The organism is Streptomyces sp. NPDC002181, assembly GCF_042890485.1.
GTDB lineage: Bacteria > Actinomycetota > Actinomycetes > Streptomycetales > Streptomycetaceae > Streptomyces.
Window position 1 is genome coordinate 1 of record NZ_JBIASC010000008.1, and the last position, 112,891, is coordinate 112,891.

101 protein-coding genes, 1 rRNA gene and 1 pseudogene (1 of these 103 cut by a window edge) are annotated in these 112,891 nt (G+C 73.8%); 65 read left to right on the plus strand and 38 right to left on the minus strand.

The features are described 5' to 3' along the window. Positions 1–169: 169 nt before the first annotated feature. The 3 genes and pseudogenes from rrf to ACFYXV_RS20250 all read left to right on the plus strand — a co-directional run bounded on the left by rrf (position 170) and on the right by ACFYXV_RS20250 (position 2,839). Positions 170–286: ribosomal RNA gene (gene rrf, locus ACFYXV_RS20240) — 5S ribosomal RNA — on the plus strand. 513 nt (positions 287–799) lie between these two features. Further along, positions 800–1,651, plus strand: a pseudogene (locus ACFYXV_RS20245) (tetratricopeptide repeat protein); the annotation flags it as partial. A 327-nt stretch (positions 1,652–1,978) separates the two neighbouring features. Next, a complete protein-coding gene (locus ACFYXV_RS20250; protein ID WP_389383772.1) occupies positions 1,979–2,839 on the plus strand; it encodes a hypothetical protein in 861 nt (286 codons plus the stop codon). 85 nt (positions 2,840–2,924) lie between these two features. On the opposite strand, the gene ACFYXV_RS20255 is transcribed toward ACFYXV_RS20250, so the two are convergent. Next, positions 2,925–4,196 (minus strand): DUF1015 family protein, encoded by a 1,272-nt coding sequence (locus ACFYXV_RS20255; protein ID WP_389383674.1) that lies wholly within the window; start codon positions 4,194–4,196, stop codon positions 2,925–2,927. 144 nt (positions 4,197–4,340) lie between these two features. Between ACFYXV_RS20255 and ACFYXV_RS20260 the strand changes: the two genes are divergently transcribed. From ACFYXV_RS20260 to ACFYXV_RS20275, 4 genes are all read left to right on the plus strand, one after another. Then, positions 4,341–5,372: an HAD hydrolase-like protein gene (locus ACFYXV_RS20260; protein ID WP_385474024.1), complete on the plus strand. Its 1,032-nt coding sequence runs from the start codon at positions 4,341–4,343 to the stop codon at positions 5,370–5,372. A 62-nt stretch (positions 5,373–5,434) separates the two neighbouring features. Next, positions 5,435–6,481 (plus strand): FecCD family ABC transporter permease, encoded by a 1,047-nt coding sequence (locus ACFYXV_RS20265; RefSeq protein WP_383349193.1) that lies wholly within the window; start codon positions 5,435–5,437, stop codon positions 6,479–6,481. Next, the gene (locus ACFYXV_RS20270; RefSeq protein ID WP_385474026.1) at positions 6,478–7,539 is read left to right on the plus strand and encodes a FecCD family ABC transporter permease; all 1,062 of its coding nucleotides are present in this window, start codon (positions 6,478–6,480) and stop codon (positions 7,537–7,539) included. Before ACFYXV_RS20265 ends, ACFYXV_RS20270 begins: the two co-directional genes overlap by 4 nt. Then, positions 7,536–8,402: an ABC transporter ATP-binding protein gene (locus ACFYXV_RS20275; protein ID WP_385474028.1), complete on the plus strand. Its 867-nt coding sequence runs from the start codon at positions 7,536–7,538 to the stop codon at positions 8,400–8,402. Before ACFYXV_RS20270 ends, ACFYXV_RS20275 begins: the two co-directional genes overlap by 4 nt. Here the strand turns inward: ACFYXV_RS20275 and ACFYXV_RS20280 are convergent. Then, positions 8,386–8,733 (minus strand): SCP2 sterol-binding domain-containing protein, encoded by a 348-nt coding sequence (locus tag ACFYXV_RS20280; protein ID WP_385474029.1) that lies wholly within the window; start codon positions 8,731–8,733, stop codon positions 8,386–8,388. The genes ACFYXV_RS20275 and ACFYXV_RS20280 overlap by 17 nt on opposite strands. A gap of 65 nt (positions 8,734–8,798) precedes the next feature. Here ACFYXV_RS20280 and ACFYXV_RS20285 point away from each other — a divergent pair, with 65 nt between their 5' ends. The 5 genes from ACFYXV_RS20285 to ACFYXV_RS20305 all read left to right on the plus strand — a co-directional run bounded on the left by ACFYXV_RS20285 (position 8,799) and on the right by ACFYXV_RS20305 (position 14,073). Continuing rightward, entirely contained in the window at positions 8,799–9,065 is a 267-nt protein-coding gene (locus ACFYXV_RS20285; RefSeq protein WP_389383675.1) for a hypothetical protein, read from the plus strand. 7 nt (positions 9,066–9,072) lie between these two features. Beyond that, positions 9,073–9,888 (plus strand): TlyA family RNA methyltransferase, encoded by an 816-nt coding sequence (locus ACFYXV_RS20290; protein WP_385474032.1) that lies wholly within the window; start codon positions 9,073–9,075, stop codon positions 9,886–9,888. Next, complete coding sequence (locus ACFYXV_RS20295; protein WP_389383676.1) at positions 9,885–10,850, plus strand: NAD kinase; 966 nt, start codon at positions 9,885–9,887, stop codon at positions 10,848–10,850. Before ACFYXV_RS20290 ends, ACFYXV_RS20295 begins: the two co-directional genes overlap by 4 nt. A 168-nt stretch (positions 10,851–11,018) precedes the next feature. Further along, positions 11,019–12,737, plus strand: a complete 1,719-nt coding sequence (gene recN / locus ACFYXV_RS20300) for a DNA repair protein RecN (protein WP_385474077.1) — start codon at positions 11,019–11,021, stop codon at positions 12,735–12,737. 214 nt (positions 12,738–12,951) lie between these two features. Continuing rightward, positions 12,952–14,073, plus strand: coding sequence for a glycosyltransferase family 4 protein (locus tag ACFYXV_RS20305; RefSeq protein WP_385474034.1), 1,122 nt, complete (start codon positions 12,952–12,954; stop codon positions 14,071–14,073). Positions 14,074–14,108: 35 nt separating this feature from the next. Here the strand turns inward: ACFYXV_RS20305 and ACFYXV_RS20310 are convergent, their stop codons facing one another. The 3 genes from ACFYXV_RS20310 to ACFYXV_RS20320 form a co-directional block, all read right to left on the minus strand. After that, complete coding sequence (locus ACFYXV_RS20310; RefSeq protein ID WP_389383677.1) at positions 14,109–15,749, minus strand: PucR family transcriptional regulator; 1,641 nt, start codon at positions 15,747–15,749, stop codon at positions 14,109–14,111. 22 nt (positions 15,750–15,771) lie between these two features. Then, positions 15,772–17,151: an FAD-binding oxidoreductase gene (locus ACFYXV_RS20315; RefSeq protein ID WP_385474038.1), complete on the minus strand. Its 1,380-nt coding sequence runs from the start codon at positions 17,149–17,151 to the stop codon at positions 15,772–15,774. Between the two features lie 114 nt (positions 17,152–17,265). Then, on the minus strand, positions 17,266–19,032 hold the full coding sequence (locus ACFYXV_RS20320) for a glycoside hydrolase family 15 protein (RefSeq protein WP_383349291.1): 1,767 nt from the start codon (positions 19,030–19,032) through the stop codon (positions 17,266–17,268). 535 nt (positions 19,033–19,567) lie between these two features. Between ACFYXV_RS20320 and ACFYXV_RS20325 the strand changes: the two genes are divergently transcribed. The 14 genes from ACFYXV_RS20325 to ACFYXV_RS20390 all read left to right on the plus strand — a co-directional run bounded on the left by ACFYXV_RS20325 (position 19,568) and on the right by ACFYXV_RS20390 (position 35,623). Further along, positions 19,568–21,211, plus strand: coding sequence for a CTP synthase (locus ACFYXV_RS20325; protein WP_385474040.1), 1,644 nt, complete (start codon positions 19,568–19,570; stop codon positions 21,209–21,211). Between the two features lie 124 nt (positions 21,212–21,335). Next, positions 21,336–21,965, plus strand: coding sequence for an NUDIX domain-containing protein (locus ACFYXV_RS20330; protein ID WP_383349228.1), 630 nt, complete (start codon positions 21,336–21,338; stop codon positions 21,963–21,965). Between the two features lie 56 nt (positions 21,966–22,021). Beyond that, positions 22,022–24,091, plus strand: coding sequence for a tetratricopeptide repeat protein (locus tag ACFYXV_RS20335; protein WP_389383678.1), 2,070 nt, complete (start codon positions 22,022–22,024; stop codon positions 24,089–24,091). A 152-nt stretch (positions 24,092–24,243) separates the two neighbouring features. Continuing rightward, positions 24,244–25,359, plus strand: a complete 1,116-nt coding sequence (gene ald / locus ACFYXV_RS20340) for an alanine dehydrogenase (protein WP_385474044.1) — start codon at positions 24,244–24,246, stop codon at positions 25,357–25,359. A gap of 459 nt (positions 25,360–25,818) precedes the next feature. Continuing rightward, complete coding sequence (locus tag ACFYXV_RS20345; protein WP_229340921.1) at positions 25,819–26,856, plus strand: ParA family protein; 1,038 nt, start codon at positions 25,819–25,821, stop codon at positions 26,854–26,856. After that, positions 26,841–27,332: a hypothetical protein gene (locus tag ACFYXV_RS20350; RefSeq protein ID WP_389383679.1), complete on the plus strand. Its 492-nt coding sequence runs from the start codon at positions 26,841–26,843 to the stop codon at positions 27,330–27,332. The genes ACFYXV_RS20345 and ACFYXV_RS20350 overlap by 16 nt, the downstream gene beginning before the upstream one ends. Positions 27,333–28,131: 799 nt before the next feature. Beyond that, positions 28,132–29,226 carry a segregation and condensation protein A gene (locus tag ACFYXV_RS20355; protein WP_389383680.1) on the plus strand — a complete coding sequence of 365 codons (1,095 nt, stop codon included), beginning with the start codon at positions 28,132–28,134 and terminating at the stop codon, positions 29,224–29,226. Then, complete coding sequence (gene scpB / locus ACFYXV_RS20360) at positions 29,223–29,843, plus strand: SMC-Scp complex subunit ScpB (protein WP_366102354.1); 621 nt, start codon at positions 29,223–29,225, stop codon at positions 29,841–29,843. The genes ACFYXV_RS20355 and scpB overlap by 4 nt, the downstream gene beginning before the upstream one ends. Further along, complete coding sequence (locus ACFYXV_RS20365) at positions 29,843–31,288, plus strand: pseudouridine synthase (protein WP_389383681.1); 1,446 nt, start codon at positions 29,843–29,845, stop codon at positions 31,286–31,288. The genes scpB and ACFYXV_RS20365 overlap by 1 nt, the downstream gene beginning before the upstream one ends. A gap of 126 nt (positions 31,289–31,414) precedes the next feature. Next, positions 31,415–32,014, plus strand: a complete 600-nt coding sequence (gene pnuC / locus ACFYXV_RS20370; protein WP_385474053.1) for a nicotinamide riboside transporter PnuC — start codon at positions 31,415–31,417, stop codon at positions 32,012–32,014. After that, entirely contained in the window at positions 32,011–33,099 is a 1,089-nt protein-coding gene (locus tag ACFYXV_RS20375; RefSeq protein ID WP_389383682.1) for an AAA family ATPase, read from the plus strand. Before pnuC ends, ACFYXV_RS20375 begins: the two co-directional genes overlap by 4 nt. After that, positions 33,096–33,830 carry an NUDIX domain-containing protein gene (locus tag ACFYXV_RS20380; protein ID WP_389383683.1) on the plus strand — a complete coding sequence of 245 codons (735 nt, stop codon included), beginning with the start codon at positions 33,096–33,098 and terminating at the stop codon, positions 33,828–33,830. The genes ACFYXV_RS20375 and ACFYXV_RS20380 overlap by 4 nt, the downstream gene beginning before the upstream one ends. An 8-nt stretch (positions 33,831–33,838) precedes the next feature. After that, positions 33,839–34,861 (plus strand): ADP-ribosylglycohydrolase family protein, encoded by a 1,023-nt coding sequence (locus tag ACFYXV_RS20385; protein ID WP_385474079.1) that lies wholly within the window; start codon positions 33,839–33,841, stop codon positions 34,859–34,861. Between the two features lie 3 nt (positions 34,862–34,864). Beyond that, positions 34,865–35,623 carry a DNA polymerase beta superfamily protein gene (locus ACFYXV_RS20390; protein ID WP_389383684.1) on the plus strand — a complete coding sequence of 253 codons (759 nt, stop codon included), beginning with the start codon at positions 34,865–34,867 and terminating at the stop codon, positions 35,621–35,623. Here ACFYXV_RS20390 and ACFYXV_RS20395 read toward each other — a convergent pair. The 3 genes from ACFYXV_RS20395 to ACFYXV_RS20405 form a co-directional block, all read right to left on the minus strand. Further along, on the minus strand, positions 35,612–36,313 hold the full coding sequence (locus ACFYXV_RS20395; protein ID WP_389383685.1) for a DNA polymerase beta superfamily protein: 702 nt from the start codon (positions 36,311–36,313) through the stop codon (positions 35,612–35,614). The genes ACFYXV_RS20390 and ACFYXV_RS20395 overlap by 12 nt on opposite strands. 28 nt (positions 36,314–36,341) lie before the next feature. Beyond that, complete coding sequence (locus ACFYXV_RS20400; protein WP_385474063.1) at positions 36,342–36,815, minus strand: Rieske (2Fe-2S) protein; 474 nt, start codon at positions 36,813–36,815, stop codon at positions 36,342–36,344. Between the two features lie 88 nt (positions 36,816–36,903). Continuing rightward, a complete protein-coding gene (locus ACFYXV_RS20405) occupies positions 36,904–37,245 on the minus strand; it encodes a DUF952 domain-containing protein (protein WP_389383686.1) in 342 nt (113 codons plus the stop codon). A 107-nt stretch (positions 37,246–37,352) separates the two neighbouring features. Here ACFYXV_RS20405 and ACFYXV_RS20410 point away from each other — a divergent pair, with 107 nt between their 5' ends. The 5 genes from ACFYXV_RS20410 to der all read left to right on the plus strand — a co-directional run bounded on the left by ACFYXV_RS20410 (position 37,353) and on the right by der (position 42,063). Next, positions 37,353–37,805, plus strand: coding sequence for a YidB family protein (locus tag ACFYXV_RS20410; protein ID WP_385474065.1), 453 nt, complete (start codon positions 37,353–37,355; stop codon positions 37,803–37,805). A gap of 151 nt (positions 37,806–37,956) precedes the next feature. Then, entirely contained in the window at positions 37,957–39,045 is a 1,089-nt protein-coding gene (locus tag ACFYXV_RS20415) for a prephenate dehydrogenase (protein ID WP_389383687.1), read from the plus strand. Positions 39,046–39,183: 138 nt separating this feature from the next. Then, positions 39,184–39,882, plus strand: coding sequence for a (d)CMP kinase (gene cmk, locus ACFYXV_RS20420; protein ID WP_385474069.1), 699 nt, complete (start codon positions 39,184–39,186; stop codon positions 39,880–39,882). Between the two features lie 56 nt (positions 39,883–39,938). Continuing rightward, positions 39,939–40,526, plus strand: a complete 588-nt coding sequence (locus tag ACFYXV_RS20425; RefSeq protein ID WP_383349294.1) for a lysophospholipid acyltransferase family protein — start codon at positions 39,939–39,941, stop codon at positions 40,524–40,526. A 76-nt stretch (positions 40,527–40,602) separates the two neighbouring features. Further along, on the plus strand, positions 40,603–42,063 hold the full coding sequence (gene der, locus ACFYXV_RS20430) for a ribosome biogenesis GTPase Der (protein WP_385474071.1): 1,461 nt from the start codon (positions 40,603–40,605) through the stop codon (positions 42,061–42,063). A 40-nt stretch (positions 42,064–42,103) separates the two neighbouring features. On the opposite strand, the gene ACFYXV_RS20435 is transcribed toward der, so the two are convergent. After that, on the minus strand, positions 42,104–42,487 hold the full coding sequence (locus ACFYXV_RS20435) for a hypothetical protein (protein WP_385474073.1): 384 nt from the start codon (positions 42,485–42,487) through the stop codon (positions 42,104–42,106). Positions 42,488–42,706: 219 nt separating this feature from the next. After that, positions 42,707–43,504: a hypothetical protein gene (locus ACFYXV_RS20440; protein ID WP_385477441.1), complete on the minus strand. Its 798-nt coding sequence runs from the start codon at positions 43,502–43,504 to the stop codon at positions 42,707–42,709. Positions 43,505–43,806: 302 nt separating this feature from the next. On the opposite strand from ACFYXV_RS20440, the gene ACFYXV_RS20445 reads away from it, so the two are divergent. Together ACFYXV_RS20445 and ACFYXV_RS20450 are read left to right on the plus strand one after the other, a co-directional pair. Then, entirely contained in the window at positions 43,807–44,625 is an 819-nt protein-coding gene (locus ACFYXV_RS20445; protein ID WP_389383688.1) for a transglycosylase family protein, read from the plus strand. Between the two features lie 61 nt (positions 44,626–44,686). After that, on the plus strand, positions 44,687–45,652 hold the full coding sequence (locus tag ACFYXV_RS20450; protein WP_385477446.1) for a helix-turn-helix transcriptional regulator: 966 nt from the start codon (positions 44,687–44,689) through the stop codon (positions 45,650–45,652). A gap of 386 nt (positions 45,653–46,038) precedes the next feature. Here the strand turns inward: ACFYXV_RS20450 and ACFYXV_RS20455 are convergent, their stop codons facing one another. Both ACFYXV_RS20455 and ACFYXV_RS20460 read right to left on the minus strand, forming a co-directional pair. Further along, the gene (locus ACFYXV_RS20455) at positions 46,039–47,148 is read right to left on the minus strand and encodes a phosphatase PAP2 family protein (RefSeq protein WP_389383689.1); all 1,110 of its coding nucleotides are present in this window, start codon (positions 47,146–47,148) and stop codon (positions 46,039–46,041) included. Between the two features lie 269 nt (positions 47,149–47,417). After that, positions 47,418–48,539: a hypothetical protein gene (locus ACFYXV_RS20460; protein WP_389383690.1), complete on the minus strand. Its 1,122-nt coding sequence runs from the start codon at positions 48,537–48,539 to the stop codon at positions 47,418–47,420. Positions 48,540–48,832: 293 nt separating this feature from the next. Here ACFYXV_RS20460 and ACFYXV_RS20465 point away from each other — a divergent pair, with 293 nt between their 5' ends. Both ACFYXV_RS20465 and ACFYXV_RS20470 read left to right on the plus strand, forming a co-directional pair. Next, positions 48,833–50,539: an MFS transporter gene (locus ACFYXV_RS20465; RefSeq protein WP_389383691.1), complete on the plus strand. Its 1,707-nt coding sequence runs from the start codon at positions 48,833–48,835 to the stop codon at positions 50,537–50,539. A gap of 33 nt (positions 50,540–50,572) precedes the next feature. After that, complete coding sequence (locus ACFYXV_RS20470; RefSeq protein ID WP_389383692.1) at positions 50,573–51,742, plus strand: acyl-CoA dehydrogenase family protein; 1,170 nt, start codon at positions 50,573–50,575, stop codon at positions 51,740–51,742. A gap of 9 nt (positions 51,743–51,751) precedes the next feature. Here the strand turns inward: ACFYXV_RS20470 and ACFYXV_RS20475 are convergent, their stop codons facing one another. Then, on the minus strand, positions 51,752–52,201 hold the full coding sequence (locus ACFYXV_RS20475; RefSeq protein WP_030161760.1) for a cell division protein SepF: 450 nt from the start codon (positions 52,199–52,201) through the stop codon (positions 51,752–51,754). 282 nt (positions 52,202–52,483) lie between these two features. Here ACFYXV_RS20475 and ACFYXV_RS20480 point away from each other — a divergent pair, with 282 nt between their 5' ends. From ACFYXV_RS20480 to ACFYXV_RS20495, 4 genes are all read left to right on the plus strand, one after another. Beyond that, positions 52,484–53,827, plus strand: a complete 1,344-nt coding sequence (locus ACFYXV_RS20480) for a DUF5685 family protein (protein ID WP_389383693.1) — start codon at positions 52,484–52,486, stop codon at positions 53,825–53,827. Between the two features lie 95 nt (positions 53,828–53,922). Further along, entirely contained in the window at positions 53,923–54,798 is an 876-nt protein-coding gene (locus tag ACFYXV_RS20485; protein WP_389383694.1) for a DUF1684 domain-containing protein, read from the plus strand. A 148-nt stretch (positions 54,799–54,946) separates the two neighbouring features. Beyond that, on the plus strand, positions 54,947–55,822 hold the full coding sequence (locus tag ACFYXV_RS20490; RefSeq protein WP_123515180.1) for a S1 family peptidase: 876 nt from the start codon (positions 54,947–54,949) through the stop codon (positions 55,820–55,822). Positions 55,823–55,903: 81 nt separating this feature from the next. Continuing rightward, entirely contained in the window at positions 55,904–56,719 is an 816-nt protein-coding gene (locus ACFYXV_RS20495) for a hypothetical protein (protein WP_389383695.1), read from the plus strand. Here the strand turns inward: ACFYXV_RS20495 and ACFYXV_RS20500 are convergent. Then, positions 56,652–57,512 (minus strand): alpha/beta fold hydrolase, encoded by an 861-nt coding sequence (locus tag ACFYXV_RS20500; protein ID WP_385469641.1) that lies wholly within the window; start codon positions 57,510–57,512, stop codon positions 56,652–56,654. The genes ACFYXV_RS20495 and ACFYXV_RS20500 overlap by 68 nt on opposite strands. Positions 57,513–57,614: 102 nt before the next feature. On the opposite strand from ACFYXV_RS20500, the gene ACFYXV_RS20505 reads away from it, so the two are divergent. Both ACFYXV_RS20505 and fxsBH read left to right on the plus strand, forming a co-directional pair. Next, positions 57,615–57,815, plus strand: a complete 201-nt coding sequence (locus ACFYXV_RS20505) for a hypothetical protein (RefSeq protein WP_385469639.1) — start codon at positions 57,615–57,617, stop codon at positions 57,813–57,815. Between the two features lie 19 nt (positions 57,816–57,834). Then, a complete protein-coding gene (gene fxsBH, locus ACFYXV_RS20510; RefSeq protein ID WP_389383696.1) occupies positions 57,835–60,102 on the plus strand; it encodes a radical SAM/SPASM protein FxsBH, inactivated beta-hydroxylase extension form in 2,268 nt (755 codons plus the stop codon). A 113-nt stretch (positions 60,103–60,215) separates the two neighbouring features. Here the strand turns inward: fxsBH and ACFYXV_RS20515 are convergent, their stop codons facing one another. Further along, positions 60,216–60,773, minus strand: coding sequence for a TetR/AcrR family transcriptional regulator (locus tag ACFYXV_RS20515; protein WP_383350285.1), 558 nt, complete (start codon positions 60,771–60,773; stop codon positions 60,216–60,218). A gap of 221 nt (positions 60,774–60,994) precedes the next feature. Between ACFYXV_RS20515 and ACFYXV_RS20520 the strand changes: the two genes are divergently transcribed. Together ACFYXV_RS20520 and ACFYXV_RS20525 are read left to right on the plus strand one after the other, a co-directional pair. Further along, complete coding sequence (locus ACFYXV_RS20520) at positions 60,995–62,404, plus strand: purine-cytosine permease family protein (protein WP_385469635.1); 1,410 nt, start codon at positions 60,995–60,997, stop codon at positions 62,402–62,404. Positions 62,405–62,460: 56 nt separating this feature from the next. Further along, the gene (locus tag ACFYXV_RS20525; RefSeq protein WP_385469634.1) at positions 62,461–64,110 is read left to right on the plus strand and encodes an amidohydrolase; all 1,650 of its coding nucleotides are present in this window, start codon (positions 62,461–62,463) and stop codon (positions 64,108–64,110) included. Between the two features lie 18 nt (positions 64,111–64,128). Here ACFYXV_RS20525 and ACFYXV_RS20530 read toward each other — a convergent pair whose 3' ends face one another. Both ACFYXV_RS20530 and ACFYXV_RS20535 read right to left on the minus strand, forming a co-directional pair. Then, positions 64,129–64,269: a hypothetical protein gene (locus tag ACFYXV_RS20530; protein WP_389383697.1), complete on the minus strand. Its 141-nt coding sequence runs from the start codon at positions 64,267–64,269 to the stop codon at positions 64,129–64,131. Beyond that, entirely contained in the window at positions 64,266–65,369 is a 1,104-nt protein-coding gene (locus tag ACFYXV_RS20535) for a DUF3533 domain-containing protein (protein WP_389383698.1), read from the minus strand. Before ACFYXV_RS20535 ends, ACFYXV_RS20530 begins: the two co-directional genes overlap by 4 nt. A gap of 126 nt (positions 65,370–65,495) precedes the next feature. Between ACFYXV_RS20535 and ACFYXV_RS20540 the strand changes: the two genes are divergently transcribed. From ACFYXV_RS20540 to ACFYXV_RS20550, 3 genes are all read left to right on the plus strand, one after another. Beyond that, positions 65,496–69,047 (plus strand): DNA polymerase III subunit alpha, encoded by a 3,552-nt coding sequence (locus ACFYXV_RS20540; RefSeq protein ID WP_389383699.1) that lies wholly within the window; start codon positions 65,496–65,498, stop codon positions 69,045–69,047. Beyond that, positions 69,044–70,069: a hypothetical protein gene (locus tag ACFYXV_RS20545; protein ID WP_389383700.1), complete on the plus strand. Its 1,026-nt coding sequence runs from the start codon at positions 69,044–69,046 to the stop codon at positions 70,067–70,069. The genes ACFYXV_RS20540 and ACFYXV_RS20545 overlap by 4 nt, the downstream gene beginning before the upstream one ends. Before the next feature lie 219 nt (positions 70,070–70,288). Further along, positions 70,289–71,146, plus strand: a complete 858-nt coding sequence (locus ACFYXV_RS20550; protein ID WP_383350269.1) for an esterase/lipase family protein — start codon at positions 70,289–70,291, stop codon at positions 71,144–71,146. A 56-nt stretch (positions 71,147–71,202) separates the two neighbouring features. Here the strand turns inward: ACFYXV_RS20550 and ACFYXV_RS20555 are convergent, their stop codons facing one another. The 3 genes from ACFYXV_RS20555 to ACFYXV_RS20565 all read right to left on the minus strand — a co-directional run bounded on the left by ACFYXV_RS20555 (position 71,203) and on the right by ACFYXV_RS20565 (position 73,923). After that, positions 71,203–72,255, minus strand: coding sequence for a lytic polysaccharide monooxygenase (locus tag ACFYXV_RS20555; RefSeq protein WP_389383701.1), 1,053 nt, complete (start codon positions 72,253–72,255; stop codon positions 71,203–71,205). 238 nt (positions 72,256–72,493) lie between these two features. Further along, positions 72,494–72,982 carry a DUF402 domain-containing protein gene (locus tag ACFYXV_RS20560; protein WP_389383702.1) on the minus strand — a complete coding sequence of 163 codons (489 nt, stop codon included), beginning with the start codon at positions 72,980–72,982 and terminating at the stop codon, positions 72,494–72,496. Next, the gene (locus ACFYXV_RS20565; protein ID WP_389383703.1) at positions 72,979–73,923 is read right to left on the minus strand and encodes a GNAT family N-acetyltransferase; all 945 of its coding nucleotides are present in this window, start codon (positions 73,921–73,923) and stop codon (positions 72,979–72,981) included. Before ACFYXV_RS20565 ends, ACFYXV_RS20560 begins: the two co-directional genes overlap by 4 nt. Positions 73,924–73,975: 52 nt before the next feature. On the opposite strand from ACFYXV_RS20565, the gene ACFYXV_RS20570 reads away from it, so the two are divergent. Then, complete coding sequence (locus tag ACFYXV_RS20570) at positions 73,976–74,380, plus strand: GntR family transcriptional regulator (RefSeq protein ID WP_385469617.1); 405 nt, start codon at positions 73,976–73,978, stop codon at positions 74,378–74,380. A 3-nt stretch (positions 74,381–74,383) separates the two neighbouring features. On the opposite strand, the gene ACFYXV_RS20575 is transcribed toward ACFYXV_RS20570, so the two are convergent. Continuing rightward, positions 74,384–74,926 (minus strand): FABP family protein, encoded by a 543-nt coding sequence (locus tag ACFYXV_RS20575; protein WP_389383704.1) that lies wholly within the window; start codon positions 74,924–74,926, stop codon positions 74,384–74,386. A 107-nt stretch (positions 74,927–75,033) separates the two neighbouring features. Continuing rightward, entirely contained in the window at positions 75,034–76,134 is a 1,101-nt protein-coding gene (locus ACFYXV_RS20580) for a DUF5925 domain-containing protein (RefSeq protein ID WP_383350283.1), read from the minus strand. Between the two features lie 231 nt (positions 76,135–76,365). Between ACFYXV_RS20580 and ACFYXV_RS20585 the strand changes: the two genes are divergently transcribed. Next, positions 76,366–77,169, plus strand: coding sequence for an SGNH/GDSL hydrolase family protein (locus ACFYXV_RS20585; RefSeq protein ID WP_385469665.1), 804 nt, complete (start codon positions 76,366–76,368; stop codon positions 77,167–77,169). Positions 77,170–77,184: 15 nt separating this feature from the next. Here ACFYXV_RS20585 and ACFYXV_RS20590 read toward each other — a convergent pair whose 3' ends face one another. Continuing rightward, entirely contained in the window at positions 77,185–78,957 is a 1,773-nt protein-coding gene (locus tag ACFYXV_RS20590; RefSeq protein ID WP_389383773.1) for a protein kinase, read from the minus strand. A gap of 453 nt (positions 78,958–79,410) precedes the next feature. Here ACFYXV_RS20590 and ACFYXV_RS20595 point away from each other — a divergent pair, with 453 nt between their 5' ends. Then, positions 79,411–79,680: a hypothetical protein gene (locus ACFYXV_RS20595; RefSeq protein ID WP_266876723.1), complete on the plus strand. Its 270-nt coding sequence runs from the start codon at positions 79,411–79,413 to the stop codon at positions 79,678–79,680. Positions 79,681–79,715: 35 nt separating this feature from the next. On the opposite strand, the gene ACFYXV_RS20600 is transcribed toward ACFYXV_RS20595, so the two are convergent. Together ACFYXV_RS20600 and ACFYXV_RS20605 are read right to left on the minus strand one after the other, a co-directional pair. After that, complete coding sequence (locus ACFYXV_RS20600; protein ID WP_389383705.1) at positions 79,716–80,978, minus strand: CaiB/BaiF CoA transferase family protein; 1,263 nt, start codon at positions 80,976–80,978, stop codon at positions 79,716–79,718. A 60-nt stretch (positions 80,979–81,038) separates the two neighbouring features. Beyond that, a complete protein-coding gene (locus ACFYXV_RS20605; RefSeq protein ID WP_389383774.1) occupies positions 81,039–82,166 on the minus strand; it encodes a type ISP restriction/modification enzyme in 1,128 nt (375 codons plus the stop codon). Positions 82,167–82,298: 132 nt separating this feature from the next. Here ACFYXV_RS20605 and ACFYXV_RS20610 point away from each other — a divergent pair, with 132 nt between their 5' ends. Continuing rightward, a complete protein-coding gene (locus tag ACFYXV_RS20610) occupies positions 82,299–82,457 on the plus strand; it encodes a hypothetical protein (protein WP_385469611.1) in 159 nt (52 codons plus the stop codon). Positions 82,458–82,585: 128 nt separating this feature from the next. Here the strand turns inward: ACFYXV_RS20610 and ACFYXV_RS20615 are convergent, their stop codons facing one another. After that, positions 82,586–83,335: a GntR family transcriptional regulator gene (locus tag ACFYXV_RS20615; protein WP_366102313.1), complete on the minus strand. Its 750-nt coding sequence runs from the start codon at positions 83,333–83,335 to the stop codon at positions 82,586–82,588. 95 nt (positions 83,336–83,430) lie between these two features. After that, positions 83,431–84,753 carry a homogentisate 1,2-dioxygenase gene (gene hmgA, locus ACFYXV_RS20620; RefSeq protein WP_383341310.1) on the minus strand — a complete coding sequence of 441 codons (1,323 nt, stop codon included), beginning with the start codon at positions 84,751–84,753 and terminating at the stop codon, positions 83,431–83,433. A gap of 152 nt (positions 84,754–84,905) precedes the next feature. Between hmgA and ACFYXV_RS20625 the strand changes: the two genes are divergently transcribed. The 8 genes from ACFYXV_RS20625 to ACFYXV_RS20660 all read left to right on the plus strand — a co-directional run bounded on the left by ACFYXV_RS20625 (position 84,906) and on the right by ACFYXV_RS20660 (position 96,882). Further along, positions 84,906–87,005 (plus strand): right-handed parallel beta-helix repeat-containing protein, encoded by a 2,100-nt coding sequence (locus ACFYXV_RS20625; protein WP_389383706.1) that lies wholly within the window; start codon positions 84,906–84,908, stop codon positions 87,003–87,005. Positions 87,006–87,121: 116 nt separating this feature from the next. Continuing rightward, entirely contained in the window at positions 87,122–87,952 is an 831-nt protein-coding gene (locus ACFYXV_RS20630) for a hypothetical protein (RefSeq protein WP_389383775.1), read from the plus strand. A gap of 157 nt (positions 87,953–88,109) precedes the next feature. Next, positions 88,110–89,420, plus strand: coding sequence for a hypothetical protein (locus ACFYXV_RS20635; RefSeq protein WP_389383776.1), 1,311 nt, complete (start codon positions 88,110–88,112; stop codon positions 89,418–89,420). A 35-nt stretch (positions 89,421–89,455) separates the two neighbouring features. After that, on the plus strand, positions 89,456–90,076 hold the full coding sequence (locus tag ACFYXV_RS20640; protein WP_389383707.1) for a TetR/AcrR family transcriptional regulator: 621 nt from the start codon (positions 89,456–89,458) through the stop codon (positions 90,074–90,076). A 184-nt stretch (positions 90,077–90,260) separates the two neighbouring features. Beyond that, positions 90,261–92,546, plus strand: coding sequence for a molybdopterin-dependent oxidoreductase (locus ACFYXV_RS20645; protein WP_389383708.1), 2,286 nt, complete (start codon positions 90,261–90,263; stop codon positions 92,544–92,546). 73 nt (positions 92,547–92,619) lie between these two features. Beyond that, positions 92,620–94,125, plus strand: a complete 1,506-nt coding sequence (locus ACFYXV_RS20650) for a CitMHS family transporter (RefSeq protein ID WP_389383709.1) — start codon at positions 92,620–92,622, stop codon at positions 94,123–94,125. 107 nt (positions 94,126–94,232) lie between these two features. Then, a complete protein-coding gene (locus ACFYXV_RS20655) occupies positions 94,233–95,645 on the plus strand; it encodes an aldehyde dehydrogenase family protein (RefSeq protein WP_389383710.1) in 1,413 nt (470 codons plus the stop codon). A gap of 157 nt (positions 95,646–95,802) precedes the next feature. After that, positions 95,803–96,882: a Zn-dependent alcohol dehydrogenase gene (locus ACFYXV_RS20660; RefSeq protein WP_385469601.1), complete on the plus strand. Its 1,080-nt coding sequence runs from the start codon at positions 95,803–95,805 to the stop codon at positions 96,880–96,882. Here the strand turns inward: ACFYXV_RS20660 and ACFYXV_RS20665 are convergent. Further along, complete coding sequence (locus ACFYXV_RS20665; RefSeq protein WP_385469599.1) at positions 96,879–97,538, minus strand: TetR/AcrR family transcriptional regulator; 660 nt, start codon at positions 97,536–97,538, stop codon at positions 96,879–96,881. The two genes, ACFYXV_RS20660 and ACFYXV_RS20665, sit on opposite strands and share 4 nt — an antisense overlap. Positions 97,539–97,628: 90 nt before the next feature. Between ACFYXV_RS20665 and ACFYXV_RS20670 the strand changes: the two genes are divergently transcribed. From ACFYXV_RS20670 to ACFYXV_RS20680, 3 genes are all read left to right on the plus strand, one after another. After that, positions 97,629–98,780: an acyl-CoA dehydrogenase family protein gene (locus ACFYXV_RS20670; RefSeq protein WP_385469597.1), complete on the plus strand. Its 1,152-nt coding sequence runs from the start codon at positions 97,629–97,631 to the stop codon at positions 98,778–98,780. Between the two features lie 109 nt (positions 98,781–98,889). Continuing rightward, positions 98,890–99,180, plus strand: a complete 291-nt coding sequence (locus ACFYXV_RS20675; protein ID WP_385469595.1) for a YiaA/YiaB family inner membrane protein — start codon at positions 98,890–98,892, stop codon at positions 99,178–99,180. A gap of 90 nt (positions 99,181–99,270) precedes the next feature. Beyond that, positions 99,271–99,918, plus strand: coding sequence for a TetR/AcrR family transcriptional regulator (locus ACFYXV_RS20680; RefSeq protein WP_385469593.1), 648 nt, complete (start codon positions 99,271–99,273; stop codon positions 99,916–99,918). A 12-nt stretch (positions 99,919–99,930) separates the two neighbouring features. On the opposite strand, the gene ACFYXV_RS20685 is transcribed toward ACFYXV_RS20680, so the two are convergent. Beyond that, positions 99,931–100,392 (minus strand): MaoC family dehydratase, encoded by a 462-nt coding sequence (locus ACFYXV_RS20685; protein ID WP_389383711.1) that lies wholly within the window; start codon positions 100,390–100,392, stop codon positions 99,931–99,933. Between the two features lie 134 nt (positions 100,393–100,526). Between ACFYXV_RS20685 and soxR the strand changes: the two genes are divergently transcribed. Beyond that, positions 100,527–100,970: a redox-sensitive transcriptional activator SoxR gene (soxR, locus tag ACFYXV_RS20690; RefSeq protein WP_385469591.1), complete on the plus strand. Its 444-nt coding sequence runs from the start codon at positions 100,527–100,529 to the stop codon at positions 100,968–100,970. Here soxR and ACFYXV_RS20695 read toward each other — a convergent pair. The 4 genes from ACFYXV_RS20695 to ACFYXV_RS20710 all read right to left on the minus strand — a co-directional run bounded on the left by ACFYXV_RS20695 (position 100,951) and on the right by ACFYXV_RS20710 (position 105,367). Further along, a complete protein-coding gene (locus ACFYXV_RS20695) occupies positions 100,951–101,664 on the minus strand; it encodes a 3-keto-5-aminohexanoate cleavage protein (RefSeq protein WP_389383712.1) in 714 nt (237 codons plus the stop codon). The genes soxR and ACFYXV_RS20695 overlap by 20 nt on opposite strands. 191 nt (positions 101,665–101,855) lie before the next feature. Next, positions 101,856–102,482, minus strand: a complete 627-nt coding sequence (locus ACFYXV_RS20700) for a hypothetical protein (RefSeq protein ID WP_383341345.1) — start codon at positions 102,480–102,482, stop codon at positions 101,856–101,858. Between the two features lie 151 nt (positions 102,483–102,633). Then, positions 102,634–103,971, minus strand: coding sequence for a serine-threonine protein kinase (locus ACFYXV_RS20705; protein ID WP_389383713.1), 1,338 nt, complete (start codon positions 103,969–103,971; stop codon positions 102,634–102,636). 115 nt (positions 103,972–104,086) lie between these two features. After that, on the minus strand, positions 104,087–105,367 hold the full coding sequence (locus ACFYXV_RS20710) for an exo-beta-N-acetylmuramidase NamZ domain-containing protein (protein ID WP_389383714.1): 1,281 nt from the start codon (positions 105,365–105,367) through the stop codon (positions 104,087–104,089). 94 nt (positions 105,368–105,461) lie between these two features. Between ACFYXV_RS20710 and ACFYXV_RS20715 the strand changes: the two genes are divergently transcribed. The 3 genes from ACFYXV_RS20715 to ACFYXV_RS20725 all read left to right on the plus strand — a co-directional run bounded on the left by ACFYXV_RS20715 (position 105,462) and on the right by ACFYXV_RS20725 (position 108,666). Continuing rightward, positions 105,462–106,226, plus strand: coding sequence for an SDR family oxidoreductase (locus ACFYXV_RS20715; RefSeq protein WP_385469581.1), 765 nt, complete (start codon positions 105,462–105,464; stop codon positions 106,224–106,226). Then, positions 106,223–107,983, plus strand: a complete 1,761-nt coding sequence (locus tag ACFYXV_RS20720; protein ID WP_389383715.1) for a class I adenylate-forming enzyme family protein — start codon at positions 106,223–106,225, stop codon at positions 107,981–107,983. Before ACFYXV_RS20715 ends, ACFYXV_RS20720 begins: the two co-directional genes overlap by 4 nt. 77 nt (positions 107,984–108,060) lie before the next feature. Next, a complete protein-coding gene (locus ACFYXV_RS20725) occupies positions 108,061–108,666 on the plus strand; it encodes a TetR/AcrR family transcriptional regulator (protein ID WP_389383716.1) in 606 nt (201 codons plus the stop codon). Positions 108,667–108,684: 18 nt separating this feature from the next. Here the strand turns inward: ACFYXV_RS20725 and ACFYXV_RS20730 are convergent, their stop codons facing one another. From ACFYXV_RS20730 to ACFYXV_RS20750, 5 genes are all read right to left on the minus strand, one after another. Continuing rightward, positions 108,685–108,942, minus strand: a complete 258-nt coding sequence (locus ACFYXV_RS20730; RefSeq protein WP_383341361.1) for a hypothetical protein — start codon at positions 108,940–108,942, stop codon at positions 108,685–108,687. 25 nt (positions 108,943–108,967) lie between these two features. After that, positions 108,968–110,167: a S8 family serine peptidase gene (locus ACFYXV_RS20735; RefSeq protein WP_389383717.1), complete on the minus strand. Its 1,200-nt coding sequence runs from the start codon at positions 110,165–110,167 to the stop codon at positions 108,968–108,970. A 189-nt stretch (positions 110,168–110,356) separates the two neighbouring features. After that, positions 110,357–111,586, minus strand: coding sequence for an acyl-CoA dehydrogenase family protein (locus ACFYXV_RS20740; RefSeq protein ID WP_389383718.1), 1,230 nt, complete (start codon positions 111,584–111,586; stop codon positions 110,357–110,359). Between the two features lie 9 nt (positions 111,587–111,595). Continuing rightward, the gene (locus ACFYXV_RS20745; protein WP_385469571.1) at positions 111,596–112,672 is read right to left on the minus strand and encodes a phosphotransferase family protein; all 1,077 of its coding nucleotides are present in this window, start codon (positions 112,670–112,672) and stop codon (positions 111,596–111,598) included. A gap of 134 nt (positions 112,673–112,806) precedes the next feature. After that, a protein-coding gene (locus tag ACFYXV_RS20750; RefSeq protein WP_389383719.1) for an MBL fold metallo-hydrolase crosses the window boundary here: on the minus strand, positions 112,807–112,891 show its end. The gene runs 827 nt beyond the window's last position; the window shows 85 of its 912 coding nt (coding positions 828–912); its start codon lies off the right edge, out of view; the stop codon is at positions 112,807–112,809.

The window sequence follows — 112,891 nt, forward strand, 5'->3', positions numbered from 1 at the left end:
CCAGATGTGGAAGCCCGGTAACGGGTGGAGCTGACTGGTACTAATAGGCCGAGGGCTTGTCCTCAGTTGCTCGCGTCCACTGTGTTAGTTCTGAAGCAACGAACAGTTGCTGGTTTCAGAGCTGGAACACAACTACAAAGTGTGCTTGTTCGCTCGAAACCGATAGGGTTTCGGTGGTCATAGCGTTAGGGAAACGCCCGGTTACATTCCGAACCCGGAAGCTAAGCCTTTCAGCGCCGATGGTACTGCAGGGGGGACCCTGTGGGAGAGTAGGACGCCGCCGAACAATCTTTCAAAGGACCCTTGGTCCAGCGTTCAACGCTGGACCAAGGGTCCTTTTTGTTTTTCACCTCTTTACGCCGAAGCGCGGCCATGGGTTGGTTGCGCGAGAATGACTAGCGGTACCCCGAAGACAGGAGTCACACCCATGTCCAACTCTCCCGACGATCGTCCGGAGCGCGAGCCTCGGCGCAACGACGGCGGTGACAGGGGCGGCTACCGCGGGGGCCGTGACGACCGTGGCGGTGACCGTGGTGGCTTCCGCCGCGACGACCGCGGTGGCCGTCCGACCGGTGACCGTCCCTCCGGTGGCGGCGGCGGTTTCCGCCGTGACGACCGTGGTGGGCGTCCCGCCGGCGGCGGTGGCGGTGGCTTCCGCCGTGACGACCGTGGTGGCGACCGTCCGTCCTACCCCCGTCGTGATGACGACCGTGGTGGGCGTCCCTCGTACCCGCGTCGCGACGACGACCGCGGTGGGTTCCGCGGCGGTCGTGACGACCGTGGCGGCGACCGCCCGTCCTACCCGCGTCGCGATGACCGCGGTGACCGCCCCTCCGGCGGTGGCGGTGGCTTCCGCCGCGACGACCGTGGCGGCGACCGTCCCTCGTACCCGCGTCGCGATGACGACCGTGGTGGGTTCCGCGGCGGTCGTGACGACCGTGGCGGCGACCGCCCCTCCTACCCGCGCCGCGACGACCGGGGTGACCGGCCCTCCGGCGGTGGCGGTGGCTTCCGCCGCGACGACCGTGGCGGCGACCGTCCGACCGGTGGCGGCTTCCGCGGCCGCGAGGACCGTCCGTCCTACCCGCGCCGTGACGACCGCGGTGGCGACCGCCCCTCCTACCCGCGTCGCGATGACGACCGTGGTGGGCGTCCCGCCGGCGGCGGTGGCGGCGGTTTCCGCCGTGACGACCGTGGTGGCGACCGTCCGTCCTACCCCCGTCGTGATGACGACCGTGGTGGGCGTCCCTCGTACCCGCGTCGCGACGACGACCGCGGTGGGTTCCGCGGCGGTCGTGACGACCGTGGCGGCGACCGCCCCTCCTACCCGCGTCGCGACGACCGCGGTGACCGCCCCTCGTACCCGCGCCGTGACGACCGGCCCGCCGGTGGCGGTTTCCGCCGCGACGACCGGGGCGACCGGCCTTCCGGCGGTGGCGGCGGCTTCCGCCGCGACGACCGTGGCGGCGACCGTCCCTCGTACCCGCGTCGCGACGACGACCGCGGTGGGTTCCGCGGCGGTCGTGACGACCGCGGCGGCGACCGCCCCTCCTACCCGCGTCGCGATGACGACCGCGGTGGGCGTCCCGCCGGCGGTGGCGGTGGCTTCCGCCGTGACGACCGCGGCGGCGACCGTCCGTCGTACCCCCGTCGTGATGACGACCGTGGTGGGCGTCCCTCGTACCCGCGCCGTGACGACGACCGCGGTGGCTTCCGCGGCGGCCGTGACGACCGCGGCGGCGACCGCCCCTCCTACCCGCGCCGCGACGACCGCGGTGGCGACCGAGGCGGCGACCGCGGCGGGTTCCGTGGCCGTGACGACCGCGGTGGCGACCGTGGCGGCTACCGCGGCGGTCGCGATGACCGCGGCGGCGACCGCGACTACCGTGCGGACCGCGACAGGGACCCGGTCAAGCGGCTTCCGATCGACGAGGACGTCACCGGCTTCGAGATCGATGCCGATGTCCGTCAGGAGCTCCTGAGCCTGCCCAAGGGGCTGGCCGAGGAAGTCTCCCGCAACCTGGTCATGGTGGCCCGGCTGATCGACGAGGACCCGGAGCAGGCGTACGCGTACTCGCGCATCGCCCTGCGTCTGGCCTCCCGCGTCGCCGCCGTGCGCGAGGCCGCCGGCTTCGCCGCGTACGCCACGCAGAAGTACAGCGAGGCGCTCGCCGAGTTCCGTGCCGCCAAGCGCATGACCGGCTCCGTCGAGCTGTGGCCCGTCATGGCCGACTGCGAGCGCGGCCTCGGCCGCCCCGAGCGCGCGCTGGCCATGGCCGGCGAGCCCGAGGTGCAGAAGCTGGACAAGGCCGGCCAGGTCGAGATGCGCCTGGTCGCCGCCGGTGCCCGCCGGGACATGGGGCAGCTCGACGCCGCCATCGTGACCCTGCAGAGCCCGGAGCTGGCCTCCAACTCCGTGCAGCCGTGGACCGCGCGCCTGCGGTACGCCTACGCCGACGCCCTGCTGGCCGCCGGCCGTGAGGACGAGGCGCGCGAGTGGTTCGCCAAGACGGTCGAGGCGGACAAGGACGGCGCGATGGACGCCTCCGACCGGCTCGCCGAGCTGGACGGGGTCGAGTTCGTCGACGCGCTCGGCGGCGATGAGCCGGACGACATCGACGCCGACGACGCCGAGGACGAGGACGACGAGCAGGACGCCGCCGAGGTGGCCGCCGCCGAGCGCGCCTCCGACCAGGCCGAGTACTACGACGAGGACGACGAGGAGTACGAGCCCGTCGAGCGCTCCGCGGACGCCGACGCCGATGTCGACGCCACCGACGAGATCGCCGTCGTCGAGGACGAGGACGAGGACGACGTGCAGGACCGCGACAAGGCCTGAGCACCTGACCGGCTGAGTTGAGAAAGGGCGGTACCCCTCCGGGGGTACCGCCCTTTTCCGTGTCCGCGATCGGGTCGGGCCGGGGTCAGTCGAGGCTGCGCAGGACCAGGCCCGTGGCCGGCTTCGGGCCGAACGAGGTGGACTTGCGGGGCATCGTGACGCCCTGGCGGGCCAGGTCCCGGACGACCGCCTCCCGTACGGGGTGCAGCAGGACCGCGGTGCCTCCGTGGCGCTCGGCCATGGCGACGGTGGCCGCCGCGTCGTGGATGTAGGTGATCTGGTCCGGGGCGTCCGGGATCCGCCACAGGGCGTCCAGCAGCGTCGCGTGCAGCACGGTCGCGTCCAGCCGGCGCCAGGCCTCGGGACGGTCGCGCCGTACGGTGCGCTCCAGGAGGTCCAGGTCCGGGTCGGTGACCAGGTGGAAGGTGCCGTCGCCGGTCAGGAGGAAGGCGTTCCCGCGTTCCGCGGCGTCGGCGAGGGCCTCCAGGGCGAGCGGCAGCGGGCCGTCGACCGGGCGGACCAGGAACTGGCCCTCCACGGCGGCCAGGGCGTCCGCGACCGGGAGGCGGCGCAGCATCCGGTGGATGGCGCGGACCTGGAGCGGGTAGCGGGCGGTGTCGACGAGGAGGACCAGGCCGAAGTCCCAGTCGGTGGGGGACTGGTGCTCCTCCTGGAGGCGCAGGTACGTCGCCCAGCGGTGGTGGCCGTCGGCGATGAGGGCCTGGCGGTGGCCGAGGTCTGCGGTGACGGCGGCGAGGTCCGCGGGGTCGGTGATGGCCCAGAGCCGGTGCCGGAAGCCGTCCTCGGTGGTGGTGGCCAGCAGGGGCGCGCCCGCGGCGGTCCGCTCGACGACCGCCGTCGCGCCGGCCGCGGGGTCCCCGCCGAGGTAGGTGAGGAGGAGGGGCTCCAGATTGGCCGAAGCGGCCCGCATGAGACCGGCCCGGTCGGTGACCACGTCGGGCATGACGTCCTCGTGCGGGAGCACGATGCCGGCGTCGGGCTTCGAGAGGGCCAGGGCGCCGATCACGCCGCGCTGGAGCACGCCGCCCTTGCGCTGCTCGTAGACGTAGAGAGCGGGCTCGGGATCGGCGCTGAGGACGCCCTTGGCGAGCCAGTCGTGCAGGGTGTGCGCGGCCCGTTCGTTGCGCTCCGCGGGGGTGTCGGCCTGCGGGAGGATCAGGCGGACGATGTTGTGCGGGTCGGCGGACTCCAGGTGGTCGACTCCGTCGGGCCGCACGACCACGTCGTACGGCGGTGAGGTGACGGCGGCCAGGCTGCCGACACGCTCCGGGACGTAGCGCAGTCCGTGGAAGGGGATCAGGCGCAGCCCGTCGTCCGCGGTACCAGATGTGGTCATTGGTGCATGGTAAGTCGCGTCTCGCGATGCGGGATGATCGGGTGAGGAAGACCGCAAGTCACGGGCGTTCGGTATCGGTCACCGGCCGACGGATGTCAGGTGCGGACCGGTCGAGGACGGATCGAGCGGACAGGAGCCGACAGGATGACCCGGCAGAGCAGGACGAGTCCGGCGGGCAGCGAGCGCAGCCTGCACCAGGCGTACGACACGGCCCTGCTGGACCTGGACGGAGTGGTGTACGCGGGCGGCGAGGCGATCGCGTACGCGGCGGAGTCCCTGGCCGCGGCCCGGGACGGCGGGATGCACCTCGCGTACGTCACGAACAACGCGCTGCGCACCCCGGAGGCGGTCGCGGAGCACCTGGGCGAGCTCGGGATCCCGACCGAGGCGGGCGAGGTGATCACCTCGGCGCAGGCGGTGGCCCGGCTGATCTCGGAGCAGGTGGAGCCGGGTTCGAAGGTGCTGGTGATCGGCGGGGAGGGGCTGCGGGTCGCACTGCGCGAGCGGGGGCTCGTACCGGTGGACTCCGCCGACGAGGAGGGCCTCGCGGCGGTCGTCCAGGGGTACGGGGGCCCGGACCTGCCGTGGTCGCGGTTCGCGGAGGCCTCGTACGCGATCCACCGAGGGGTGCCGTGGTTCGCCTCGAACACCGATCTGACGATTCCCGGGGCGCGGGGGATCGGGCCGGGCAACGGGGCCGCGGTGGAGGTCGTACGGATCGCGACGGGCGCGGAGCCGCAGGTGGCGGGCAAGCCGCTGCCCCCGATGCACCGGGAGACGGTGCTGCGGACGGGGGCGGAGCGGCCGCTGGTGGTCGGCGACCGGCTGGACACGGACATCGAGGGCGCGTTCAACGGGGAGGTGGACTCGCTGCTGGTGCTGACCGGGGTGACCGACGGGGCGCAGCTGTTGCGGGCCGAGCCGGCGCACCGGCCCACGTACGTGGACCGGGACCTGCGGGGGCTGCTGACGGGGCAGCCGGAGGTCGTGGCGGCGGGGGAGGGCTTCCGCTGCGGGGGCTGGACCGCGGTGGCGGCGGGGGACGCACTGGAACTGCGGGGCGAGGGCGAGCCGCTCGACGGGCTGCGCGCGTTGTGCGCGGCGGCGTGGACGCGCGCGGGGGACGGATCCTGCACGCTGGACGCGGGGAAGGCGCTGGCCCGGATCGGGCTCTAGGACCTGTGTACGGATCGGGCTCCAGGGGCTGTTCAGGCGCAGGGTAGGCTAACCTAACCTGCGTGTTGGTCGAGAGTCCTCCTGAACAGAGCGCGGCGCCGGTCGCCGCCATCCGCCCGCGGCACGCCGCGCGCGCCGCCGGTCTGCTCGGCGCCCTCGCGGTGCTGGCCCTGATCGCTGTGGCGAGCATCGCCGTGGGCGCCAAGCAGATGCCCCTCGATCAGGTCTGGCACGGCCTGTTCCACTATGCGGGGACGCCCTCCGACGTGGTGGTGCGCGATCTGCGGGTTCCGCGCACCCTCCTCGGGCTGATGGTCGGGCTCGGCCTCGGCCTGTCCGGCGCCGTGATGCAGGCGCTGACCCGCAATCCGCTGGCCGAACCCGGCATCCTCGGCGTCAACGCGGGCGCCGCGGCCGCCGTGGTCTCGGCGATCACCTTCCTCGGGGCCTCCTCGCTCAGCGAGTTCGTGTGGTGGGCCTTCCTCGGCGCCGCCGTGGTCTCCGTCGTGGTCTACGTACTCGGCGGCAGCCGCAGCGCGACCCCGGTGCGCCTCGCGCTCGCCGGTACGGCGGCCAGCGCGGCCCTGGTCGGCTACATCAACGCCGTGCAGCTGATGGACAGCAAGGCGCTGGACAAGCTGCGCTTCTGGACCGTGGGCTCCCTGGCCTCCGCGAACATGGACACCGTCCGGCAGGTCGCTCCGTTTCTGCTGGTGGGCGCGGTGATCGCACTGACCCTGGGCCGGCCGCTCAACGCGATGGCCATGGGCGACGACACCGCGCGGGCGCTGGGCGCCCACCTGACGCGGACCCGCATCGGCGCGATGGTGGCCATCACCCTGCTGTGCGGGGCGGCGACCGCCGCCTGCGGGCCGATCGTCTTCATCGGGCTGATGATCCCGCACCTGGTGCGGATCATCACCGGTCCCGACATGCGGTGGGTGCTCGCCTACTCGGCGGTCCTCTCCCCGGTGCTGCTGCTGGGCGCGGACGTCATCGGCCGCGTCGTGACACGGCCCGCCGAGCTCCAGGTCGGCATCGTCACCGCCCTGATCGGCGGACCCGTCTTCATCTACCTCGTCCGGCGCAAGAGGATGGCCCAGCTGTGACCGTCGACCTTCGGGCGGACAAGCCCGGATCCCGTGCCCTGCGCGGCCCCGGCGGGCTGTCCCTGCGGCTGGAGCCGCGCGCGCTGGCGGTCGGGCTGCTGCTCGTCGCGGCCGCCCTCGCGATGGCCGTCGTCCTCATCGGCACCGGCGATTTCGAGATCGCGCCGTGGGACGTCGTACAGACCCTGCTGGGCAACGGCACCCCCGCGAACGACTTCATCGTCAACGACCTGCGGCTGCCGCGGGTGGTGGTCGCGCTGCTGGTGGGCGCCGCGCTCGGGATGGCCGGCGCCGTCTTCCAGTCCGTGTCCCGCAATCCGCTCGGCTCCCCGGACCTGCTCGGGTTCAGCTACGGCTCGGCGGTCGGCGCGCTCACCGTGATCGTCCTGTTCAAGGGCGGCGCGACGGAGGTCTCCGCGGGTGCGCTGGTGGGCGGGCTGCTCACCGGCGTCCTCGTCTACCTGCTGTCCTACCGGCGCGGCATCCACGGCTACCGGCTGGTCCTGGTCGGCATCGGCGTCTCCGCGATGCTCGTCGCCGTCATCAACTACCTGCTGACCAAGGCCCAGCTCGTCGAGGCGACGCGCGCGATGGTCTGGCTGACCGGCTCGCTGGCGGGCCGGGACTGGAGCCAGGTCTGGCCCCTGCTGGCGACCTGCGCGGTGCTGTTCCCGCTCGTCCTCGGCCAGGGCAGGGCCCTGCGGATGATGGAGATGGGCGACGACGCCGCGTACGCCCTCGGAGTACGGGTGGAACGTACGCGGATGCTGCTGATGCTGGCGGCGGTCCTGCTGACCACCGCGGCCGCCGCTGCCGCCGGACCCATCTCCTTCGTGGCCCTGGCCGCGCCCCAGCTGGCGCGCCGCCTGACCCGCTCGCCCGGGTCGAACCTGCTCACCGGCGCGCTGATGGGATCCGTCCTGCTGCTCGTGTCCGACTGGGCCTCGCAGCGCGCCTTCGGCGCCGACCAGCTGCCGGTGGGCGTGGTGACCGGGCTGGTCGGCGGCGTCTACCTGCTCTGGCTGCTCGTCACCGAGCGCAAGGCGGGACGTATATGAGCACGGACACGAGCAACTCAAGGAGTACGCAGGTGCAGCAGCGGCTGACCGCGCAGAACGTGACCCTCGGCTACGACCAGCGGGTCATCGCCGAGAACCTGTCGGTGGAGATCCCCGACCACTCGTTCACGGTGATCGTCGGACCCAACGCGTGCGGCAAGTCCACGCTGCTGCGCGCCCTGTCGCGGATGCTGAAGCCGTCCGCCGGGCAGGTGCTGCTCGACGGGCACGCCATCGGCTCGATGCCGGCGAAGAAGGTCGCCAAGACGCTGGGGCTGCTTCCGCAGTCCTCCATCGCGCCGGACGGGATCACGGTCGCCGACCTGGTCTCGCGCGGCCGGTACCCGCACCAGGGGCTGCTGAGGCAGTGGTCGCCGCAGGACGAGCGGATCGTGCGGGAGTCGATGGCCTCGACCGGGGTCGCCGAGCTCGCGGACCGGTCGGTGGACGAGCTGTCGGGCGGGCAGCGCCAGCGGGTGTGGATCGCGATGGCGCTGGCGCAGCAGACGCCGCTGCTGCTGCTGGACGAGCCGACCACGTACCTGGACATCCAGCACCAGATCGACGTGCTGGACCTGTGCGCGGAGCTGCACGAGGAGCAGGGGCGGACCCTGGTGGCCGTGCTGCACGACCTCAACCACGCGGCCCGCTACGCCACGCACCTGATCGCGATGCGCGGCGGCGAGGTCGTGGCGGAGGGGCCGCCGGCCGAGGTGGTCACGGCGGAGCTGGTGGAGGAGGTCTTCGGCCTGCGCTGCCAGATCATCGACGACCCGGAGACGGGCACCCCGCTGGTGATCCCGGCGGCGCGCAGGCCGAAGTCCCCGGCCGGGCTGCTGACGAGGACTACAGCAGGCTCTTGAGGCGGAGCAGGTCGCGGAAACCGGCCTCCAGACGGACCCGGCCGGAGGCCCAGGCCTTGGCGAACTTGAGGTCGCCCGCGACCATCGCCACCAGGTCGTCGCCCGTCATCGCGAGCCGGATCTCGGCCTTCGTGGCGGGCGGACCGGGGGAGACCGCGTCCACTCGGATCCGGCCGTCTTCGAGGCGGCCGGTGAAGGTCTGGTCCAGGTCCGTGATGTGGCAGCTCAGGGAGCGGTCCATCGCGGCGGCGCCGCGCACACCGCCATCGGCCTGTGCGAGGTTGCCGGAGAGTCTGTCGAGTGCGGCTCGGCACTCATCGATCGTAGCCATCGTGATCTCGACCGTACCGCAGAGCCGCGCGCGGCCGCCCGGGTGCTTCGGGGTAGCGTCGGGGCATGACCGACGACACGGCCGACGCGGCGGACACGGACGGGGGCGCACCGGGCGCGTCCGCGGAGGCGGCGCCCGAGCCCCTGGGGCTCGTCCGTACGCCCACCGGCCACCCCGGGGTGGACGCGCACCTGGAGCGCCTGGCCGACGCCGACCACCTCACGGCGGACGGACACGTCGCGGTGTACGAGGATGTGCACAGGGGGTTGCGTGACGCGCTGACCGCGCTGGACGCACCGCCCGTCCCCGGACCGTACGAAAACAGGAGCTGAACCGAACGTGGCAGGAGTGGCACGCCGCCGCCTGGACGCCGAACTGGTACGCCGCAGCATGGCCCGCTCGCGCGAGCACGCCGCCCAGCTGATCGCCGCGGGCCGGGTGACCGTCGGCGGCGCCACAGCGACCAAGGCGGCCACCCAGGTCGAGACCAGCGCGGCCCTCGTCGTCCTCAAGGACGACAGCGACCCCGACTACGTCTCCCGGGGCGGCCACAAGCTGGCGGGGGCGCTCGCGGCCTTCCGGCCGCGGGGGCTGGCCGTCGAGGGCCGCCGCGCGCTGGACGCCGGCGCCTCCACCGGCGGGTTCACCGACGTGCTGCTGCGCGCGGGCGTGGCCCACGTCATGGCCGTCGACGTCGGCTACGGGCAGCTCGCCTGGTCGCTGCAGAGCGACGACCGGGTCACCGTCAAGGACCGTACGAACGTGCGCGAGCTGACGGTCGAGCAGCTCGACGGGGCCCCGGTCGACCTCGTCGTCGGCGACCTGTCCTTCATCTCCATCGGCCTGGTGCTGCCGGCCCTGGTGCGCTGCTGCGCGCCGGACGCGGACCTGGTGCTGATGGTCAAGCCGCAGTTCGAGGTCGGCAAGGACCGGCTCGGCAGCGGCGGCGTCGTGCGCAGCCCGGAGCTGCGCGCGGAGGCCGTGCGCGAGGTGGCGGCCCAGGCGGCGAAGCTGGGGCTGGGCGTGCTCGGGGTGACCGCGAGCCCGCTGCCCGGTCCTTCTGGGAACGTCGAGTACTTTCTGTGGCTGCGGGCGGGGGCACCGGCACTCGACCCGGCGGATGTTGACCGTGCAGTGGCGGAGGGGCCTCAGTGACTGATGCAGCGGACAGGTCGTCGTACACGTCGAGCAACGCCGACAGCCCGGACCCGGCGGCCGGGGGGCCGGGGCGGACCGTCTTCCTCCTCGCGCACACCGGGCGGCCCGCGGCCATCCGCAGCGCGGAACTGGTCGTCCAGGGGCTGCTCAAGAACGGCCTGGGCGTACGGGTCGTCGAGTACGAGGCGAGGGACCTGCCGCTGCCGCCCGAGGTGGAGCTGGTGTCCGAGTGCACCCCCGAGGTGCTCGAGGGCTGCGAGCTGCTGATCGTGCTGGGCGGCGACGGGACCCTGCTGCGCGGCGCGGAGTTCGCGCGCGGCTCGGGGGTGCCGATGCTGGGTGTGAACCTGGGCCGGGTCGGCTTCCTCGCGGAGGCCGAGCGGGAGGACCTGGACCAGGTCGTGGAGCGGGTCGTGACGCGGGCGTACGAGGTCGAGGAGCGGATGACCCTCGACGTGCTCGTTCGGACGAACGGTGACGTGCTCCACCGGGACTGGGCGCTGAACGAGGCCGCCGTCCAGAAGGGGGCCCCCGAGCGGATGCTGGAGGTGGTCCTGGAGATCGACGGGCGCCCGGTGTCCGGCTTCGGCTGCGACGGGATCGTCTGCGCGACCCCGACCGGCTCGACGGCGTACGCCTTCTCCGCGGGCGGGCCGGTGGTCTGGCCGGAGGTGGAGGCGCTGCTGATGGTGCCGATCAGCGCGCACGCGCTGTTCGCGAAGCCGCTGGTGACCTCGCCGGACTCGGTGCTGGCGGTGGAGGTGCAGCACGGGGTCCCGCACGGGGTGCTGTGGTGCGACGGCCGCCGGATGCTGGAGCTGCCGGCCGGTGCCCGGGTGGAGGTCCGGCGCGGGGCGGTGCCGGTGCGGCTCGCCCGGCTGCACCACGCGTCGTTCACGGACCGGCTCGTCGCGAAGTTCGCGCTGCCGGTGTCGGGGTGGCGCGGGGCTCCCCACTGAGAGGCTCCACTGGGAGGCCCCACTGCGAGGTCCCACCGCGGGACTTCCTTGCGGGGCCCCGCACCCGCCGGGAGACCCTCCAATAGCACATGCGTTCGGAAAACTCCCGACGGGTGACGTCACATGGCACGGGTGAAACCTCGGTATCGTCGTCCCGTGCTTGAGGAGATGCGGATACGGTCGCTCGGGGTCATCGACGACGCGGTGGTCGAGCTGTCGCCCGGTTTCACCGCGGTGACCGGCGAGACCGGCGCGGGCAAGACGATGGTCGTCACCAGCCTCGGCCTGCTGCTCGGCGGTCGCGCCGACCCGGCCCTGGTGCGGATCGGGGCCAAGGCGGCGGTCGTGGAGGGCCGCATCGTCCTGCGCCCCGGCGCGCCCGCCGCCCTACGGGCCGAGGAGGCCGGGGCCGAGCTCGACGACGGCGCCCTGCTGATCAGCCGGACCGTGTCCGCCGAGGGGCGCTCGCGCGCCCACGTGGGCGGCCGCTCCGTCCCCGTCGGCCTGCTCGGCGAACTCGCGGACGACCTGGTCGCCGTACACGGCCAGACCGACCAGCAGGGGCTGCTGCGGCCCGCCCGGCAGCGGCAGGCCCTCGACCGGTACGCGGGCGACGCCGTCGCCGTACCGCTGGAGAAGTACGGGGCCGCCTACCGGCGGCTGCGCGCGGTCGCCGTGGAACTCGACGAGATCACCACCCGGGCCCGGGAACGGGCCCAGGAGGCCGACCTGCTGCGCTTCGGCCTGGAGGAGATCGCGGCCGTGGAGCCGCTGGCCGGCGAGGACGCGGAGCTGGCGGCGGAGGCCGAGCGGCTCGGGCACGCCGAATCGCTCGCCTCGGCGGCGCAGATCGCCCACGCGGCGCTCGCCGGCGACGTCGAGGACCCGGAGGGCGTCGACGCGAACACCCTCGTCGCGGGCGCGCACCGGGCCCTGGACGCCGTACGGTCCCACGACCCGGCGCTCGGCGCGCTCGCCGAACGGATCGGGGAGCTCGGGATCCTGCTGGCCGACGTGGCCGGGGAACTGGCCGGGTACGCGGACGACCTGGACGCCGATCCGCTGCGGCTGGCCGCGGTGGAGGAGCGCCGGGCGGCGCTGACCCAGCTGACGCGCAAGTACGGAGACTCGATCGACTCCGTGCTGGAGTGGGCCGAGCGCGGTTCGGCGCGGCTGCTGGAGCTGGACGGCGACGACGAGCGGATCACCGAGCTGACCGCCGAGCGGGACGGACTGCGGTCCGAACTGTCGCTGCTGGCGCAGGCGCTGACGGACGCCCGGGTGGAGGCGGCCACGCGGTTCGCGTCGGCCGTCACGGCGGAGATGGCCTCGCTGGCCATGCCGCACGCACGGGTGACGATCGACGTCCGGCAGGTGGAGGACCCCGAGGGGGTGGAGGTCGACGGCCGCCCGGTCGCGTACGGGCCCTCGGGCACGGACGAGGTCGAACTGCTGCTGGCCCCGCACCCGGGCGCCCAGCCGCGGCCGATCGCCAAGGGCGCCTCGGGCGGTGAGCTCTCGCGCGTGATGCTGGCGGTGGAGGTCGTGTTCGCGGGCTCCGACCCGGTGCCGACGTACCTCTTCGACGAGGTCGACGCGGGCGTCGGCGGCAAGGCGGCCGTGGAGGTCGGGCGGCGTCTCGCGAAGCTGGCCAAGTCGGCGCAGGTCGTGGTCGTCACGCACCTGCCGCAGGTGGCCGCCTTCGCGGACCGGCAGCTGCTGGTGGAGAAGACCAACGACGGATCGGTGACCAGGAGCGGGGTCAAGGTCCTGGAGGGCGAGGACCGCGTCCGAGAGCTCTCGCGCATGCTGGCGGGCCACGAGGACTCCGTCTCCGCGCGGGCGCACGCGGAGGAACTCCTGGCGGCGGCGCGCGCGGACGCGTAGCCGCCGCGGCCGCTGCTCTCGAGGCCCGGGACGGAAGCCGTCCCGGGCCCCCGGCGTACGCCCGGAGGGTGGCGCGCGCTACGCCGTGTGGGTGAGGCTCGGGGGTGCGGGGCGGTATCTCCTGCGGGATCCGTACCCGTATGGTCCCGGAACGCGCGTGCGGACTGGCATCCTGGGCGACGACTCTGCCTCCCTCACCCTGGAGCTTCGGCCCGTGAGCAGCTCCCCGGTCTCGACCCCGGTCCCCGCGCAGTCGTACGGGCGGCCGCCGCTCCGCACCGTCCAGGTACTCGGCGGTGCCGGCGCGGGCAGCAGCGCGCACGTACGCTCCCTGACGACCGGACTCGCCGCGCGCGGGGTGCGGGTCACGGTGTGCGCGCCCGTGGAGGCCGAGGGGGAGTACGACTTCACCGGCGCGGGGGCGCACTTCACCCCGGACGCGGTGAGCGCGCTGCGGGCCGTGTGCGCCGGGGCGGACGTGGTGCACGCGCACGGGGCGCGGGCCGGGATGCGGGCCGTGCTGGCGCTGCGCGGGCGCCGGGTGCCGCTGGTGGTGTCCTGGCACGGCGGCGGGCCGGCGGCCGAGGGCCCGTTCGGGCGGCTGGGCCGGGTGCTGGAACGGCACGTCGCGCGGGCGGCCGCGGTGGTGCTCGGCGCCTCCTCGGACCAGGTGGACCTGGCGCGGGCGCGGGGCGCGCGGGACGCCCGGCTGGCGCCGGTGGCCGTGCCGACCGGGCAGGCCGCCGGTCCGGAGGCCGGGGCGGACCCCGGCAAGGCCCGGGCGGAACTGGGGGCGGTGGACCGGCCGTTGCTGATCGCGGTCGGGAGCCTGGTGGAGCACCGGGGGTACTCGGTGCTGCTGGACGCGGCGCGGGCCTGGCGGGTGCTGGAGCCGCTGCCGCTGGTGGTGATCGCGGGGGAGGGACCGCAGCGTGCGGAGCTCGCCCGGCGGATCGAGGCCGAGGGGCTGCCGGTGCGCCTGCTGGGGCGGCGCCCGGACGCGGCGCAGCTGCTGGCGGCGGCGGACGTGGCGGTGCTGCCGAGCCGCTGGGAAGCGCGGTCCCTGCTGGCGCAGGAGGCCCTGCGGGCCGGGGTGCCGCTGGTGGCCACGGCGGTCGGGGGCGTACCGGAGCTGATCGGGGACGCGGGGATCCTGGTGCCGTACGGGGACGCGGCCGCCCTGTCCGCCGCGGTGACGGACCTCCTGTCGGACCCGCCCCGGCGCGCCGCCCTGGCCGCGGCCGGCCAGGCCCAGGCGGCCACCTGGCCCACGGAGGACGACACGGTGGCCCAGATCCTCTCGGTCTACGACGAACTGATGGACCGCCGCAAATAGCCTCCGGCCGCCCCGCGGGAACTCCGGCCGGGGCGTCAGGAAGGCTGGGCGTGGCGGGAAGGCTGGGTGTGGCGCCGGGCACGCAGGGCCAGGCTCAGGGAGAGGACCGTCTCCGGGTCGTCCAGGTCCGTGCCCAGGAGCTCCGAGATGCGGGCCAGCCGGTTGTAGAGGGTCTGGCGGTTCAGATGGAGCTCGCGCGCCGTCTCCGCCTTGCGGCCCGCGTGCGCCAGGTACGTCTCCAGGGTCGGCAGGAGCGGCGGGCGGGACGCCACGTCGTGCACGCGCAGCGGGCCGATCGCGCGGTCCACGAACGCCGCCAGGTCGGGGTGCTCGCGCAGGCGCCACAGCAGCAGGTCGATGTCCAGGCGGCGGGCGTCGTACCAGGGCCGGGCCGGCAGGCCGTGCGCCGCCGTCGCCGTCTCCGCCGCGTGGCGCAGGCCCGAGGAAGCCGCCGCCCAGCCGCCCGCCACGCCCACCACCACCGCCGGCGGGGCCGCCGCGCGGTCCAGGCCGGCCCGTTCCACGCCCGCCCGCAGCGCGGCGGCCACGCGGTCCGCCACCGTGGTGCGTTCCGATTCGGAGCGGAGGGAGACCAGAAGGGGAACCCTCCCCTCCACCGGGCGCACCCCCAGCAGGACCGGGACGCCCACCGAGGAGAGCTCCTCCAGGACCGCCCGCGCCAGGACCGCCCAGTTGCCCGCCGGGCCCAGCGACGAGGACAGCCGCATCACCACCGGCAGGAGCGGGCCCGCGCCCGGTTTGAAGCCCAGGACGCGCGCCTGCGCCGGTGCGTCCTCCGCCGAGATGCGGCCCTCCGCCAGGTCCGTCAGGAAGTCCCCGCGGCCGCGCGCCGCCAGTTCGTCCTCCTGGCGGGCCTGCATCAGCACCACGGCCAGCACCCCCGCCGTCCGCTCCGCCGCCATTCGGTGGACGGGCAGCAGCGGCGCCGACACGCCGAGCAGGACCATCCGGGCGCGGACCGAGCCCGTGCCGTGGCCGCCGCCGGGGACGTCGACGAGCACCGCGTTCGCCGACGGCTCCGCCTCGCGCTGGCCCCGCAGCCCCTCCCACACCTGCAAGGGGTCGGCCGCGGCCTCCCCGGAGACCGGGCCCGCCGCGTACAGGAGCTGCCCGTCGGGGGTCTCCAGGAACACCGGGTTACCGGTGAAGTCGGCCATGATGTGCAGGACTTGGGGGATCCCCCCGCCGCTGAGCAGGGCCTCCGTACATCTCCGGTGGACCTCCTCGGCCCGCTGGAGCAGGGCGTAGTGGTGGTTGACGATCTCGGTGTGGACCTCCTCCGTGACCGCCACGAACGGCACCTCGCGGTGCAGCTGGACCAGCGGCAGCCCGGCCGCCCGGGCCGTCTCGACGAGCGTCGCCGGGAGCCGGGTGAAACGCGGGCCCAGCTCCACCACCAGCGCGGCGATCCCCCGGTCCGCGAGGCGCCGTACGAAGGCGCGCTGCTCGGCGGGGCGGGTGCCGAGGCCCAGCCCCGTGGTCAGGAGCAGCTCCCCGCCCTTGAGGAGGGACGCGATGTTGGGCACCTCGCCCGCGTGCACCCAGCGCACGGTCCGGCCCAGGCGGTCGGCGCAGGCCACCACCTCCGGCAGCCCGCTGCGCAGTCCCGGCAGCTCCAGCGCCCGCTGAACGGTGATCCCGCCCTGGTTGTCCATGTCGCGGGACGCTACCAGGGGGTCAGGCCGGCTTGATGTTGTGGTTGTAGCGGAAGACGTTGTCCGGGTCGTACGTCCGCTTCACCGCCGCCAGCCGGGCCAGATTCTCCTCCCCGAGACCGGCCGCGACGCGCTCGGAGCCCTCGTCGCCGGTGAAGTTGAGGTAGACCGCGCCGGAGCTCCACGGCTGCACGCGGGCACGGACGTCCTTGACCCACGCGACGGCGCGCTCGTCCTCGGCGGGGTCCTCCCAGATGCCGAACGGGTGCGCCGCCCAGGGGGAGTTCCGGTACGGCACGGGGAACTCCGGCGGCCCGTCGGCGATGGCCCCGCCCAGCGGGAACATCACGTGCTGGGTGCCGCCCGTCGGCGTCTCGTTCCCGACGGCGCAGAAGACGTCGACGAGTTCGTCCGGCAGGCCGGTCAGGTACTCCGCGGACCAGTAGTTGCGCAGGCCCGGCGGGTCGTCCAGCATGCACTGGAAGTCCGCGTAGGGGAGGGCGGTGAGCACCTCCACCTCGTGCGGCAGGGCGAGCAGCGGCTGCGCCAGCTTGCGCAGCGCCTCCTCGCCGCCCGCGTACGTGAGCAGGGCGCCCGCCATCAAGGTCCCGACCAGGTGCTCCGGCACGAAGGGCTCCGGCGGGGCGGTCAGGTAGATCACCCCGCCGCTCGCCTCGGCCGGGCCGCTCTCGATGACGTCGCGGTAAGTGCGCAGGACCTCGGGCCCGGACTCCAGGGGGTAGAGCAGCAGGCAGATCGCGAATTCCGGGAGCTCGTGCAGGCGCAGCGTGATCGAGGTCGCGACCCCGAAGTTCCCGCCGCCGCCGTGCAGGGCCCAGAACAGCTCGGGGTTGTCCTCGGCGGTCGCCGTCAGGGTGCTGCCGTCGGCGGTGACCAGGTCCACGCCGAGCAGGTTGTCGACGGCCAGCCCGAACCTCCGGTCCAGCCAGCCGGAGCCGCCGCCGAGGGTGAAGCCGGTGACCCCGGTCGTGGAGACCCGGCCGCCGGTGGTGGCGAGTCCGTAGGGCTGGCAGGCGCGGTCCAGCAGGCTCATCACCGCGCCGCCCTCGACGCGTACGGCCTTCGCGCCGGGGTGGACGGTGACTTCCTGCATGCCGCGCATGTCGACGACCACGCCGCCGTCGTTGAGGGACATCCCGGCGACGCTGTGGCCGCCGCCGCGGACGGCCACGGGCAGGTCCAGTCCGCGGGCGAAGCGGACGGTGGTGACGACGTCCGCCTCGCTCTCGCAGCGGGCGATGACCGCGGGGCGGCGGTCGATCATCGAGTTGAAGACCGTCCGGGCCTCGTCGTACCCGGGGTCGTCCGGGGTGATGACCTGACCCGCCAGGTCGTCGCGCAACTCGGCCAGGGCCTGGCCGGCCTTTGACGGGGGAGCCATGGCTGCGGCCCTCCTTCCGCAGGAGGCGTAGGACCATTCCAGCGTAGGCGTGGCCGCTGCGGGGGGCGCGGCGGGACCGGGGCCGGCCCCGGCCCCGCGCGTCGAACGCCCGCACTACCCCCCGTACGCCCCGCTCGCCGTCAGACGCAGGGCCGTGTCGATCAGGGGGACGTGGCTGAAGGCCTGGGGGAAGTTGCCCACCTGGCGCTGGAGGCGCGGGTCCCACTCCTCCGCCAGCAGCCCCAGGTCGTTGCGGAGCGCCAGCAGCCGTTCGAAGAGCTGGCGCGCCTCGTCGACGCGGCCGATCATCGCCAGGTCGTCCGCCATCCAGAAGGAGCACGCGAGGAACGCCCCCTCGTCGCCTTCGAGGCCGTCCACACCCGCCTCGTCGCCCGTCGTCGGGTAGCGCAGGATGAACCCGTCCGGTGTCGACAGCTCGCGCTGGATCGCCTCGATCGTGCCGATGACGCGCTTGTCGTCCGGCGGCAGGAAGCCCATCTGCGGGATGAGGAGCAGCGAGGCGTCCAGTTCCTTCGAACCGTACGACTGCGTGAACGTGTTGCGCTCCTTGTCGTAGCCCTTCTCGCACACGTCCTGGTGGATCTCGTCGCGCAGCTCGCGCCACCGCTCCAGCGGTCCGTCCGCGTCCCCGCTCTCGATCAGCTTGATCGTGCGGTCCACGGCCACCCACGCCATCACCTTCGAGTGCACGAAGTGCCGGCGCGGACCGCGCACCTCCCAGATGCCCTCGTCCGGCTGGTCCCAGTGCTCCTCCAGGTAGCGGATCAGCTTCAACTGGAGGACCGAGGCGTAGTCGTTGCGCGCCAGGCCCGTCATGTGGCCCAGGTGCAGGGCCTCGGTGACCTCGCCGTACACGTCCAGCTGGAGCTGGTGCGCGGCGCCGTTGCCGACCCGGACCGGGCGGGAGTCCTCGTACCCGGGCAGCCAGTCCAGCTCGGTCTCGCCGAGCTCCCGCTCGCCGGCGATCCCGTACATGATCTGCAGGTTCTCCGGGTCGCCGGCGACCGCGCGCAGCAGCCACTCGCGCCAGGCCTGGGCCTCCTCGCGGTAGCCGGTGCGCAGCAGCGAGGAGAGGGTGATGGCGGCGTCGCGCAGCCAGGTGTAGCGGTAGTCCCAGTTCCGGACGCCCCCGATCTCCTCCGGGAGGGAGGTGGTCGGCGCGGCGACGATGCCGCCGGTGGGTCCGTACGTGAGTGCCTTGAGGGTGATCAGGGAGCGGATCACGGCTTCGCGGTAGGGGCCGTGGTACGTGCAGTGGTCGACCCACTCGCGCCAGAAGGCGGTGGTGGTCGCCAGTGCCTCCTGGGCGTCGGGGGTGTCCGGGGCGCCCTTGTGGGAGGGCTGCCAGCTGATACAGAAGGCCTTGCGGTCGCCGGGGCCGACGGTGAAGTCGGAGTACGTGGTCAGGTCCTTGCCGTACGTCTGCGCGTCGGTGTCCAGCCAGACCGAATCGGGGCCGGCGACGGCGACGGTGCGCCCGTCGACCTTGTGCACCCAGGGCACGACGCGGCCGTAGCTGAAGCGCATGCGCAGTGCGGAGCGCATCGGGACGCGCCCGCTGACGCCCTCGACGATGCGCACCAGCTGCGGCGCGTGGTCCTCGCGGGGCGGCATGAAGTCGGTCACGCGGACCGTGCCGCGCGGCGTGTCCCACTCCGATTCCAGGATCAGTGAGTCGCCCTGGTAGCGGCGGCGCGTCGCCGCGGGGGCCGCGGCGCCCCCGGGGAACGCCGGGCCGATGCGCCAGAAGCCGTGATCCTCCGTTCCGAGGAGGCCCGCGAACACGGCATGGGAGTCGAAACGGGGCAGACACAGCCAGTCCACCGATCCGTCCCGGCAGACCAGTGCGGCGGTCTGCATGTCCCCGATCAGTGCGTAATCCTCGATGCGCCCGGACACGTTAGATCTCCCAGTCGAACGGCCACGTCCGCCCCGAAGGGCGCTTGCATTGCGCGGTTGCGCGGTCCCGTGGGTATGGATCCCCGCACTGAGCTCATGATTCCGGATGCGGCCGGGTTACGCCGTCTGCCGGACTGCTCGGCGGCGATGTGATGCGATATCCGAGCAGGATATGACGGCACCCTAGTGATCTCCTGAAGTCCGGGGACAATGTGTCTAGTCCGAATGGGTGACCTGGGGGAATGTCGGCGTGACCGGCCCGGGAACGGCCGGTGGCGCTGCGTCGAGCGGTCGTGGCGGCGCGTGGCCGGAGGCGGACGGGCCCGGGCGCTGATAGGCTGGTACCCCGTGGACCGGTGGTCTGCCTGTGCGAATCAGGAGCCCCGAAACCGCAGCTTCGGCGCCCCCTGAGAGCCTCCGGTTCGATGGTGGCCGGCGCCGGAAGCACCGCACTTCACTTCGCGACCACGGGAGCCCCCTCTTGGCGAGCACAGCCATGACGACCAAGCACATCTTCGTCACCGGGGGTGTTGCCTCCTCCCTCGGCAAGGGCCTGACGGCCTCCAGCCTGGGTGCGCTGCTCAAGGCGCGGGGCCTGCGGGTCACGATGCAGAAGCTCGACCCGTACCTGAACGTCGACCCGGGCACGATGAACCCGTTCCAGCACGGCGAGGTGTTCGTCACCAACGACGGCGCCGAGACCGACCTGGACATCGGCCACTACGAGCGCTTCCTCGACGTGGACCTCGACGGCTCGGCCAACGTCACCACCGGCCAGGTCTACTCCCAGGTCATCGCCAAGGAGCGGCGCGGCGAGTACCTCGGCGACACCGTCCAGGTCATCCCGCACATCACCAACGAGATCAAGCACCGCATCCGCCGCATGGCGACCGAGGACGTGGACGTCGTCATCACCGAGGTCGGCGGCACGGTCGGCGACATCGAGTCGCTGCCGTTCCTGGAGACCGTCCGCCAGGTCCGCCACGAGGTCGGCCGCGACAACGTCTTCGTCGTGCACATCTCGCTGCTGCCCTACATCGGCCCCTCCGGCGAGCTGAAGACCAAGCCGACCCAGCACTCGGTCGCGGCCCTGCGCAACATCGGCATCCAGCCCGACGCGATCGTGCTGCGCGCCGACCGCGAGGTCCCCACCTCCATCAAGCGCAAGATCTCGCTCATGTGCGACGTGGACGAGGCGGCCGTCGTCGCGGCGATCGACGCCAAGTCGATCTACGACATCCCGAAGGTGCTGCACACCGAGGGCCTCGACGCGTACGTCGTGCGCAAGCTGGACCTGCCGTTCCGCGACGTGGACTGGACGGTCTGGGAGGACCTGCTCGACCGCGTCCACAACCCCGACCACGAGGTCAAGGTCGCGCTCGTCGGCAAGTACATCGACCTGCCCGACGCCTACCTGTCGGTGACCGAGGCGCTGCGCGCCGGCGGTTTCGCCAACAAGGCCCGCGTCCAGATCAAGTGGGTCACGTCCGACGACTGCAAGACCCCGGCGGGCGCCGCCGCGGTGCTCGGCGACGTCGACGCGATCTGCGTGCCCGGCGGCTTCGGCGACCGCGGTGTCAACGGCAAGGTCGGCGCGATCACCTACGCCCGCGAGAACAGGATCCCGCTGCTCGGCCTGTGCCTGGGCCTGCAGTGCGTGGTCATCGAGGCCGCGCGCAACCTGGCGGGCATCGCGGACGCCAACTCCACCGAGTTCGACGCCTCCACCCCGCACCCGGTGATCTCCACGATGGAGGAGCAGCTGGCCTTCGTCGAGGGCGCGGGCGACCTGGGCGGAACGATGCGCCTGGGCATGTACCCGGCCAAGCTGGCCGAGGGCTCCATCGTGCGCGAGGTCTACGGCGACCAGGCGTACGTGGACGAGCGCCACCGCCACCGCTACGAGGTCAACAACGCCTACCGCGGCGAGCTGGAGAAGAAGGCGGGCCTCGTCTTCTCCGGCACCTCCCCGGACAACAAGCTCGTCGAGTACGTCGAGTACCCGCGCGAGGTGCACCCCTACCTGGTGGCCACCCAGGCCCACCCGGAGCTGCGCTCGCGCCCGACCCGGCCGCACCCGCTGTTCGCGGGCCTGGTCAAGGCCGCGGTCGAGCGCCAGCAGGCCGCGAAGGCCAAGTGACGGTCTGACCGCATAACGTAGACGGCCGGGGCACGGAACGTGCCCCGGCCGTCGCGTTTCTGACGCGTCTTCTGTCGCTTTTTTCTGTCTCGCTTTCGGAAGGTACGGGGTACGGGTCATGGCCATGGGCATCGCAGACAGCGCGGAGACGTGGGAGGTCATCGCCTCACGGACCCCGTTCGAGGGCGCGAAGACGGCGGTCCGCTCGGACCAGGTGAGCATGACGGACGGATCCGTGGTGCGCCGGGACTACCAGGTGCACCCGGGATCGGTGTGCGTGCTCGCGCTCGACGAGGACGGCGGCGTGCTCGTGCTGCGCCAGTACCGCCACCCCGTACGGCACAAGCTGTGGGAGCTCCCGGCCGGTCTGCTCGACGTACCCGGCGAGAACCCCCTGCACGCGGCCCAGCGGGAGCTGTACGAGGAGGCGCACGTCAAGGCGGAGGACTGGCGCGTGCTCGTGGACTTCTTCGCCTCCCCCGGAGGCTCCGACGAGGCGATCCGGATCTTCCTCGCGCGCGGGCTCTCCGAGGCGGAGGGGGAGCGGTACGCGGTGTCGGAGGAAGAGGCGGACATGGAGGTCGCCCGCGTCCCGCTGGCGGACCTGGTCCGCGGGGTCCTGGAGGGCCGGCTGGGCAACCCGGGCCTGGTGACCGGGGCCCTGGCACTGTCCGCGGCCCTCGCCTCCCCCGGCGGCCTGGACGCCCTGCGCCCGGCCCAGCCCCCGTGGCCGGCCCGCCCGTACGAGGTCTGACCCCGCAGGTCGGCCCCCGGGAGCGTGGTGTGACGATCCGCTGATCCGATTGGGCGATGTGTCCGCCGCGCTCCACACGGGTCGTCGCTCTGCGTGAACTACGCTCGCAACCCGAAGGCAGGGAGAGGAGCGGATCCGTGACGGATTTCGTCGGGCGGCGGCGTGAGCTCAAGGAGCTGCGCGAGGACATCGCACGGACCGGGCTCGACACCCTCTCGGGACGCAAGGCCAAGTCCCCCAGGGCGCGCGTGCTCCTCGTCGCCGGGCGCCCCGGGTCGGGGCGCACCGCCCTCGCCGAGGCCTTCGTGCGCGAGGTCGGCGAGGACTATCCCGACGGGGTCCTGCGCACCCGCCTCAGCTCGCCCGGCGGGCAGGCCGTCACGACCGAGCGGGCGATCCGGACCCTGCTGGAGGGGCTCGGGGAGCCCACGCCCCCCGGCGCCGCCGAGGACGAGCTCAGCTCCGCCCTGCGCGCGGCCCTCGCCCACCGCAAGGCGATCCTGCTCGTCGACGACGCCGCCGACCCGTACCAGGTCGACGCCCTGCTGCCGGACACCCCCGAATGCCTCGTCGTCATCACCGCCGAGGGGCCGCTCACCGGGATTCCGGATGTCCGCCCCTGCACCCTCGGCGGGCTCGACACCCCCTCCGCGGTCCAGATGCTGGTCCAGCGCATCGGGGACACCCGGATCACCGTCGACCCCCGCGCCGCCGAGGACCTCGCCGAGGCGTGCGGGGGCCAGCCCGCCGCACTGGCCCTGGTCGGCGGCTGGCTCGCCGCGCACCCCAAGGCCGCCGTCTCCGACGTGGCCAAGCAGCTGCACGACATGCCGTCCGGCGCCGGCGGGCCGCTCGGCCGCGGCTTCCGGCTCGTCTACGAGTCCCTCCCGCAGCCCGCCCAGCGCACCCTCCGCTTGCTGCCCCTGGCGCCCGCCGGGATCGTCGACTCGCACACCGCCTCCGCCCTCGCCGGCTGCTCCGTGGCCGCCGCCCAGTCCACCCTGGACGACTTCGCCGGGCTGGGTCTCCTGCGCCATGCCTCCGACGGGCTCTTCCAGCTCCCCGGCTGCCTCGTACCGCTGCTCCAGGCCCTGCTGGAGGCCAAGGAGCGGGCCGGCGAGGTCGAGCTGGCCCGGGCCCGGATGCTGGAGCGCACCGTACGCCTGCTGCACTCCTGCCGGGTCATGGCCGAGCCCGATGACCACGGGGCGGACGGGGCGGCGGGGACGGACCTGCGCGAGAGGCTGGACGGGCTGCCGCGCGCACTGCGCTTCCCCGACCGGCGCGCCGCCGCCACCTGGCTCGACACCAGGCTGCCCGCGCTCTCCGCGGCCGCCACCCTGGCCGTGGCCGACGGCGGGCTGGACACCCTGGCCCGCCGGCTGGTCGCGGCGCTCGTACGGGCCCTCGCCGAGCACCGCGGCACCGCGGCCGCCGCCCCCGAGCTGTACGGGCTGCACCGCCTGGTCCTGGACGTGGCGGTCCGCCGCGACCTGCACCGCGAGCAGGCCGCGGCCCTGCTGAACCTGGCCGACCTGGACGCCGAGACCGGCCGCACCCAGGAGGCGCTGGAGCGCTACCGGGCCGCACTGGACGCGGGACGCGCCGCGAACGACCCGTACGCGACGGGCCGCGCGATGGAATCCGTAGGCGGCGCCTACCAGGAGCTGGCGGACTGGCACCGGGCCGCCGACTGGTTCGGCCGGGCCCTGTCCCAGGCCCTCGCGCGCGGGGAGCGGGCGGACGAGGCCCGGCTGTACGGACGGCTCGGCAACGTGCACACCTACGCGGGCCGCTACGGGGACGCCCTGCGCAGCTGGCGGGCCGCCGCCGCTGGGTACCGGAAGCTGGCCGATGTGCCGGGCCAGGCAAAGGCGTTGAGCGAGATGGCGCGGATCCAGGAGTACGCCGGAAGGCCGGAGGAATCGCTGCACACCTGCCGCGAGGCGGTGGAGCTCGCGCGCCGGGCCGCAGACCTGCGGCTTCAGGCCGCGCTCCAGGTGCGCCTCGCCGACACCCTCGACCGGCTGGGCGACCCCGCGGCTGCCAGGCTGCACCGGTCCGCAGCCGACAGATTGCTGGGAGATGACCCCGCAGCCTGCGAAATCCGCAGTGGTTCCGACTGAGATTATTGGTTTGCAAGGCTAGACAGCGCGTCGTCCTTCATTAGACTGGCTTCACCACGACATCCCGTGGTGCATCCCGTTGCGCGTTCTTGTGGGCGGGTATGTATGGAAGTGCCCCGAAAAATCCCCTGAGCCAAGGACCGTGATCGACGATGAAGGTCGGCATCCCCCGCGAGGTCAAGAACAACGAGTTCCGGGTCGCCATCACGCCCGCCGGCGTGCATGAGCTGGTCCGCAACGGCCACCAGGTCTTCGTCGAGCAGAACGCCGGTGTCGGCTCCTCGATCACGGACGCCGAGTACGTCTCGGCCGGCGCCGAGATCCTCGGTACGGCGGACGAGGTCTGGGCGACCGCCGACCTCCTGCTGAAGGTCAAGGAGCCCATCGCCGAGGAGTACCACCGCCTCCGCAAGGACCAGACCCTCTTCACCTACCTGCACCTCGCGGCCTCCCGCGAGTGCACGGACGCCCTCCTGGAGTCCGGCACCACCGCCATCGCGTACGAGACGGTCGAGCTCGCGAACCGCGCGCTCCCGCTGCTCGCCCCGATGTCCGAGGTCGCGGGCCGCCTGGCCCCGCAGGTCGGCGCCTACCACCTGATGCGCTCGGCCGGCGGCCGCGGCGTGCTCCCCGGCGGCGTCCCCGGTACCCACGCCGGCGAGTGCGTGGTCATCGGCGGCGGCGTCTCCGGCTGGAACGCCGCGCAGATCGCCATCGGCATGGGCTTCCACGTGACCCTGCTCGACCGCGACATCAACAAGCTCCGCGAGGCCGACAAGATCTTCGGCACGAAGATCAAGACGATCGTCTCCAACGCCTTCGAGCTGGAGAAGGCCGTCGTCGAGGCCGACCTCGTCATCGGTGCCGTGCTCATCCCGGGTGCGAAGGCCCCGAAGCTGGTCACCAACGAGCTCGTCGCCAAGATGAAGCCCGGAAGTGTCCTTGTCGACATTGCGATCGACCAGGGCGGCTGCTTCGAGGACTCCCGTCCGACCACCCACGCCGAGCCGACCTTCCAGGTCCACAACTCGGTCTTCTACTGCGTCGCCAACATGCCGGGCGCGGTGCCGAACACCTCCACCTACGCGCTGACCAACGCCACGCTGCCCTACATCGTGCAGCTCGCGAACCTCGGCTGGGCCGAGGCGCTGCGCCGTGACCCCGCGCTCGCGCTGGGCCTCAACACCCATGACGGCCAGGTCGTTTACGGTCCGGTCGCCGAGGCGCACGGCCTGCCGACCCTTGAGCTGAGCACGCTGCTCGGCTGATCGGTCAGACCCCGTCAACGACTGACGTCAATCTCACGTATCCGGCCGGACCTTGCCCCCAAGGTCCGGCCGGAGGCGTATGCGGGGTGCGCACGGGCACGGCTCAACTCGCCTCGAACGTAACCCTTTAACCCTTTCGCACACCTGCGAAACTTCCCGGCGACGGCCCGGACGCCCTTGACAGAGTGGTGTTCGCTTGCCGACACATCGTTGCCGGTCCGACGGATTGTGTTGCCGCTGAGTGGTGACACGCCATAGAGTCGCCAACCGTCGGCATGGTGCCACGCTGACCTATCGATAAGTGTCCTGGTCACGTCCGAGGAGGTAAGACGACTTGTGAATGAGTCGACATTTGCTCCCGGAGGTGGTCGAGCGGGGACGCCAGACCGGGGCCAAGGATCCGGCGGGCTCGAAGCGGTCGGCTCCGTCGCGGTCCGCACCTTCGCAAACCACCAGCACATGACGACGCCCCAAAAGAGCATGGACGGCCTAGACGTGAACTCCAGGGCCGGCGACCTGAGCGGCGAAAAGCCCGTGGGTTTCGCCGACTACGAAAACGTGCCCGAAGGGCACTTCTACGACCCGGACGCGGAGTACGAGCCCGACCCCGAGTACGCGGCCACCCTCGCCCCCGACGCTGCCCGTCAGCGCCGGGAGCGGATCGGCCCGACCGGACGGCCGCTGCCGTACTTCCCCATCCCGGGTCCGCTGACCGACCACGGTCCGGCGAAGATCATCGCGATGTGCAACCAGAAGGGCGGCGTGGGCAAGACCACGTCGACCATCAACCTGGGTGCCGCGCTCGCCGAGTACGGGCGCCGCGTGCTGCTCGTCGACTTCGACCCGCAGGGCGCGCTGTCCGTGGGCCTCGGCGTGAACCCGATGGAACTCGACCTGACGGTCTACAACCTGCTCATGGAGCGGGGGATGTCGGCCGACGAGGTGCTGCTCAAGACCGCGGTTCCGAACATGGACCTGCTGCCGAGCAACATCGACCTGTCGGCCGCCGAAGTGCAGTTGGTCAGCGAGGTCGCGAGAGAGTCGACGCTGCAGCGGGCGCTCAAGCCGCTGATGGCCGACTACGACTACATCGTGATCGACTGTCAGCCCTCGCTCGGCCTGCTGACCGTGAACGCCCTGACGGCGGCTCACAAGGTCATCGTGCCGCTGGAGTGCGAGTTCTTCGCACTGCGCGGAGTGGCACTGCTGACCGAGACCATCGAGAAGGTGCAGGAGCGGCTCAACCCGGAGCTGGAGCTCGACGGCATCCTCGCCACGATGTACGACTCCCGTACGGTGCACAGCCGCGAGGTGCTGGCGCGCGTCGTCGAGGCCTTCGACGACCACGTCTACCACACGGTCATCGGCCGTACGGTGCGCTTCCCGGAGACCACCGTCGCCGGTGAGCCCATCACCACGTACGCCTCCAACTCCGTCGGGGCCGCCGCCTATCGCCAGCTGGCCAGGGAGGTGCTCGCCCGGTGTCACGCCGAGTGAGTCTGCCCGGAGCCGACGAACTGTTCCGTACGACCGGTGGGATGGCGCTCCAGGCGTCCTCGCCGAGGCGCGGCCCGGAGGAGTCGACCGCCGGGGAGCACGCGGCGGCGTCGGCCGAGGGCACGGCGGGCGAGGGCCGCAGCCGGGAGGCGACGGCGGCCGGGCCGGAATCGGTGGTCGCACCCCGGCGCCCGCAGGAAGGTTCTGTCAGCCCGGAGCCCCGGCGGGGCAAGGGCCAGGGCCGCGGGGCGAACCGCCGGCCCAGCGGGCGCGAACGGCACGACGAGAAGATCACGGTCTACGTCTCCGCCGAGGAGCTCATGGATCTGGAGCACGCGCGGCTGGTGCTGCGCGGCGAGCACGGCCTGGCCGTGGACCGCGGCCGCATCGTCCGCGAGGCGGTGGCGGTCGTGCTCGCGGACCTGGAATCCCGCGGCGACGCGAGCATCCTGGTCCGCAGACTCCGCGGCCGCTGACCGCCTGACCGGCGGCGGGGGTGCCGGGCGCATGGCCTTTGGCGGTGCCGGGGCGGTGCCCGCCGGTTGCGCCGGGCGCATGGCCTTTGGCGGTGCCGGGGCGCGGGTCGGCGGTTGCCGGTTGTGGCGGGTGATGGCGGTGGCTCCGGTCGGGCGGTGTGGGTGGAGTGCGGGGCGTGATTCCGCGGGCAGGCCCGAAGCCGCCCCTGCCTGCCGGGCCTGATGCCGGACGCGGCCTGCGAGTCGTCTTCCCCGCCTCTTACGACGCCCTGTCCGTCGTCCCGTCCCGTGGGCCCGCCCTGCGACGCGTCGTTTGCGGTCGCTTGTGACGGTGGCTGATGCCGACCTGGCGGGGATCTCGGGCCGGTGGACCCTCCTGCCCGTGGTGACCGGTGGCACAGGCGGCAGGAGGGCCCGTGACGGGCGGTCGGAAGACGGGGAGGGCGGGCGCCGGGCCTGCCTTGACCGCGTCCCGGTGCGGATTTCCCGCCCCCGATCGCGCGTCTCCTGCCCCCGCCTCCGCCGGCCGACCTTCCGACTCGGCCCCGGTGGCAGCCGCCCCCGCCTCCGCCGGCCGACTTCACGCTTCCGCCCCGGCGTCTTCCGCCGCCCCCGCTGCCCCGGTCGTCGACCTCGCCCCCGGCGGCAGCCGGCCCGCTGCGCCGGTTGACCTTCCGATTCCGCCACCCCGCCGCTTCCGTCCCCCGGGCGGGTCCGGGGGAGGGAGGCGGGCCGGGCGTGGCAGCCTTGGGGCTGGCTCCGGCCGACCCACACCGCTTCCGTACCGCCTTGGACCCCGATGCCCCTTCCCGCCGATCCCGGCCGCCCCGCCCGCCGCAGTCTCGGGCGCGGGCCCGGTGCCCGGGCCGAGTCCGAGCCCCGAGACGCTCACGTGCCCCCTGAGGGGTCCGCGGCGGGCGGACCGGGCGAGGAGCCCGACCTGCCCCCCGAGGCCGCTGACGCGCCCGCTGAGCCCCGTACGCCCCCCGAGGTGGCCCGGGAGGCCGCCGAGGGGGCCGGAGCGGCCGAAGGGGCCCCGGAGGCGCCTCGCGAGGCTCCTGTGGCCTCCGGGGCGGCGGGGGGCGGTTCCGGCGAGGCCGGCGGGCGGTTCACGCTGCGGCTGGCCAACTTCGAGGGGCCCTTCGACCTGCTGCTCCAGCTGATCTCCCGGCACAAGCTCGACGTCACCGAGGTCGCCCTCTCCAAGGTCACCGACGAGTTCATGGCGCACATCCGCGCCATGGGGCCCGACTGGGACCTCGACCAGACCACCGAGTTCCTCGTGGTCGCCGCGACCCTGCTCGACCTCAAGGCCGCCCGGCTGCTGCCCGCCGCCGAGGTCGAGGACGAGGCCGACCTCGCCCTCCTGGAGGCCCGCGACCTGCTCTTCGCGCGGCTGCTCCAGTACCGCGCGTACAAACAGATCGCCGAGATCTTCGAGCGGCGGGCCGAGAGCGAGGGCCGCCGCTACCCGCGCACCGTCGGCCTGGAGGACCACCACGCCGAGCTCCTGCCCGAGGTCGTCATCAGCATCGGCGCCGAGGGGTTCGCCCGGCTGGCGGTCAAGGCCATGCAGCCCAGGGCCAAGCCCCAGGTGTACGTCGACCACATCCACGCCCCGCTCGTCAGCGTGCGGGAGCAGGCCGCTCTCGTGGTCGCTCTGCTCAAGGCGCGCGGCGAGGCCACCTTCCAGGAGCTCACGGAGGACGCCGGGGACACCCTCACCGTCGTCGCGCGCTTCCTGGCCCTGCTGGAGCTCTACCGCGAGAAGGCGGTGGTCCTCGACCAGGAGGAGGCCCTGAAGACACTGACCGTCCGCTGGAGCGGCGGGGACGGCGACGGGATGCCGACCGTCACCGACGAGTTCGACCGGATCGTGGAGGTCAAGGAATGAGCGACGTGGCCGGGCTCGCGCTGAAGCCCGCCCTGGAGGCCGTCCTCATGGTCGTGGACGAGCCCGCGACCGAGGCGCACCTCGCCAAGGTGCTGGACCGCGCCCCGCGCGAGGTCGCGGACGCCCTGCGCGAGCTGGCGGACGAGTACACCGTCCAGGGGCGCGGCTTCGAGCTGCGGCTCGTCGCCGGCGGCTGGCGCTTCTACACCCGGGCGGAGTACTCGGCCGCCGTCGAGCGCTTCGTACTGGACGGCCAGCAGGCCCGGCTGACCCAGGCGGCGCTGGAGACCCTGGCGGTGGTCGCGTACCGCCAGCCGGTGAGCCGATCGCGGGTCTCGGCGGTCCGCGGAGTGAACTGTGACGGGGTCATGCGGACCCTGCTCCAGCGGGGTCTGGTGGCCGAGGCGGGCACGGAACCCGAAACAGGTGCGATCCTGTACAGGACGACGAACTACTTTCTGGAGCGGATGGGCCTGCGCGGCCTGGACGAGCTCCCGGAGCTCGCGCCCTTCCTCCCCGAGGCGGACGCGATCGAAGCCGATACGCAAGAGGGTGTTCCGTCGTTCGATCCGGATGCACCGGATACCGATGAAGACGACAAGACGACGGAACTTTGATGCGAAGCAGCGGCAACGGCAACGGTGGCGGCAACAGGAACAGCGGCGGCGGTGGCGGCGGCGGGCGTGGTAACTCCCGCGGCGGCAGCTCCAGCGGCGGCGGTGGTGGCTACCGCGGTGGCGGCTCCGGCGGTGGCAGCGGCTCGGGAGGCGGCTCCCGCGGCGGCAGCTCGGGCGGTGGCTACCAGGGTGGCTCCCGCGGTGGCAGCTCGGGCGGTGGCTACCAGGGTGGCTCCCGCGGTGGCAGCTCGGGCGGTGGCTACCAGGGCGGTTCCCGCGGCGGCAGCTCCGGCGGTGGCTACCAGGGCGGCTCCCGCGGTGGCAGCTCCGGCGGCGGCTACCAGGGCGGCGGCTCCGACCGCGACCGCGAGCCCGCGCCCCGCATCCGCAACCCCCGCCCCGAGGAGCGCCGCTACGACGTCGGCCCCGAGGGCGAGCGCAACGGCCGCGGCGGTGCCAAGGCCGGTGGCGGCGGTGCCCGCGGCGCGGCCGACGGCAACCGCGGCGGTGCCCGCGGTGACGCGGCGCGCGGTGGCGCCAAGGGCGGTCCCCGCACCTCCAAGACCCCCGGCATCGGCGGGGCCGGCGGCCCGCGCCGCGGCCCCGGCAGCCGCAGCGGCCAGTCCCGTCCCCGCGAGCTGGACGCGCGGATCGAGGAGCGCGTGCGCGACCGGTACGCCGACAAGCCCGTGATCAAGACCCCGAAGACCTTCCCGGGCGCCGAGGAGGAAGGCGAGCGCCTGCAGAAGGTGCTCGCCCGTGCCGGCATGGGTTCGCGCCGCGCGTGCGAGGAGCTCATCGAGCAGGCCCGCGTCGAGGTCAACGGCGAGATCGTGCTGGAGCAGGGCAAGCGCGTCCAGCCGAAGGACGAGATCAAGGTGGACGGCCTGACGGTCGCCACCCAGTCGTACCTGTTCTTCGCCCTGAACAAGCCCGCCGGCGTCGTCTCCACCATGGAGGACCCGGACGGCCGCCAGTGCCTCGGCGACTACGTCACCAACCGTGAGACCCGGCTCTTCCACGTCGGCCGGCTCGACACGGAGACCGAGGGCATCATCCTCCTCACCAACCACGGTGAGCTGGCCCATCGCCTCACGCACCCGAAGTACGGCGTGAAGAAGACGTACGTCGCCGCGATCACCGGCCCGCTGCCGCGCGACATCGGCAAGAAGCTCAAGGACGGCATCGAGCTGGAGGACGGGTACGCCCGCGCCGACCACTTCCGCGTCGTCGACCAGGTCGGCAAGAACTACCTGGTCGAGGTGACCCTCCACGAGGGCCGCAAGCACATCGTCCGCCGCATGCTGGCCGAGGCCGGCTTCCCGGTCGAGAAGCTGGTCCGGACCTCCTTCGGCCCGATCGAGCTGGGAGACCAGAAGTCCGGCTGGCTGCGCCGCCTGACCAACACCGAGGTCGGCATGCTCATGCGCGAGGTCGGTCTGTAACCCCTTGCCCACCGGCTGGGAGAAGCCCGCAGTGCCCACGTGGCACTGCGGGCTTTTCGCTTGTCAGGGACCCGCCCCCCTGTTTATAGTCAACATGACTATTAAAGAACGAGGGGGTCGGGCGTCATGAGCTGGACCGAAATCCTGGGCTTCGCCACCGGAGCCCTGTGCGTCTGGCTCGTCGCCCGGCAGCACGTGGCGAACTGGCCCATCGGCATCGCCAACAACGTCTTCTTCATCGTGCTCTTCGCCCGGTCCGGCCTGTACGCCGACGCCGGGCTCCAGATCGTCTTCATCGCCCTCGCCGCGTACGGCTGGTGGTCCTGGACCCACGGGGGTGGACCAGGAACCGCCGAGGCCCTGCCGGTGCGCCGCACCACGCGCACCGAATGGGCCGTGCTGGCCGCGGCGGGGGCGGTGGGGGTGCTCGGGCTCACGCTCCTGCTGGGCCGGGTCACCGACTCCACCGTCCCGTTCTGGGACGCGCTGACCACCGGGCTCTCGCTCATGGCCACGTACGGCCAGTGCCGCAAGCTGGTCGAGTCCTGGTGGCTGTGGATCGCCGCCGACCTCGTCTACATCCCGCTCTACGCCTACAAGGGGCTGTACCTGACCTCGGCCCTGTACGCGGGCTTCCTCGCGCTCTGCGTGGTCGGCCTGCTCGGCTGGCGGCGCACGCTCCCGGCGGGCGGCTCCCGCACGGCGGTTTCGGGGGCCGCGGCATGAGCGCCGCCAAGCGCCACGCCCACGGGCTGGTCCTCGGCAAGTTCTACCCGCCGCACGCCGGCCACCACCATCTGGTGCGCACCGCCCAGGAGCGGTGCGAGCGGCTGACCGTGCTGGTGTGCGCGGCCTCCGTGGAGTCGGTGCCGCTCGCCGACCGCGTGGCGTGGATGCGCGAGGCGCACCCGGGGGCGGAGGTCGTCGGAGCGGTCGACGACATCCCGGTCGACCTGCACGACCCGGCGGTCTGGGAGGCGCACATGGCGGTCTTCCGGGGCGCGGTGCCGGAGCGCGTCGACGCCGTGTTCACGTCGGAGGAGTACGGGGCGGAGCTCGCCCGGCGATTCGGGGCCGAGGAGGTCTGCGTGGACCCGCGGCGCGCCCGCTATCCCGTCTCGGGCACGGCGGTACGGGCGGACCCCGCCGGGAACTGGGAGTTCCTGGGACCGGGCGTACGGGCGGCCCTGACCCGGCGGATCGTCGTGCTCGGCGCCGAATCGACCGGTACGACGACCCTGTCGCGGGCGCTCGCCGCGCACTACCGGGCGCGCGGCGGGGTGTGGGCCGCGACGGGCTGGGTCGCCGAGTACGGGCGCACGTACAGCGAGGAGAAGCTGGCGGCGGCGCGGGCGGCGGACCCGTCGGCCACCTGGGAGGCCGTGTCCTTCACGTCCGAGGAGTTCCCGGTGATCGCGCGGCGGCAGGACGCGGAGGAGGAGCGGGCGGCCCGGGCGGGTTCACCGGTGCTGATCTGCGACACCGACTCCTTCGCGACCGGCATCTGGCACGAGCGCTACACGGGCGCCCGCAGCGAGGAGGTCGAGAAGATCGCCGCGCTGACGCACCGGGACCTCTACCTGCTGACGGACCACGCGGACGTGCCGTTCGAGGACGACGGGCTGCGCGACGGCGAGCACCTGAGGCCGTGGATGACGGACCGGTTCCGCGCGGAACTCACCGGCACCGGCAGGCGCTTCCTGGTCGTGCGCGGCGACCGCGAGGCGCGGCTGGCGCAGGCCGTCGAAGCCGTCGACGCGCTGCTCGCCGGCGGCTGGCAGTTCGCGGACCCGCTGCCGGAGCACCGATGACCGCGGCGGCCTACGACCCGCGGGCGTTCGAGCCGTTCGCGGTGACGGTGGACCTGGCGGTGTTCACCGTCCGGGGCGGGGCGCTGCACGTCCTGCTGATCCGGCGCGGGCAGGACCCGTACGAGGGGGCCTGGGCGCTGCCCGGCGGCTTCGTCCTGCCGAGGGAGTCCGCGGAGACCGCGGCCCGCCGGGAACTGGCCGAGGAGACCGGCCTGTCGCGGACGGTCGTCGCCGCGCTGCACCTGGAGCAGCTGCGCACGTACAGCGATCCGGACCGCGATCCGCGGATGCGGGTGGTCTCGGTGGCCTTCACCGCACTGGTCCCGGACATGCCGGAGCCGGCGGCGGAGGGCGGCGGGGACGCGGACCGGGCGCGCTGGGTGCCGGTGGGGGAGGCGGCCGGTCTGGCCTTCGACCATGCGCTGATCCTGGCGGACGCCCGCTCCCGGGTGGGCGCGAAACTGGAGTACACCTGCCTGGCCACGGGGTTCTGCCCGCCCGAATTCACCCTCGGGGAGCTCCAGTCCGTCTACGAGACCGTCTGGGGCACCGCCCTGGACCGGCCCAACTTCCGCCGCAAGGTGCTGGCGACGCCCGGCTTCGTCGAGGCCGTGCCGGGCGCGGCCCGCCTGACCGGAGGACGCGGGAAGCCGGCCGCGCTGTACCGGGCGGGCCCGGCGACCGCCCTGCACCCGCCCCTGCTCCGCCCCACGGAAGGACACGCGAAGTGACACCCGACATGACCCCGGCCCCGAAGAAGCGGGCGGCGACCGGAGCCCTCCTCGGCCTCGCCCTGGGCGACGCGCTGGGCTTTCCCACCGAGTTCAACGACGTCCCGTCGATCCTGGCGAAGACCGGACCGTGGCGCGAGATGCGGCTGCCGAGCCCGGCGATCGTCACGGACGACACCCAGATGACGCTGGCCCTGGCACGCGGCATACGGACGGCGGCGGAGCGCGGGCGCGTGGGCCCGCTGAGCCTGACCCGCCCGGTCCGGGAGGAGTTCGTCGACTGGTACCACTCCCCGGAGAACAACAGGGCTCCGGGCAACACCTGCCTGCGGGCGTGCCACCTCCTCGACGCACCGGACCGGGACTGGCGCGACGCCAGCCAGATCGGCTCGAAGGGCTGCGGGGCGAACATGCGCGTGGTCCCGGTGGGCCTGGTCCCCGGCTGGACGGAGGAGGAACGCGCCGGCGCGGCCCAGCTCCAGTCGGCCCTCACCCACGGCCACCCGACGGCCCTCGCGGCCTCCGACCTGACGGCGCGGGCGGTCCACCTCCTCGCGCGGGGCACGGAGGTGACGGGCCTGGTCGGGCAACTGCGCTCGTACGCCCTCGACAACCGCACGCGCTACCACGAGCGCTGGCTGGGCGACCTCTGGATGCGCACGGCCTCGGACGCGGGCCCGGAGTCCTTCATGGCCCGGGGCTGGGACGACTGTCTCGCCGTCCTGGACCGCCTGGCGGCGGCCCTGCGGACCCCCTCCCCGGAAACGGACCCGTGCCTGACGACGGGCGACGGCTGGATCGCGGAGGAGGCCCTCGCCACGGCCCTCCAGTGCTTCCTGCTCTTCCCGGAGGAGCCCCTGACGGCCCTGCGCCGCGCGGCCTGCACCAAGGGCGACTCGGACTCGATCGCCTGCCTGGCCGGCGCCTTCGCGGGCGCCCACCTCGGCGCCGAGGTCTGGCCCCGCGACTGGGAGGGCCGCATCGAGTACCGGGACGAACTCCTGGCCTTCGGCGCCCTCTGGGATGCTTGATCCATGCTGGACGCACTGAGCATCGACCTGACCCCCGTGGTGGCGGAGCAGCCCGACCCGCTGCTCTTCGCCACGGTGTCGGGCGCCCACCTGTACGGCTTCCCCTCCCGGGACTCGGACATCGACCTGCGCGGGGCCCACCTGCTCCCGGCGCAGGACCTCCTGGGGCTGCGCGAGCCGGAGGAGACCCGCACCCGCATGTGGGACCGGGACGGGGTGGAGATGGACCTCGTCACGCACGACCTGCGCAAGTTCGTCCGCCTGATGCTCAACCGCAACGGCTACGTCCTGGAGCAGGTGCTCTCCCCCCTCGTGGTCCACACGACGGCGGCGCACGAGGAACTGATCGCACTGGCCCCGGGCGTGCTGACCTCCCACCACGCGCACCACTACCGCGGGTTCGCGGGCACCCAGTGGCGGCTCTTCGAGAAGGCCGCCGAGCTCAAGCCGCTGCTCTACGCGTTCAGGGCGCTGCTCACCGGCATCCACCTGATGCGGTCGGCCGAGGTGCAGGCGCACCTGCCGACCCTGCTGGCCGAGGTGCCCGAGGCGCCCCCGTACCTCGCCTCGCTCATCGAGGCCAAGGTCGCCGCCGAGCACGGGGGTTACGAGGGCCCGGCCCCGGACCGCGTACGGCAGGACTTCGAGGCGCTGCACGCGGTGCTGGAGACGGCCCGGGCGGGCTCCGCCCTTCCCGAGCACGGGTCGGCGTACGACGCCCTCGACGCGTTCGTCGTCCGGCGGCGGACCCTACGCGGCTGACGTGCGCCGGGCGCGCAGGAGGAAGTCCTCCACGCGGGCCCGGTCCGGTTCCGGGGGGAGGGGCGTGGTGGCCAAGGCCTTCTCCGACTCCTCCTGGAGGCGGGTCATCCAGGCGTCCACCTCCGGCCAGGTCAGCTCGCCGCGCTTGACCGCGAGGAGACGGTCGCGGTGCCCGGCGGCGTCGATCGTCAGGCGGCCCGTGCGCAGGAGGTCGCGGCAGGACAGGAGCAGTCGCAGCAGGTGCATGGCGTGCTTCCAGCGCGGGGCCCCGTGGACGCGGACGTCCGCGAGGAGTTTGGCGTGCTGGGAGATGGCGTAGCGGGTGAAGGTGGTGTGCGCGCGGCGGGACAGGAAGGCCCCCCGCAGGGAGAGGAGTTCCTCGCCCTGCGGGGTCAGCCGTTCCACCAGCGGGGAGTGCAGGCACTCCAGGATGTTCGGGTTGGCGCGCAGGGCGAGTTCGCAGAAGCGCTCCAGCTCCCAGGAGAACTCCTCCTCCCGCGGTCCCTCCACGTGCGTCGGCGGCTTCTCGAAGCGCCAGAAGAGCGGAGTCGGGGCGAGGTAGACGCCGCGCCGGTCGGTGTCGCTCGCCTCCGTCGCCAGGCCGAACGCCCGCGACCCCATCACGCACGCGTAGATCGTGTGGTCGCGTACGAGGGTGAGGGCTTCCGGGGGCGTCGTCTGCTCGTTCATCCCGGGAGCGTAGGCCGGGACGGGCGGGCTACGCGAGCGAGATCTCGCCGTCCGGGGCCACCGTGATCTGCTTCTCCGCCAGCGGGCGCGTCGCCGGGCCGTGGGTCACCGCGCCGTCGGTGATCTGGAACTTGCTGCCGTGGCAGGGGCAGTCGATGGTGCCGTCCACCACCTTGTTCACCAGGCAGCCCTGGTGCGTGCACACGGCCGTGAAGCAGCGGAAGGACCCGGCCGTGGGCTGGGTGACCACCAGCTTCTCGTCCTTGAGGATCGTGCCGCCGCCCACCGGTACCGCGGAGGACTTCAGGAGCGCCTTGCCCGTTGCCGGCGCGGGGGAGGACGGGGAGGACGGGGCCGCGGCCTGCGGGGTGGAGGGGCTGCCCGGTTCGCTCCGGGGGCCCTTGTCCTCGCCGCCGCACGCGGTGAGCGTGCCGCCGGCCAGCGCGACGGCCGCTCCTGCCGCCAGTACCGTGCGGCGTGCCGTCGGCGTGGGGTCGCTCATGGTGTGCTCCTCGATCGGGTCGCTCCGGGATGGCGAGCAGCATCCTGGCGCCTGCCGGGCCCCAGGAGAAGCCCCCGCGCCGCCCGGTTCAGGAGCCCCGCTCCCACGGGACGAGTTCCGCCGGGGAGCCCGGCGTGCGCACGACCTCCCAGACGCGGACCACGGCCGCCCGGTCCAACGGGCCGTGGACGTGCGGGTAGCGGCCGCCCGATGCGCCCTCGCGGCGGACTTCCGAGGTCAGGGCCCGCTCGTCGAGCTCGACGGCCAGCAGTGGACCCGGTGCCTCGCGGTAGTGCGCGTCCGCGATCGCGAGCACGGTCGGGCGGTCCGCCGAACAGTGCACGAAGCCCTCCGAGTCGAGGGAGGCGGGGGCGTACGGGAGCTCGGGCGCGGCGGTCCAGTCGGCGAGCGGCACGATGTGGAAGATCATGCGGATCGTTCTACCCCAGCGCCCGCCGTACGGTTGCACCAAGTGGCGGAATGGGGTGGATCGGGTGACATTGTCCGTGTCTCGCACCCTCTCGAAAGGCATGGACGATGACGGGTAACGACCTCGGGTCCCTTCTGGGCGGCCTCCTCGGAGGCGGCGGAGGCGGCGGAGGCGGCGGAGGCGGCGGCCAGGCGGGCGGCGGCGGGAACGTCCTCGGCGCGCTGCTCGGCGCCCTCATGGGCGGCGGCGCCTCCGGCACCCAGGCCGCCGGAGGCAACCCGCTCGGCGGGCTGATGGACATGCTCGCCAAGTCCGGACTCGCCGACCAGGCGCAGTCCTGGATCGGCACGGGAGACAACGAACCCGTCAGCGGCGCCCAGATCACCGAGGCGCTGCCGGACGACACCCTGCGGGAGGTCGCGCAACAGACGGGCATCAGCCCCGAGGAGGCGGCCGACCAGATCGCGCGGTCCCTGCCGCAGGCCGTCGACAAGCTGAGCCCGGGCGGCTCGATCCCCGGCGGGTCGATCGAGGACATCATCCGGCAGCAGAACCTCTAGGAGCGTCGTACGCAAAGCAGCGCCGAGGGTCCGGCCGCCGTCCCACATGACGGGCTGCCGGGCCCTCGCGCCGTGTGCGCTGGCTACTCTGGGCCTGACTTGCCGTTACCCGTCACCCACCCGTCGTCACCCGCATCCCTGGAGCGCCCCCGTGAGAACCGCCGTCGTCATCGGAACCGGACTGATCGGCACCTCCGCGGCCCTCGCCCTGACCGCCCGCGGGATCACCGTCCACCTCGCCGACCACGACCCCGCCCAGGCCCGTACGGCCGCCGCCCTCGGCGCCGGCACCGACGAGGCCCCCGAGGGCCAGGTCGACCTCGCGATCGTGGCCGTACCGCCGGCCCACGTGGCCGCGACGCTGGCCGAGGCGATCGGCCGCGGCGTGGCCCGGGCGTACGTGGACGTGGCCAGCGTCAAGGGCGGCCCCCGCCGGGAGCTCACGGCCCTCGGGGCGGACGTCACGACGTACATCGGGACCCACCCGATGGCCGGCAAGGAGCGCTCGGGCCCGCTCGCCGCGACGGCCGACCTCTTCGAGGGCCGGCCCTGGGTGCTGACCCCGACCCGGGACACCGACCACGAGGTGCTCAACCTGGCGCTGGAGCTGGTGGCCCTGTGCAAGGCCGTACCGGTGGTCATGGACGCCGACGCGCACGACCGGGCGGTCGCACTCGTCTCGCACACCCCGCAGCTCGTGTCCAGCATGGTCGCGGCGCGCCTGGAAGAGGCCGACGAGACGGCGGTGCGGCTGTGCGGGCAGGGGATCCGGGACGTGACCCGGATCGCCGCCTCCGATCCCCGGATGTGGGTGGAGATCCTCTCGGCGAACCCGGGCCCGGTGGCCGACGTCCTCGCCGGGATCGCCTCCGACCTGGAGGCCACGGTCGACGCGCTGCGCGGGCTCCAGTCGGCGGACGTCGAGAAGCGGCGCGGCGGCGCGGCCGGCATCGAGGACGTCCTGAAGCGGGGCAACGCGGGCCGGGTCCGGGTACCGGGAAAGCACGGCGCGGCGCCCGTCGCGTACGAGACGGTCGCCGTGCTGATCAGCGACCAGCCGGGCGAGCTCGCGCGGATCTTCGCCGACGCCGGGCGGGCCGGGGTCAACATCGAGGACGTACGGATCGAGCACGCCACGGGCCAGCAAGCCGGTCTGGTCCAGCTCATGGTCGACCCGAGGTCCGCCGCCTCCCTCACGGCGGAGCTGCGCGAACGCGGCTGGGCCCTGCGCCAGCAGTAGTCCCGGAAGCGGCCGGGAGCCCCTTCTCCGCGGTACTCCCCGGTACTGGGCGGCGCCCGTGCCCGGGGCCGGTAACCTTGGGGAGGGGCGCTTTGGCGCGCCCGGACACGTACGCGCAACCAGGAAGGTGCCCGCACCGTGGAAACCGCAGCTCCGTCCGCCGTGATCGTCGCCATCGACGGTCCCTCCGGCACGGGCAAGTCCAGCACCTCCAAGGCCGTGGCCGCCAAGCTCGGGCTGCGCTACCTGGACACCGGTGCCCAGTACCGGGCCATCACCTGGTGGATGATCACCAACGGGATCGACACCGACGACCCGCACGCGATCGCCGTGGCGGCCGGCAAGCCGGGCATCGTCTCCGGGACGGACCCGGCCGCGCCGACCATCACGGTCGACGGCCTGGACGCCTCCGGCCCGATCCGCACCCAGGAGGTCACCTCCAAGGTCAGCGCCGTCAGCGCCGTCCCCGAGGTGCGCACCCTGATCACCGAGCTCCAGCGCTCCATCGCCGCCTCGGCGGAGGGCGGGATCGTCGTCGAGGGACGGGACATCGGCACCACCGTCCTGCCCGACGCCGACCTCAAGATCTTCCTGACCGCGTCCCCCGAGGCCCGCGCCGCGCGCCGCAGCGGTGAGCTGCGCGGCAAGGAGGCCACGGACCTCGCGGCCACCAGGGAAGCCCTGATCAAGCGCGACGCCGCCGACTCCGGCCGCAAGACCTCCCCGCTGGCCAAGGCCGGCGACGCCGTGGAGGTCGACACCACCGAGCTCACGCTCGGCCAGGTGATCGAGTGCGTCGTCACGCTCGTGGAAGAGAAGCGGGCGGGGCGCAAGTGAGCGGTACGCCCTCCCTCAAGGGTGCGGCGCTCGGCCGGCGGATCGGCATCGGCCTCATGTACGGGCTGTGGAAGCCGCGCGTACTGGGCGCCTGGCGCGTCCCCGCCTCGGGGCCTGTCATCCTTGCCGTGAACCACGCGCACAACATCGACGGACCGATGGTCATGGGCACCGCCCCGCGGCCGCTGCACTTCCTCATCAAGAAGGAGGCGTACGTCGGCCCGCTCGGCCCGTTCCTGGACGGGATCGGCCAGGTCAAGGTCGACCGTACGGGCGTGGACCGGGGCGCGATCGGCAAGGCGCTCGCGGTGCTCGAAGGCGGCGGAGCCCTGGGGATCTTCCCCGAGGGCACGCGCGGCGAGGGTGACTTCGCCTCGCTGCGCGCCGGACTCGCGTACTTCGCGGTCCGCAGCGGCGCGCCCGTCGTGCCCGTGGCCGTGCTCGGGAGCACCGAGCGCCAGGGGCGGCTGGTCCGCGGACTGCCGCCGTTCAAGAGCAGGGTCGACGTCGTCTTCGGATCGGCGTTCGACGCGGGCGACGGCACCGGCCGCCGCACCCGTACGGCCCTGGACGAGGCCACCCTGCGCATCCAGAGCAGGCTGACCGCCCACCTGTCCGACGCCAAGCGCCTCACCGGGCGCTGAGCGAGACTTGACCCAGTAGTGGTGCCCGCGCTGCGCGGGTGCCACCGACCACCACGAACGACGAGGAACGGACTTCATGAACGACCAGCACGACCACGGAGCGCTCGGCGATGCCGAGTACGCGGAGTTCATGGAGCTCGCCGCGGAGGAAGGCTTCGACGTAGACGACGTCGAGGGCGCGATCGCGGAGGCGGGCCACGGGCCGCTGCCCGTGCTCGCCGTCGTCGGCCGCCCCAACGTCGGCAAGTCGACCCTGGTGAACCGCATCATCGGCCGCCGCGAGGCGGTCGTCGAGGACAAGCCGGGCGTCACCCGCGACCGCGTCACGTACGAGGCCGAGTGGGCCGGCCGCCGGTTCAAGGTCGTCGACACCGGCGGCTGGGAGCAGGACGTCCTCGGCATCGACGCCGCCGTCGCCGCCCAGGCCGAGTACGCCATCGAGACCGCCGACGCGGTCGTCTTCGTCGTCGACGCCAAGGTCGGCGCCACCGACAGCGACGAGGCCGTCGTCAAGCTGCTGCGCCGGGCCGGCAAGCCCGTCGTCCTGTGCGCGAACAAGGTCGACGGCCAGAGCGGCGAGTCCGACGCGGCCTCCCTGTGGTCCCTGGGCCTCGGCCAGCCGCACCCGGTCTCCTCGCTGCACGGACGCGGTACGGGCGACATGCTCGACGCCGTCCTGGAGGCGCTGCCCGAGGCGCCCGAGCAGACCTTCGGCGGCACCCCGGTGGGCGGCCCCCGGCGCATCGCGCTCATCGGCCGTCCGAACGTCGGCAAGTCCTCGCTGCTCAACAAGGTCGCGAAGGAGGACCGTGTCGTCGTCAACGAGCTGGCCGGCACCACCCGCGACCCGGTCGACGAGCTGATCGAGCTCGGCGGCGTCACCTGGAAGTTCGTGGACACCGCGGGCATCCGCAAGAAGGTGCACCTCCAGCAGGGCGCCGACTACTACGCCTCCCTGCGCACGGCCGCCGCCGTCGAGAAGGCGGAGGTCGCGGTCATCCTGATCGACACCACCGAGACGATCAGCGTCCAGGACCAGCGCATCATCACGATGGCCGTCGACGCCGGGCGCGCGATCGTGATCGCGTACAACAAGTGGGACGAGCTCGACGAGGAGCGCCGCTACTACCTCGAACGCGAGATCGAGACCGAGATGCAGCAGGTCTCCTGGGCCCCGCGCGTCAACGTCTCCGCGCTGACCGGCCGCCACATGGAGAAGCTGGTCCCGGCGATCGAGACGGCCCTCGCGGGCTGGGAGACGCGCGTCCCGACCGGCCGGCTGAACGCCTTCCTCGGCGAGGTCGTCGCGGCCCACCCGCACCCGATCCGCGGCGGCAAGCAGCCCCGCATCCTGTTCGGCACCCAGGCGGGGAGCAAGCCGCCGCGGTTCGTCCTCTTCGCCTCCGGCTTCCTGGAGCACGGCTACCGGCGCTTCATCGAGCGCCGCCTGCGCGAGGAGTTCGGCTTCGAGGGGACCCCGATCCACATCTCCGTGCGGGTGCGCGAGAAGCGCGGCGCACAGTACAAGAAGAAGTAGGAGCGGGAGAACCGGCAACGGGGGGTTCGCCGGTCCGGGGTCAGTAGCCCCGGCGCGGAGCGGGCGGCAGGGCCGCCGGGATGTGCTGCATCCCGGTGTGGTGCTGCCGCCCGTTGGCATAAGCGGAGCCGGTGCCCGGGTTCTCGCCGCCGGTCGCGGACCCGGCGTACGCGTACGAGGGCTGCGGCGCGGGGGCGTACGCGGCCGGCCACGGGTCCGTCTGCCATGCCGAACCGTTCCAGCCGCTCCCGTACGAGCCGCCCCCGTACGCGGTGACGGCGCCCGCGTGCGAGCCCCCGTACGAGAACGCCGTGAACCCGAGGTCCTCCTCGCCCGTGCGGTCGCCCGGCAGGGCCCGGAAGGCCCGCAGGTACTCCGAGTAGAGCGCGTCGTAGATCGGGGTGTGCGAGACGGCGGGGCGCATCGGGGAGACGCTGCTCGCGTGGGCAGGGGCGCGGGAGGGGTCGTATGAATGCACGTATCAGCCAACGAACCCGGGGCCCTGCGGATGCGGGCGGAAGCAGAAAAACGCAGATCGCCGGGGGTGCGCGGGATGGACCGCGTACCCCCGGCGCGCTTACCGCGCCGCCCCTGGCCGAGGGGCGGCGCGGCCGTTCCGGGCTCCCCTGCCGGGGCGGGGGGCTCAGGCGCCCGCGGTGCCCGCCAGCGGCATCGAGGCCGCCACGAGCTTGCCGCCGGCGGCGGCCTTGTCCAGCGCGTCGCGGAGCAGGTCCTCGCGGGGCTGCTGGCCGATGGAGCCGACCGGGGCGGCGTAGATGAGCACGCGCTGGGTCTTGTTGACGGCGGCGCGCCAGCCGTCCGTGACCGACAGCGCCTGGTGCGCCTGCCACCAGGCGACCTGGCCGCCGCCCTCGACGCCGGGCTGGAGCACGGCGTGCAGCTGGCCGGCGGCGAGCAGCACGGACCAGCCGGCCAGCGGGGAGGGCAGTTCGGCGGTGTCGGTGACCGGGATGAACCCCTGCTCGATGAGGAGCGGCAGGAAGTCGTCGCCGGGGCCGGCGGTGCCGGGGCGGGCGATCGGCGCGGTCGGCTCGACCACGAGGGCGGGGTGCAGCTCGCCGCCGATCAGGACCAGGCCGCTGGTGATGCCGAGGACGGCCTGGCCGCCGGGCACGTTCTGCGGGGCGTCGCCGCCGGCGGGGCCGTCGCCGGTGATGCTGCGGACCGCCCCCTGGAGCTGCTCCTCGGAGACGTTGACCACCTGGGAGGGGATGCAGCCGGCGTGGGCGAAGGCGAGGACGGCGGTCTCCTCGCCGACGAACAGCACCGTGCTGGTGCGGTCGGTCTCGGGGTCCCCGGGGGTGCGGCAGGAGGTGCAGTCGTAGCTGCGCGGTGCGTCGTCGCCGGTGAGCAGCCTCTCGGCTTCTTCGTCACCGATCTCGGCACGTACCTCATCACTGACGTCGAGCATGCGGGGCACGGGCTGGCTCCTCGGATTGGGCGAGCGGGGGCGGCCGGGCGGTTCCCGGCTCGCCGGGCTCAACGGCGCGGCGGCGGCCGGGGTCACGCCGTTGGAGGGAACGGAATCGAACCGGGCCCCCGGAGGGGTGAACGGTCGGACCGGAGCTTTGTTTTCATGCCAACTCTTTTCCGCATGCGCGCAGTTGGTGGTCGGTACTGGCCGTTTCCGACGGGGGCGGCGGCTGCGCCGACCGGGTGGGCCGCGGCACGGGCCGCGTGGCAAGCCCGGGAGGGGGCCGCGGTGCTGCGTAGCGTGACGCGATGCCCGACCTCCGGATCCGGCGGACCGCCCCGGCTGCCGCCGCCGCAGCTGCCGCGCTGGCCCTCGTCCTCGTACTCCCGGCGGGGGCCGGCGCGGCCCCGCCGCCGCCCGCGCCCGGGCCCGCGGGGGCGGCCCACCCCGGCTCGCCCGGGATCATCGGGACCGGCCCGGGGGACTGCGGGCCGGGCGGGCAGTGGCCCTGGGACTGCGTGGCCGACTGCGAGAGCAGCGGGCGCTGGGCCGTCAACACCGGCAACGGGTTCTACGGGGGCCTGCAGTTCTGGCAGCCGACGTGGGAGGAGTACGGGGGGACGGCGTTCGCGGCCCGGGCCGATCTGGCCAGCCGGGAGCAGCAGATCCGGGTGGCCGAGGACGTGGTGGGCTTCCAGGGGTGGGACGCGTGGCCGGTGTGCTCGAAGCGGTACGGGCTGGCGGGGCGCATGCACGCGGTGCGGGCCGGGGACACCCTGGAGAAGATCGCCCGGCGGTACGGGGTGAAGGGCGGCCGGCAGGCCCTGTACGAGGCGAACCGGACGGTGATCGGCCCGAAGCCGCAGGCGCTGGTGGTCGGCACGCTGCTGGCCCTGCCGCCGTCGACGCAGTCGAGTCCGCCGGCACCTCCCGCGCCGGTCCCGGTCACGACGCCGGTCCCGGTCACGACGCCGGTCCCGGTCACGACGCCGGTCCCGGTCACGACGCCCGTCCCGAAGCCGGTGCCGGTCCCGGTGCCGAAGCCGGTGCCGGTGGCCGCCGAGCCGGCGGCGAGCCCCCCGGTCCCGGCCCGTGCGCCGGCCACCGCGGCCGTGCCCGCCCCCTGACGGGGCCTCGGCCCGCCCGGGCGATTCGGACCCGGGCCGGGGTACCGGCAGACTGCTCGGCATGCTGGAGACCTCCGCACGACTGCTGCGCCTGTTGTCCCTGTTGCAGGCCCACCGCGAATGGACCGGCCCCGATCTCGCGGAGCGCCTCGGTGTGACCCCGAGGACGGTGCGGCGGGACGTGGACCGGCTCCGGGAGCTCGGCTACCCGGTGAACGCCAGCCCGGGCACCGGCGGCGGCTACCAGCTGGGCGCCGGGGCCGAGCTGCCGCCGCTGCTGCTCGACGACGACGAGGCCGTCGCGGTGGCGGTGGGCCTGCGGACGGCCGCCGGGAACGGGGTCGAGGGGATCGGGGAGGCCTCCGTACGGGCGCTCGCCAAGCTGGAGCAGGTCCTGCCGGGGCGGCTGCGGCGGCGGGTGTCGGCACTCAACGAGTTCACCGTGCCGATGCTGCGCGGTCCGGGGCGGGCCACCGTCGATCCCTCCGTCCTGACCGAGCTCGCCGCCGCGTGCCGGGACGCCGAGCGGCTGCGCTTCGACTACCGGGACCACGCGGGCGGTGTCAGCCGCCGGGTGGTGGAGCCGCACCGGCTGGTGTGCACCGAGCGGCGCTGGTACCTGGTCGCCTGGGATCTGGACCGGGAGGACTGGCGGACCTTCCGCGCCGACCGGATCGAGCCCAGACCGCCGCACGGGCCGCGGTTCACCCCGCGTCCCGGGCCCGCCGAGGACCTCGCCGCGTACGTGTCGCGCGGCGTGTCGCAGGGTGTGTACGCGGCCCGGGCGGTGCTGCGGCTGAAGGTGCCGGCGGAGGCGGCGGCCGCCATCGTGGGCCCCAGCCAGGGGGCCCTGGAGCCGCTCGACGCCGAGAGCTGTCTGCTGCGGACGGGCGCCGTGAGCTTCGACGTCCTCGTCATTCACGTGATGCTGCTCGGCTGTGAGTTCGAGGTGGTGGAGCCGCCGGAGCTGGCGGACCGGATCAGAGCCGCCCGGGACCTTCTCGGGCGGGCCGTGGAGAAGATGTAAGGAAACCGAGGGGGGTTGACCCGCCGTGCCGGGAGGGTCACCGCAATCCCCGGATGAATTCCGGGGGGCCCGGAAGGAATGCGGAACGGGATGTGTGCGCGCCTTGTCGCGGGCCGGAAAAAGAATGGCGCGCGGCCGTTTTCACGGCGGCGCGGATGAAGCGGGGCCCGTCAAAGAACTGTCGACATTCCGTGACCCAAGCGTGACCCGGTACGGACGAACCTCCGGGCGCTGCGCTGACGTTCCGCCCGGGCGCGCGAGGGAGATCACCGAAATGGCCGAGGCGGGCCGGGTGATGACCCGGCCCGCCTCGGTGGTGCGGGGTGAGGTGGTGCGTACCGCCCCGCGGTGCTCTCGTACGGCCCGCCGCGTCCCCGTACGGGGAGTCAGCCGCCGGTGGCCGGCCGGGCCGCGGCCCGGCCCGCCGCGGGCCGCTCGGTGTGGGCCGGGCGGCGGCTGCCGGCCGGCGTGACCGGGGTCCGCTCGGACCGGATCAGGTGCGGCCGGCCGGAGACGTGCGCGGCGGGCCGGGGCGCCGGGGCGTGCCCCGGGCTCGCGGCGGCGGCCTGCGCGCTCACCGGGACGGCCGCGGCGACGGGTTCCCGCGCGCCGGCGGGGCCGCCGGCGGCGGTGGCGGTCGTGGGGGCCTCGTCGGCGAGCCGGAGCTGCCACTTGCCGCCCGCGGAGAGCAGCGGGGTGAGCATCGTGGCGACCGGGACGGGCACGGTTCCCGTCTCCAGGCGACGGCGCACCCGCTCCCGGAGCGCGAAGACCCGGGCCTCGACGCCGGCGATCAGAGGCTCGAACCAGGGCAGCGCCAGCATGATCAGCAGACCTGCGGACCAGCCGAGCAGCACGTCGCTCACCCAGTGGGTGCCGAGGTACACGGTGGTGGCGCCGACGCTCAGCGAGACGGTGGCGGACACCACGGACAGCACCCGCCGGGTGACCGTGGTGGAGGCCAGGTAGGCCAGGATCCCCCAGGTCACGACGGCATTGGCGGTGTGGCCGGAAGGAAATATATCGCCGCCGGCGAAGAGTTCGGCGGAGCCGATCTGCGTGGCGTAGTGCGGGCCGAGCCGGCCGAGGCCGAGCTTGACGGCGCCGACGGTGATGTTGAGCAGGAGCAGCGCCACGCCGAGGGTGATCAGCGGGCGGAGGGTGTGCTGGCGCCAGGAGCGCCAGCCGAGCCATGCGGCGACCATGACCGCGGTGGGCCCGCGCTGGCCCAGGACCACGAGGTAGTCGAGGAAGGCGTGCAGCTGCGGCCACTGCTCGTAGGGGCGGAAGAACATGACCTGCCAGTCCAGGCGGACGAGCCAGGACGTGGTCAGGACGGCCACCACGATCGCGAGGTAGAACGCGAGGGTCGATCCGAGGAGCACGACGCGGTGCCGGCTCATCTGCGGTGTTTGCAGATGAGCCGGTCGCTCTGGTTCCCGGTCCAGCCGGGCGAACACCCGCTCCGGACGGGTCAGGATTTGGTCGGTACGCACTCAATCGACGTTACCGCGCGCCGCTGGGCGGCCCGGTCGAATCACGGGCTTTGTGATGACCATGTGATGTGGAGTTGGTCTCACGCGGGGCTTAATTCCTGGCATTCGGGCATTAGTTGGAGGTGTCTTGATCCATTGTCCTGGCCATTCTTTCGCATGCTTAGCCGCGCTTTATCACCGCAGCTCAATTACTTTGCTGAAAGATGGATCGGAATGATCCATTCCGTTGCGAGGCCTCCAGGGGCCCGGCCCGCTCGGCGAGGCACCTCCTACGGCGGCCCCGAGCCGTTCAGCCAGAAGGCCCCGTACACCGCCGACGCCAGCGCCACCGCGCCCAGCACCGCGGCCGCCCGCCCGGTCCGCCACCGGGCCAGCCCCACCGCCGGCGGCAGCAGCAGCGGGAACGCCGGGAGCAGCAGCCGCGGCTTGGAGCCGAAGTACCCCGACGCGCACAGCGCCAGCGCCACGACGATCCCGCAGTAGACGAGGAGCGCGGCCGGCTGGCGCTGCCGTACGCACAGCCCGTACAGCCACAGCACCAGCGCGACCCCCGCGATCAGCCCGACCCCGGCCAGTGCGCCGGCGGGGGAGGAGGCCAGCCTCGCCCCGATGAAGCGGGCGAACGCCAGGCCCCCGTCGAAGCCGTTGCCCCAGCCGGCCTGCACGTCCAGGTAGCCGAGCAGCCCGCCACCGGTGCGCGCCCCGACCCACAGCACGTACGCGGCCGCGCCCAGCGGGGCCAGCGCCACCCCCGCCGCCATCCGCCAGGACCGTTCCCCGCGCCGCCACGCCAGGGCGGCCGCCACCCAGACCGCCGCCACCACCGCGGCGCCGACCGGGCGGGTCAGCCCGGCCCCGGCCGCGAGCAGGCCGGCCGCCGGCCACCGGCCGCGCAGCGCCCCGTACAGGGACCAGGCGGCCAGCGCCGTGAACAGCGACTCGCTGTACGCCATCGACTGCACGATCCCGACGGGCAGCGCGGCCCAGACCCCGGCGGCGAAGATCCCGGCACGGCGGTCGTGCAGGAGGTCCGCGACGGCGAAGATCCCCCAGGCGGCCGCGAGGCCGGCCACCACCGAGACCACCAGTCCCGCCGAACCGTGACCGAGCCCCGTCGGAGCCGCGACCAGCCGCTCCAGCCAGGGCAGCAGCGGGAAGAAGGCCAGGTTCGAGTGCACGTCCCCGTTGGGGAGGAGCACCTCGTACCCGTACCCCTCGGCGGCGATGCGGGCGTACCAGAGCGAGTCCCAGCGCGCCGACAGCAGCGTGTGCGGACTGCTGCCGGCGGCCGCGCACCAGAGCGCGAGCACGGCCAGCCCGAGCAGCCGGACCGCCGCGAAGACGGCCAGGGCGGGCGCGGCCCGGCGAAATCCAAGATCTTTCACGGGCATGATTATCGGTGGCGCACGCGGGTGCCGTCGGCGCAGAACCACGGGTCGTGACCGCGCGTGTACGCGGGGGAGGGAAAGAGGGGGAGGGCGGGGTGAGGCGAGTGGCGCACACCACACCGCGGTCCCCGCCGCGGTGAGAGCTTGGCCACGTGTCGGACACACGAACTCGCGTACGCTGACGCTTCACTCGCGTGTCGATGCCGGACCCCGTAGGACGCCGCACAGTGCCCCACCCCCGTGGCTCCGCAAACGCTGGTCCGCCGAGTGCGAGCGATCATCTGGGAGGTACATGCATGTCGGGGACGAACGCGGCCTCCTTCCGGCAGCGGCTGCGAGCCGCCTCCGGCGGGGCCAACCGCTGGCTCGTCCTCGCGGTCCTCTGCGTCAGCCTGGTCCTCGTCGCGCTCGACGCGACGATCCTGCACGTCGCCGTCCCCTCCGTCACCGAGGACCTGCGCCCCGGCGCGGTCGAACTCCTGTGGATCGTCGACGCCTACCCGCTGGTCTGCGCCGCACTGCTGATCCTCTTCGGGACCCTCGGTGACCGCGTCGGCCGCCGCCGCATACTCCTCCTCGGCTACGGGCTCTTCGGCGCGGCCTCGGCGCTGGCCGCCCTGGCCGACAACGCCCAGGTCCTGATCGCCGCCCGCGCCCTGCTCGGCGTCGGCGGCGCGATGATCATGCCCGCCACCCTCTCGATCCTGCGGCAGGTCTTCCCCGACCGGCGCGAGAGGGCCCTCGCCATCGGCATCTGGACCGCCGTCGCCGCCGTCGGCGCGGCCAGCGGACCGGTACTCGGAGGCTTCCTCGTCCAGCACTTCTGGTGGGGATCGGTCTTCCTCATCAACATCCCCCTCATGGCACTGATCCTGCCGCTCGGGCGCTGGCTGCTGCCGGAATCGCGCGGGGCCGCCGACGGGCCCTGGGACGTGGTGGGCGCGCTCATGGCCGCCGCGGGCGTGCTGGGCTTCGTGCTCGGGGTCAAGCGGATCGGAGCGGAGCGCCGGCTCCTCGACGCCGAGGCGCTGGTGCCGCTGCTGGTGGGCGTGGCGCTGCTGATCTTCTTCGTACGGCGTCAGAAGCGGCGCACGCACCCGCTGATCGACATGCGGATGTTCTCGCGGGCCGCGTTCTCCACCTCCGTCGGCTGCATCGTGCTCGCCATGCTGGCGCTGGTCGGGCTGGAGCTGATCGCGGTCCAGTACCTCCAGCTGGTGCTGCACCTCAGCCCGCTGGAGACGGGGCTGCGGCTGCTGCCGCTGACCTTCGCCGCCATGGCGGCCGGAGCCACGGGGTCGTACACGCTGGCCCGGGTCGGGCCACGGACGATGGTGTCGCTGGGCTTCGTGCTGACGGCGTTCGCCGTGCTGCTGCTGACCTTCATGGGGCAGCAGGACCGGCCGGTGCTGCTCACGGCCGGGTTCATCCTGCTCGGCTTCGGGCTCCAGACCACGCTGTTCGCGGCGTACGAGTCGATGCTGAGCGAGGCTCCGGCGGCGACGGCCGGCGGGGCGGCCTCCATAGGCGAGACCTCGTACCAGCTGGGCGCGGGGATGGGCATCGCCCTGCTCGGCAGCGTCATGAACGCGGCCTACGCGCCGGGGCTGACGCACGTGCCGGGGGTATCGGCGTCGGACGCGGCGGGGGCCGCGAACTCGCTGGGCCAGGCGTACCAGATCGCGGGGGCGCTCGGGGGTGCGGCGGGGCAGTCGCTCTACGCGGCGGCGCGGCATTCGTTCGTCCACGGGCTGCACGTGACGCTGGTGGTCAGCGCCGGGCTGCTGCTGGCGGGGGCCGTGATGGCGCTGAAGCTGCCGCGGGTGATGGAGTGTCCGGACGCCGCCGAGCGCGACGCCGCCGAGTGCGATGCCGCGGGGCAGGACGCCGCCGAGCGCGAGGCCACGGAGCACGACGCCGGTGGCGATCCGGTCCGCCTTCCCGCCGCGCGGGCGGGCGGGGGTGGACCGCGGGCCGTCGCGCCGACAAACTTGCAGCGCTAGGTTTCGTATCGCCGGTCCGCACCAGGAGGCGCCGTGCCCTTCGTACCCACCGATCCGCTCGGGATCGACGAGCTCCTCTCGCCCGAGGACCTCGCCGTCCGCGACACCGTGCGCGGCTGGGCCGCCGACCGCGTGCTGCCGCACATCGCCGGGTGGTACGAGAGCGGCGAGCTGCCCGGGATCCGGGAGCTGGCCAGGGAGCTCGGGGCGCTCGGGGCGCTCGGCATGTCGCTGGAGGGGTACGGCTGCGCCGGGGCCTCCGCCGTGCAGTACGGGCTCGCCTGCCTGGAACTGGAAGCCGCCGACTCCGGGATCCGGTCCCTCGTGTCGGTACAGGGCTCGCTCGCGATGTACGCGATCTGGAAGTACGGCTCCGAGGAGCAGAAGCAGCGCTGGCTCCCCGGCATGGCCGCCGGCGAGCTCATCGGCTGCTTCGGGCTGACCGAGCCCGACGTCGGCTCCGACCCGGCCGCCATGCGCACGTACGCGAAGCGCGACGGCACCGACTGGGTCCTCAACGGGCGCAAGATGTGGATCACCAACGGCAGCGTCGCGGCCGTGGCCGTGGTGTGGGCGCAGACCGACGAGGGGATCCGCGGCTTCGCCGTCCCCACCGACTCGGCCGGGTTCTCCGCGCCGGAGATCAAGCACAAGTGGTCGCTCCGGGCGTCGGTGACCAGCGAGCTGGTCATGGACGACGTACGGCTGCCCGCGGACGCGGTGCTTCCCGGGGTCACCGGGCTCAAGGGGCCGCTGGGCTGCCTCAGCCACGCGCGGTACGGGATCGTCTGGGGGGCCATGGGCGCGGCGCGCGCCAGCTTCGAGGCCGCGCTCGGCTACGCGAAGACGCGCGAGCAGTTCGGCAGGCCCATCGGCGGCTTCCAGCTCACCCAGGGCAAGTTGGCGGACATGGCGCTGGAACTCCACAAGGGCATCCTGCTCGCCCACCACCTGGGCCGGCGCATGGACGCGGGCACCCTGCGGCCGGAGCAGATCAGTTTCGGCAAGCTCAACAACGTCCGCGAGGCCATCGACATCTGCCGCACCGCGCGGACCATCCTCGGTGCCAACGGGATCTCGCTCGAATACCCCGTCATGCGGCACGCCACGAACCTCGAATCGGTGCTCACCTACGAGGGCACCGTCGAGATGCACCAGTTGGTGCTGGGCAAGGCGCTCACCGGGCTCGACGCCTTCCGGTGAGAGCCCCGCTCAGCTCTGGTTGAAGAAGTCGCGCGAGCGGCCGGCGGGCTCGCCGCTCACGATCTGGGTGTCGGCCGGGGTCAGCAGGAAGACCCTGGTCGCCACCCGCTCGATCGAGCCGCGCAGGCCGAAGGTCAGGCCGGCCGCGAAGTCGACCACGCGCTTGGCGTCGGCCGGGTCCATGGACGACAGGTTCACGATCACCGGGACGCCCTCGCGGAACAGCTCGCCGATGCCGCGGGCGTCACGGAATCCGTCCGGGGTGACCGTCGCGATCCGCCGGCCCTGCTCGACGGCCGACTCGGACGCGACCTTGACACGGGGGTCGGTGACCCACTGGTCGCCCGGGCCCGAGACGGAACCCTGAGCGGCCTCCGCGTAGTCGTCGTCGTAGTAACGCTCGTCGTCGCTGTCCTCCACGAGACCCAACCAGGCACTCGCCTTGCGTACCGAACCCATGGTCGCCTCCTTTCACCGCGGTCAGTCGTCTTCTCTCCGCTGCCCCTATGGTCGTCCATGATGCTGACAACGCGCCAAGTGGATAGCCGCCGCGCAGGGGTTTCGTGACGGTACTGGTGCAGAACATCCGTTGCACCGTCAAGCCTCCTGGCGGCTACCGCTGCTGACTGAGTGAAAATACGACCGCTGCTGCCGTGTGGGTGACCCACACAGGCGTACGGGTGAACGATCCCGCTCGATACGATGCGCATCACGCACGCGTATGACACACGGGGGACCGGTTTGTTCGGCATCGTCAGACCCTGCACGCACCGGCTGGGGGAGCGCTTCAAGACCGAGTGGATGGCGCATCTCTGCGGGCTCTGCCTGGCACTTCGCAAGGACCACGGACAGTTCGCACGGATCGTCACGAACTACGACGGGTTGCTGGTCTCCGTTCTGACGGAGGCTCAGTCCGGACCCGCGCCCGGCTCGCGCCGCAAGGCGGGCCCCTGCCCGCTGCGGGGGATGCGGACCGCGGCGGTGGCCGAGGGCGAGGGTGCCCGGCTCGCGGCCGCAGTCTCGCTCGTCCTCGCCTCGGCGAAGGTACGGGACCACGTGGCGGACCGGGACGGGCTGTTGGCCCGCGCGCCGATCGCCGCCGCCGCGCGCAAGGTGGCCCGCGGCTGGGACCGGGCCGGCGCCCGCGCCGGGGCCCGGATCGGCTTCGACACGGCCGTCCTCGTCGACGCCGTGGACCGGCAGGAGGGCGTCGAGGCGCTCGCCGGGCCCGGCACGCCGGTGCTCGTGGTGACCGAGCCCACGGAGACCGCGACCGCCGCCGCCTTCGCCCATACCGCGCAGCTGGCGGGACGGCCAGGCAACGCTCCCGCGCTCGCCGAGGCGGGCCGCTACTTCGGGCGGCTCGCGCACCTGCTGGACGCGGTCGAGGACCAGGCCGCGGACGCCGCCGCAGGCGCCTGGAACCCGCTCACGGCCACCGGGACCCCGCTCGCCGAGGCGCGGCGGCTGGCCGACGACGCCCTGCACGGCATCCGGCTGGCGCTGCGCGAGGTCGAGTTCACGGACGCCGGGCTGGCCCACCGGCTGCTCGTGCACGAGCTGAAGACCTCGGTGGACCGGGCGTTCGGGGTCGGCGCCTGCGGACACGCGGGCGGGATCGCGGGCGGGCCCGCGGAGATGAACGCGGCGGGGCAGGGCGGCCACGGGGCGCCGCCGCAGGGCTACGGACCGGGCCAGGCGGGCCCGTACGGCAGCGGCCCGTACGGGGGCGCCCCGTACGGCGGCCAGGGCGGTCACGGCGGTCACGGGGGGAGCCCGTACGGCGGTGGCGGCGCGGGCGGGCCCGGCGGGCCCTGGATCCCCGGCCCGCCCGGGGGCCCCGGCGGCGGGCCGCCCCCGCAGAAGCCGCGCCGCGGGCTGCTCGCCGGCTGCGCGGTCTCCATCGGGCTGTTCTGCACCTGCCAGCTGTGTTGCACCGACCACGAGGGCCCCTGGTCCCGCAAGAAGCGGGACGCGTGGTGCGAGGCCTGCGACTGCGGCAACGGCTGCCCGGACTGCAGCGGCTGCTGCGACTGCTGCAACTGCGACGGGTGCTGCTGCGACGGCTGCGGCTGCGACTGCTGAGAGCCGCACGGGCTTGAGGGCCCGTCAGATCCCCACGGGGCCGGACGGCGTACAGGAAGATTCCCGTCCGGGCCCGTGTGGAAGGGGTGAGCGGCATGAGCGATGACGCAGATGACGCAGATGACGCTGACGACCCGGATGACGCGGACGACCCGGATGAAGCGGACGATCCGAAGGCCGCCTGGCGGACGTGGCACGAGCACCGGGTGGCTTCCGTGTCCGCTCCCTACGGCCCCCTGTCCCTCATCGGCACCCACTGGCTCTCCGACTACCCGGAAGGTCGAATTCCGGCCGTTCCGGGGCGTTGGCGGGCCACCGAGGGCGGGGTGGCGCTGCGCGCCGCCCCCGAGGACGGCCTCAGCCTCGACGGCGAACCCCTCACGGGTGACGCCGTGCTCGCCGCCGACGAGGCCCCGCCCGCGCGCTCCCGGGTCGCCGCCGCCCGGGACCTCCGGATCACCGTGATCCGGCGCGAGGGGGAGTGGGCGGTCCGGGTCTTCGACCCCGGATCCGCGGCCCGCCGGGCCTTCGCCGGCATCGAGGCCACCCCGTACGACCCGGACTTCGTGCTGCCGGGGCGCTTCCGCCCGTACGGCGGGGACCGGACCGTCCAGGTGGCGAACGCCGACGGGCGGGCGCGCGGGCTCGGCCTCGGCGGCGAGCTGCGCTTCGCGTACCGGGGCTCCGAACACACCCTCCAGGTCGCCGTCGACGAGGACGACGGCAGCCTCTGGGCCGTGATCGGGGATGCCACCGGAGGAAGCTCCAGCTACCGCTTCCGCTTCCTGAAGCCCGGGATCCCGGACCCGGTGGACGGCTCGATCACCGTGGACTTCAACCGGACCGTGCTGCCGCCCTGCGCCTTCGCGGACCATTTCATCTGCCCGTTCCCGCCACCGGGGAACACCCTGCCCTTCGAGGTCGCGGCGGGCGAGCGGAGGCTGAAAGATGCCCTTGCCGACCGAATCTGACGCCGAGACACTCCCGACAGCGCCTTCCGGGGGCTTGTCAGGGGCACGACGAAATCCAGTGCGCCCGCCGTACCCCCGGCTGCGCCTCACGGGCTCCGGCGCCCCCCACTGTCCGCCGGGCCCCCGATCCCTCCCGGGAGGACGAGAAGTGAGGATCAAGAGCATCACCCGTACCCGGCTGCTCGCCGTGGCCGCCGGCCTGGCGGCCGTCGCCGGGCTCGCCGCCCCCACCGCGGCGAGCGCGGACAGCGGCTTCAGCGCGGCGCGGCTCGCCGCGGCCGGAGCCTCCGTCCAGCGCGCCGACGTCGCCGGCACCGCCTGGTACACCGACCCCGCCAGCGGAACCCTCGTGGTCACCGCCGACTCCACCGTCACCGCCGCGGACCTCGCCAGGATCCGCAGCGAGGCCGGAGCCGACGCCGCGGCCCTGCGCATCGAGCGCACCCCCGGCAAACTGCGCAAGCTGATCTCCGGCGGCGACGCCATCTACACCTCGGGCTGGCGCTGCTCGCTCGGCTTCAACGTGCGCAGCGGGAACACGTACTACGTGCTGACCGCCGGGCACTGCACCGACGGCGCCGGCACCTGGTGGACGAACTCCTCGCACACCACCACCGTCGGCTCCACCGTCGGATCCAGCTTCCCGACCAACGACTACGGCCTGATCAAGTACGCCAGCAGCTCGCCGGTGCCGCCGGGCACCGTCGGCAGCCAGGACATCACCAGCGCCGCCAACGCCACCGTCGGCATGTCGGTGACCCGGCGCGGCTCCACCACCGGCACCCACGGCGGCTCGGTGACCGGACTCAACGCCACCGTCAACTACGGCGGCGGCGACATCGTCTACGGCATGATCCGCACCAACGTCTGCGCCGAGCCCGGCGACAGCGGCGGCCCGCTCTACTCCGGCACCCGCGCCATCGGCCTGACCTCGGGAGGCAGCGGCGACTGCACCTCGGGCGGAACCACCTTCTTCCAGCCCGCGGTCGAGGCGCTGAACGCCTACGGCGTGAGCGTGTACTGACCCGTCCGCCCTGCGGCACAATGAGCCCCCGCCCAACTACCGGGCGGGGGCTCGCCTTTCGGGGGAAAAGGGGTAGCGCGCATGGTCAGTGCACCTTCCGGGCGGGGCGGCACCGCCCCCGACGCGCAGCGGCGGATCCGGCGCAACCGCTGGCTGTTCACCGCACCCCTCGTACTGCTCTGCCTCCTCGGCGCCGTACTCGTCTGGGAGATCGTGCGGGGGAACGTGGCCGAGGCATCCCGCGGCGACTGGCCCTGGCGCCTCCAGCTGATGAGCCCCGAACCCCTCGCCAGCCTGCTGGCCGTCGCGGCCGGTGCCGTGCTGGCCCGCGCCCAGTACGCCCGTACGGTGCGGCCCGCACTGGGCTGGCGGGCCGAGTTCGTGGCGGGCCGGCTGCCCGGGCCCGGCAAGGACTGGAGCGTCGGCGTCCTCAACGGCGGCCAGCACAACGTCGTGGTGGACCACGTGGACTACCGGCTGGTCCTGGCCGGCGACCCGGCCGGGCGGCCCGGCGAGGACGACGGGTGGACGAGCCTGACCGGCGTCGGCGAACGGCTGACCGCCGCCGGACTGCGCGCCACGGTGGACTTCCGCCTCGTCGGGATGGGGGCGGGATACCCGCTCGTCGCCACGGGCACGTACGAGACCGTAGGGGTGGGGGTGTTCTCGAAGCGGTTCATCGAGGAGGTCCGGGCCTTCTACATGCGCATCCAGGTCGTCGACAGCGTCGGCGACACCCACGAGCGGATCGTCCAGTGCCTCGAAGGCGCCCGCGAGGCGGTCGTCGCGCCCGTCGAGGAGGAACACCCCGCCGAGGAGGCGCAGCCCGTCACAGCAGCCACTCCAGGGCCTCCGGCTGCGCGTACTGAGCCGCGAAATGACCGGCCCCCGGCTTGAGCACGGCGGTGCTCCGGTCGATGTGCCCGGCCAGCCACCGGAAGTGCCCCAGCGGGGAGAAGGAGTCCTCGGCGCCCCGCCACAACAGGACCCGGCCCCGGATGGAACCGGGGTCGAAGCCCCACGGCCGGCAGAAGGCCAGGCTGTCGTCCAGCCACCCGTACACGGACGTGCGGAGCGCCTCGCGGTAGTTGTCCATCAGGGCCCGGTGCACCGCGCGGTCCGACAGCACCGGCAGATCGGCTTCGGACAGCTGCTCCCGCAGCTCCTCCAGCAGCTTGCCCGGATCGCTGCTGATCGCCGCCGCCCGAGGGGTGAGCCGCCGCTCCAGGGCTGCCGGGTCGTGGGCGGCCAGGGCGTAGTGCTCCGCGTTGTGGGCGTTCATGCCGGCGAACCAGTCGAGCCCGGCCCCGCCCCAGGGCGCCAGGCTGACCAGGGCCGCCGTGCCGGTCACGCGCTCCGGGAGCAGCGCCGCGCAGGCGAGGGCGTGCGGACCGCCCCCCGAGCGCCCCACGACGGCGAAGGCGTCCACGCCCAGCGCGTCCGCCACGGCGGCGGAGTCCGCGGCCGCGTCGGCCACCGTACGGCCCCGGGCGCGGTCGGAGTCCCCGTACCCGGGCCGGTCGTAGGCGAAGAAGCGGATGCCCGGACAGCGCTCGGTGATGTCGGCCAGGGCGGCCCCCAGACGGCAGCCCGGCGTGCCGTGGTGCAGCAGGACGGGCAGTCCGCCCGGGTCCCCCCAGTCCTCGGCGACGAGCCTGCGGCCGTCCCCTGCCCTCACCTCGACGCGCACCACGCCTCCGCGGTCTACCGGCTGCCTGTGAATGTCCCTAGTCTCGTCCCGACAGCTCCCGATGTCCTGATGGAAGCACAGCCACGATCCGGAGGGGGACCCGTGACGCCCGTTCAGAAGCAGCAGCCCGCAGCCGCACCGGTGCACGAGGAGCACGGCGCCCGGCCGTCACTGGCTTCGCTCGCCGTGCGCGGCGCGGACGCCGACCGGCGCATCGCCCGGGTACTGCCCGCCGCAGCCCGCCCGGCCGCCGCGGTCTCCCCGGCCGCCGCGCGGACGGTCACCTTCAACTCCTCGCTCTGAGCGGGGCGCCCCCGCCGCGATGGAGCCCACCGGGGCCGGCGCCGCAGCGGCCCTCGTCCCGTTCCGCGAGTTCGTGGTCAAGGTGCACGCCAGATGCGATCTCGCGTGCGACCACTGCTACATCTACGAGCACGCCGACCAGAGTTGGCGCCGGCGCCCCGCGGTGATCCCCGAGGCGGTCGTGGAACGCTTCGCCGAGCGGCTCGCCGAGCACGCGCGCACCCACGCACTGCCGTCGGCGACCGTCATCCTCCTCGGCGGCGAGCCGCTGCTGGCCGGCCCCGCCCGGCTGCGAAAGCTCTGCGAGGCGCTCACCCGGGCCCTCGACGGGGTGGCCGAACTCGACCTGCGCATCCACACCAACGGGCTGAGGCTGAACGAGTCCTTCCTCGCGCTGTTCGCCGAGTACGGGGTGGGCGTCGGGGTGTCCCTCGACGGGGACCGGGCCGCCAACGACCGGCACCGCCGGTACGCGAACGGCCGCAGCAGCCACTCCCGCGTACTCGACGCGATCGGCCTCCTGCGCGAGGGCCGCCACCGCCCCCTCTACCAGGGGCTGCTCTGCACGATCGACGTGCGCAACGACCCGGCGGCCGTGCTCGACGCGCTCCTCGCGCTCGCCCCGCCGCGGATCGACTTCCTGCTGCCGCACGCCACCTGGGAGGCGCCCCCGCTCCGCCCGTACGGGCGCCCGGACGCCTACGCCCACTGGCTGCTGCGGCTCTTCGACCACTGGGACGGCCTGGGCCGGCCGGTGCCCGTACGGCTCTTCGACTCGCTGCTGAGCACCCTGCGGGGCGGGCCGAGCCTGACGGAGTCCCTGGGCCTGACCCCCACCGACCTGGTCGTCGTCGAGACCGACGGCACCCTGGAGCAGGCCGACTCGCTCAAGACGGCCCACGAGGGGGCCGCCGCGACCGGCTTCGACGTCTTCCGGCACGCCTTCGACGAGGTGGCCGCCCACCCCGGCATCCGGGCCCGGCAGCTGGGCCTCGCGGGCGTCGGCCCCGAGTGCCGCGCCTGCCCCGTGGTGCGCTCGTGCGGCGGCGGCCTCTACGCCCACCGGTACCGAGCCCGGAACGGCTTCGACAATCCGTCGGTCTACTGCACCGACCTGAAGGCGCTGGTGGAGGGGGTCGAGCAGCGCACCGCCGGAGCCTCCGTGGCCGCCGAGGCCACCGGGCCGGAGGCGCTCGCCGCCTCCCAGCGGGAGCTGACCCGGGTGCTCCTGGTCCGGCTCCACGCCGAGCTGGAGGATCGCGGTGACGCGGACTGGCTGCGCTCCTGGGAGCTGGTCACGGCCGTCGAGGCCGGGGCGCCCGCCGCGCTCGACGCCGTACTGGACCACCCGTACACCCGTACCTGGCTGCTCGACGCCCTGGCCGCCGTACGGCAGGGCGGGCCGCCGCGGGTGGCGCCGGGGCACAGGCTGTCCGCGCTGGCCGCGGCCGCCGTGGTGCGGGGGCGGCTGGAGCTGCCCGTGCCCGTGGTCCTCGGGGGCGGCGGGCTGTACCTGCCCACCCTCGGGCTGCTGTGCGGGGACCGGGGGCGGGCCGAGGTCCGGGCCACCGGTGACGGGTTCTCCGTACGGTGGGAGGACGGCGGACCGCGGATCCTCACCGCGGGGGTGGAGGCTGCGCACTGGAAGCCGGTCCGGGCCCTGGCCGGCGGAGCGGGGGCGGAGGGGCTCTCCGCGGCCCTGGAGGACCTGGATCCCGACCGCGACTGCTTCGCCCGGCCGCCCGCGCCGAGGCTGGCCGCGGCCGGGGCCGAGCGCTGGGGGCGCCGCCTGGCCGAGGCCTGGGAGCTGCTGCACCGCACGGTGCCCGCGGCGGCGCACGAGACGGCGGCCGGGCTGACCACGCTGACCCCGCTCGAGGGCACGGGCGCCGCGGGGGAGGGGGCGGGCACCGCGGGGGAGGGCGCGCGGCGCGGGCCCGGCGCGCTGGGCGTGCCGGCCCGGGCGGGCGTACGGGAGACCGCGCTCGCGCTGCTCACCGGCCGCCGGCGGGCCCGGCTGCGGGAGCTGACGGAGGTGGCCGACCTGTACGCCGACGACGGGGAGTGGCTGCACCCGTCCCCGTGGCGGGAGGAGCCGGTGCCGGTGTCGCTGCTGCTGGCGGACGCCCACGCGGAGGTCGCGGCGGAGGCGTTCCACCGGGCCGAAGGAGGGTTCCGCGGCGCAGGCCGGGTCGAGCGCGCCCTGGACCGGCTCGAAGGGGCGGCGGAACTGACGGTGAGCGGGAAGGCGGTCGTGGCGGCACTGCGCCGGGAGTCCGGACCGTAGGGGTGCGGGCGGGCGGGCGCTGACGGCTGTCCGCCGTGGCCGCTGCCGCTCGGCATGATCTGCGCCGCCGGGCGGGCCGTCGTCACCCGGGCGGGCCCGGGCGCGTACCCGTCCTACGCGTGCGGGACGAGCAGGGCCGCCGCCGCACGGGCCCGCTCCAGGGACGCGGCCCGGTCCGCCCCGCGCTGCCCGAGCACCACCCGGGTGCTCAGCCCGTCCAGCAGTGCGAGCAGCTCCGAGGCGCGGGCGGGCACGTCCAGGGCGGCGGCGAAGCGGCCCTGGTCCACGCCCTTGGCGAGCAGGGCCTCCAGGTCGCGCTGCCAGCCGTCGTCGATCTCCTGCTGGGCGGCGCGCAGGTCCTCGTTGGCGGGCGTGCGGGCCCACAGTTCGATCCACAGGGTCCAGCGCGGATCGCGCGGTCCGCGCGGCAGGTACAGCTCCAGGAAGAGCTCCAGCTTGCGGTGCGCGGTGACCCTGCGGGCCAGCAACAGCGCCCGCTCCGCGGCGAGTCGGTCCTCGCTCCAGCGCAGCGCGGCCAGCAGCAGCCGGTCCTTGCTGCCGAAGTAGTAGAGGATGTGGCCGCCGCTGGTGCCGAGCCGCTCGGCGAGCGCGGACATCGTCAGCTCCGCCAGCCCGCCCTCGGCGATCGCCGCCATGGCCTCCTCCAGCATCCGCTCCTGGGCGATCCGCCCGTCGCGCCGCCGCGCCGAACCCCCTGCCCCGCCTGCCCCGGCTGCTCCCGCCACCCCTGCCGCCTTCCCGATCTTCGTGGGCCGACCTTATCCCGGACAGGGTCTTGACGAGGTCCCGATCGGCGGCGCATCTTGAATGCCATTCAAGAACTTAGAACGTCATTCAAGGTTCAGTGGGTCCACAGTCAGGGGTACGGCGCATGACGCAGCAGGACGCGACGCACGACACGACGGCCGACGTCGACGAGGTGTTCCGGGTCGAGACCCACGGCATCGACCCCATCCCCGATGCCGAGCGCCACGGCGGCGCCCAGGACCTCTTCTGGCTCTGGTTCGGCTCCAACCTCACCTTCACCTACGTGATCAATGGCGCCCTCGCCGTGGCCTTCGGCCTCTCCTTCTGGCAGGCCACCGCCGTCGTCGTGATCAGCGGACTGTCCTTCTTCGCGGTCAGCGCCGCCGGGCTCAGCGGCATCCGCACCGGCACCGCCACCCTCGTCATCTCCCGGGCCGCCTTCGGCGTCCGCGGGAACTTCCCGGCCGGCGTCCTGAACTGGGTGGTGAGCATCGGCTACACCATCGTCAACACGGTGGTCGGCACCCTCGCCCTGGAGGTGTTCTTCGCCGAGGTCGGCCTCGGCGAAGGAACGGCGGCACGGGCCCTCGCGCTCGGGATCACCCTCGCGCTCACCTTCGCGGTCGCGATGTGGGGCCACGCCACGGTGCAGTTCGCCGAGCGCTGGATGGCCTACGTCCTCGCCCTCGGCTTCGGCGCGCTGCTGGTCTTCCTCCTGCCCGGTGCCGAGACCGGCGGCCCCGCCGGCGGCGCCGCCCCCGGCCTGTCCGGCTGGAGCCTGGCGTTCGTCGTGATGCTGGCCGGGCCCTTCTCGTACCTGCCGATGCCCGCCGACTACACCCGCTACCTGCCCCGGACCACCTCGCTGAAGTCGATCACCTGGATGGGGGCGCTCGGCGGGTTCGTCTCCTCCGTCGCCCTCGGCGTCGCCGGGGTGGCCGCCGCCACCCAGACCGACATGACCGACGCCGTCGCCGGGGCCGAGAGCCTGCTCCCGGGCTGGTTCAAGCCGGCCTTCCTGGCCCTCGTCCTCGGCGGCTCCGTCACCAACTCGATCATCACCCTCTACTCCTCCAGCCTGAACCTCCAGGTCCTCGGCATCCCGTGGAGCCGTGCCCGCGCCATCGTGATCAGCGCCGCGGTCACCGCCGCCGGATCGCTCGCCGCGCTCTTCCTCGCCGACTTCACCACCTCGCTCCTCTCCTTCCTCTCGCTGCTGATCATCGTGTTCGCGCCCTGGGGCGGGGTCTTCCTCGCCGACATGCTGCTGCGCCGCTGCCGCTACGACTCCGACGCGCTGCACGCCGGGAGCGCGGGCGCCTACTGGTACCGGGCCGGCTACCACCCCGCCGGCATGGCCGCCCTGCTGGCCGGCATGGCCTTCTCCGCGCTGACCTGCGATTCCGAGCTGTGGACCGGACCGCTGGTGGCCCCGCTCGGCGGCGCCGACCTGACCCTGCTCGGCTCGGTCGTCTCCGCGCTCACGTACTGGGCCCTGGCCCGCCGGGTGCCCGCGTACGTCCCGGCCGCCTGACCCCTCGTACATCCCCCTCCGCCGCCCTCCGCCCCCTCTGCACAGGAGCACCGCCCATGCCGCACCCCTTCCCCGCCGACCTGCTGCTCACCGGAGCCCGGATCCACACCGTCGACCCGGACCTGCCCGAGGCCGAGGCCCTGGCCGTCCGCGACGGCCGGATCGTCTGGATCGGCCCGGACGCGGAGGCCGCCGCCTGGTCGGGCCCCGACACCGAGCGGATCGACGCGGGCGGCCGGCTGGTGCTGCCCGGGTTCATCGACGCCCACAACCACGTCCGGCTGGGCTCCGACGACGCCTGCGTACAGCTCGCCGGGGTACGCACCCTGGAGGCGATCCTCGACCGGATCGGGGCCTGGCGGGAGGCGCACCCGGAGGCCGCCTGGATCGAGGCCGAGGCCTTCGACTACTCCGCGATCCCGGGAGGGCGGATGCCCACCGCCGCCGACCTGGACCCGGTCACCGGGGAGGTCCCGGCGATCGTGCTCTCGTACGACGTGCACACCGCCTGGCTGAACACGGCGGCGATGCGCCGGCTCGGGGTCGCGAAGGACCGTACCGACCTGCCCTTCGGCACCGCGGCCACCGACCCGGAGACCGGCGAGCCCACCGGCTTCGTCAAGGACTTCGCGATCAAGGGGCTCTCCCGGGACGGCCACCGGGCGCTGCGCGAGCTCGGCGTGCCGTGGGCCTCGCCGGACCGGCAGTACGGGCGCCTCGCCAAGAGCCTGGACGACGCGATCGGCTTCGGCATCACCACGGTCGTGGAACCGCAGAACTCCCTGGACGACCTGGAGCTGTACGAGCGGGCCCGCGCCGAGGGCCGGCTGCGCTCGCGGATCGTGGCGGCGCTGTTCCACCCGCGCGGTACGACCGAGGAGGAGCTGGACGCCTTCGCGGCGGCGGCCCGCATGTACCCCGGGGACCGGCTGCGGGTCGGGCCGCTCAAGCTGTACATCGACGACGTGGTCGAGCCGCGCACGGCCGCGCTGCTGGAGCCGTACACCGGGTGCGGGGCGCACCGCGGCGAGACCTTCTACCCGGCGGAGGAGTTCGCGGAGCTGCTGGCGCGCCTGGACGCGCGCGGGTTCCAGTGCTTCGTGCACGCCACGGGCGACCGGGGGATCCGTACGGTCCTGGACGCCGTCGAGCACGCCCGTACGGTCAACGGGCCGCGGGACGCCCGCCACCAGGTGGTGCACGTGGAGTGCCTGGACCCGGCGGACGTGCCGCGCTTCGCCGGACTCGGCGTGGTGGCCTGCATGCAGCCGCGGCACTGCGCGCCGGAGATCGCCGGGCCGGGCCAGGACTGGGCGGAGAACGTGGGCGAGGACCGCTGGCACAAGGCATGGCCGATGCGGAGCCTGGCCGAGGCGGGGGCGGTGCTGGCGTTCTCCAGCGACTGGAACGTGGCCGAGATGGACCCGATGATCGGGATCTACACGGCGGTCACCCGCCGCCCGCTGGACGGCGGTGACCCGTGGCAGCCGGCCGAGACGGTGGACGTGGCCACGGCGGTGTACGGCTACACGATGGGCTCGGCCCACGCCAATTTCCTGGAAGGGGACCGGGGTTCGCTGACGGTGGGCAAGGCGGCGGACTTCGTGGTGCTGTCCCGGGACATCCTGGCCGTGGCCCCGGAACGGATCCCGGGCACGGTGGCCGAGACGGTGGTGGTGGCGGGCGAGGTGGTCCACAAGGCGTAGGCCGCGGAAGCGGGCCGGTCAGGTCTCCGGGTGCTCCTCCGGGGCGAGGGGGCGGCCCATCGGGAGCACCCGGCGGCCCCGGGTGCCCGCCGCGATCCGGCCGGCCGGGAGGTGCGTGGCGCTGCCGCTCCCGCCGGCGCCGCCGCCCGGGGTGCTCATCGGGCGGTCGCGCCCTCACCGGCCTCACCGGCCGGGGCGTCCTCCGGGAGCCCGCTGCCCACGGCGGCCCCCGGGCGGCCCTTGCGGAAGACCGCGCAGGCCACGGTGACGGCCGAGCCGACCACCGCCCAGGCGGCCAGCACCAGCATCGGACCGGCCGCGCCGTTGCCCTTGAAGTACGTGATCGAGCGCGCGGCGTACGTGCCCGCGCCCGGCGGCAGGGCCGGGCCGATGGCCCGCCAGAACGGCGGCAGCAGCGGGTAGGGGTAGGCGCCCCCCGCGCTGGGATTGCCGAAGACCACCACCACCAGGATCGCCAGGCCGATGCCGACCACGCCCGCCACCCCCTGGAAGGCCAGGGTGATCGCCCCGACCGCGAAGACGACCAGGGTCCCCAGCCCCCACAGGGCCGTGATGCCGCCGGGCAGCGCGCCCAGGACCGGGCCCGCGATGACCGTGCCGAGCAGCCCGGCGGCGATCGAGTACAGCAGCAGCGCGCCGAGCCGGATGAAGGCGCGGTGGGAGTTGGCGGGCCGGGCGCCGGCGCTGATCGCGAGGATCGCGGCGCACAAGTAGCCGCCGACGCACCAGCCGATGACGAGGTAGAAGGCGCTCAGGCCGCGCGCGTCGCCCGCCGCGGCCGGGGCCACGTCGACGACCCGGACGGCCCGGCCCCGTGCCTGCTCGACGCGGCCGACGACCTGTTCGAGGGCTTGCGAGAGCGAGGCGCCGGCGCCGCTCGCGACCAGCAGCCGGTCGGTCGGTCCGGCCGGGTCGATGACCAGCGCCCCGTCCACGTCCCGGTTCTCCACCTCCGCGGTCGCGGCCGCCTCGTCCGTGACCGCGTGCGGGTCGAGCGGTTTCCCGGGGAGGTCGGCGAGCTGCTGCGCGGACTGCTCGGCGACCGGCCGGGCGGGGGCGGCCACGGCGATCGGGATCTCGCTGGGCTTCGGCTGGTGGAAGGCCCCGATGTACGAGGTCACGAAGGCGAGCTGGAGCGCCAGCACCCCCAGGAGCAGCAGGGCGGCCCGGACGGTCACGGCGTCCTTGACCTCGGCGAGGAACCCGGCGGACGGGGGCGGGGAGGTGGGCTGGGTCATGTCTCACACGCTCGGCGTACGGGGGGCGGGGCGCAGCAGGGGCGGGCCGAACGGATGACGGGCGGGAGGTACCCGGGCCGGCAGGGGTATCGAACGAATGTTTCGCACGGATATTCGAATTGCTCTATGGTGGAGACGGGGGTGGTGTTCACGTTCGAGCGAAGCAGGAGGCCGCGGGTGCCTGGTTTTACGCATCTGCACACCGTTTCGGGGTTCTCCATGCGCTACGGAGGCTCCCACCCCGAACGGCTGGCGGAACGCGCCGCCGACCGGGGCATGGACGCCCTCGCCCTGACCGACCGCGACACCCTCGCGGGCGCCGTCCGGTTCGCGAAGGCCTGCGAGAAGGCCGGGATCCGGCCGCTGTTCGGGGTCGACCTGGCCGTGTCGCCCGCGCCCGGCCCGGCGGTGCCGGGGGGCTCCGCCGGACCGGGCGGCTCCGGCGGCGCCTCCGGCGGCTCCGGCGAGGCGTCCCACCGGCGGCGGACCCCCGTCGTCGGCGGAGCCTTCGTCGACGAGTCGACGCCCCGGGCCACCTTCCTCGCCCGGGACGGCGCCACCGGCTGGGCCGAGCTGTGCCGCATGGTCACCGCCGCCCACGCCCACGCGGGCGGGGGCCCGCCGGTGCTGCCCCGGACGGAACTGCGCGGCGAAGGGGTGTGCGTACTGCTCGGACCCGGTTCCGAAGTGGGGCGGGCGCTGGCCGCCGGCCGTCCGGACCGGGCCGCCCGGCTGCTCGCGCCCTGGCGGGAGGTCTACGGGGACTCCCTCCGCCTGGAGGCCGTCGACCACGGCCGCACCGGCACCGGCCCCGGCTCGCTGCGCCTGGCCGCCCGTACGGTCGGCTTCGCCGCCGAGCAGGGCGTCCCGGCCGTGCTGACCAACGCCGTCCGGTACGCCGACCCCGGCCAGGGCCCGGTCGCCGACATCCTCGACGCGGCCCGCCGCCTCGTCCCCGTCGACCCCCGCAATCTCGACGGCGGCGAGCGCTGGCTCAAGGACCACGGCGCCATGGCCGAGGCCGCCGACCGGATCTGCCGGGCCGCGGGCCTGCGCCCCGCCGACGCGCGCGGACTGCTCGCGCAGACCCGGCGTACCGCCGAGGCGTGCGCGGTGGACCCCGAGGACGACCTCGGCATCGGCTCCGTGCACTTCCCCGAGGCCCACCTCGTCGGCGCGGCCCACCGCACCGCCCAGCGGGTCCTCGCCTCCCGGGCCTCCGCGGGCATGGTGCTGCGCGGCTACGCCGACGACCGCGCGTACTGGGAGCGGATGCACCACGAGCTGGACATCATCGCCTACCACGGTTACGCCTCGTACTTCCTGACGGTCGCCCAGGTCGTCGACGACGTACGGGAGATGGGCATCCGGGTGGCCGCCCGCGGCTCGGGCGCCGGCTCCCTCGTCAACCACCTCCTCGGCATCGCCCACGCCGACCCCGTCGAACAGGGCCTGCTGATGGAGCGGTTCCTGTCCAAGCGCCGCCACGTCCTGCCCGACATCGACATCGACGTGGAGTCCGCCCGCCGGCTGGAGGTCTACCGGCGGATCATGGACCGCTTCGGCACCGAGCGCGTGGCCACCGTCTCCATGCCCGAGACCTACCGGGTCCGGCACGCGATCCGCGACGTCGGCGCCGCCCTGTCCATGGACCCGGCCACCGTCGACCGGCTGGCCAAGGCCTTCCCGCACATCCGGGCCCGCGACGCCCGCGCGGCGCTGGCCGAGCTCCCCGAACTGCGCGACGTGCGCGGGGAGGAGCACGGGCGGCTGTGGGAGCTCGTCGAGGCGCTGGACGCGCTGCCGCGCGGGATCGCCATGCACCCGTGCGGGGTGCTGCTCTCCGACGCCTCCCTGCTCGCCCGCACCCCCGTGGTGCCCACCAGCGGTGAGGGCTTCCCCATGTCCCAGTTCGACAAGGACGACGTGGAGGACCTCGGGCTGCTCAAGCTCGACGTGCTGGGCGTACGGATGCAGTCCGCGATGGCGCACGCCGTCGCGGAGATCCGGCGCGGCACGGGGGAGGAGCTCGACCTGGACGACCCGGCGCAGGTGCCGCCGGGCGACCCGGCGACGTACGGGCTGATCCGTTCGGCCGAGACGCTCGGCTGCTTCCAGATCGAGTCCCCGGGCCAGCGCGACCTGGTGGGGCGGCTCCAGCCGGACACCTTCCACGACCTGGTCGTCGACATCTCGCTGTTCCGGCCCGGCCCGGTCGCCGCCGACATGGTGCGGCCGTTCATCGAGGCCCGGCACGGGCGGGCCCCGGTCCGCTTCCCGCACGAGCACCTGGCGGACGCGCTGCGCGAGACGTACGGGGTGGTGGTCTTCCACGAGCAGGTCATCGAGATCGTGCACGTCATGACCGGCTGCGGACGCGACGAGGCGGACCGGGTGCGGCGCGGGCTCTCCGACCCCGAGTCGCAGGCGCGGATCAAGGTGTGGTTCGCGGCGAAGGCGGGCGAACGGGGCTACTCGCCCGCGGTGATCGGCCGGACCTGGGAGATCGTCGAGGCGTTCGGCAGCTACGGATTCTGCAAGGCGCACGCGGTGGCCTTCGCCGTGCCCACGTACCAGTCGGCGTGGCTGAAGGCCCATCACCCGGCGGCCTTCTACGCCGGGTTGCTGACCCACGACCCGGGGATGTACCCGAAGCGGCTGCTGCTGGCGGACGCGCGGCGCCGGGGCGTGCCGGTGCTGCCGCTGGACGTGAACCGCTCGGCGGTGGTCCACCGCATCGAACTGGTGTCCGAGGCCGGGGCTCCACCGGCATGGGGGCTCCGGCTGGCCCTGGCCGACGTCCACGGCATCAGCGAGGCGGAGGCCCGGCGGATCGAGGACGGGCAGCCGTACGGATCGCTGCGCGACTTCTGGGACCGCGCGCACCCGGGCCGGCCGGTCGCGGGGCGGCTCGCGCAGGTCGGGGCCCTGGACGCGTTCGGCGCCAACCGGCGCGACCTGCTCCTGCACGTGGCCGAGCTGCACGGCGCGCAGCGCTCGGCCGGGTCCCGGCCGGGCGCCGTCCAACTCCCGCTGGACGGCGGCCGGTCCACGGCCCCCGTCGGCCTGCCCGACCTGAACGCGGCGGAGCGGCTCAGCGCGGAGCTGGGCGTGCTCGGCATGGACGCCTCGCGCCACCTGATGGAGGACCACCACGCCTTCCTCGCGGAGCTGGGGGCGGTCCCCGCCCGCCGGCTGCGCGAGGTCGAGCACGGCCGGACGGTGCTGGTCGCGGGAGCCAAGGCGGCCACCCAGACCCCGCCGATCCGGTCCGGGAAGCGGGTCGTCTTCACCACGCTGGACGACGGGACCGGCCTGGTCGACCTCGCCTTCTTCGACGACAGCCACGAGGCGTGCGCGCACACCGTCTTCCACTCGTTCCTGCTGCTGGTGCGGGGCGTCGTCCAGCGGCGCGGACCGCAGAGCCTGAGCGTGGTCGGCGAGGCGGCCTGGAACCTGGCCGAGCTGGTGGAACTGCGGGCGTCGGGCGGCCTGGACGCGGTCGCGGCCCGGCTGGCGGAGCCGCTGCCGGGTGACGGGGGCGCCACCGGTCCGGGGCGCAGCATCCACCTGTCCACCGGGTACGAGATGAACGCGTGGGCCGACCTCCAGCCGGCCGGCGACCGCGCCGCCACCGGGCGCAAGCTGTGGCACTCCAGCCCGGGGAGCGCGGGATGACCGGGGCGGGCGGCGTCCTGCACGTACGGTGCGCCGCGGCGCTGACCGAGGAGGGGTACCGCGAGGTCCTGGAACTGCTGCGGGAGTTCTCCCCGACCGTGCGGGCCCTGCCGCCCCGGGCGGCGCTGGTGCACGTACGCGGCGCACAGCGGTACTTCGGCGCGGACGCGGGCCGCATCGCCGAGCTGGTGCGGCTGCGCGCGCTCGCCCGGCTCGGCACCGACGTACGGATCGGGGTCGCCGGCACCTGGGCGGTGGCGGCGACGGCCTCCGCCCGGGTGCCCGGGCCCGGCGGGGTCCTGGCCGTGCCCGAGGACGGGGTGGACGGCTTCCTGGGACCGCTGCCGGTGGAGGCCCTGCACGGCGTCGGCCCCAAGCAGGCGGAGGCGCTGCGCGGGTACGGACTGCACACGGTCGGCGCGGTCGCGGCCGTCTCCCCGGGCACCGTCGAGCGGATCCTGGGGCAGCGGGCGGGCCGGCTGGCGGCGGAGCGCGCCCGCGGGATCGACCCGCGCCCCGTCACCCCGAAGGACCTGCCCCCGTCGGCCGCCGTCCGCAGCGGCTTCACCCGGCACGAGCTCGACGGCCCGCACGCCCGGGCCGTACTGCTCGCCCTGGTGGTCCGCCTCGGCGCGGTGCTGCGCGGCCGCCGCCAGGCCGCCCGGGCCCTGTCGCTGACGCTGCAGTTCGCCGGCGGCACCCGCTGGGAGCGGACCCGGCGGCTCCCCGAGGCCTCCGGGCACGACGAGGACCTGCGGACGGCGGCGTACCGGCTGCTGGACGCCGCCGGGCTGCAACGGGCCCGGCTGACCGGCATGGTGCTGCGCGCCGAGGACCTCACGGACGCCGGGCGGGCGCCCCTGCAGATCTCGCTGGACCCGGTCCGCGAGGCCCGCCTGACGGTGGAGGCGGCCGTCGACCGCGCGAACGCCCGGTTCGGCCCGGGCACGGTCCGGCCTGCGGCCACGTTCCGGCCTGCGCCCACGTTCCGGCCTGCGGCCACGTTCCGCCGCGCGGCCTGAGGGGGCCTTCGGGCGGCGGCGGCGACGCGTCCGCCTCGGACGCGACTTGACGGACGGTCGCCCCTTACTCGAATCGGGGGCCCGACACGGATTTTTTACTGACGCGTAACTTCCAAGTCTTGCTACTCGCCCGTAATTTGACGGGAAAGCAGCCCCCTTGTGATCCGGATCACGGGACGAACCCCCACGTATTTCCCTGACCCGCAAGGAGATCACTCGATGCTGCACTGGCGACGCCTGCTCCGCCCACTGGCCGTCCTCACCCTCGCCGCCGCCCTCGTCGCCCCCGCCGGCGCCGCGCAGGCCGCGTCCGCACCCAGCAGCGGCTGGAACGACTGGTCCTGCAAGCCCTCCGCCGCCCATCCGCGCCCCGTCGTCCTCGTCCACGGCACCTTCGGCAACTCCGTGGACAACTGGCTCGGTTTCGCGCCGTACCTCGTACACCGCGGGTACTGCGTCTACTCGCTCGACTACGGGCAACTGCCCGGGGTGCCCTTCTTCAACGGGCTCGGCCCCATCGACAAGTCCGCCGGCCAGCTCCAGGTGTTCGTCGACAAGGTGCTGGCCTCCACCGGTGCCAAGAAGACCGACATGATCGGCCACTCGCAGGGCGGCATGATGCCGAACTACTACCTCAAGTTCCTCGGCGGCGCCCCCAAGGTCAACGCCCTGATCGGGCTCGCCCCCGACAACCACGGGACCACCCTGGACGGGCTCACCCAGCTGCTCCCGTACTTCCCCGGCGCCGAGGACCTGATCAGCTCGGCGACCCCGGGGCTGGCCGACCAGATCGCCGGATCCCCCTTCGTCACCAAGCTGAACGCGGGCGGGGACACCGTCCCCGGGGTCCAGTACACGGTCATCGCGACGAAGTACGACGAGGTCGTCACGCCGTACCGGAGCGCCTTCCTCCAGGGGGCCAACGTGCGGAACGTCGTGCTCCAGGACCTGTGCCCGCTGGACCTCTCCGAGCACGTGGCCATCGGGCTCACCGACCGGATCGCCTGGCACGAGGCGGTCAACTCCCTCGACCCGGCGCACGCCTCCCGCACCACCTGCGCGTCGGTCTTCGAGTGACGCGCAGGTGAGGGGCCGGAGTCGGGGCCGGGGCCGGGGCCGGTGAACCGGTCCGGCTAGCGTCCGTGGCGGCCCGGCGCCGTCGCACGGCGTCGGGCCACGCCGAACAGCACGGCCGCCCCGACGGCCAGCACGCCCGCCCCGGCGATCGCGATCGCCGGGGTCGCGGCGCTGCCGCCCGTCTCGGCGAGGTTGGTGCCGGCCGGGGACTGCGATCCGGCGGGGAGCGGGGCGAGGGCGGTGCTGCCGTTCGTCTTCGGGTCGTTGTCGCCGTGGCCGTTGTGCTCGACGGTGGACTTGCTCTCGCCGTCCGCGATCTGCTGGTCCGTCGGGGCCTTCGGCGCGTCGGAGGGCTTGGCGCCGGGCTTCGTACCGGTGGCCGTACTCGGCTTCGTGCTCGGGGTGGCGCCGGCGCCGCCGTTCGCGCCGCCGTTGGCGTTGCCGTTGCCCCCGCCCCCGCTCCCGCCGTTGTCCTTGCCGAAGACCACGTCCGAGCAGGTGTAGAAGGCCTCCGGGCTGTCCGAGCGCTGCCAGATGCTGTAGATCAGGTGCCGGCCGGACTTGTTCGGCACGCTGCCGGAGAACACGTAGTCCCCGTTCTGCATGCCCGGGTCGGTGGCCTTCGCGAAGGGAGCCGGCTCCAGGTCCGACCACTTCAGCGGCTTCGAGGGGTCGTAGCCGTCCTTCGTGACGTACAGCTCGAAGGAGCCCTTGTGCGGGGCGGTCCCCTTGTACCGGAAGGTGTGCGGGCCCGAGGTCATCGGGCTGGCAGGCCAGTCCGCGCGGGCCAGGTCCAGGCCCCGGTACTTGTCGTTGCCGGCGGAGCAGAGCTGCCCGTTCGGGATCAGCGACCGGTGGTTGCCGGCCGCGTTGGCGATGTTCACCGCGTTCCAGTCGTAGAACGCCTGCGCGCCGCTCGCCGCCACCGCCGCCTTGCAGGCCGCGGACTTCGGCGACTCGGGCCCCTCGGCGTAGCAGGCCGCCACCCGGCTGACCGGGTCCGTCATGGAGCCGTGCGCGGCCGCGGGCCCGGCGGCGTACGCGGCCACCGCGAGCGGGGCGAGGCCGGCTGCGGCGATGCGGGTGACGGTGCGGCGGCGTGCGGGCATGGGTGGATCTCCTTCGGGGCGGCGATGCGGGCACCACGGTCGTGGGTGTGCCGGGAGCCGGGCCGGGCGGCGCCGCCCCCCGTGGGATCCGACGCCGCCCCGTGCCCTCCTCGGCCCCGCCAAGCTAGCCCGCGTCACCCCCGCCGCCACCCCGTCCGGCCCCCTCCCCAAGATCCTTACGCTCCGCTTAAGGCACCGGTAAGCAGCACCCAAGGAAGCGGCCCCGCGGGAGCCGGGTTCAGGTGAGGAGGGCGGTCAGGCCTTGAGGGGTGTGCGCCTGGGCGGCCAAGGTGTCGAGGGCGCGGACGGCCTCCGCCGCCGCCTGCGGGTCGCTCTCCGCGAGGCCGCTCGCCGCGAACTCGTCCTCGTCCAGGCGCAGGACGCTCGTTCCGTCCGCCGAGACCCACAGGTCCAGGTCGAGGTCCTCGACCCGGATCCCGCCGTCCGCCACCACCGCCGGGCGCGTGACGTCGCAGTACCAGCCCTTGAGGACGCCCCCGCCCGTCCGGACCTCCTTGACGGCGTACCAGCGGGTCCGCCAGAAGTGCTCGGTGAACACGTCGCCGGGCTCGAAGCGCACGAAGCCGAAGTCCCGTACGCCGTCCGCCGCCCAGGGCGCCCGTACGGAGATCCGGTCGCCCGTGTCGGTGACCAGGGCGGCGGGATAGCGGATCTTGGTGCGGCCCGCCTTCGTGAGGGTGACGGTCAGGGTGGTGGTGGCCGTCATGACGTGGGCTCCAGTCGCTTCGCGTAGCGCGTCTCGGTCGCGCAGATCTCGTATCCGAACCGCCGGTTGATCGCGAGCATCGGCCCGTTCCCGGCGTCGTTGCCCGTGAAGGCCTGCGTGCAGCCGGCCGCGCGGGCCCGGTGGAGGGAGTCCGTCTTGGCGAGCGTGGCCAGGCCGCGGCCCCGGTGGGCGCGCAGGGTGCCCGTCATCGCAGAGCCGTAGCGGCCCGTGCCGTCGGTGCGGGCGGCGCTGAAGGCGGCGACGGCCCCGTCGACGAGGACGACCGTGGTCAGCTCCTTGTCGAGCGACGGGTCGTGCCAGACGCTGCGCAGCCAGTCCTCGTAGTCGTCCAGCTCCATGGGTACGTCGCCCGGTTCGTCGGAGGTCGCCTCGGCGTCGGCCTCGTACAGCGGGCGCGGATCGGCGGCGAAGTCGGAGGCGGTGCGCAGTTCGACCCCGGCGGGGAGTGCGGCCGGGTACGGGGGCAGCGGGTGCGCGGCCAGGTCCAGGCGCAGGAAGTGCGCGGAGCGCGAGGCGCGGTAGCCGTGCCGCTCGGCGAAGGCGCGGTGACCGGGCTCGTCCAGCACCCAGGAGTACGCGTGCGTCGCGCCCTCGGCGGCCAGGTGCTCCTCGGCCGCGCGCAGCAGGGCCGTCCCGGCGCCGAGCCCGCGGCGGGCCGGGTCGACGTAGGCGTTGACGTACGAGAGACCCGGCTCGGGGCTGTCGTACGCGAGGCCGGTCTCCGCGGTGCCGACGGCGAGGCCCGCCTCGTTCTCGGCGATGAGGAGCCGGTGGCGCGCGGCGGGGTTCGCGGAGGCGGCCTCGAAGGCCACCCGGGCGGGCGTGGTGATCAGGAACGGGAGCGCGGCTCGGCGCAGGCGTACGACGGACTCGGCGTCCCCGGGGTCGCCGGGGCGGAGGTCGCGGATCGTGGCGGTCATGGGGTCGACCGTAGATCGGCGAGGAGGGGGACGCCTGCGAATTTCCCGGCGGATGGGGGAGAATCGCCGGGTGACCTCGACGAACCTGAAGATCCGGATCGACGGCGCGGCCGGCGCCGCAGCCCCGTACGAGCAGCTGCGCACGCAGATCGCCGAGGCGGCGCGGTCGGGGAAGCTGCCGGTCGGGTACAAGCTGCCGACGGTGCGCGGGCTCGCCGAGGAACTGGGGCTGGCGGCGAACACGGTCGCGAAGGCCTACCGGGCCCTGGAGGGCGACGGGGTGATCGAGACCCGCGGCCGGAACGGGACCTTCGTCGCGGCCGCCGGCGACGGGGCCGCCCGCGAAGCGGCCTCCGCCGCCCAGGCCTACGCGGAGCGCGCGAAGCGGCTGGGCCTGAGCTTCGACGAGGCGACGGCGGCGGCCCTGGACGCCCTGCGCGCCCGCTACGGCAACTAGGAACTAGCCCTTCCGCGGGAGCAGCCGCGCCCGCAGGTGGTGCTGCAGGGGCTGTCCCATCGCCGCCATGTCCTGCTCGATCGTCAGCTCCCCGCCGCCGAGGGCGTACCGGCGCCGCATGGCGGTGACCTCCTTGGCCCGCGGGGTGCGCGCCACGGTCTCGGTGGCGATCTCGATCTCCGTCCCGGACACCCGGCCGACGTACGTCTCCACGATGCCGGTCGGGTGCGCGAGGACGACCTCCAGCGAGGCGTCGGGCAGGACCCGCCACCACCCCGACTCCCGCCCCGAGGGGCGCAGCGCCGTGCCGGACCCGTCGATCAGCCAGGCCCGCGATTCGTAGCGCAGGAACGGCCGGCCGTCGTGGCTGAAGGTGATCTCCTGCTCGTACGTGAACCCCTGCTCCAGGGTCGGGTATTCACCGCGGCCGCGGCCGTGCCAGCGCCCGAGGAGGGAGAGCACCGGCGTCAGCTGCGGGTGCGGTTCGGGGCCCTCGCCGAGGACGTGGCTGTCGGGGTACGGATTCTCCTGCGCCGGCTCGGGCACGTGCACTCTCCTGCTCGGTGGGTGTCCCCGGCCGTCTCGGCCGGGTCCGCCGCCCATTGTCTTCGGCGCGCGGGGGCGGCCCGTGCGCGCCCCGCCCGCCGGGGCGGTCACAGGTACAGGCCCGGCTCCGCACCGTGCTGGCCCTGCGGCGGCAGCAGCGACGCGGGGCCGGACCCCCGCCGCAGCGCGAACAGTTCGGCCAGCGTGGCGCCCTCGCGCGACACGCCCTCGTCCGTGCCCAGCCAGTCCACCGCCTCGCCGTGCGTCAGCCGGCCCACCTCGATGCGGGCCAGGCAGCGGCCCGGCCGGACCACCGCCGGGTGGAGCCGCTCCAGGTCCTCGTTCGTGGTGACCCCGACCAGGACGTTGCGGCCCTGGCCCAGCAGACCGTCCGTCAGGTTCAGCAGCCGCGACAGCGCCTGGCCGGCCGTGTGCCGGGCCTCGCCGCGGATGAGCTCGTCGCAGTCCTCCAGGAGGAGCAGCCGCCAGCGGCCCTTCGCCGTGCCCTCGTCCTCGCCGATCGCGATGTCCATCAGGTAGCCCACGTCGTTGAACAGGCGCTCCGGGTCCAGGACGCAGTCCACCTGGCACCAGTCCCGCCACGACCGGGCCAGCGTCCGCAGCGCCGAGGTCTTGCCCGTGCCCGGTGGCCCGTGCAGCAGGAGCAGCCGGCCCGCGATGTCGTCCGGGGTCACCTTCATCAGCCGGTCCATCGCCCCGGCCACCGGAGCCGTGTAGTTGGGCCGCACCTCCGCCCAGGTCCCGGCGGCGATCTGGCGGGTCGTCCGGTACGGGCCGCGGCGCGGGGAGACGTACCAGAAGCCCATCGTGACGTTCTCCGGCTGCGGTTCGGGCTCGTCCTGCACCCCCTCCGTGGCCTCGCCGAGCACGCTGGAGGCCAGTTCGTCGCTGACCGCCGTCACCGTCACGTCCGCCCCGCGGCTCCAGCGGGAGACGAGCATCGTCCAGCCCTCGCCCTCGGCGAGCGTGGCGCTGCGGTCGGAGTCGCGCGCGGAGCGCAGCACCGTGGCCTCGGGCGGCAGCAGGGTCGCCTCCGCCTTCACCCGCTCGATCGTGACGCTGTGCGAGTAGGGCTGCTCGCCGGAAGCGAACCGGCCGAGGAACAGCGCGTCCACGACGTCAGACGGTGAATCGCTGTCGTCGACATTGAGCCGGATCGGCAGCGCGTCATGCGGGTTGGCTGGCATGGCGCCCATGATCCGGCACGAAGTGGCCTCGTGCACCCGTGTTTCGCCGGATCGGGTGGCCGGGTTCCCTCTTCAAACGCGCCGGTGGTGAAGGTTCGGGGCACAACTCCGCGCTGAAAATTCTTGGCATGAACACTTCCGGCCATGCCCGGCTCCCAGTACCACGGACTCAGGAGTAACTCCCGAGTAACCCCCGTGTACCTCCCCCCACAAGGAGCCGCACACATGAGCATGAAGACGTCGCGCTTCGCCGCCCTGACCTCCTCCCTGTTACTCGCCGCGGGCGCCGCCCTGTTCGGCGCGGGACAGGCGGCCGCCGCCACGGCCGACTTCGGCTACGTCGCCCTCGGCGACTCGTACTCCTCCGGCGTCGGCGCCGGCAACTACGACAGCGGGAGCGGCAACTGCAAGCGCACCACCCGCGCCTACCCGGCCCTGTGGGCCGCCGCCCACGCACCGCAGACCTTCTCCTTCGCCGCCTGCTCGGGCGCCCGTACGGGTGACGTCCTCTCCGGCCAGCTCTCCCCGCTGAACTCCGGAACCGACCTGGTCAGCATCACCATCGGCGGCAACGACGCCGGTTTCTCCGACGTCATGACGACCTGTGTGCTCCAGTCCGAGTCCACCTGCGTCAACCGCGTCAACCAGGCCAAGGCGTACGTCGACTCCACCCTCCCCGGCCAGCTCGACCAGGTCTACGACGCGATCCACGGCCGGGCGCCCGGCGCCCACGTCGTCGTCCTCGGCTATCCCCGCTTCTACAAGCTCAACGGAAACTGCGTCACCGGCCTCACCGAGGGGGAGCGCACCGCCATCAACGGCGCGGCCGACTACCTGAACGCCGCCATCGCCAAACGCGCCGCCAACCACGGGTTCACCTTCGCCTCGGTCGCCGGCGCCTTCACCGGCCACGAGATCTGCTCCGGCGATGCGTGGCTGCACAGCGTCAACTGGCTCAACATCGGGGAGTCCTACCACCCCACGGCCGCCGGACAGTCCGGCGGCTACCTGCCGGTGTTCACCAACGCCGCCTGACCGGTCCGCAAGCGGTCACGAGGCGGCGGCTTCCGGGCCGGCCGCCTCCGTCGCCGGGTCCGGGGCCTGTGCCTCCGGTGACTCGGGGGCCGCGGACACCGGACCCGCCGTCACCGGGGCCGGCGTGGCGCTCGTACCGGGGGAGGGGGAGGCGCCGGCCGGCGGGGTCTCCCCCTCCCCTCCCTCGTCCTCGCAGGTCACGGAGAACTCCACCCACTCCGAGGCCGTCGGCTCGGCTCCCCGCAGCTCCAGCCGGACCGCGTCCGTGAAGGTCGCGTTCGGGTAGTACGTGAGCTCGGTGTGGTCCAGCTGCCGGCTCCGGGAGCCGCCCTCCTCGTACATGACGGACTGCCAGCCGGGTTCGGAGGTGACCCCGCTGCGCGTCGCCCAGCGGTACTCCAGCACGGCGGGGGTACGGTCCGCCTCGACCGTCGCCGTGAAGGCCGGCGCCAGGTCCTCGGGCGGCGGGCACGTCCCGCGGTAGTCCTTCCGTACGGCGCGCACCGCCACGGCGAACCGCGGCGCCGGCGTGACCGACGGCGAAGCGGACGCCGAGGCCGAAGGGGAGGGGGACGGGGACGGCTGCTCCGAGGCGGAGGCGCTCTCGGACGCTGCCGAGGAGGCGGTGGCCGGTGCCGTGGTACCGGTGCCCCCGGTCCCGCCCGGCTCCTCGCGGTCCTTGAGCAACAGCCACCCCAGGAAGACGATGGCCAGCAGCAGCACCACGATGCCGGCGGTCAGCACCGCCCCGGCCCGCCCCTCGCGCGCCGGTGCCCCGCCGCCGGGCCCGCCGGGCCCGCCGTGCCCGGCCGGAGCGGGCACCGGAGAAGGCGCCGGCATCGGCACGGGCATCGGCGGGGTCGCTCCGTCCGCGCGGCCGCCGTGCCGGTGGCGGGCCGTGGCCGTCGGGGAGTCCGGGCCCGACACCGCCCCGCCGGAGCCCCGCAGGATCCCGCCCGCCCCGACGATCCGCAGCATCCGGGCCGCCTCCGCCGCGGGCAGCCGCTCCGCCGGATCCTTGCGCAGCAGCCCCTCCAGTACGGGCGTCAGCGGGCCGGCCCGGTGCGGCGGCGGCAGTTCGTCGTCCACCACCGCCCGCAGGGTGGACAGCGGGGTGTCGTGCCGGAAGGGCGTGACCCCCTCGACGGCGGCGTACAGCATCACCCCGAGCGACCACAGGTCCGACTCGGGGCCCGGGTCGCGCCCGAGCGCCCGCTCCGGCGCGAGGTACTCGGGGGAGCCCACCACCTCGCCCGTCATGGTGATCGCGGAGGAGCCCTCCAGGCTGGCGATCCCGAAATCGCTCAGCACCACCCGGCCGTCGTTGCCGATGAGCACGTTGGCGGGCTTGACGTCCCGGTGCAGCACCCCGGCCTCGTGCGCGGAGCGCAGCGCGGCCAGCACCTGGTCCCCGAAGTGCGCGGCCCGCTGCGGGGTGAGGGGACCGTCGGCCTCCAGTACGTCTGCCAGCGAGAGCCCGCGGACGAGCTCCATCACGATCCACGGCCGGCCGTCCTCGGTGGCCACGTCGTAGACCGTGACCACCCCGCGGTGCGAGACGCGGGCCGCCGCCCAGGCCTCCCGTTCGAGCCGCCGGTACATCCGTCCGATCTCGGCGCCGTCCAGTCCGGCCGGGGGACGCACCTCCTTGACGGCCACCTCGCGGCCCAGCACCTGGTCGCGGGCCCGCCACACGGTGCCCATGCCGCCGCGGCCGAGCTGGTCGAGGAGCACGTAGCGGCCCGCGATGACACGGCCCGGGGCGGATTCCCCGCCCGGTTCACCCATGCTGTCACTCACGCGAGCCCCCAGGCGTGTCCGTGTGTCGGCGGGCGGTCACTCCAAGTTAGCGCAGGAGGCGCGTCGCGACCCCGGTCCGCGCGGCGACTCGCGCGCGGGCCTGTCGCGGGGGCGGGGGTGGCCGCGGCGGCGGTGGGCCGCGGCGGGGTTGACCGCGGCGGGGGTGCCCGGGGCGGGGGCGGCGGCGGAGGAGGCGGCCGGGGCCCGCGGATTTGCCACCGGGACTCCGCGAAGCCCCCTGCGAAGACGCCCCGAAGCGCCCTCCGCGCGCCCTCGAAGCCCCGCATCCCTTGCGGAGAGTGACGGTCGACTCCGCTGAGTAACCGTCAACTCCCCAGCCCCATAGGGGTAATTCACACCACCGGGATACCCGAGCACGACGCGGGGACGATAGGGTTACCCTGCCCGGGCCGGGTGCCCTCGTACGGGTGGGGAGAGATCATGGAACAGATAGCAATGCGCAGCAGGCCGCCTCGCGTGCCTGCCATCACCTGCGGCAGCGGTGCGACGAGTTCGCGCCTCGACCGCCACCTCGCCGTGCTGGGCGGACCCGCCGTCCCCCACCGCGAGGCGGCCGAGGCGACGCTCCTCATGCGCGAACTGACGTCCCGCGACCACACGCACCGCCTGCGGAGCAGGAGCGCGCGCGTCTCGCTCTTCGCCCCGCTGCGCCGTCTGCGTCGCACGCTCTTCGGCAGCCGCCGTTCGTAACAACGTCCCCGACCGTCATTGGTTTCGCCCCGGCCCTACGCAACCACACCATCCCGGCGCAGTGTCGTGATCTGCGCGCCCGTCATCCCCAGGGCGCGCAGCAGGGCCTCGGTGTGTTCGCCGAGCGCGGGCACCGCACCCATGTGCGGTGCCGCGCCCCCCGGCAGTCCGATCGGCGGCAGCAGCGCCCGCAGCGGACCCGCCGGTGATCCCACCTCGCGCCAGCGGTCCCGCGCCGCGAGCTGGGGGTGGTGCGCCAGCTGCGCCACCGAGTTCAGCCGTGCGCAGGCGATGCCCGCCGCCTCCAGCCGCGCGATCGCCTCGTCCGCGCCGAGCCCGGCCAGCGCCTCGGCGACCACGGCGTCGGTCTTCTCCCGGCCCCGGGTGCGCGCCGCGTTCGTCGCGTACGCCGGATCATCGGCCAACTCGGGCCGCTCCAGGACCTGTTCGGCCAGCCGCCGCCACTCGCGGTCGTTCTGAACCGAGAGCAGCACCCGGTCCCCGTCCGCGGTCGGGTAGGCGTCGTAGGGGGCGATGACGGCGTGCGCCAGGCCCGTGCGCAACGGCTGCTCCCCGCCGTGCATCGTGTGGTGCAGGGGGTGGCCCATCCATTCGGCCAGCGCGTCGAGCATCGAGACCTCGACCGGGCCCCCGCGCCCGGTGGCCCCGCGGCGCAGCAGGGCCGCGAGGACCCCGGAGAAGGCGTACATGGCCGCGGCGATGTCAGCGGCCGGGATGCCCGCCTTGACGGGCTGCTCCGGGGTGCCGGTCACCGAGACCAGCCCCGCCTCGCACTGCACGAGCATGTCGTAGGCGCGCTTGTGGGCGTACGGGCCCTTCGCCCCGTACCCGGAGATGTCGACGGCCACCAGGCGCGGGTACCGCGCGCACAGCGCGGCCGCGTCGAGCCCGAGCCGGGCGGCGGCGCCCTGCGCGAGGTTCTGGACGAACACGTCGGCCCCGTCGAGCAGCCCGTGCAGGACCTCCAGGCCGCGCGGGTCCTTCAGGTCGAGCGCGATCGACTCCTTGCCGCGGTTGGCCCAGACGAAATGCGAGGCGAGACCGTGCGCGGCGGTGTCGTAGGCGCGCGCGAAATCGCCGCCGTCGGGGCGTTCGACCTTGATCACCCGGGCGCCGAGGTCGGCGAGCTGGCGGGTGGCGAAGGGGGCCGAGACGGCCTGTTCGACGGCGACGACGGTCACCCCGTCGAGCGGCGGCGGTTCCACGGGGTGCGCGGGGCGCTCGGGTACGGGCGAGGGTGCGGGCGCGGGTGCGGGCGCGGGCGAGTCGGCAGTCATGGAGCCTGCCTACCCGCTCGCACCCCGGTCTGTCACCACGCCCTCGCGCGCCGGGACCCGTCAGAGCAGGGCGAACTGGCCGCCCGGGCCCTCCTCGTGGTGGTCCAGCACGGAGGCCGGGCGGCGGGACCAGCGCGGCGGCGGCAGCACCCCGGCCGCCGCCAGCTCGGCGGCCGGCAGCGGCGCTCCGGGGGAGAACGCGGCCCGCTCCGGGGCCAGATCGGCCAGGAGCGCCAGGGTGGTCACCAGCGCCGGCAGCTCCGAGGTCCAGGCCTGCGGCCATTCGGCCGGTCCGATCGCCTCCAGCCCGTCGGCCCCGGGTGCCCGGTGGGCGGTGCGGGCCGCGAACCAGGCCTCCAGGACCCGGATGCCGCCCTGGACCTCGTACGCCCAGGCGCCCGGCGGCACGGGGGAGACCGTCCCGGTCCCCAGGCTCAGGGTCTCGGTCTCCGGGTCGTACTCGAGCCCCTCCGGCCAGGCCTGGACCGCCGAGCGGACGTACGGGCGCCGCCCGCCGGGCAGCCGGGGCGGCTCGGCGCCGGGACCGCCGCGCAGCTGGACGGTGAGCAGCCGGTGCCCCAGCTCCAGCCCGGCCCGCCAGCGGCCGGGGTCCCCGGTGAGCGGGACCTCGTACCCCCGGGGGCCGGGGCGGCCCGCCGCGAGGATCCAGCACAGCACGTCCTGCGGGGTCACCCAGCCGCCGTAGCGCTCGCCCAGCAGGGGCAGCAGGCCCGGCGCCAGATTGGGTTCGGCTCCGCCGGGGCGCCGGTGGAGGGGTCGGATCCGGCCCAGGCGGCCGACCGGGAGGCGGGCGGTGACCAGCAGCTCCGGGGTCTCGACGGCGAAGAGCTGGTGTTCGTCGAGGACCCGCCACAGCTCCGGGCGGGCCAGGTCGATGAGCCGCTGGTCGGGCAGCAGCCACTGCTCGTCGAAGGGATCGCGCAGCACCCGCACGGGCTCCGGGCAGGGGCCCGGCGCATCGGCGAAACGGGCGGTCGACGGCGAGCGCTGACCGGGCAGGGCGGCCGCGCCGGTGGTGGGCGTACGGCTCCTCGTCGGGCGGAACAGCCGGTCCCGCTCGGTGCCTTCGGCGCCGGTCAGTGCCGCCCAGCGGGCGCGCAGGGCCGCGGGGCCGGGGGCCGCCACCCAGGCCCGGCCCAGGCGCAGGGCGCCCACGGCCCAGGGCATCAGGTCGTCCAGCAGCGGTACGTCTTCGCTCACCCGGCAGATGGTAGCGACGGGAGGCGGCGGCCGGGCTGGGGCGGGACCGAAGAGCTACGCTCCCTATGTGTGGGTATGTGTCGATGTCGAGGAGCGGACATGAGTCATTACGACGAATACACGACTCCGTCGCAGGCGGAGGGCGAGCGGCTCGACGAGGACATGGACGAGAAGGAGAAGATCCAGCACCACCACCCCGAGACGATGCGGACCACGCCGTCGCAGGCGGAGGGCGAGCGCGGCACGGACGAGGAGTAGGCCCCCGCAGACCCCGCCCGGGGGTGCTGCCCGGCGCGCCGGGCCCAGGTGGCGTCGACCGCCGCCCGGCAGGCGTCGACCGTCGCCCCGGTGGTGTCGACCGTCGCTCAGGTGGTGTCGACCGTCGCTCAGGTGGCGTCGACCGTCACCGTGAACGAGAACCGGTCACCGCGGTAGCGGATCCGCGCCACGTCCACGACCCGCCCGTCCTCGTCGTACGTCACGCCCGTGTAGTGCAGGATCGGGCTGAGCAGCGGTACCTGGAGCAGCTCTGCCGTCTCCGGGTCGGCCAGCCGCGCCTCGACCGTGTCCGTGATCCGGCTGATCTTCACGCCCACCACGTCACGCAGCACCTTGGTCATCGGCCAGCGCGCCAGATCGGCCAGGTCCACCGACTCCGCGAGCTCCGGTCGGACCGCGTTCTCCGCCCAGTTCGTCGGCTCGCCGCTCTCGCCGTCATGGCGCAGCCGGCGGTACGTGACCACCTCGGCCGTGTCCGGGAAGTGCTCCAGCAGCTCCCCGGACACGGCCGTCCGCGCATGGCCGAGAATCGTCGTGCGATCGCCTGACTGCTGCGCCACGATCGCATCGACCGAGCCCAGCAGCCGTACCGGCGCCCCGCGCCGCGCACCCGGCTCGATGAACGTGCCGCGCCGCCGGTGGCGGCTGATCAGCCCCTCGCCCTCCAGCTCCTTGAGCGCCTGGCGCATGGTCAGCACGCTCACCCCGTAGTGCTCGGCGAGCTGCTCCTCGGTGGGCAGGCGCAGCGAGGCGTCCGGGGTGCGCCCCAGTATCGAGGCGCGCAGCGACTGCGACACCTGGTACCAGAGCGGCAGCTTCCGGTTGAGCACGAGCGAGTCGGGGGCGAAGGCGGTCACGGGTGGTTCTCCGTACGGACGGGGCGTGGGGCGCGCGGCGCGTGCCGTGTGCCGCGTGTTCCGGGGTGCGCGCCTTGCGCGCCCACGGGGCGATATTAGGCGCGGAAGTGGCGCTGGAGCCCCTGCCAGACGTCGTCGTATCCGCGCTGGAGGTGGTCGGCGCCGGCCGCCTGGGGGGTGGCGGTGATCGGCCAGCGCGTCTCGAACATGAAGGCCAGGCCGTCGTCGATCTTCTGCGGCTTCAGCTCGGCGGCGCTCGCCTTGTCGAAGGTCCCCCGGTCCGGCCCGTGCGCGGACATCATGTTGTGCAGCGAGCCGCCGCCGGGGACGAAGCCTTCCGCCTTGGCGTCGTAGGCGCCCTCGATCAGGCCCATGTACTCGCTCATGACGTTCCGGTGGAAGTACGGCGGGCGGAAGGTGTCCTCGCCGACCAGCCAGCGCGGGGCGAAGACCACGAAGTCCACGCCCGCCAGCCCCGGGGTGTCGGAGGGCGAGGTCAGCACGGTGAAGATCGACGGGTCGGGGTGGTCGTAGCTGATGGAGCCGAGGACGTTGAAGCGGCGCAGGTCGTACACGTACGGGGTGTGCGTGCCGTACCAGGCGACCACGTCCAGCGGGGAGTGGTCGTAGGTGGCGGACCAGAGGTTGCCGCAGAACTTGTTGACCACCTCGGTGGGGCGCTCGACGTCCTCGTACGCGGCCACCGGCGCGCGGAAGTCGCGCGCGGCGGCGAGGCCGTTGGCGCCGATGGGGCCGAGGTCGGGCAGCTCGAAGGGGCGGCCGTAGTTCTCGCAGACGTACCCGCGGGCGTCCTCGTCCAGCAGCTCCACGCGGAAGCGGACGCCGCGCGGGATGAGGGCCACCTCGCCGGGGCCCGCGCTGAGCAGGCCGAGCTCGGTGCGCAGCAGCAGGCCGCCGCGCTCGGGGACGATGAGCAGCTCGCCGTCGGAGTCGCTGAACACCCGGTCGGTCATGGAGGCGTTGGCGGAGTAGAGGTGGATGGCCATGCCGCTGCGCTGGGTGGCGTCGCCGTTGCCGCCCAGGGTCCACAGGCCCGCCAGGAAGTCGGTGCCGGGGGCGGCGTCGGGCAGCGGGTTCCAGCGGAGCCGGTTGGGGTCCGCGGGGGCCTCGGTGAAGGGCGCGGACCGCAGGGCGCCGTTGTCCGTCCGGGTGAAGGGCGGGTGGGCCGCGGAGGGGCGGATCCGGTAGAGCCAGGAGCGGCGGTTGTGACTGCGGGGCTCGGTGAAGGCGCTGCCGCTGAGCTGCTCCGCGTAGAGGCCGAGGGGGGCGCGCTGGGGCGAGTTGCGACCGGGCGGCAGGGCGCCGGGGACGGCCTCCGAGCTGTGCTCGTTGCCGAAGCCGGTGAGGTACTCCAATGCCTCCGCCGTCTTCCTCGCCTGCTCGGCCTGCTCGCTCATGGGTGCTCCCGCTCTGTGACGGTCGAAGGAATCCTATGGTCGACAGTAGGATTCCGGGGCCCGCCCGTCAATGGCGCCCTTGACTTCGCGCTCTCGATTTCGCGCGGTCGCAGGGGCTCCAAAAAGATGAACATTGCTCTACTCTCACGCGCATGTCGTGGACCCGCAGGTTCCCTGCCGTGCCGGCGGCGCTCCTCGCCGCCCTCCTCGCGCTCCTGTCCCTCTTCGCCGCCGCGCCCGCCGCCCGCGCGCACGAGGAGCGCCCCGTGACCCTGCCGGACGGCTCCGGGTCCGTACCGCAGTACCGGAAGGCCGAGCCCGACCTCCTGGTCTGCAAGACCGACCGGCCCGCCTTCGAGCGCCGCATATCCGCCTTCCCGGAGGAGCTCCGGCAGCGCAACCTCGCCCTGTACGAGCGGTGCGGGAAGAGCGGCTACCGGCACCTCCAGGAAGCCGTGGACGCCGTGGACCGGCCCGGGATGAACATCGCGATCCTCCCCGGCCTGTACGAGGAGGAGCCCTCACTGCCGAAGCCGGCGGGGGAGTGCGCCGCGCTGAAGGCCCCCGACTCCGCGCTGGGCTACCAGATCCTGTCGTACGAGCAGCAGGTGCGGTGCCGGCACAACCAGAACCTCGTCGCGATCCTCGGCAAGAAGGATCTGCAGATCGAGGGCACGGGCGCGAGCCGCCAGGACGTCGTCATCGACGCCAAGTACCAGAAGCTGAACGCCATCCGCGCCGACCAGTCCAACGGCATCTACTTCCACAACTTCACCGCGCAGCGGACCACCTTCAACTCGCTGTACGTGCTCGCGGGCGACGGGTTCGTCATCGACGACGTCCTGACCCGCTGGAACGACGAGTACGGCTTCCTGACCTTCGCCAGCGACCACGGGCTGTACAAGAACTGCGAGTCGTACGGGAACGGCGACTCCGGCATCTACCCGGGCAGCGCCTCGAACATCAACGACGGCCGGGGCTACGAGGTCCCGCGCTACTCGATCGAGATCACCGGCTGCCACAGCCACCACAACATGGTCGGCTACTCCGGGACGGCGGGGGACTCCGTCTGGGTCCACGACAACGAGTTCGACGCGAACATGGGCGGCGCCTCGATGGACAGCGCCTTCCCCGGGCACCCCGGACTCCCGCAGAACCACGCCAAGTTCGAGCGGAACCTGATCCACGACAACAACGCCGACTACTACGGGTACGTCGCCGACGGCACCTGTGCCAAGCCGCCGGTCGAGCGAGGCTACGAGCAGGGGGTGGTCTGCCCGCAGATCTCCATGCCGCCGGGCACGGGGATCATCACGGCGGGCGGCAACTGGAACGTGTACGAGAACAACTGGGTGTACGGGCACCGGCGCGCGGGCTTCTTCCTCTCCGCGGTCCCGGCGTTCATCCGCGGCGAGGAGGAGTGGTCGAAGCAGACGGACACCTCCCACCACAACCGCTACGCCGCCAACGTCCTCGGCAAGGACAAGTCCGGGGCGTCCCGCCCCAACGGGATGGACGTGTGGTGGGACGGGCAGGGCAGGGGGAACTGCTGGCAGCCCGGACCGGACGGCTCCACCCCGGGCACGCTCCCGCACTGCGGCGACCGCCGCGGCGAGGTGTCCGGCGCCTCCTCGCGGCTGGTCGGCGAGCCGGTGAAGCTGGCCCAGCTCCTCGTCTGCGCCGACTACAGCGTCCAGGCGCGCAAGCTGCCCGCGGGCTGCGACTGGTACGGCGCGCGCGGCCTGGAGCGGGTCGAGACCCAGATCGCGCTGGCGGTGGCGGCGGTGCTGCTCCTCGTCGGCGGGGTGCTGTGGTGGCGCCGGCTGCGCGGGTCCCGCCTGGGGACGGCGGCCTCGCTGCTCGGCCTGGCCGGGCTGGCCCTGGACGTGGCGGGCTCCACGATGCCGCTCGTGCACACCGCCGTACCGGCCCTGGCGCTGCTCCTGCTGGGCCTGTGGTGGACGGGCGCGGGCCTCGTCCTGCGGCCCACCCGCCCCTGGCTGGCACGGCTGACCCTGCTCCTGGCGGCCCTCACCCTCCTCGACGCCTTCGACAAGGCGATCCTGATGATCCCCTGGACCCCCCTGAGCCCCGCCTGGTTCCGCGCCGTGGCAGCCGTGATCTGGACCCTCTGGGCAGTCGTCGCCTCGGCCCGCCCCACCGCCCCGCCGCCCGACCCCGCCCCGGCCGACCCCACCCCGCCGGACCCCGTCCCGGCCCCGCACCCGGCCCCCCGCCCGACCCCGGCATGACGACCCACAGGAGGCCGATCGTGACCGTGCCCAACGACCGCTCCGAGAGCAGGGCCCGGCGCCACGGCGGCGGCGCGCACCCCCGCGCGGCCCGCGGGCGGGGCCGGGCCGCCCGCATCGCGGCACTGCTCGGCGTCGCCCTCCTGCTGGCCGGTGGCGCGGCCGCGGGCTGCGGCGGCCGGGCCACCACCCACCACAAGCCCGGCACCAGCCACGAGCAGGCCACCGGCGGCGTCGGCACCCTGCTCGATGCCCAGGACCCCACCGGCCACCGGCTCCGCGAGGTCCCGGCCCAGGGCGCGCCGGAGGTGCGGCTCACCGCCCGCCCCGACTCCGAGGACGGCTGGAACCTCCAGCTGACGGTGAAGAACTTCCGCTTCACCCCCGACAGCACCGGCGGGGCCGCCCTCCCGGGCGCCGGCCACGCGCACCTGGAGCTCGACGGCCGCAAGCTGGCCCGGCTGTACGGCCCCTGGTTCCACCTCCCGGCGGCCCAAGTGCCCGAGGGCGCCCACACCCTGACCGTTCGCCTCTACGCCGACGACCACACGGCCTGGGCCGTCGCCGGCAAGGCGATCGAGGGCACGCTGGAGCTCACCGCCTCCGCGGCGGCCCCCGGCCAGGCAGGGCACAGCCACACCCCGCCGTGGGCGCCCTCGTCGCCGTCGCCGTCGCCGGCTCCCGCCGACCGCACGGTCACCCTCACCGTCCGGGACGGCAAGGTCACCCCCGCCCCGGGCCGCACCGAGCTGCGGCGCGGGGAGCGCGTCGCCCTGCGCGTCACCAGCGACCGCGCGGACACCCTGCACGTCCACGGCTACGACAAGGAACTCGCCCTGCCGGCGGGCCAGGAGGCCACCCTGGTCCTGACGGCCGACCGTACGGGACTCTTCGAGGTCGAGACCCACGGGTCCCACCTCGTCCTGACCCAGCTCCTCGTCCGATGACCCCGCCCGGACCGGGGGGCGCCCCCGCGGCGGACGGGCCGTCATGACCCCGGGCGCACTCGGGCTCGGGCCCGTCGCGGGCGCACTCGGGCTCGGGCCTGTCGCGGGCGCACTCGGGCTCGGGCCCGTCGCGGGCGGTGGTGGCGGCGGCCGGGGCGTGGTCCCTGGTCCGGCCGGTCCGCTCACCACGCTCGCGCACGGGATCGGCTCCCGGCACGATCTGCCGATCTCTCCCTTCTACGCCTTCGCCGGTGCCTTCGCCGCACTGTTCGTCTCCTTCCTCGCGCTCGCCCTCCTCTGGTCCTCCTCCCGCTTCCGCGGCGAGCGGTCAGGCGCCGCCCTGCCCGCCGGCCTGGAGCGGGTGGCCGACGCGCCGGCCACCCGTACCGCCCTGCGCGGACTCGGCCTCGCCGCCGCCCTCGCCCTCCTGCTCTGCCTGCTCCTCGGTCCCGACGACCCCGCGCGCAACCCCGCCCCCGGCGCCGTCTACGTCCTCCTCTGGGTCGGCCTCGTCCCCGCCTCCCTCCTCCTCGGCCCCGTCTGGCGCCTGCTCAACCCGCTCCGCACCCTCCACCGCCTCTGCCGCCGGCTGCCCCGCGCCCGCCGGCGGCACCACGCACCCGCCCCCCTTCCCGCCCGGCTCGGGCAATGGCCCGCCGCAGCCGGGCTGTTCGGCTTCACCTGGCTCGAACTCGCCGCTCCGGATCCCGCATCCACCACCGCCCTCCTGCCCGCCCTCGCCCTCTACGCCGCGGTCCACCTCGCGTTCGCCGCCCGCTACGGCGAGCGCTGGTTCGCCGACGCCGACGCCTTCGAGGCGTACTCCTCCCTCCTGGCCCGGCTCTCCCCCCTCGGCCGCCGCAGCGACGGCCGCCTGGTCCTGCGCAACCCCTTCCACGGACTCGACGCGACGCCCGAGCGGCCCGGACTCGTCGCCACCGTCTGCGTCCTGCTCGGCTCCACCGCCTACGACGGCTACTCCGACGACCCTTCGTGGATCAACACCCTCCAGACCTCCCCCCTCGGCCGCACCCCCACGGCCACGCTCGGACTGCTGACCGCCATCGCCCTCGTCGCCACCCTGTACTGCCTCTGCGCGGCGGCCACCCGCCTCGTCTGCGGCCCGCACCCGGGCCCGCTGACGGCCTTCGCGCACTCACTCGTGCCGATCGCGCTCGGCTATCTCGTCGCCCACTACTTCTCCCTCCTCGTCACCGAAGGACCACGTACGGTAACCATCGCACTCGGCACTGACAACGCCCCTGAACCCTTGCCACCACTGGGTCCCGGCGCTCTCGCCGCCCTCCAGGTCATCGCCGTCGTCACCGGCCACGTACTCGGCGTGATCGCCGCCCACGACCGCTCCGTACGCCTCTTCCCGCCCGCCAGGGCCGTCGCCGGCCAGCTGCCGCTGCTCGCGCTCATGATCACTTACACGATCGGGGGCATCGGCCTCCTGCTGAACTGAGACCACTGCCCAACCGAGGAGCCAGGAGCGGCATGATGGACCCCGTGCCCCCCGCCCACCCCCTGCGCCGGACGCCGATCCAGCAGCGCAGTGCCGACCGGCTCGCCCGGATCCTCGACGCCTGCGCCGAACTCCTGGACGAGACCGGCTACGAGAACCTCAGCACCCGGGCCGTCGCCCTGCGCGCCGGCGTGCCCATCGGCTCGGTCTACCGCTTCTTCGGCAACAAGCGGGCCATGTCCATCGCCCTCGCCCACCGCAACCTGGACCGGTACAGCGACGCCATCGCGGAGCGCCTCGACGCGCTCCCGGCCGGCGACTGGCGGTCGGTCGTGGACGCGGTGCTCGACGAGTACCTCGTCATGAAGCGGACCGTCCCCGGCTTCGCGCTCGTCGACTTCGGGGTGCCCGCGCCCCCGGCCGAAGGCCCGGCCGCCGACCCCAACGGGCTGGTCGCCGTACGCCTCACCGAACTGCTCGCGGCCCACCTCGGCCTGACCACGGACCCCGCCCTGGAGCGGGCGGTCCTGGTCGCGGTCGAGGCCACGGACGCGCTCACGAAGCTGGCCTTCCGCGCCGACCCGGGCGGCGACCCCGCCATCGTGGCCGAGATCCGGGCCATGATGCACGCGTACCTGGCCCGCGTACTGGACTGACCCGCCCCGCCCGCCCGCCCCGCCTGCCCCGCCGGGCTGGGGCGGCGAAGGGCCGGCGCGCCCGGGGGCCGCGGGGGCCAGGGGTCGAGGGGCCCCTCCACAGACCCCTCCCGCGCGTGCCAACCGGTCGGTATGCTCGGCTCGCCGCGTGTTCGTGTCGCGTCCTGCCGCCCCTGGAGGGCCCATGCCCCGCACCGCCCTGCGCATCTGCCCCCTCTGCGAAGCCACCTGCGGCCTCACCCTCACCATCGAGGGCAGCACCGTCACCGGCGCCCGCGGGGACCGCGAAGACGTGTTCAGCCACGGATTCATCTGCCCCAAGGGCGCGGCCTTCGGCGGGCTCGACGCCGACCCCGACCGCCTGCGCACCCCCCTCGTCCGCCGCGACGGCCGGCTGCGGGAGGCGACGTGGGAAGAGGCGTACGAGGCCATCGCCGCCGCGGTCCCGGCCCTCGTGCGGGAGTACGGGGCCCAGTCCGTCGGCGTCGTCCTCGGCAACCCCAACGTGCACACCATGGCGGGCAACCTGTACCCGCCGCTTCTGCTCAAAGCGCTCGGCACCCGCAACTTCTTCACCGCCAGCACCCTCGACCAGATGCCCAAGCACGTCTCCAGCGGGCTCCTCTTCGGCGACCCGTTCGCCATCCCGGTCCCCGACCTCGACCGGACCGACTTCCTCCTGCTCCTGGGCGCCAACCCGGTCGAGTCCAACGGCTCCCTGTGCACCGCCCCCGACTTCCCGGGCCGGCTCAAGGCGCTGCGGGCCCGCGGCGGCACCCTGGTCGTCGTCGACCCGCGCCGCACCCGCACCGCCAAACTGGCCGACCTCCACCTCGCGCCGCGCCCCGGCAGCGACGCCCTGCTGCTGGCCGCCCTCGCGCACACCCTCCTCGCGGAGCGGCTCGCCGCCCCCGGCGCCCTGGCCGAACGGACCGAGGGGCTTGGGGAACTCGCCGAAGCCCTCGCGCGTTTCACACCCGAGGCCGTCGCCCCCGCCTGCGACCTCACCGCCGCCGAGATCCGCGACCTGGCCCGCGCTCTGGCGGCCGCGCCCGCCGCCGCCGTCTACGGGCGGATCGGCAGCTGCACCGTCGAGTACGGCACGTTGGCCAGCTGGCTGGTCGACGTACTGAACATCCTCACCGGCAACCTCGACCGGCCCGGGGGTGTCCTCTTCCCGCTCCCGGCCGCCGGTCCCCGGCCGCGCCCCGCCGGGCCGGGCAAGGGCTTCACCCTGGGCCGCTGGATCAGCCGGGTCAGCGGCCACCCCGAGGCCAAGAGCGAACTGCCCATCGCCGCCCTGGCGGAGGAGATCGAGACGCCGGGGGAGGGGAGGATCCGGGCCGTGATCGCCATCGCCGCCAACCCGGTCCTGTCCGCCCCCGACGGGCGGCGCCTCGACGCGGCCCTGGCCGGGCTCGACTTCATGGTCAGCATCGACCCGTACCTCAACGAGACCTCCCGCCACGCCCACGTCGTGCTGCCCCCGCCACCGCCCTCACAGAGCGCGCACCACGACTTCGCCTTCAACGGTTTCGCCATCCGCAACCAGGTCCGCTACAGCCGGCCCGCCGTCCCGCTCGAAGCGAACCGGCTCGACGAATGCGAGATCCACGCCCGCCTCGTCCTGGCCGTCTCCGGCCGGTACGGATCCGTGGCCCCCTCCGCGGTCGACGAGACGGCCATCCACGGCACCCTCGCCAAGGAGACCGCCGACCCGCGCTCCCCGCTGCACGGGCAGGACCCGCAGCGCCTGGCCGGCCTGCTCACCGGGGAGAACGGCCCCGAGCGCCGGCTCGACCTGATGCTGCGGCTCGGCCCGTACGGGGACGGGTTCGGCCTCGGCCGCGCACCCGGGGCGGGATCGGGCGCGGACGAAGACGGGCCCGCGAGCGGCGCCGGTGAGGAGGGGCTCAGCCTGGAGCTGCTGCTCGCGCACCCGCACGGCATCGACCTGGGCCCGCTGCGGCCCAGGCTCCCGGAGGTGCTGAGGACGCGCAGCGGCAGGATCGAGCTGCTTCCGGACCCGATCACGGCCGAGCTCCCCAGGCTGCGCGCGGCGCTCGCCGACCGCCCCGCCACCCTGGTGCTCGTGGGCCGCCGCCACCTGCGGTCCAACAACAGCTGGTTGCACAACGTCCCGGCCCTCACCGGAGGTTCCAACCGATGCACCCTCCAGGTGCATCCCGAGGACGCCGGCCGGCTCGGTCTCACCGAGGGCGGCATGGCCCGGATCACCGCCGACGGCGGCAGCCTGGAGGTCCCCGTCGAGGTCACCGACACCGTTCGCACCGGCGTCGTCAGCCTCCCGCACGGCTGGGGCCACGACCGCGACGGGGCCCGGCTCTCCGTCGCCTCCGCGGCGCCCGGAGCCAACGTCAACCAGCTCCTCGACGGCTCCCTGCTGGACCCGCTGTCCGGCACCGCGGTGCTCAACGGCTTCCCCGTCGAACTGACACCCCTGCCCTGAGCTGGGGTTTTGCTCGTATTGCTCACGCCGTGACGTCTTGTTGACGCGTAGGGGAGGCACCTACGTTCCCTGCATGCTGACCTTCCTCGGCTTCGCCATGATCGCCACCTTCCTGGTGCTGATCATGATGAAGAAAATGTCGCCCATCGCGGCGCTCGTCCTCATCCCCGCGCTGTTCTGCGTGTTCGCAGGAAAGAGCGCCCACCTCGGCGACTACGTCATCGACGGTGTCGGCAAACTCGCGCCGACCGCCGCCATGCTGATGTTCGCCATCGTCTACTTCGGAGTGATGATCGACGTCGGCCTGTTCGACCCGATCGTGCGCGGCATCCTGCGCTTCTGCAAGGCGGACCCGGTGCGGGTCGTGGTCGGCACCGCGGTGCTGGCCGCGATCGTGTCGCTCGACGGCGACGGCTCGACCACCTTCATGATCACCGTCTCGGCCATGTACCCGCTGTACAAGCGGCTCGGCCTCAGCCTGGTGGTCATGACGGGCGTCGCGGCCACCGCCAACGGCGTCATGAACACCCTCCCCTGGGGCGGCCCCACGGCCCGCGCCGCGACCGCCCTCAAGGTCGACGCCTCCGACATCTTCGTCCCGATGATCCCCGCCCTCGCGGTCGGACTGCTGTTCGTGTTCGGGCTCGCGTACGTCCTCGGGCTCAAGGAGCGCCGCCGGATCGGGACGCTCGTCATGCCCGGCGAGGAAGCGGAGCGGCCGGCCGGGGGAGCCTCGGAGCCCGCCGAGCAGCGTCTGCTGGTCGCCACCGTCACGGGGTCCGCCGACGCCGGGACGGCAGGGGCAGGCGCAGACACAGGGGCAGGCGCAGGGGGAGGAGGAGGGACAGGCGCAGGGGCCGGGTCCGGCTCCGGCGCCGGGTCCGACGCGGACCCCGCAGGCGCCGCCGCTCGCGCCGCCGCCCCGCAGGAGGAAGGTTTCCAGGGCCTCGACCCCCGCCGCCCGACGCTGCGCCCGCGCCTCTACTGGTTCAACGCCGGCCTCACCGTCGCCCTCCTCGCCGCGATGATCGCGGAACTGCTGCCCATCCCGGTGCTCTTCCTCCTCGGTGCCGCCCTCGCCCTCACCGTCAACTTCCCGCACATGCCGGACCAGAAGGCGCGGATCGCCGCCCACGCCGACAACGTCCTGAACGTTGCCGGCATGGTCTTCGCCGCGGCCGTGTTCACCGGAGTCCTCAGCGGCACCGGCATGGTCAAGCACATGGCCGACTGGCTCGTCGGCGTCGTCCCCGAGGGCATGGGCCCGCACATGGCCCTGGTCACCGGCCTGCTCAGCCTGCCGCTCACCTACTTCATGTCCAACGACGGCTTCTACTTCGGCGTCCTGCCGGTCCTCGCCGAGGCCGGTGCCGCGCACGGGGTCTCGCCGCTCGAAATCGCCCGCGCCGCGCTGGTCGGCCAGGCCCTGCACATGTCCAGCCCGCTGGTTCCCGCCGTCTACGTCCTCGTCGGCATGGCCAAGGTCGAGTTCGGCGACCACACCCGCTTCACCGTGAAATGGGCGGCCCTCACCTCCCTCGTCGTCCTCGGGGCAGGGATGCTTTTCGGCATCATCTGAGCCCGGGACCCCTGGCGGGCCGAAAACTACCGGCGGTAGTTTGTAGGGTGGTCGAACGAGGTCAGGTCTACGCGTCCACGTGTTCGGGCGTGCTCGGGAGGAAAGCCATGAAGGCCCACGACGGGATGTACATCGACGGCGCATGGCGGCCCGCCGCCGGACGCGAGCGGATCGAGGTGGTCAACCCGGCCGACGAGCAGGTCATCGGAGGGGTCCCGGCCGGAAACGCCGACGACGTGGACGCGGCCGTCCGCGCGGCACGCGCGGCCTTCCCCGGCTGGGCCGCCACGGCCCCGGCCGAGCGGGCCGCCCTGATCGGGGCGCTCCGTGACGTGCTGGTCGCCCGCAAGGCCGAGTTCGCCGAGCTCATCACCGCCGAACTCGGCTCCCCTCAGGGCTTCTCGGAGATGGTCCACGTGGGCGCGCCGATCGCGGTGTCCTCCTCCTTCGCGGAGCTGGGGGCCTCGTACGCCTTCGAGGAGAGGATCGGCAACTCCACCGTGCTGCTGGAGCCGGTCGGAGTGGTCGGGGCCATCACCCCCTGGAACTACCCGCTGCACCAGATCGTTGCCAAGGTGGCACCCGCTCTCGCCGCCGGCTGCACCCTCGTCCTCAAGCCGGCCGAGGACACCCCGCTGACCGCGCAGCTCTTCGCCGAAGCCGTGCACGAGGCGGGCATCCCGGCGGGCGTGTTCAACCTGGTGACCGGGACCGGCCCGGTCGCCGGCCAGGCGCTGGCCGCGCACGAGGAAGTCGACCTCGTCTCCTTCACCGGCTCCACCGCGGTCGGCAGGCAGATCGGCGCCACGGCCGGCGCCGCGGTCAAGCGCGTCGCCCTCGAACTCGGCGGCAAATCGGCCAACGTCATCCTGCCCGGGGCCGATCTGGCCAAGGCCGTCGCGGCGGGCGTGGGCCACGTCATGAACAACTCCGGCCAGAGCTGCAACGCGCTCACGCGGATGCTCGTCCACCGCGACCAGTACGAGGAGGCCGTCTCGCTCGCGGCCGCCGCCGTCGCCAAGTACCCCTCCGGCGACCCCCTCGACCCGGGCACCCGCCTCGGCCCGGTCATCAACGCCAAGCAGCGCGACCGCGTGCGCGGATACATCACCAAGGGGGTCGAGGAGGGTGCCCGCCTCGTCGCCGGCGGCCCCGAGGCGCCGCACGAGCGCGGGTACTTCATCGCCCCGACCGTGTTCGCCGACGTCACGCCGGACATGACCATCGCCCAGGAGGAGATCTTCGGCCCCGTGCTGTCGATCCTCCCGTACGAGGACCAGGACGAGGCCCTGCGCATCGCGAACGGCACCGTCTACGGGCTGGGCGGCGCGGTGTGGGCGGCGGACGAGGAGACCGCGGTAGCCTTCGCGCGCCGCATGGACACCGGCCAGGTGGACATCAACGGCGGCCGCTTCAACCCGCTCGCGCCCTTCGGCGGGTACAAGCAGTCGGGCGTCGGCCGCGAGCTCGGCCCGCACGGCCTGGCCGAGTACCTCCAGACCAAGTCGCTGCAGTTCTGAACGGGCAGCACGGCACAGCACCCCACGGCGCCGCACCGCACCCCACCCCACCGCACCCCACCGCACCCCGCCCCACCGCACCCCACGGCACCGCAGCCTTCAGCACCGCACCAAGCCACCGCCCCGCACTCCTGAGCCCGAGAGACGGAATACGACCATGGTCCGCGCCGCCATCCTGCCCGCCGTCGGAGCACCGCTGGAGATAAGGGAGATCGTCCTGCCCGATCCCGGCCCCGGCCAGGTACGGGTGCGGCTCGCCGCGGCCGGTGTCTGCCACTCCGACCTCTCGCTCACCGACGGCACCATGGTGGTCCCCGTCCCCGCCGTCCTCGGCCACGAGGGCTCGGGGACGGTCCTGGCCGTCGGCGAGGGCGTCACCCACGTCGCCCCCGGCGACGGTGTGGTGCTCAACTGGTCCCCGTCCTGCGGGGAGTGCCACCACTGCTCGATCGGCGAGGTCTGGCTCTGCGCCAAGGCGCTCAGCGGGGTCGGGGCGGTCTACGCCCACGATGCCGAGGGCACCGCGCTGCACCCGGGGCTGAACGTGGCCGCGTTCGCCGAGGAGACGGTCGTCGCGGCCCACTGCGTGCTGCCCGCCCCTGCCGGGATCCCGCTCGCCGAGGCGGCCCTGCTCGGCTGCGCGGTCCTCACCGGCTACGGCGCGGTGCGCAACAGCGCCCAGGTGCGCCCGGGCGAGTCCGTCGCCGTCTTCGGCGTCGGCGGAGTCGGCCTGGCCGCGCTCCAGGCCGCGCGGATCGCCGAGGCGGGCCCGATCGTGGCCGTCGACGTCTCGCCGGCCAAGGAGCAGCTGGCCCGGGCGGCCGGGGCCACCGAGTTCCTGCTCGCCTCCGACACCACCGCCAAGCAGATCCGCGCCCTCACCGGCGGACAGGGGGCCGACGTCGCCGTCGAGTGCGCAGGCCGGGCGGAGTCCATCCGCGCGGCCTGGGACTCCACTCGCCGCGGCGGCCGCACCACGGTCGTCGGCATCGGCGGCAAGGACCAGAAGGTGGGCTTCCACGCCCTGGAGATCTTCCACTTCGCACGCACCCTCACCGGCTGCGTGTACGGCAACAGCGACCCCGCGCGCGATCTCCCGCTGATCGCCGAGCACGTCCGCGCGGGCCGCCTCGACCTCGGCTCCCTGGTCACCGACCGCATCACCCTGGACGGCATCCCCGCCGCCTTCGAGGCGATGCTCGCCGGCAAGGGCGGCCGCTCGCTCGTCGTGTTCTAACCGTCCGCCCGCCCCGCGTCCGTCAACGCCTCGTGCTGGAGGGCAAGTCCGTCCAGCAGGGCGGCCAGGCCCGTCTCGAACGCGCCTTCGTCCACCTCGCGCCGGCGCTCGGCCAGCAGGTGGGCCTGGCCGAGGTGGGGGTAGTCCGACGGGTCGTACGCGGCTTCGTCGTCCACGAAACCCCCGGCGAACGAGGCCACCGCCGAGCCCAGGATGAAGTACCGCATCAGCGCGCCGATCCGGGTCGCCTGGGCCGGCGGCCATCCGGCCGCCGTCATCGCGCCGAACACCGCGTCCGCCACCCGCAGCCCCGCCGGGCGCCGGCCCGGGCCGCGCGCCAGCACCGGCACGATGTTCGGGTGGTCGGACAGCGCGTCCCGGTACGAGTGCGCCCAGTCGTGCAGGGCGCCCCGCCAGTCACGGCCCGCCGCCGGCTCGAACATCGACAAGTCGACACGGGCGCTCACCGCGTCCGCGACCGCCTCCAGGATCTCGTCCTTCGTGCGGAAGTGGTTGTACAGCGACGGCCCGCTGACCCCCAGCGCGGCGGCGAGCCGCCGTGTCGACACCGCCTCCAGCCCCTCCGAGTCCACCAGCGCGCCCGCCGCCCCGACGATGAGGTCCCGGCTGAGGAGGGGCTTGCGCGGTCTGGCCATGCGCCACATAGTAGGGCCTGCCCGCCATAAACTACCGGTGCTAGTTAACCCTCCCGGGTCGACCCGCGCCGGACCGCCCGGAGGTGCCCGGTGAATCTGGAGCTGAGCGAGGAACAGGAAGCCGTGCGCAGGCTCGCCCGCGAGTTCACCGAGCGCGAGATCGCCCCGTACGCCGCCGAATGGGACCGTGCCGAGAGCGTCGACCGGGCCATCGTCAAGAAGCTCGGCGACCTCGGCTTCCTCGGCCTGACCGTCCCCGAGGAGTACGGCGGCTCCGGTGGCGACCACCTCGCGTACGTCCTCGTCACCGAGGAACTCGGCCGCGGCGACTCCGCCGTGCGCGGCATCGTCTCCGTCTCCCTCGGCCTGGTCGCCAAGACCATCGCCGCCTGGGGGACCGAGGAGCAGAAGCGCGCCTGGCTGCCCCGCCTCTGCTCCGGCCGGGCCCTCGGCTGCTTCGGCCTGACCGAGCCCGGCACCGGCTCCGACGCCGGCAGCCTCACCACCCGCGCCGTGCGCGAGGGGGACGCGTACGTCCTCAGCGGCAGCAAGATGTTCATCACCAACGGCACCTGGGCCGACGTGGTCCTGCTCTTCGCCCGGACCGGCGACGAGCCCGGCCATCGGGGGATCTCCGCCTTCCTCGTCCCCGCCGACACCCCCGGGCTCACCCGCCGCGAGATCCACGGCAAGCTGGGCCTGCGCGGCCAGGCCACCGCCGAACTCGTCCTCGACGGCGCCCGCGTCCCCGCCTCCGCGATGCTCGGCCCCGAGGGCAAGGGTTTCTCCGTGGCCATGTCGGCCCTGGCCAAGGGCCGGATGTCGGTCGCCGCCGGCTGCGTCGGCATCGCGCAGGCGGCGCTGGACGCGGCCGTCTCGTACGCCGCCCAGCGCGAGCAGTTCGGCAAGCCCATCGCCCATCACCAGCTGGTCCAGGAGCTGATCGCCGACATCTCGGTCGACGTGGACGCGGCCCGGCTGCTCACCTGGCGGGTCGCCGACCTCGTCGACCGCGGGCAGCCCTTCGCCACCGAGTCCTCCACCGCGAAGCTCTTCGCCTCCGAGGCCGCCGTGCGCGCCGCGAGCAATGCCCTCCAGGTGCACGGCGGTTACGGCTACATCGACGAGTACCCGGCGGGCAAGCTGTTGCGCGACGCCCGCGTGATGACCCTGTACGAGGGCACCAGTCAGATCCAGAAGCTGCTGATCGGCCGCGCCCGCACCGGGGTTTCCGCCTTCTGAGCACGAGCCCGCTCCGAGCGCGGCCCCGTCCGCCCGCGGGCCCGTTCTGAGTACGCACTTGAGTACGTGCGCGGAGGTGCGCGCGGCCGCGCCGCCCGATGCTGGGCCCATGAACGAGACACCGGTCAAGCAGCGCAACTCGGCGGCGTACTACGGTCAGGCCCTCGCCTCCTTCGCCATCGCCATCTGTGCCGTCGCCCTGGGGATCTACCACCTCCAGGTGGACGGCTGGGTCCGCGCCTTCCTCGGCATCGCGGTCCTCTACCTCACGACCTCGGCCTTCACCCTCGCCAAGGTGATCCGGGACCGCCAGGAGCTCACCCAGATCGTCACCCGGGTCGACCAGGCCCGGATGGAGAAGATCATGGCCGACTACGACCCCTTCCAGCCGAAGGTCTGAGCGGCGCCCACGCGTACCCCAAGGTCGCTAAGCGCTTGCTCACCCTCCGGTAGGGTGTTCCTTCCACGGGACGAAGAGGGTGAGCGAGCGATGGACAGCGCGGAGGAGACGACCGGCGGCTACCGGCCGTGGTCGGAGGTCACCCCCGACGCCGCGCGGCGGCTGCTCGTCGCCGCCGTCGAAGCGTTCGCGGAGCGCGGGTACCACGCCACCACCACGCGGGACATCGCGGGGCGGGCCGGGATGAGCCCGGCCGCGCTCTACATCCACTACAAGACGAAGGAAGAGCTGCTCCACCGGATCAGCCGGATCGGCCACGACAAGGCCCTGGAGATCCTGGAGACCGCCGCTTCCGGACCGGGTTCGGCCGCCGAGCGCCTCGACGCCGCCGTACGGTCCTTCGTGCTGTGGCACGCCGCGCACCACACCACCGCGCGCGTGGTCCAGTACGAGCTCGACGCCCTCGCCCCGGAGCACCGCTGCGAGATCGTGGAACTGCGGCGGCGCAGCGACGCCGCCGTACGCCGCATCCTCGCCGACGGGGTCGAGACGGGGGAGTTCCACGTTCCGGACCTCCCCGGCACCACCCTCGCCGTCCTGTCGCTGTGCATCGACGTGGCCCGCTGGTTCAACGCGGCCGGCCACCGCACGCCCGACGAGGTCGGCGCGCTCTACGCCGACCTCGTCCTGCGCATGGTCGGAGCCGCCCCGGACGGCCCCGGTACGCCCCGGAAGTAGTGCGCGAGCCGTTCAGAAGTAGTAGCGGGACACCGACTCCGCGACGCACACGGGCTTGTCGCCGCCCTCGCGTTCGACCGTGACCGTCGCCGTGACCTGGACGCCGCCGCCCGCCTCCGTGACCTCCGTGATCACGGCGCTGGCGCGCAGTCGCGAGCCGACCGGCACCGGCGCCGGGAAGCGCACCGTGTTCGTGCCGTAGTTGATGCCCATCTTCATGCCCTCGACCCGCATGATCTGCGGGACCAGGCTCGGCAGCAGCGACAGCGTCAGATAGCCGTGGGCGATGGTGGAGCCGAAGGGCCCGTCCGCGGCGCGCTCGGGGTCCACGTGGATCCACTGGTGGTCACCGGTGGCATCGGCGAACAGGTCGATCCGCTTCTGGTCCACCTCCAGCCACCCGCTCGGACCGAGCGGCTCCCCGGTCCCTGCGCGCAGCTCCTCGGCGGACGTGAAGATCCTCGGCTCGGCCATGCGTCTCCCTCTCCCTGGCGTTCTCGGGCGAATAAGCGCTTGCTCAGCGCGCTGCTCAGCATGCTGGGGCCGCATGTATCTGTCAACGACTCGTCTGTCAACGAATGTCGGACCGGCCGACTACCCTCGGCCTCGTGCCGCAGATTCCCGAGAAAGTCCACGAGCTCACCGTCGGCCAGCTGTCCGCCCGCAGCGGCGCGGCCGTCTCCGCGCTGCACTTCTACGAGACCAAGGGCTTGATCAGCAGCCGCCGCACCAGCGGCAACCAGCGCCGCTACAGCCGCGACGCGCTGCGCCGGGTGGCTTTCGTACGCGCGGCCCAGCGCGTCGGCATCCCGCTCGCCGCCATCCGCGACGCCCTCGCCCAGCTGCCCGAGGAACGCACCCCCAACCGCGAGGACTGGGCCCGGCTTTCGGAGGCCTGGCGTGCCGAGCTGGACCGGCGCATCACCCAGCTGGCGCGCCTGCGCGACCACCTGACCGACTGCATCGGCTGCGGCTGCCTCTCGCTGAAGAACTGCGCCCTGTCCAACCCGGACGACGTCTTCGGCGAACAGCTCACCGGCTCCCGGCTGTAGCCGCCCCCGCGGCGGCGGAGATCTCCCGGGCCGCCGCCACCAGCTGGGCGTTCGAGCGCGCCGGACGGCCGTCCGGCAGGTGCAGTACGTCGCCCACGCCGGTCCGCGTGGCCGCACCGCACCGTGCGGCCAGCCGCAGCACCGGCCAGGCGGCGGCCCCCCGCCCGAACAGCAGCAGCGGCACCGGCGGCAGCCGGCGAACCCCCGCCACCAGCGCCGGATCGGCGGCGGCCAGCTCCACGGCGAGCCGGATGCGCGCCGGGTCCCGTACGGGCCAGGCCAGGAACCGCTCCAGCGGCCCCGGCCCCGGCTCCGCGTCCGGCTCCGCTCCGGCGCCGCCCTCCCCGTCCAGCGGAACCACCGCGTCCACGGCCACGCCCCGCGCCAGCAGGGCCCGAGCCAACGCCTCGGCCCCCGGCTCCGCGAAATGCACCACCGCCCGGTCGGGCAGCACCGTCCACGAGCGGACCCGCTCCAGCCGCCCCGCCGGATCCGGCTCGGCCCCGATCCCCGCGGACACCGAAAGCGGTACGAGGACCCCCGCGCCCCGCATCGCCTCCAGCAGCGGCCCGACCACCCGGGGCGACAGGCTCTCCCGGCCGCACGGGGTCCGCGGGTGGACCAGCACCTCCCCGGCTCCGGCGGCCACCGCCGCCAGCGCCGACTCCACCAGGTCCGGCGGGGACAGGGGCACGGCAACGCCGTCGGCGGCACCGCGCCCACCGTTCAACGAGACCAGCACCCGACCGGCCCCCCGACCCGTCACCCGCCCCGACAGCCGTGCCGGCACCCGCCCCGACAGCCGACCCGGCACCCGCCCCGACAGCCGTGCCGGATCCGGATCCGATGCCGGGTCCGACCCCGCCGCCCCAGGTGGCCGCCCGCTCATGCCGCCCCCGCCGAAGCGGGGTCCACCACCGAGAGCGCGTCCAGCAGCGCCGGCCTCGGCACGACGATCCCGCAGCCCGCGCACACAGGCCCGTCCCAGGCCCACGCACCCTCCCAGGCGCGATGCCCCGCATGGGGCCCCCGTCTCTGCCCCGGCCCGTGCGCGGGCCAGCGCAGCTCCTGCTCCCCGCAGACCGGGCACCCCGTCCCCGGTTCCGACTCCAGCGCCGCCACCAGCCGCCGCAGCACCTCGCCGAGCGTGCCGTCCGGCCGCACCCCCGGATCGGCGCACCGCACCACCGCGTCCCCGCTGCCGCCCCACGCCCACTCGGGCCGGCGCAGCCCGTGGTGTTTCTCCCTCCTGCGCCGCTCCGCGAACTGCCGCTCGTACTCCAGCCAGACCGCCCGCGCCTCCTCCAGCTCTTCCAGCGCCGCCACCAGCCGCTGCGGATCGGCCGCCCGGTCCTCGGGGGCGATCCCGTGCCGGTCGCACAGATGCCACCACGTCGCCCGGTGCCCGTACGGAGCGAACCGCTCCAGGCAGCGGCGCAGCGAATGGCGCCGCAGGGCACGGTCATTGCGTGCGTCCCGCACCTGGTACGCCAGACTTCGGAATCCCGCCATCACACCTTCACCTCCGTCGCGCCCACGCCCGCACCGGGGGGCGTCGTACAAGGTCGAACGACGACGCACCGTGAGATGTGCCCAACATGCCCGGCCAGGTGCGGGCGCATGCGGGGGCGGTCGAGGCGTGCGGGTGGCACATGGCCGGAAGTCAGCGCCCCATGCGCCCCGCGGCAACCACGAGCCGGGCCAGCTCCTCGTGGCAGATGTCGCTGTGCGCCCCCGAGGGCGGACCGCCGCGGCGCACCACGGACCCGGTGTCCACACTGACGCAACCGGCCTGCGGGACCCCCGCGCGCAGGGCCGCGTCGAGGGTGAGCCGCGGTGTGCCCGACACGGCCTGCACCCCGTCGTGCCCGATCGCGCCCCACCGCTCGTCCAGGCCGAGGAGACCGGCCGAATCCCCTGCCATCCGGGAGGCCAGCGGATAGAAGACCTTGAGGGCGGAGTCGTACGGGGAGTGGCAGGCGACCACCGGGCCGTCGACCTTGCGCTGCATCCCGCGCAGGGCGCCGCCGCTGCTCTTGTCATGGGGGAGCCGGTCGGCGAAGGAGTAGTGGGAGAAGGCCCCCTGGAGCAGGGTCGCCGACTTCACGTACCGGGCCCCGTCCGGCACCGCGCGCAGCGAGAAGGACACCACCCGGGCCCCGAAGCTGTGGCCGATGAGGTGGAAGCGCAGGGCCGGGCGGCGGCCCGCCAGTTCGGCGAGGACCGGGCCGAGGCCGCGCTCGCCGACCACCCCGGCCCGCTTCTTCATCTGGTAGTACGTGGCCTGCCGCAGCAGCTCCTTGGCGCCGCTCCACAGCGCGCGCAGGCCGCCGCCGAGGGAGAAGCCGGGCCCGGCGGCGCCCCCGGGCTGCCCGCCCGCCTCGACGAGACCCTCGGTGAGGGCCCGGCACACCTCCAGCACGTCCTCGGCGAAGATGGCGGGCACCGCGGGCACGGCCGGGGGGACGGCAGCGGCGCCCACCGCACCGGCCGCGACCACCGCATCCACCGTGTCCACGCCCGCCAGCTCCCGGACCAGCGCCCCGAATTCGGTGAAGGCCGCAGGGGACTCCGGCCGTTCCTCCAGCAGTTCGGCGACCCGGTCCAGCTCCGCCACCCGTCCCGGCCAGAACTCACCGAGGGCCCGCAGGGTGGCGGGGTCCAGGGCCGTGCCGTGGCCCGGCTCGGCGAGTGCGCCGTGGGGGTCGAAGTCCGGTATCGGCTCGTCCGAGAACCGGATCGAGGGCCAGACCACACCCACGTACCCCGGCCGTACCCCCGGCCCCACCAGCCCGGGGAACGGCGCGTAGAACCGGTCGAAGAGCCGCGTCGAGGTCGACCGGTCGCTGTTCCAGCCGTGGGCGAAGACCAGCAGGTCGGTGGCCTCCAGCGCGCTCACCGCGTCCTGGGTGCCCGGGTCCACGTCCCCGTCGGCGTCGAAGGTCAGCTCCGCGTACGGAGCGACCCCGATCCCGCCGCCCACCGCCGTTGCATCCGACATGAGGTCCCCCTCCGCGCCGTCACTCCGGTGCCGTCCGGCATCCTGTCGGTGCTCTTACCCGGCCGGACCCCCGACGCCCACGGATTCGCGGGAACTCGCGCGGATTCCCGGGAGTTCACGGATAGAGCAGGTACCGCCCCCGCACCGCCGCGAACCGTTCCAGCCCCGCCGCCCAGTCGCCCGCGATCTCCTCGACCCCGGCCCCCGCGTCGATCATCTTCCGGACCCGGTCCGTTCCGGTGAGCTGGTCGATCCAGTGGTCCGTGCGCCACGCGAAGCCGCTCCACGTCCGCTTCGCGGTCACCAGCAGCCCGATCCCGGCCCGCACCGGATCGAAGGCCGCCCGGTCGTGCACGATCAGCCGGACCCCGCCGCACACCTTCCCGGTGAACTTGGAGAAGGTGGGCGTGAAGTAGGCCTCCCGGAACCACACCCCGGGCAGGCCGAGCTCCTGCGCGGCCTCCGCCCAGCGCCGGTCCAGGCCCTCCGCGCCGACCACCTCGAACGGCGTGGTCGTCCCGCGCCCCTCGGACAGGTTGGTGCCCTCGAACAGGCAGGTGCCGGCGTACGCGAGGGCGGTGTCCGGCGTCGGCACGTTCGGGCTCGGCGGCACCCAGGGCAGCCCGGTGGCCCCGAAGAAGGACTCCCGCCGCCACCCGCTCATCCGTACGGTGCTCAGCCTGACCGGCTTCGCGGCCAGGAACTCCGCGTTGAACAGCAGGGCCAGCTCGGCCACCGTCATCCCGTGCGCGAGCGCGATGGCCTCCCGGCCCACGCCGCTCGCGTACGCCGGCTCCAGTACGGGTCCGGCGGCGCGGCGGCCGCCCACCGGGTTCGGCCGGTCCAGTACGACGACGGCCTTGTCCGCCAGCGCGGCCGCGCGCATGCAGTCGTACAGGGTCCAGATGTAGGTGTAGAAGCGCGCCCCGACGTCCTGGATGTCGAAGACGACCGTGTCGATCCCGGCCGCGGTGAACACGTCCGCGAGCTTCTGCCCGCTCTTGCCGTACGTGTCGTACACCGGCAGCCCGGTCGCCGGATCGCGCCCGGCCGCCTCGGAGCCGCCCGCCTGCGCCGTCCCGCGGAACCCGTGCTCCGGCCCGAACACCGCGACCAGTTTCACCCGGGCGTCCGCGTGCAGTACGTCGACCAGGTGGCGGGCGTCGGCGGTGATCCCCGTGGGGTTGGTGACGACGCCGATCCGCCGGCCGTCGAGCAGTGCGTAGCCGTCGGCGGCGAGCTGTTCGAAGCCGGTGCGCACCCGGTCGGCGGCCGCGTCTGCGCCCGCGTCGGCCCGGTCCGGGGCGGGGACCGGAGCCGCGCCCACCGCCCCCAGGGTCCCCAAGGCCCCTGTCGTCCCCGCCAGTCCCAGCAGCCCCCGTCGCGACAGCGTCATCCCGCCACGCTAGGCGCCGCCCCTCTTCCACCCCGACATACCGACCGGTTAGTCTGCCGGGCATCCGACCGTGAGTCCCCTGAAAGGTGATCCCGTGAGCGCGTACCAGGACCAGCGAGTCGTCGTCACCGGCGCGGGCGGCGGCATCGGCGCCGCCCTCGCCCGCCGCTTCGCCGCCGAGGGAGCCACGGTCGTGGTCAACGACCTCGACGCGGCCAAGGCCGCCGCCGTGGCGGGGGAGATCGGCGCCGGGGCGATCGCGGTCCCGGGCGACGCCTCTTCCGTCGTGGCCGAGGCCCGCGAGGCCCTCGGCGGCCGGGTGGACGTCTACTGCGCGAACGCCGGACTCGCATCCGGCGGCGACGCGTTCGCCGACGAGGCCGTCTGGGAAGCGGCCTGGGACACCAACGTCATGGCGCACGTGCGCGCGGCCCGGCTGCTGCTGCCCGACTGGCTGGAGCGCGGGAGCGGGCGCTTCGTGTCCACCGTCTCGGCGGCGGGACTGCTGACCATGATCGGGGCGGCGCCGTACAGTGTCACCAAGCACGGCGCGCTCGCCTTCGCGGAGTGGCTCTCGCTGACCTACCGCCACCGCGGCCTCCAGGTCCATGCCATCTGCCCGCAAGGGGTCCGCACCGACATGCTGACGGCGGCGGGCTCGGCGGGCGAACTCGTCCTCGCGCCGACCGCGATCGAGCCGGAAACGGTCGCGGACGCACTGTTCGACGGCATGGAGAAGGGCCGGTTCTTGATCCTCCCGCACCCCGAGGTCGCGGACTACTACGCCGCCCGCGCCACCGAACCGGACCGCTGGATCTCCGGCATGAACCACATCCAGCAGAAGTGGGAGACCAGGTGACACAGCCGAACCGGCCCTCCGGCTACGCGGCCAAGCCGTGGCTGGGCCTGCTCAGTCCGGCCCAGCGCGCCCCCGTCTCCCCGCCGCCGAGCCTGCTGCACGCCTTCCGCGAGGCCGTTGCCCGGGCCCCCGAACGCACCGCGCTGGCCTACTTCGACGGCCGCATCGGCTACGGCGAGACCGACGCCCTCTCCGACTCCGTCGCCGGCCACCTCGCGGCCCACGGCATCGGCCGCGGCGACCGGGTCGCCGTCATGCTCCAGAACACCCCGCACTTCGTGCTCGCCGTCCTGGCCGCATGGAAGGCCGGAGCGGTGGTCGTGCCCCTCAATCCCATGTACAAAGCGGGTGAGATCGGGCACATCCTGCGTGACTCCGGGGCCGCCGCGCTGGTCTGCGACGGCCGCGCGTGGACGGCGTACGCGGCCGAGGCCGCCCGCGGCACCGCCGTACGGGTCGCCCTGACCGCCTCGGACCGGGACTTCCAGAGCCGGAACGACCCGCGCGTCTTCGCCCCGGCCGAACCGGGGGCCGCACCGGGGTCCGCACCAGGTGCCGCACCGGGGTCCGCACCCGTGTCCGCACCGGCGGCCGCTGCGGAGCACGCCGCGCCCGGGCCCGCCGACCCGCCGGCCCCGGCCGACCTCACCGCCGTGGCCCGCCGGGGCCACCCCGCCCCGCCGGACCCCGGTCTCACCGCCGCCGACACCGCGCTCATCAGCTACACCTCCGGCACCAGCGGCACCCCCAAGGGCGCCATGAACCCGCACGGCGCGCTCACCCACAACGCCGTCCGGCAGGTCACCGGGCACCCGCTCCCCGAGGGCGCCACGTACTTCGCCCTCGCCCCCCTCTTCCACATCACCGGCATGGTCTGCGAGCTCGGCGCCTGCTTCGCCAACGCCGGCACCCTCGTCCTCGCCCACCGCTTCGACGCCGGAGTCGTCCTCGACGCCTTCCTCGCGCACCGCCCCGCCTACACCGTCGGCCCGGCCACCGCCTTCATGGCCCTCGCCGCCCACCCCGAGGCCACCGCGGACCACTTCGCCTCCTTCCAGGTGCTCTCCTCCGGCGGCGCCCCGCTCCCGCCCGCCCTCGTCGAGCGCCTGCGCGCCGCGTACGGCTTCTACCTGCGCAACGGATACGGCCTCACCGAGTGCACCGCCCCCTGCGCCTCCGTGCCCGTACACCTCGAAGCACCCGTGGACCCCGCCTCCGGAACCCTCTCCGTGGGCCTGCCCGGCGCCGACACCCTCGTACGGATCCTCGACGAGCACGGCGCCGAGGTGCCCTTCGGCGAGACCGGCGAGATCGCCGTCCGCGGACCCCAGGTGGTGCCCGGCTACTGGGGACTGCCCGCGGACACCGCCAAGGCCTTCCCGGACGGCGAACTGCGCACCGGGGACGTCGGCTTCATGGACGGGGACGGCTGGCTCTACGTCGTCGACCGCAAGAAGGACATGATCAACGCCTCCGGGTTCAAGGTCTGGCCGCGCGAGGTCGAGGACGTGCTCTACACCCACCCCGCCGTGCGCGAGGCGGCCGTGGTCGGCGTCCCGGACCCGTACCGCGGCGAGAGCGTGAAGGCGTACGTGAGCCTGCGCCCCGGCAGCTCGGCCGAGCCGGAGGAGCTGTCGGCGTACTGCGCCGCACGCATCGCCGCGTACAAATACCCGCGCGAAGTGGAGATCCTGCCCGCCCTGCCGAAGACGACGAGTGGCAAGATCCTGCGACGGGAGCTGCGCGACCGCGGCTGAAAGCAGCCGTACGGTCGTCCAGCCGCTCGCACAGCTGGTCGTACGGACCAGGGAACAGGGAAGGGAAGGTCAGCGCCATGGCTGCCAGGACCACGGAGCCCGAAGGCACGCACGATACCCCGGTGCCGCAGCGGCTGCTGGCCGTCGCCACCCGGCTCTTCGCCGAGCGCGGCTACGACCGCACCTCCGTCCAGGAGATCGTCGAGGCGGCCGGGGTCACCAAGGGCGCGCTCTACCACTACTTCGGGTCCAAGGACGACCTGCTGCACGAGGTGTACGCGCGGATGCTGCGCCTCCAGCAGCAGCGCCTCGACGCGGTGGCCGAATCCGGTGCCCCGGTCGAGGAGCGGCTGCGCGCCGCGGCCGCCGACGTGGTGGTCACCACCATCGAGAACCTCGACGACGCGGCGATCTTCTTCCGGTCGATGCACCAGCTCAGCCCGGAGAAGTTCAAGCAGGTGCGGGCGGAGCGCCGGCGCTACCACGAGCGGTTCCGGGCGCTGGTCGAGGAGGGCCAGCGCACCGGGGTGTTCTCCACCGCCACCCCCGCGGACCTGGTGGTGGACTACCACTTCGGGTCGGTCCACCACCTGTCCACCTGGTACCGGGGGGACGGTCCGCTCACGCCGCAGCAGGTCGCCGATCACCTCGCCGACCTGCTGATGCGCGCCCTGCGGCCCTGAAGTCCCCAGGGACACCCCCTAGTACGTGATCTCCTCGCCGGCGGAGTTCCAGACCCGCGCGTAGCCCGGTTCGCCTCCCGGTGTCCAGTTCGGCTCCAGGATCGACAGGCGTCCCGGCTCGTGGCAGAACACCGGGGCGAGCTGCGGACCGGGACTGTAGTCCGGCCACGCGACGAGGAGGTGGTCCCCCGGATCGAGGACCACCTCCCAGGCGAGCGGTTCGAACCACACGGACAGCGGGTCGGGGCCGTCTGCGGCCACTTTGAAATGGATCACGACCCGGAGCGTATGGGGCCGTGGGCTACGGGGCCACCTTCAGGAGCTTGTTCGCCGTACCCGCCGAAGGGTTGGTCACCGCGCCGCTCGTGGCCGCGGCCGTCAGCGCCGCGGCCGTCTGCGCCGGGGTCGCGGACGGGTGACCGGCCAGGTAGACCGCCGCGGCGCCCACCACGTGCGGGGTGGCCATCGAGGTGCCCGAGATGGTCTTCGTACCGGTGTCGCTGTCGTTCCAGTCGGACGTGATGTCCGACCCCGGCGCGTACAGGTCCACCACCGAGCCGAAGTTCGAGAACGAGGACTGCTCGTCGTCGACGGTGCTCGACGCCACCGTGATCGCCTCCGGGACCCGTGAGGGCGAGCCCTGACCGGCGTCCGCCGACTCGTTGCCCGCCGCCACCGCGAAGGTGACACCCGAGGCGATGGCCCGGCGCACCGCCTCGTCGAGCGCCTCGTCCGCGCCGCCGCCCAGGCTCATGTTCGCCACCGACGGGCCCGAGTGGTGCTGGGTGACCCAGTCGATCCCCGCGACCACCTGCTCGGTGGTGCCGGAGCCGTTGTCGTCCAGCACCCGCACCGCGACCAGCTTCGCCTTCTTCGCGACGCCGTGCGCGGTGCCGGCTATGGTGCCCGCGACGTGCGTGCCGTGGCCGTTGCCGTCGTCGGCCTTGTCGTCGTTGTCCACCGCGTCGAACCCGGACGTCGCGCGGCCGCCGAAGTCCTTGTGGGTCGTCCGTATGCCGGTGTCGATGACGTACGCCGTCACGCCCTCGCCCGCGCTGTCGGGATAGCTGTACTTCTTGTCGCCTGCCTTGGCGCTCTGGTCGATCCGGTCCAGACCCCAGGACGGAGGGTTGTCCTGGGTGGCGTTGATGGTGAACTTCTTGTTCTGCACGACCTTGCCGACGGCCGGGTCCGCGGCGAGCCGCTTGGCCTCGGTCTCGCTCAGCCCGGCGGCCGAGAAGCCGTTGACCCCGGAGCCGTACGTGCGCTTCAGCTCGCCGCCGTACTTCTTGGCCAGCTGTTCCTTGTTCGCGGATGCGTCGAGGATGACGACGTAGCTACCGCTGATCGCACCGGGTGCGCCCAGTCCGTACACCGTGCCCTCGGCCGGTGTCGCAGCTCCAGCTAAGGGGCTGGCGACCAGGGCCGCGGCGGCCGCGGCGGCCACTGTCGTGCCGACCGCCGCGTACCGGAAAGTGCGCGAGCGCTTGTGAGTTGCCATCTGGAGAGTTCTCCTCTTGCTGACGTGTGGGGCGTCAAACTTTCTGGAGAACCCTGTTCCGATTGACAGGCGCAAATCAAGAACGTACCGGCGGTTCGGGGTTGTTCAACAAGGTTTCTTAAAAGGCCCCCCGCACCGCCTTCACGCCGTACATGAGTTCGCGCGAACTCCTGCACGATTCCTGCACGTTCAGGAGCGGCCCGCGTACTTCTTCAGCTCCCGGTGCGCCAGCGAGCGCTGGTGCACCTCGTCAGGCCCGTCCGCGAGGCGCAGAGTCCGCGCCGCCGCCCACAGTTCGGCCAGCGGGAAGTCCTGGCTCACCCCGCCCGCGCCGTGCAGCTGCACCGCGTCGTCCAGGATCCGCACCACCGCCCGCGGGGTCGCGATCTTGATGGCCTGGATCTCGGTGTGCGCGCCCCGGTTGCCGACCGTGTCCATCAGCCAGGCCGTCTTCAGCACCAGCAGGCGCAGCTGCTCCACCGTGACCCGGGCGTCCGCGATCCAGTTCTGCACGACCCCCTGCGCGGCCAGCTCCTTGCCGAAGGCGGTACGGCCCACCGCGCGCCGGCACATCAGCTCGATCGCCCGCTCCGCCATGCCGATCAGCCGCATGCAGTGGTGGATGCGGCCCGGGCCGAGCCTGGCCTGGGCGATCGCGAAGCCGGAGCCCTCCTCGCCGATCAGGTGGGCGGCCGGCACCCGGGCCCCGTCGAAGACCACCTCGGCGTGGCCGCCGTGGTCGTGGTCCTCGTACCCGTACACGGTCATCGCCCGGCGCACCTCTACGCCCGGGGTGTCGCGGGGGACCAGGATCATCGACTGCTGGCGGCGCGGATCGGCGCCTTCCGGGTCGGTCTTGCCCATGACGATGAAGATCTTGCAGTCCGGGTTCATGGCCCCGGAGATGAACCACTTGCGACCGGTGATCACGTACTCGTCACCGCTCGCCGAACGCTCGATCCGCGTCTCGATGTTCGTCGCGTCCGAGGAGGCCACCTCCGGCTCGGTCATCGCGAAGGCGGACCGGATCTCCCCGGCCAGCAGCGGCTCCAGCCACTGCTTCTTCTGCTCCTCGCTGCCGAACTGTGCGAGCACCTCCATGTTCCCGGTGTCCGGGGCCGCGCAGTTGGTGGCCATCGGCGCCAGGTGCGGGCTGCGGCCGGTGATCTCGGCGAGCGGGGCGTACTGGAGGTTGGTCAGCCCGGCGCCGTGCCGCGCGTCGGGCAAGAACAGATTCCACAGGCCCTGACGGCGCGCTTCGGCCTTCAGTTCACCGAAGACGGCCGGGGTCCCCCAGGGCGAGTCCAGCCGCGCGCGCTGCTCGGCGGCGACGGGTTCCGCCGGGTACACGTACTCGTCCATGAACGCGAGGAGCCGCTCGCGGAGTTCCTCGGTCCGGGCGTCGAATGCGAAGTCCATGGGTGTGCCTCAGCCTTCCTGGCCGTTTTCGGATGTGTGGCGGCCCCCGAGGGTGGCCAGGCCGTGCTCGATGAACACCGGGACCAGGTCGCCGATCCGGTCGAAGCCCGCGCCCACCGTCTGCCCGAGCGTGTAGCGGTAGTGGATGCCTTCGAGGATCACCGCGAGCTTGAACCAGGCGAAGGCGGTGTACCAGGCGATCGCGCCGGTGTCCCGGCCGGAACGGGCGGCGTACCGCTCGATCAGTTCGGCCGGCGCCGGGTGGCCGGGCGCGCCGCTCGTCGTGCTGACCGGCGAGTCCGTCAGCCCCAGGTCCGAGCTGTACATGACCAGCAGGCCGAGGTCGGTCAGCGGATCCCCGAGCGTGGACATCTCCCAGTCCAGCACCGCCCGGATCCTGTCGTCCGGACCGCCGATCAGCACGTTGTCCAGCCGGAAGTCCCCGTGCACGACGGTCGGGGCGGGGGAGCGGGGCAGGGAGCGGCCGAGCGCGGCGTGCAGCTCGTCGATGCCCGCGAGCTCGCGGCCCCGCGAGGAGTCGAGCTGCTTGCCCCAGCGGCGCAGCTGCCGGTCGAGGAAGCCGTCGGGCCGGCCGAAGTCGCCCAGGCCCACCGCTGCCGGATCCACCGCGTGCAGATCGACCAGGGTGTCCACCAGGCCCAGCACGGCCCGCCTGGTCCGCTCGGGCCCGAGCCCGGCGAGCTGGTCGGCGCTGCGGTACGGGACCCCGTCCACGTACTCCATCACGTAGAACGGCGCCCCGAGGACCGACTCGTCCTCGCACAGCAGCACCGGCTCGGGCACCGGCACGGCCGTGCCGTGCAGCGCCCGGATGACCCGGTGCTCGCGCTTCATGTCGTGTGCCGTGGCCAGCACATGGCCGAGCGGAGGACGGCGCACCACCCAGCGTCCGGCCCCGTCGGTGATCTCGTACGTGAGGTTCGACCGGCCTCCTTCGATCAGCCGGCCGCGCAGTGCCCCGGTCACGAGCCCGGGCCGCACCCGGTCGAGATGACCGCGCAGCCTTTCCAGGTCGAGGCCCCGGGGGCCGGCCGAAGCGGACTCTGACGCTGGCGCTGGGGCCATGGTGCGCACCTCCGTACGGAGTGGACGAGACGGAACGATCGAGTGCCATCATGCCGACCAGTCGGTATGTCGTCCAGTGCGCACCGCGGACGAGTGCGGGCCGGAGGGGATCCCCTCCGGCCCGCATTCCCGGTTCACGCGTGGCAGAGGATCGGCGTCCCGCCGTTCATCTCCGTCATGTCCTGGAGCACCGCCAGTATGTTCAGCGGCGCCCCCTCC

Coding starts and splice junctions, on each gene's coding strand:
- ACFYXV_RS20255 (WP_389383674.1), bottom strand. CDS start 4,196: ATGACCACATCTGGTACCGCGGACGACGGGCTGCGCCTGATCCCCTTC.
- ACFYXV_RS20260 (WP_385474024.1), top strand. CDS start 4,341: ATGACCCGGCAGAGCAGGACGAGTCCGGCGGGCAGCGAGCGCAGCCTG.
- ACFYXV_RS20275 (WP_385474028.1), top strand. CDS start 7,536: ATGAGCACGGACACGAGCAACTCAAGGAGTACGCAGGTGCAGCAGCGG.
- ACFYXV_RS20280 (WP_385474029.1), bottom strand. CDS start 8,733: ATGGCTACGATCGATGAGTGCCGAGCCGCACTCGACAGACTCTCCGGC.
- ACFYXV_RS20285 (WP_389383675.1), top strand. CDS start 8,799: ATGACCGACGACACGGCCGACGCGGCGGACACGGACGGGGGCGCACCG.
- recN (WP_385474077.1), top strand. CDS start 11,019: ATGCGGATACGGTCGCTCGGGGTCATCGACGACGCGGTGGTCGAGCTG.
- ACFYXV_RS20310 (WP_389383677.1), bottom strand. CDS start 15,749: ATGGACAACCAGGGCGGGATCACCGTTCAGCGGGCGCTGGAGCTGCCG.
- ACFYXV_RS20315 (WP_385474038.1), bottom strand. CDS start 17,151: ATGGCTCCCCCGTCAAAGGCCGGCCAGGCCCTGGCCGAGTTGCGCGAC.
- ACFYXV_RS20320 (WP_383349291.1), bottom strand. CDS start 19,032: ATGCAGACCGCCGCACTGGTCTGCCGGGACGGATCGGTGGACTGGCTG.
- ACFYXV_RS20325 (WP_385474040.1), top strand. CDS start 19,568: ATGACGACCAAGCACATCTTCGTCACCGGGGGTGTTGCCTCCTCCCTC.
- ACFYXV_RS20330 (WP_383349228.1), top strand. CDS start 21,336: ATGGGCATCGCAGACAGCGCGGAGACGTGGGAGGTCATCGCCTCACGG.
- ACFYXV_RS20335 (WP_389383678.1), top strand. CDS start 22,022: ATGTGTCCGCCGCGCTCCACACGGGTCGTCGCTCTGCGTGAACTACGC.
- ald (WP_385474044.1), top strand. CDS start 24,244: ATGAAGGTCGGCATCCCCCGCGAGGTCAAGAACAACGAGTTCCGGGTC.
- ACFYXV_RS20345 (WP_229340921.1), top strand. CDS start 25,819: ATGACGACGCCCCAAAAGAGCATGGACGGCCTAGACGTGAACTCCAGG.
- ACFYXV_RS20355 (WP_389383680.1), top strand. CDS start 28,132: ATGCCCCTTCCCGCCGATCCCGGCCGCCCCGCCCGCCGCAGTCTCGGG.
- scpB (WP_366102354.1), top strand. CDS start 29,223: ATGAGCGACGTGGCCGGGCTCGCGCTGAAGCCCGCCCTGGAGGCCGTC.
- ACFYXV_RS20365 (WP_389383681.1), top strand. CDS start 29,843: ATGCGAAGCAGCGGCAACGGCAACGGTGGCGGCAACAGGAACAGCGGC.
- pnuC (WP_385474053.1), top strand. CDS start 31,415: ATGAGCTGGACCGAAATCCTGGGCTTCGCCACCGGAGCCCTGTGCGTC.
- ACFYXV_RS20375 (WP_389383682.1), top strand. CDS start 32,011: ATGAGCGCCGCCAAGCGCCACGCCCACGGGCTGGTCCTCGGCAAGTTC.
- ACFYXV_RS20380 (WP_389383683.1), top strand. CDS start 33,096: ATGACCGCGGCGGCCTACGACCCGCGGGCGTTCGAGCCGTTCGCGGTG.
- ACFYXV_RS20385 (WP_385474079.1), top strand. CDS start 33,839: ATGACCCCGGCCCCGAAGAAGCGGGCGGCGACCGGAGCCCTCCTCGGC.
- ACFYXV_RS20390 (WP_389383684.1), top strand. CDS start 34,865: ATGCTGGACGCACTGAGCATCGACCTGACCCCCGTGGTGGCGGAGCAG.
- ACFYXV_RS20395 (WP_389383685.1), bottom strand. CDS start 36,313: ATGAACGAGCAGACGACGCCCCCGGAAGCCCTCACCCTCGTACGCGAC.
- ACFYXV_RS20400 (WP_385474063.1), bottom strand. CDS start 36,815: ATGAGCGACCCCACGCCGACGGCACGCCGCACGGTACTGGCGGCAGGA.
- ACFYXV_RS20405 (WP_389383686.1), bottom strand. CDS start 37,245: ATGATCTTCCACATCGTGCCGCTCGCCGACTGGACCGCCGCGCCCGAG.
- ACFYXV_RS20410 (WP_385474065.1), top strand. CDS start 37,353: ATGACGGGTAACGACCTCGGGTCCCTTCTGGGCGGCCTCCTCGGAGGC.
- ACFYXV_RS20425 (WP_383349294.1), top strand. CDS start 39,939: ATGTACGGGCTGTGGAAGCCGCGCGTACTGGGCGCCTGGCGCGTCCCC.
- der (WP_385474071.1), top strand. CDS start 40,603: ATGAACGACCAGCACGACCACGGAGCGCTCGGCGATGCCGAGTACGCG.
- ACFYXV_RS20435 (WP_385474073.1), bottom strand. CDS start 42,487: ATGCGCCCCGCCGTCTCGCACACCCCGATCTACGACGCGCTCTACTCG.
- ACFYXV_RS20445 (WP_389383688.1), top strand. CDS start 43,807: ATGCCCGACCTCCGGATCCGGCGGACCGCCCCGGCTGCCGCCGCCGCA.
- ACFYXV_RS20450 (WP_385477446.1), top strand. CDS start 44,687: ATGCTGGAGACCTCCGCACGACTGCTGCGCCTGTTGTCCCTGTTGCAG.
- ACFYXV_RS20460 (WP_389383690.1), bottom strand. CDS start 48,539: ATGCCCGTGAAAGATCTTGGATTTCGCCGGGCCGCGCCCGCCCTGGCC.
- ACFYXV_RS20465 (WP_389383691.1), top strand. CDS start 48,833: ATGTCGGGGACGAACGCGGCCTCCTTCCGGCAGCGGCTGCGAGCCGCC.
- ACFYXV_RS20475 (WP_030161760.1), bottom strand. CDS start 52,201: ATGGGTTCGGTACGCAAGGCGAGTGCCTGGTTGGGTCTCGTGGAGGAC.
- ACFYXV_RS20485 (WP_389383694.1), top strand. CDS start 53,923: ATGAGCGATGACGCAGATGACGCAGATGACGCTGACGACCCGGATGAC.
- ACFYXV_RS20495 (WP_389383695.1), top strand. CDS start 55,904: ATGGTCAGTGCACCTTCCGGGCGGGGCGGCACCGCCCCCGACGCGCAG.
- fxsBH (WP_389383696.1), top strand. CDS start 57,835: ATGGAGCCCACCGGGGCCGGCGCCGCAGCGGCCCTCGTCCCGTTCCGC.
- ACFYXV_RS20515 (WP_383350285.1), bottom strand. CDS start 60,773: ATGCTGGAGGAGGCCATGGCGGCGATCGCCGAGGGCGGGCTGGCGGAG.
- ACFYXV_RS20520 (WP_385469635.1), top strand. CDS start 60,995: ATGACGCAGCAGGACGCGACGCACGACACGACGGCCGACGTCGACGAG.
- ACFYXV_RS20525 (WP_385469634.1), top strand. CDS start 62,461: ATGCCGCACCCCTTCCCCGCCGACCTGCTGCTCACCGGAGCCCGGATC.
- ACFYXV_RS20530 (WP_389383697.1), bottom strand. CDS start 64,269: ATGAGCACCCCGGGCGGCGGCGCCGGCGGGAGCGGCAGCGCCACGCAC.
- ACFYXV_RS20535 (WP_389383698.1), bottom strand. CDS start 65,369: ATGACCCAGCCCACCTCCCCGCCCCCGTCCGCCGGGTTCCTCGCCGAG.
- ACFYXV_RS20540 (WP_389383699.1), top strand. CDS start 65,496: ATGGTGGAGACGGGGGTGGTGTTCACGTTCGAGCGAAGCAGGAGGCCG.
- ACFYXV_RS20545 (WP_389383700.1), top strand. CDS start 69,044: ATGACCGGGGCGGGCGGCGTCCTGCACGTACGGTGCGCCGCGGCGCTG.
- ACFYXV_RS20550 (WP_383350269.1), top strand. CDS start 70,289: ATGCTGCACTGGCGACGCCTGCTCCGCCCACTGGCCGTCCTCACCCTC.
- ACFYXV_RS20555 (WP_389383701.1), bottom strand. CDS start 72,255: ATGCCCGCACGCCGCCGCACCGTCACCCGCATCGCCGCAGCCGGCCTC.
- ACFYXV_RS20560 (WP_389383702.1), bottom strand. CDS start 72,982: ATGACGGCCACCACCACCCTGACCGTCACCCTCACGAAGGCGGGCCGC.
- ACFYXV_RS20565 (WP_389383703.1), bottom strand. CDS start 73,923: ATGACCGCCACGATCCGCGACCTCCGCCCCGGCGACCCCGGGGACGCC.
- ACFYXV_RS20570 (WP_385469617.1), top strand. CDS start 73,976: ATGGGGGAGAATCGCCGGGTGACCTCGACGAACCTGAAGATCCGGATC.
- ACFYXV_RS20580 (WP_383350283.1), bottom strand. CDS start 76,134: ATGCCAGCCAACCCGCATGACGCGCTGCCGATCCGGCTCAATGTCGAC.
- ACFYXV_RS20585 (WP_385469665.1), top strand. CDS start 76,366: ATGAAGACGTCGCGCTTCGCCGCCCTGACCTCCTCCCTGTTACTCGCC.
- ACFYXV_RS20590 (WP_389383773.1), bottom strand. CDS start 78,957: ATGGGTGAACCGGGCGGGGAATCCGCCCCGGGCCGTGTCATCGCGGGC.
- ACFYXV_RS20595 (WP_266876723.1), top strand. CDS start 79,411: ATGGAACAGATAGCAATGCGCAGCAGGCCGCCTCGCGTGCCTGCCATC.
- ACFYXV_RS20600 (WP_389383705.1), bottom strand. CDS start 80,978: ATGACTGCCGACTCGCCCGCGCCCGCACCCGCGCCCGCACCCTCGCCC.
- ACFYXV_RS20605 (WP_389383774.1), bottom strand. CDS start 82,166: ATGCCCTGGGCCGTGGGCGCCCTGCGCCTGGGCCGGGCCTGGGTGGCG.
- ACFYXV_RS20610 (WP_385469611.1), top strand. CDS start 82,299: ATGAGTCATTACGACGAATACACGACTCCGTCGCAGGCGGAGGGCGAG.
- hmgA (WP_383341310.1), bottom strand. CDS start 84,753: ATGAGCGAGCAGGCCGAGCAGGCGAGGAAGACGGCGGAGGCATTGGAG.
- ACFYXV_RS20625 (WP_389383706.1), top strand. CDS start 84,906: ATGTCGTGGACCCGCAGGTTCCCTGCCGTGCCGGCGGCGCTCCTCGCC.
- ACFYXV_RS20640 (WP_389383707.1), top strand. CDS start 89,456: ATGGACCCCGTGCCCCCCGCCCACCCCCTGCGCCGGACGCCGATCCAG.
- ACFYXV_RS20645 (WP_389383708.1), top strand. CDS start 90,261: ATGCCCCGCACCGCCCTGCGCATCTGCCCCCTCTGCGAAGCCACCTGC.
- ACFYXV_RS20650 (WP_389383709.1), top strand. CDS start 92,620: ATGCTGACCTTCCTCGGCTTCGCCATGATCGCCACCTTCCTGGTGCTG.
- ACFYXV_RS20655 (WP_389383710.1), top strand. CDS start 94,233: ATGAAGGCCCACGACGGGATGTACATCGACGGCGCATGGCGGCCCGCC.
- ACFYXV_RS20660 (WP_385469601.1), top strand. CDS start 95,803: ATGGTCCGCGCCGCCATCCTGCCCGCCGTCGGAGCACCGCTGGAGATA.
- ACFYXV_RS20665 (WP_385469599.1), bottom strand. CDS start 97,538: ATGGCCAGACCGCGCAAGCCCCTCCTCAGCCGGGACCTCATCGTCGGG.
- ACFYXV_RS20675 (WP_385469595.1), top strand. CDS start 98,890: ATGAACGAGACACCGGTCAAGCAGCGCAACTCGGCGGCGTACTACGGT.
- ACFYXV_RS20680 (WP_385469593.1), top strand. CDS start 99,271: ATGGACAGCGCGGAGGAGACGACCGGCGGCTACCGGCCGTGGTCGGAG.
- ACFYXV_RS20685 (WP_389383711.1), bottom strand. CDS start 100,392: ATGGCCGAGCCGAGGATCTTCACGTCCGCCGAGGAGCTGCGCGCAGGG.
- ACFYXV_RS20700 (WP_383341345.1), bottom strand. CDS start 102,482: ATGGCGGGATTCCGAAGTCTGGCGTACCAGGTGCGGGACGCACGCAAT.
- ACFYXV_RS20705 (WP_389383713.1), bottom strand. CDS start 103,971: ATGTCGGATGCAACGGCGGTGGGCGGCGGGATCGGGGTCGCTCCGTAC.
- ACFYXV_RS20710 (WP_389383714.1), bottom strand. CDS start 105,367: ATGACGCTGTCGCGACGGGGGCTGCTGGGACTGGCGGGGACGACAGGG.
- ACFYXV_RS20725 (WP_389383716.1), top strand. CDS start 108,061: ATGGCTGCCAGGACCACGGAGCCCGAAGGCACGCACGATACCCCGGTG.
- ACFYXV_RS20735 (WP_389383717.1), bottom strand. CDS start 110,167: ATGGCAACTCACAAGCGCTCGCGCACTTTCCGGTACGCGGCGGTCGGC.
- ACFYXV_RS20740 (WP_389383718.1), bottom strand. CDS start 111,586: ATGGACTTCGCATTCGACGCCCGGACCGAGGAACTCCGCGAGCGGCTC.
- ACFYXV_RS20745 (WP_385469571.1), bottom strand. CDS start 112,672: ATGGCCCCAGCGCCAGCGTCAGAGTCCGCTTCGGCCGGCCCCCGGGGC.